At 39.8% G+C, this 115,343-nt stretch carries 112 protein-coding genes, 1 other RNA gene, 4 riboswitches and 1 other annotated feature (2 of these 118 only partly in view); of the genes, 93 read left to right on the forward strand and 20 right to left on the reverse strand.

Annotated features, from left to right (window positions below):
• From R6U77_RS13305 to R6U77_RS13365, 13 genes are all read left to right on the forward strand, one after another.
• On the forward strand, nucleotides 1-82 hold the end of the coding sequence (locus tag R6U77_RS13305) for an ABC transporter ATP-binding protein (RefSeq protein ID WP_319835995.1). 908 nt of this gene lie to the left of the window's left edge; the window shows 82 of its 990 coding nt (coding positions 909-990); its start codon lies off the left edge, out of view; its stop codon occupies nucleotides 80-82.
• Nucleotides 79-1,257 (forward strand): M24 family metallopeptidase, encoded by a 1,179-nt coding sequence (locus R6U77_RS13310; RefSeq protein ID WP_293920686.1) that lies wholly within the window; start codon nucleotides 79-81, stop codon nucleotides 1,255-1,257. Before R6U77_RS13305 ends, R6U77_RS13310 begins: the two co-directional genes overlap by 4 nt.
• 40 nt (nucleotides 1,258-1,297) lie before the next feature.
• Nucleotides 1,298-2,473 carry an amidohydrolase gene (locus R6U77_RS13315; RefSeq protein ID WP_319835996.1) on the forward strand — a complete coding sequence of 392 codons (1,176 nt, stop codon included), beginning with the start codon at nucleotides 1,298-1,300 and terminating at the stop codon, nucleotides 2,471-2,473.
• Nucleotides 2,474-2,670: 197 nt separating this feature from the next.
• Entirely contained in the window at nucleotides 2,671-3,078 is a 408-nt protein-coding gene (locus R6U77_RS13320; RefSeq protein WP_319835997.1) for an aminopeptidase, read from the forward strand.
• Nucleotides 3,075-3,617, forward strand: coding sequence for a GNAT family N-acetyltransferase (locus tag R6U77_RS13325; RefSeq protein WP_319835998.1), 543 nt, complete (start codon nucleotides 3,075-3,077; stop codon nucleotides 3,615-3,617). Before R6U77_RS13320 ends, R6U77_RS13325 begins: the two co-directional genes overlap by 4 nt.
• Before the next feature lie 429 nt (nucleotides 3,618-4,046).
• Nucleotides 4,047-6,830 carry an ATP-dependent DNA helicase DinG gene (gene dinG, locus R6U77_RS13330; RefSeq protein WP_319835999.1) on the forward strand — a complete coding sequence of 928 codons (2,784 nt, stop codon included), beginning with the start codon at nucleotides 4,047-4,049 and terminating at the stop codon, nucleotides 6,828-6,830.
• Nucleotides 6,831-6,849: 19 nt separating this feature from the next.
• Nucleotides 6,850-7,020, forward strand: coding sequence for a YpmA family protein (locus R6U77_RS13335; RefSeq protein ID WP_074432957.1), 171 nt, complete (start codon nucleotides 6,850-6,852; stop codon nucleotides 7,018-7,020).
• An 8-nt stretch (nucleotides 7,021-7,028) separates the two neighbouring features.
• The gene (locus tag R6U77_RS13340; RefSeq protein WP_293920640.1) at nucleotides 7,029-7,511 is read left to right on the forward strand and encodes a cell wall elongation regulator TseB-like domain-containing protein; all 483 of its coding nucleotides are present in this window, start codon (nucleotides 7,029-7,031) and stop codon (nucleotides 7,509-7,511) included.
• A 15-nt stretch (nucleotides 7,512-7,526) separates the two neighbouring features.
• A complete protein-coding gene (locus tag R6U77_RS13345) occupies nucleotides 7,527-8,717 on the forward strand; it encodes a pyridoxal phosphate-dependent aminotransferase (protein WP_319836000.1) in 1,191 nt (396 codons plus the stop codon).
• Between the two features lie 27 nt (nucleotides 8,718-8,744).
• On the forward strand, nucleotides 8,745-10,040 hold the full coding sequence (gene asnS, locus R6U77_RS13350; protein WP_319836001.1) for an asparagine--tRNA ligase: 1,296 nt from the start codon (nucleotides 8,745-8,747) through the stop codon (nucleotides 10,038-10,040).
• Between the two features lie 111 nt (nucleotides 10,041-10,151).
• Nucleotides 10,152-10,853: a DnaD domain-containing protein gene (locus tag R6U77_RS13355; protein ID WP_319836002.1), complete on the forward strand. Its 702-nt coding sequence runs from the start codon at nucleotides 10,152-10,154 to the stop codon at nucleotides 10,851-10,853.
• Between the two features lie 12 nt (nucleotides 10,854-10,865).
• Nucleotides 10,866-11,525, forward strand: coding sequence for an endonuclease III (gene nth, locus R6U77_RS13360; RefSeq protein ID WP_319836003.1), 660 nt, complete (start codon nucleotides 10,866-10,868; stop codon nucleotides 11,523-11,525).
• The gene (locus R6U77_RS13365) at nucleotides 11,522-11,860 is read left to right on the forward strand and encodes a YpoC family protein (RefSeq protein WP_319836004.1); all 339 of its coding nucleotides are present in this window, start codon (nucleotides 11,522-11,524) and stop codon (nucleotides 11,858-11,860) included. Before nth ends, R6U77_RS13365 begins: the two co-directional genes overlap by 4 nt.
• A gap of 29 nt (nucleotides 11,861-11,889) precedes the next feature.
• Here the strand turns inward: R6U77_RS13365 and R6U77_RS13370 are convergent, their stop codons facing one another.
• Complete coding sequence (locus tag R6U77_RS13370) at nucleotides 11,890-12,714, reverse strand: hypothetical protein (protein WP_319836005.1); 825 nt, start codon at nucleotides 12,712-12,714, stop codon at nucleotides 11,890-11,892.
• A 168-nt stretch (nucleotides 12,715-12,882) separates the two neighbouring features.
• On the opposite strand from R6U77_RS13370, the gene R6U77_RS13375 reads away from it, so the two are divergent.
• The 7 genes from R6U77_RS13375 to R6U77_RS13405 all read left to right on the forward strand — a co-directional run bounded on the left by R6U77_RS13375 (nucleotide 12,883) and on the right by R6U77_RS13405 (nucleotide 19,411).
• Nucleotides 12,883-13,605 (forward strand): GntR family transcriptional regulator, encoded by a 723-nt coding sequence (locus tag R6U77_RS13375; protein WP_319836006.1) that lies wholly within the window; start codon nucleotides 12,883-12,885, stop codon nucleotides 13,603-13,605.
• 18 nt (nucleotides 13,606-13,623) lie between these two features.
• Nucleotides 13,624-14,802, forward strand: coding sequence for a GNAT family N-acetyltransferase (locus tag R6U77_RS13380; protein WP_319836007.1), 1,179 nt, complete (start codon nucleotides 13,624-13,626; stop codon nucleotides 14,800-14,802).
• Nucleotides 14,803-15,079: 277 nt separating this feature from the next.
• Nucleotides 15,080-15,391, forward strand: coding sequence for a PTS sugar transporter subunit IIB (locus R6U77_RS13385; protein ID WP_293920623.1), 312 nt, complete (start codon nucleotides 15,080-15,082; stop codon nucleotides 15,389-15,391).
• 12 nt (nucleotides 15,392-15,403) lie between these two features.
• Nucleotides 15,404-15,724, forward strand: a complete 321-nt coding sequence (locus tag R6U77_RS13390) for a PTS lactose/cellobiose transporter subunit IIA (RefSeq protein WP_319836008.1) — start codon at nucleotides 15,404-15,406, stop codon at nucleotides 15,722-15,724.
• Nucleotides 15,725-15,829: 105 nt separating this feature from the next.
• Complete coding sequence (locus R6U77_RS13395; RefSeq protein ID WP_319836009.1) at nucleotides 15,830-17,089, forward strand: PTS sugar transporter subunit IIC; 1,260 nt, start codon at nucleotides 15,830-15,832, stop codon at nucleotides 17,087-17,089.
• Nucleotides 17,090-17,154: 65 nt separating this feature from the next.
• Nucleotides 17,155-18,237: a DUF871 domain-containing protein gene (locus tag R6U77_RS13400; protein ID WP_319836010.1), complete on the forward strand. Its 1,083-nt coding sequence runs from the start codon at nucleotides 17,155-17,157 to the stop codon at nucleotides 18,235-18,237.
• Between the two features lie 199 nt (nucleotides 18,238-18,436).
• Nucleotides 18,437-19,411 carry an N-acetylglucosamine kinase gene (locus tag R6U77_RS13405; protein WP_293920613.1) on the forward strand — a complete coding sequence of 325 codons (975 nt, stop codon included), beginning with the start codon at nucleotides 18,437-18,439 and terminating at the stop codon, nucleotides 19,409-19,411.
• Nucleotides 19,412-19,607: 196 nt separating this feature from the next.
• Here R6U77_RS13405 and R6U77_RS13410 read toward each other — a convergent pair whose 3' ends face one another.
• Both R6U77_RS13410 and recU read right to left on the reverse strand, forming a co-directional pair.
• Nucleotides 19,608-22,211, reverse strand: coding sequence for a transglycosylase domain-containing protein (locus R6U77_RS13410; protein ID WP_319836011.1), 2,604 nt, complete (start codon nucleotides 22,209-22,211; stop codon nucleotides 19,608-19,610).
• Nucleotides 22,204-22,869: a Holliday junction resolvase RecU gene (gene recU, locus R6U77_RS13415; protein WP_319836012.1), complete on the reverse strand. Its 666-nt coding sequence runs from the start codon at nucleotides 22,867-22,869 to the stop codon at nucleotides 22,204-22,206. The genes R6U77_RS13410 and recU overlap by 8 nt, the downstream gene beginning before the upstream one ends.
• A gap of 112 nt (nucleotides 22,870-22,981) precedes the next feature.
• Between recU and R6U77_RS13420 the strand changes: the two genes are divergently transcribed.
• From R6U77_RS13420 to R6U77_RS13455, 8 genes are all read left to right on the forward strand, one after another.
• Nucleotides 22,982-23,167: a hypothetical protein gene (locus R6U77_RS13420; RefSeq protein ID WP_319836013.1), complete on the forward strand. Its 186-nt coding sequence runs from the start codon at nucleotides 22,982-22,984 to the stop codon at nucleotides 23,165-23,167.
• Between the two features lie 262 nt (nucleotides 23,168-23,429).
• Complete coding sequence (locus R6U77_RS13425) at nucleotides 23,430-23,816, forward strand: YppE family protein (protein WP_319836014.1); 387 nt, start codon at nucleotides 23,430-23,432, stop codon at nucleotides 23,814-23,816.
• Nucleotides 23,788-26,064 (forward strand): DEAD/DEAH box helicase, encoded by a 2,277-nt coding sequence (locus R6U77_RS13430; protein WP_319836015.1) that lies wholly within the window; start codon nucleotides 23,788-23,790, stop codon nucleotides 26,062-26,064. The genes R6U77_RS13425 and R6U77_RS13430 overlap by 29 nt, the downstream gene beginning before the upstream one ends.
• A 726-nt stretch (nucleotides 26,065-26,790) precedes the next feature.
• Nucleotides 26,791-27,273: a GNAT family N-acetyltransferase gene (locus R6U77_RS13435; protein ID WP_406601046.1), complete on the forward strand. Its 483-nt coding sequence runs from the start codon at nucleotides 26,791-26,793 to the stop codon at nucleotides 27,271-27,273.
• A 6-nt stretch (nucleotides 27,274-27,279) separates the two neighbouring features.
• Nucleotides 27,280-27,804, forward strand: a complete 525-nt coding sequence (locus tag R6U77_RS13440) for a phage tail protein (protein WP_319836017.1) — start codon at nucleotides 27,280-27,282, stop codon at nucleotides 27,802-27,804.
• A 28-nt stretch (nucleotides 27,805-27,832) separates the two neighbouring features.
• Nucleotides 27,833-28,327 carry a phage tail protein gene (locus R6U77_RS13445; RefSeq protein ID WP_319836018.1) on the forward strand — a complete coding sequence of 165 codons (495 nt, stop codon included), beginning with the start codon at nucleotides 27,833-27,835 and terminating at the stop codon, nucleotides 28,325-28,327.
• Nucleotides 28,328-28,346: 19 nt separating this feature from the next.
• Nucleotides 28,347-28,880 (forward strand): phage tail protein, encoded by a 534-nt coding sequence (locus tag R6U77_RS13450; protein ID WP_319836019.1) that lies wholly within the window; start codon nucleotides 28,347-28,349, stop codon nucleotides 28,878-28,880.
• A gap of 123 nt (nucleotides 28,881-29,003) precedes the next feature.
• Nucleotides 29,004-34,211 carry an S-layer homology domain-containing protein gene (locus R6U77_RS13455; RefSeq protein WP_319838378.1) on the forward strand — a complete coding sequence of 1,736 codons (5,208 nt, stop codon included), beginning with the start codon at nucleotides 29,004-29,006 and terminating at the stop codon, nucleotides 34,209-34,211.
• Nucleotides 34,212-34,373: 162 nt separating this feature from the next.
• Here R6U77_RS13455 and R6U77_RS13460 read toward each other — a convergent pair whose 3' ends face one another.
• A complete protein-coding gene (locus tag R6U77_RS13460; RefSeq protein WP_319836020.1) occupies nucleotides 34,374-35,126 on the reverse strand; it encodes a glucose 1-dehydrogenase in 753 nt (250 codons plus the stop codon).
• A gap of 199 nt (nucleotides 35,127-35,325) precedes the next feature.
• On the opposite strand from R6U77_RS13460, the gene R6U77_RS13465 reads away from it, so the two are divergent.
• The 20 genes from R6U77_RS13465 (at nucleotide 35,326) to R6U77_RS13560 (ending at nucleotide 54,793) form a co-directional block, all read left to right on the forward strand.
• A complete protein-coding gene (locus tag R6U77_RS13465) occupies nucleotides 35,326-35,934 on the forward strand; it encodes a TetR/AcrR family transcriptional regulator (protein WP_319836021.1) in 609 nt (202 codons plus the stop codon).
• Between the two features lie 132 nt (nucleotides 35,935-36,066).
• Nucleotides 36,067-37,308, forward strand: coding sequence for a ribonuclease H-like domain-containing protein (locus tag R6U77_RS13470; RefSeq protein ID WP_319836022.1), 1,242 nt, complete (start codon nucleotides 36,067-36,069; stop codon nucleotides 37,306-37,308).
• Nucleotides 37,309-37,482: 174 nt separating this feature from the next.
• On the forward strand, nucleotides 37,483-37,785 hold the full coding sequence (gene gpsB, locus R6U77_RS13475; protein WP_293920593.1) for a cell division regulator GpsB: 303 nt from the start codon (nucleotides 37,483-37,485) through the stop codon (nucleotides 37,783-37,785).
• A gap of 54 nt (nucleotides 37,786-37,839) precedes the next feature.
• Nucleotides 37,840-38,218, forward strand: an RNA gene (rnpB, locus tag R6U77_RS13480) — RNase P RNA component class B.
• Nucleotides 38,219-38,385: 167 nt separating this feature from the next.
• On the forward strand, nucleotides 38,386-40,119 hold the full coding sequence (locus R6U77_RS13485) for a putative bifunctional diguanylate cyclase/phosphodiesterase (protein WP_319836023.1): 1,734 nt from the start codon (nucleotides 38,386-38,388) through the stop codon (nucleotides 40,117-40,119).
• A gap of 13 nt (nucleotides 40,120-40,132) precedes the next feature.
• Nucleotides 40,133-41,269, forward strand: a complete 1,137-nt coding sequence (locus tag R6U77_RS13490; RefSeq protein ID WP_293920589.1) for a THUMP domain-containing class I SAM-dependent RNA methyltransferase — start codon at nucleotides 40,133-40,135, stop codon at nucleotides 41,267-41,269.
• A gap of 73 nt (nucleotides 41,270-41,342) precedes the next feature.
• Nucleotides 41,343-43,250, forward strand: coding sequence for an ATP-dependent DNA helicase (locus R6U77_RS13495; protein WP_319836024.1), 1,908 nt, complete (start codon nucleotides 41,343-41,345; stop codon nucleotides 43,248-43,250).
• A gap of 168 nt (nucleotides 43,251-43,418) precedes the next feature.
• On the forward strand, nucleotides 43,419-44,141 hold the full coding sequence (locus R6U77_RS13500; protein WP_293920585.1) for an AAA family ATPase: 723 nt from the start codon (nucleotides 43,419-43,421) through the stop codon (nucleotides 44,139-44,141).
• Nucleotides 44,142-44,154: 13 nt separating this feature from the next.
• Nucleotides 44,155-44,541, forward strand: coding sequence for a hypothetical protein (locus tag R6U77_RS13505; RefSeq protein WP_319836025.1), 387 nt, complete (start codon nucleotides 44,155-44,157; stop codon nucleotides 44,539-44,541).
• Between the two features lie 9 nt (nucleotides 44,542-44,550).
• Nucleotides 44,551-45,153, forward strand: coding sequence for a LysE/ArgO family amino acid transporter (locus tag R6U77_RS13510; protein WP_293920582.1), 603 nt, complete (start codon nucleotides 44,551-44,553; stop codon nucleotides 45,151-45,153).
• Between the two features lie 33 nt (nucleotides 45,154-45,186).
• Nucleotides 45,187-46,206, forward strand: coding sequence for an ArsR/SmtB family transcription factor (locus tag R6U77_RS13515; protein WP_319836026.1), 1,020 nt, complete (start codon nucleotides 45,187-45,189; stop codon nucleotides 46,204-46,206).
• A 97-nt stretch (nucleotides 46,207-46,303) separates the two neighbouring features.
• Nucleotides 46,304-47,275, forward strand: a complete 972-nt coding sequence (locus tag R6U77_RS13520) for an ABC transporter ATP-binding protein (protein ID WP_319836027.1) — start codon at nucleotides 46,304-46,306, stop codon at nucleotides 47,273-47,275.
• A 1-nt stretch (nucleotide 47,276) separates the two neighbouring features.
• On the forward strand, nucleotides 47,277-48,050 hold the full coding sequence (locus R6U77_RS13525) for an ABC transporter permease (protein ID WP_319836028.1): 774 nt from the start codon (nucleotides 47,277-47,279) through the stop codon (nucleotides 48,048-48,050).
• Complete coding sequence (locus R6U77_RS13530; RefSeq protein WP_319836029.1) at nucleotides 48,051-48,839, forward strand: ABC transporter permease; 789 nt, start codon at nucleotides 48,051-48,053, stop codon at nucleotides 48,837-48,839.
• A 22-nt stretch (nucleotides 48,840-48,861) separates the two neighbouring features.
• Nucleotides 48,862-49,308, forward strand: a complete 447-nt coding sequence (locus tag R6U77_RS13535) for an HIT family protein (protein WP_319836030.1) — start codon at nucleotides 48,862-48,864, stop codon at nucleotides 49,306-49,308.
• Nucleotide 49,309: 1 nt separating this feature from the next.
• Entirely contained in the window at nucleotides 49,310-50,116 is an 807-nt protein-coding gene (locus R6U77_RS13540) for a PP2C family serine/threonine-protein phosphatase (protein ID WP_319836031.1), read from the forward strand.
• Nucleotides 50,117-50,452: 336 nt separating this feature from the next.
• Nucleotides 50,453-52,141, forward strand: a complete 1,689-nt coding sequence (locus R6U77_RS13545; RefSeq protein ID WP_293920572.1) for a methyl-accepting chemotaxis protein — start codon at nucleotides 50,453-50,455, stop codon at nucleotides 52,139-52,141.
• A gap of 310 nt (nucleotides 52,142-52,451) precedes the next feature.
• The gene (locus R6U77_RS13550) at nucleotides 52,452-52,826 is read left to right on the forward strand and encodes a hypothetical protein (RefSeq protein ID WP_293920571.1); all 375 of its coding nucleotides are present in this window, start codon (nucleotides 52,452-52,454) and stop codon (nucleotides 52,824-52,826) included.
• Between the two features lie 102 nt (nucleotides 52,827-52,928).
• Nucleotides 52,929-53,639, forward strand: a complete 711-nt coding sequence (locus R6U77_RS13555) for a hypothetical protein (RefSeq protein ID WP_319836032.1) — start codon at nucleotides 52,929-52,931, stop codon at nucleotides 53,637-53,639.
• Nucleotides 53,640-53,665: 26 nt separating this feature from the next.
• Nucleotides 53,666-54,793, forward strand: a complete 1,128-nt coding sequence (locus R6U77_RS13560) for a methyl-accepting chemotaxis protein (protein WP_319836033.1) — start codon at nucleotides 53,666-53,668, stop codon at nucleotides 54,791-54,793.
• Nucleotides 54,794-54,980: 187 nt separating this feature from the next.
• Here the strand turns inward: R6U77_RS13560 and R6U77_RS13565 are convergent, their stop codons facing one another.
• The 5 genes from R6U77_RS13565 to R6U77_RS13585 form a co-directional block, all read right to left on the reverse strand.
• Nucleotides 54,981-55,745 (reverse strand): ABC transporter ATP-binding protein, encoded by a 765-nt coding sequence (locus R6U77_RS13565; protein ID WP_319836034.1) that lies wholly within the window; start codon nucleotides 55,743-55,745, stop codon nucleotides 54,981-54,983.
• The gene (locus R6U77_RS13570; RefSeq protein WP_319836035.1) at nucleotides 55,742-58,081 is read right to left on the reverse strand and encodes an ABC transporter permease; all 2,340 of its coding nucleotides are present in this window, start codon (nucleotides 58,079-58,081) and stop codon (nucleotides 55,742-55,744) included. The genes R6U77_RS13565 and R6U77_RS13570 overlap by 4 nt, the downstream gene beginning before the upstream one ends.
• The gene (locus R6U77_RS13575; protein WP_319836036.1) at nucleotides 58,078-59,325 is read right to left on the reverse strand and encodes an MFS transporter; all 1,248 of its coding nucleotides are present in this window, start codon (nucleotides 59,323-59,325) and stop codon (nucleotides 58,078-58,080) included. The genes R6U77_RS13570 and R6U77_RS13575 overlap by 4 nt, the downstream gene beginning before the upstream one ends.
• A gap of 76 nt (nucleotides 59,326-59,401) precedes the next feature.
• Nucleotides 59,402-60,031 carry a TetR/AcrR family transcriptional regulator gene (locus R6U77_RS13580; protein ID WP_319836037.1) on the reverse strand — a complete coding sequence of 210 codons (630 nt, stop codon included), beginning with the start codon at nucleotides 60,029-60,031 and terminating at the stop codon, nucleotides 59,402-59,404.
• 146 nt (nucleotides 60,032-60,177) lie between these two features.
• Nucleotides 60,178-60,897, reverse strand: coding sequence for a LysR family transcriptional regulator substrate-binding protein (locus tag R6U77_RS13585; protein ID WP_319836038.1), 720 nt, complete (start codon nucleotides 60,895-60,897; stop codon nucleotides 60,178-60,180).
• Between R6U77_RS13585 and R6U77_RS13590 the strand changes: the two genes are divergently transcribed.
• Nucleotides 60,876-61,028, forward strand: coding sequence for an EamA family transporter (locus tag R6U77_RS13590; RefSeq protein ID WP_293920781.1), 153 nt, complete (start codon nucleotides 60,876-60,878; stop codon nucleotides 61,026-61,028). The two genes, R6U77_RS13585 and R6U77_RS13590, sit on opposite strands and share 22 nt — an antisense overlap.
• Here R6U77_RS13590 and R6U77_RS13595 read toward each other — a convergent pair.
• Nucleotides 61,025-62,056 (reverse strand): AbrB family transcriptional regulator, encoded by a 1,032-nt coding sequence (locus R6U77_RS13595; RefSeq protein WP_319836039.1) that lies wholly within the window; start codon nucleotides 62,054-62,056, stop codon nucleotides 61,025-61,027. The genes R6U77_RS13590 and R6U77_RS13595 overlap by 4 nt on opposite strands.
• Nucleotides 62,057-62,191: 135 nt before the next feature.
• On the opposite strand from R6U77_RS13595, the gene R6U77_RS13600 reads away from it, so the two are divergent.
• Nucleotides 62,192-62,764 carry a GNAT family N-acetyltransferase gene (locus tag R6U77_RS13600; protein ID WP_319836040.1) on the forward strand — a complete coding sequence of 191 codons (573 nt, stop codon included), beginning with the start codon at nucleotides 62,192-62,194 and terminating at the stop codon, nucleotides 62,762-62,764.
• Between the two features lie 21 nt (nucleotides 62,765-62,785).
• Nucleotides 62,786-63,250 carry an 8-oxo-dGTP diphosphatase gene (locus tag R6U77_RS13605; protein ID WP_319836041.1) on the forward strand — a complete coding sequence of 155 codons (465 nt, stop codon included), beginning with the start codon at nucleotides 62,786-62,788 and terminating at the stop codon, nucleotides 63,248-63,250.
• Nucleotides 63,251-63,353: 103 nt separating this feature from the next.
• Here the strand turns inward: R6U77_RS13605 and R6U77_RS13610 are convergent, their stop codons facing one another.
• A complete protein-coding gene (locus R6U77_RS13610) occupies nucleotides 63,354-64,988 on the reverse strand; it encodes a hypothetical protein (RefSeq protein ID WP_319836042.1) in 1,635 nt (544 codons plus the stop codon).
• Entirely contained in the window at nucleotides 64,985-65,773 is a 789-nt protein-coding gene (locus R6U77_RS13615) for an ABC transporter ATP-binding protein (RefSeq protein WP_293920556.1), read from the reverse strand. Before R6U77_RS13615 ends, R6U77_RS13610 begins: the two co-directional genes overlap by 4 nt.
• Before the next feature lie 206 nt (nucleotides 65,774-65,979).
• On the opposite strand from R6U77_RS13615, the gene R6U77_RS13620 reads away from it, so the two are divergent.
• Both R6U77_RS13620 and R6U77_RS13625 read left to right on the forward strand, forming a co-directional pair.
• On the forward strand, nucleotides 65,980-67,332 hold the full coding sequence (locus R6U77_RS13620; RefSeq protein WP_319836043.1) for a PepSY-associated TM helix domain-containing protein: 1,353 nt from the start codon (nucleotides 65,980-65,982) through the stop codon (nucleotides 67,330-67,332).
• Between the two features lie 18 nt (nucleotides 67,333-67,350).
• On the forward strand, nucleotides 67,351-67,821 hold the full coding sequence (locus R6U77_RS13625; RefSeq protein ID WP_319836044.1) for a FixH family protein: 471 nt from the start codon (nucleotides 67,351-67,353) through the stop codon (nucleotides 67,819-67,821).
• An 83-nt stretch (nucleotides 67,822-67,904) separates the two neighbouring features.
• Here R6U77_RS13625 and yhfH read toward each other — a convergent pair whose 3' ends face one another.
• Complete coding sequence (yhfH, locus tag R6U77_RS13630; RefSeq protein ID WP_319836045.1) at nucleotides 67,905-68,030, reverse strand: protein YhfH; 126 nt, start codon at nucleotides 68,028-68,030, stop codon at nucleotides 67,905-67,907.
• A gap of 553 nt (nucleotides 68,031-68,583) precedes the next feature.
• Nucleotides 68,584-68,702, forward strand: a riboswitch (FMN riboswitch).
• A gap of 82 nt (nucleotides 68,703-68,784) precedes the next feature.
• Nucleotides 68,785-68,903, forward strand: a riboswitch (FMN riboswitch).
• Between the two features lie 83 nt (nucleotides 68,904-68,986).
• Nucleotides 68,987-69,103, forward strand: a riboswitch (FMN riboswitch).
• An 83-nt stretch (nucleotides 69,104-69,186) separates the two neighbouring features.
• Nucleotides 69,187-69,303: riboswitch (FMN riboswitch) on the forward strand.
• A gap of 97 nt (nucleotides 69,304-69,400) precedes the next feature.
• Between yhfH and ribD the strand changes: the two genes are divergently transcribed.
• From ribD to ribH, 4 genes are read left to right on the forward strand one after another with little or no spacing between them, the layout of a single operon-like run.
• Nucleotides 69,401-70,426, forward strand: coding sequence for a bifunctional diaminohydroxyphosphoribosylaminopyrimidine deaminase/5-amino-6-(5-phosphoribosylamino)uracil reductase RibD (ribD, locus tag R6U77_RS13635; RefSeq protein ID WP_319836046.1), 1,026 nt, complete (start codon nucleotides 69,401-69,403; stop codon nucleotides 70,424-70,426).
• 9 nt (nucleotides 70,427-70,435) lie between these two features.
• Nucleotides 70,436-71,068: a riboflavin synthase gene (gene ribE, locus R6U77_RS13640; protein WP_319836047.1), complete on the forward strand. Its 633-nt coding sequence runs from the start codon at nucleotides 70,436-70,438 to the stop codon at nucleotides 71,066-71,068.
• Between the two features lie 12 nt (nucleotides 71,069-71,080).
• The gene (locus tag R6U77_RS13645; protein WP_319836048.1) at nucleotides 71,081-72,268 is read left to right on the forward strand and encodes a bifunctional 3,4-dihydroxy-2-butanone-4-phosphate synthase/GTP cyclohydrolase II; all 1,188 of its coding nucleotides are present in this window, start codon (nucleotides 71,081-71,083) and stop codon (nucleotides 72,266-72,268) included.
• A 14-nt stretch (nucleotides 72,269-72,282) separates the two neighbouring features.
• Nucleotides 72,283-72,747: a 6,7-dimethyl-8-ribityllumazine synthase gene (ribH, locus tag R6U77_RS13650; RefSeq protein ID WP_319836049.1), complete on the forward strand. Its 465-nt coding sequence runs from the start codon at nucleotides 72,283-72,285 to the stop codon at nucleotides 72,745-72,747.
• A gap of 172 nt (nucleotides 72,748-72,919) precedes the next feature.
• Here ribH and R6U77_RS13655 read toward each other — a convergent pair whose 3' ends face one another.
• Together R6U77_RS13655 and R6U77_RS13660 are read right to left on the reverse strand one after the other, a co-directional pair.
• Nucleotides 72,920-73,204, reverse strand: a complete 285-nt coding sequence (locus R6U77_RS13655) for a hypothetical protein (protein ID WP_319836050.1) — start codon at nucleotides 73,202-73,204, stop codon at nucleotides 72,920-72,922.
• Nucleotides 73,205-73,450: 246 nt separating this feature from the next.
• Nucleotides 73,451-74,059, reverse strand: a complete 609-nt coding sequence (locus R6U77_RS13660) for an EMC6 family protein (RefSeq protein ID WP_319836051.1) — start codon at nucleotides 74,057-74,059, stop codon at nucleotides 73,451-73,453.
• 209 nt (nucleotides 74,060-74,268) lie between these two features.
• On the opposite strand from R6U77_RS13660, the gene nusB reads away from it, so the two are divergent.
• From nusB to R6U77_RS13725, 13 genes are all read left to right on the forward strand, one after another.
• Nucleotides 74,269-74,652, forward strand: a complete 384-nt coding sequence (gene nusB, locus R6U77_RS13665) for a transcription antitermination factor NusB (RefSeq protein ID WP_293920545.1) — start codon at nucleotides 74,269-74,271, stop codon at nucleotides 74,650-74,652.
• Between the two features lie 59 nt (nucleotides 74,653-74,711).
• The gene (folD, locus tag R6U77_RS13670) at nucleotides 74,712-75,566 is read left to right on the forward strand and encodes a bifunctional methylenetetrahydrofolate dehydrogenase/methenyltetrahydrofolate cyclohydrolase FolD (RefSeq protein ID WP_293920543.1); all 855 of its coding nucleotides are present in this window, start codon (nucleotides 74,712-74,714) and stop codon (nucleotides 75,564-75,566) included.
• A 97-nt stretch (nucleotides 75,567-75,663) separates the two neighbouring features.
• Nucleotides 75,664-77,013, forward strand: coding sequence for an exodeoxyribonuclease VII large subunit (xseA, locus tag R6U77_RS13675; protein WP_319836052.1), 1,350 nt, complete (start codon nucleotides 75,664-75,666; stop codon nucleotides 77,011-77,013).
• A 3-nt stretch (nucleotides 77,014-77,016) separates the two neighbouring features.
• Nucleotides 77,017-77,244, forward strand: a complete 228-nt coding sequence (gene xseB / locus R6U77_RS13680) for an exodeoxyribonuclease VII small subunit (protein ID WP_293920541.1) — start codon at nucleotides 77,017-77,019, stop codon at nucleotides 77,242-77,244.
• Nucleotides 77,245-77,247: 3 nt separating this feature from the next.
• A complete protein-coding gene (locus R6U77_RS13685) occupies nucleotides 77,248-78,123 on the forward strand; it encodes a polyprenyl synthetase family protein (RefSeq protein ID WP_319836053.1) in 876 nt (291 codons plus the stop codon).
• A gap of 147 nt (nucleotides 78,124-78,270) precedes the next feature.
• Nucleotides 78,271-80,172 carry a 1-deoxy-D-xylulose-5-phosphate synthase gene (dxs, locus tag R6U77_RS13690; protein WP_319836054.1) on the forward strand — a complete coding sequence of 634 codons (1,902 nt, stop codon included), beginning with the start codon at nucleotides 78,271-78,273 and terminating at the stop codon, nucleotides 80,170-80,172.
• Nucleotides 80,169-80,993 carry a TlyA family RNA methyltransferase gene (locus tag R6U77_RS13695; RefSeq protein ID WP_319836055.1) on the forward strand — a complete coding sequence of 275 codons (825 nt, stop codon included), beginning with the start codon at nucleotides 80,169-80,171 and terminating at the stop codon, nucleotides 80,991-80,993. The genes dxs and R6U77_RS13695 overlap by 4 nt, the downstream gene beginning before the upstream one ends.
• Before the next feature lie 133 nt (nucleotides 80,994-81,126).
• A complete protein-coding gene (gene ahrC / locus R6U77_RS13700; protein WP_293920537.1) occupies nucleotides 81,127-81,576 on the forward strand; it encodes a transcriptional regulator AhrC/ArgR in 450 nt (149 codons plus the stop codon).
• Nucleotides 81,577-81,588: 12 nt separating this feature from the next.
• Nucleotides 81,589-83,280, forward strand: a complete 1,692-nt coding sequence (gene recN, locus R6U77_RS13705) for a DNA repair protein RecN (RefSeq protein ID WP_319836056.1) — start codon at nucleotides 81,589-81,591, stop codon at nucleotides 83,278-83,280.
• Between the two features lie 241 nt (nucleotides 83,281-83,521).
• Complete coding sequence (locus tag R6U77_RS13710; protein WP_319836057.1) at nucleotides 83,522-84,448, forward strand: SpoIVB peptidase S55 domain-containing protein; 927 nt, start codon at nucleotides 83,522-83,524, stop codon at nucleotides 84,446-84,448.
• 397 nt (nucleotides 84,449-84,845) lie between these two features.
• Complete coding sequence (gene spo0A, locus R6U77_RS13715) at nucleotides 84,846-85,643, forward strand: sporulation transcription factor Spo0A (RefSeq protein WP_319836058.1); 798 nt, start codon at nucleotides 84,846-84,848, stop codon at nucleotides 85,641-85,643.
• 362 nt (nucleotides 85,644-86,005) lie between these two features.
• Nucleotides 86,006-87,577, forward strand: coding sequence for a flagellar assembly protein A (locus R6U77_RS13720; RefSeq protein WP_319836059.1), 1,572 nt, complete (start codon nucleotides 86,006-86,008; stop codon nucleotides 87,575-87,577).
• Nucleotides 87,578-88,288: a glycerophosphodiester phosphodiesterase gene (locus tag R6U77_RS13725; protein WP_293920532.1), complete on the forward strand. Its 711-nt coding sequence runs from the start codon at nucleotides 87,578-87,580 to the stop codon at nucleotides 88,286-88,288.
• A 45-nt stretch (nucleotides 88,289-88,333) separates the two neighbouring features.
• Here R6U77_RS13725 and R6U77_RS13730 read toward each other — a convergent pair whose 3' ends face one another.
• Nucleotides 88,334-88,567 carry a DUF2627 domain-containing protein gene (locus R6U77_RS13730; RefSeq protein WP_293920531.1) on the reverse strand — a complete coding sequence of 78 codons (234 nt, stop codon included), beginning with the start codon at nucleotides 88,565-88,567 and terminating at the stop codon, nucleotides 88,334-88,336.
• Between the two features lie 291 nt (nucleotides 88,568-88,858).
• Here R6U77_RS13730 and R6U77_RS13735 point away from each other — a divergent pair, with 291 nt between their 5' ends.
• The 10 genes from R6U77_RS13735 to R6U77_RS13780 all read left to right on the forward strand — a co-directional run bounded on the left by R6U77_RS13735 (nucleotide 88,859) and on the right by R6U77_RS13780 (nucleotide 101,420).
• Nucleotides 88,859-89,953: a Glu/Leu/Phe/Val family dehydrogenase gene (locus R6U77_RS13735; protein ID WP_293920530.1), complete on the forward strand. Its 1,095-nt coding sequence runs from the start codon at nucleotides 88,859-88,861 to the stop codon at nucleotides 89,951-89,953.
• A gap of 69 nt (nucleotides 89,954-90,022) precedes the next feature.
• Nucleotides 90,023-91,444 (forward strand): dihydrolipoyl dehydrogenase, encoded by a 1,422-nt coding sequence (gene lpdA / locus R6U77_RS13740; protein ID WP_293920529.1) that lies wholly within the window; start codon nucleotides 90,023-90,025, stop codon nucleotides 91,442-91,444.
• A gap of 99 nt (nucleotides 91,445-91,543) precedes the next feature.
• On the forward strand, nucleotides 91,544-92,542 hold the full coding sequence (locus R6U77_RS13745; protein WP_319836060.1) for a thiamine pyrophosphate-dependent dehydrogenase E1 component subunit alpha: 999 nt from the start codon (nucleotides 91,544-91,546) through the stop codon (nucleotides 92,540-92,542).
• Nucleotides 92,542-93,525, forward strand: a complete 984-nt coding sequence (locus R6U77_RS13750; RefSeq protein WP_319836061.1) for an alpha-ketoacid dehydrogenase subunit beta — start codon at nucleotides 92,542-92,544, stop codon at nucleotides 93,523-93,525. Before R6U77_RS13745 ends, R6U77_RS13750 begins: the two co-directional genes overlap by 1 nt.
• A 12-nt stretch (nucleotides 93,526-93,537) precedes the next feature.
• A complete protein-coding gene (locus R6U77_RS13755) occupies nucleotides 93,538-94,860 on the forward strand; it encodes a dihydrolipoamide acetyltransferase family protein (RefSeq protein WP_319836062.1) in 1,323 nt (440 codons plus the stop codon).
• A 113-nt stretch (nucleotides 94,861-94,973) separates the two neighbouring features.
• Nucleotides 94,974-96,662: a methylmalonyl-CoA mutase family protein gene (locus R6U77_RS13760; protein ID WP_319836063.1), complete on the forward strand. Its 1,689-nt coding sequence runs from the start codon at nucleotides 94,974-94,976 to the stop codon at nucleotides 96,660-96,662.
• Nucleotides 96,659-98,806 (forward strand): methylmalonyl-CoA mutase, encoded by a 2,148-nt coding sequence (gene scpA, locus R6U77_RS13765; RefSeq protein ID WP_293920524.1) that lies wholly within the window; start codon nucleotides 96,659-96,661, stop codon nucleotides 98,804-98,806. The genes R6U77_RS13760 and scpA overlap by 4 nt, the downstream gene beginning before the upstream one ends.
• Nucleotides 98,806-99,888: a methylmalonyl Co-A mutase-associated GTPase MeaB gene (meaB, locus tag R6U77_RS13770; protein ID WP_319836064.1), complete on the forward strand. Its 1,083-nt coding sequence runs from the start codon at nucleotides 98,806-98,808 to the stop codon at nucleotides 99,886-99,888. The genes scpA and meaB overlap by 1 nt, the downstream gene beginning before the upstream one ends.
• Nucleotides 99,889-99,956: 68 nt before the next feature.
• Complete coding sequence (locus tag R6U77_RS13775; protein ID WP_066164369.1) at nucleotides 99,957-100,397, forward strand: BrxA/BrxB family bacilliredoxin; 441 nt, start codon at nucleotides 99,957-99,959, stop codon at nucleotides 100,395-100,397.
• A gap of 63 nt (nucleotides 100,398-100,460) precedes the next feature.
• Complete coding sequence (locus tag R6U77_RS13780; protein ID WP_319836065.1) at nucleotides 100,461-101,420, forward strand: aromatic acid exporter family protein; 960 nt, start codon at nucleotides 100,461-100,463, stop codon at nucleotides 101,418-101,420.
• A gap of 27 nt (nucleotides 101,421-101,447) precedes the next feature.
• On the opposite strand, the gene prli42 is transcribed toward R6U77_RS13780, so the two are convergent.
• Nucleotides 101,448-101,543: a stressosome-associated protein Prli42 gene (gene prli42, locus R6U77_RS13785; protein WP_293920518.1), complete on the reverse strand. Its 96-nt coding sequence runs from the start codon at nucleotides 101,541-101,543 to the stop codon at nucleotides 101,448-101,450.
• 89 nt (nucleotides 101,544-101,632) lie between these two features.
• Here prli42 and mce point away from each other — a divergent pair, with 89 nt between their 5' ends.
• From mce to R6U77_RS13845, 12 genes are all read left to right on the forward strand, one after another.
• Nucleotides 101,633-102,043: a methylmalonyl-CoA epimerase gene (gene mce, locus R6U77_RS13790; RefSeq protein WP_319836066.1), complete on the forward strand. Its 411-nt coding sequence runs from the start codon at nucleotides 101,633-101,635 to the stop codon at nucleotides 102,041-102,043.
• Between the two features lie 5 nt (nucleotides 102,044-102,048).
• A complete protein-coding gene (locus R6U77_RS13795; protein WP_319836067.1) occupies nucleotides 102,049-103,596 on the forward strand; it encodes an acyl-CoA carboxylase subunit beta in 1,548 nt (515 codons plus the stop codon).
• A gap of 196 nt (nucleotides 103,597-103,792) precedes the next feature.
• Nucleotides 103,793-104,767 (forward strand): hypothetical protein, encoded by a 975-nt coding sequence (locus R6U77_RS13800; protein ID WP_319836068.1) that lies wholly within the window; start codon nucleotides 103,793-103,795, stop codon nucleotides 104,765-104,767.
• Nucleotides 104,768-104,836: 69 nt separating this feature from the next.
• Nucleotides 104,837-105,949 (forward strand): M20/M25/M40 family metallo-hydrolase, encoded by a 1,113-nt coding sequence (locus R6U77_RS13805; protein ID WP_319836069.1) that lies wholly within the window; start codon nucleotides 104,837-104,839, stop codon nucleotides 105,947-105,949.
• Nucleotides 105,950-105,963: 14 nt separating this feature from the next.
• On the forward strand, nucleotides 105,964-106,449 hold the full coding sequence (locus R6U77_RS13810; RefSeq protein WP_293920510.1) for a chemotaxis protein CheW: 486 nt from the start codon (nucleotides 105,964-105,966) through the stop codon (nucleotides 106,447-106,449).
• A gap of 87 nt (nucleotides 106,450-106,536) precedes the next feature.
• Nucleotides 106,537-107,043 carry a DUF1648 domain-containing protein gene (locus R6U77_RS13815; RefSeq protein WP_319836070.1) on the forward strand — a complete coding sequence of 169 codons (507 nt, stop codon included), beginning with the start codon at nucleotides 106,537-106,539 and terminating at the stop codon, nucleotides 107,041-107,043.
• 69 nt (nucleotides 107,044-107,112) lie between these two features.
• On the forward strand, nucleotides 107,113-107,625 hold the full coding sequence (locus R6U77_RS13820; protein WP_293920507.1) for a cupin domain-containing protein: 513 nt from the start codon (nucleotides 107,113-107,115) through the stop codon (nucleotides 107,623-107,625).
• A gap of 50 nt (nucleotides 107,626-107,675) precedes the next feature.
• On the forward strand, nucleotides 107,676-108,620 hold the full coding sequence (locus tag R6U77_RS13825; protein ID WP_319836071.1) for a DUF4003 family protein: 945 nt from the start codon (nucleotides 107,676-107,678) through the stop codon (nucleotides 108,618-108,620).
• Nucleotides 108,621-108,725: 105 nt separating this feature from the next.
• Nucleotides 108,726-109,961, forward strand: coding sequence for a DNA polymerase IV (locus R6U77_RS13830; RefSeq protein ID WP_293920503.1), 1,236 nt, complete (start codon nucleotides 108,726-108,728; stop codon nucleotides 109,959-109,961).
• Nucleotides 109,962-109,973: 12 nt separating this feature from the next.
• Nucleotides 109,974-110,906: a ribonuclease Z gene (gene rnz, locus R6U77_RS13835; RefSeq protein WP_319836072.1), complete on the forward strand. Its 933-nt coding sequence runs from the start codon at nucleotides 109,974-109,976 to the stop codon at nucleotides 110,904-110,906.
• Between the two features lie 86 nt (nucleotides 110,907-110,992).
• Nucleotides 110,993-111,223: an acyl-phosphate glycerol 3-phosphate acyltransferase gene (locus R6U77_RS13840; protein ID WP_293920499.1), complete on the forward strand. Its 231-nt coding sequence runs from the start codon at nucleotides 110,993-110,995 to the stop codon at nucleotides 111,221-111,223.
• 2 nt (nucleotides 111,224-111,225) lie between these two features.
• Nucleotides 111,226-111,711: a GNAT family N-acetyltransferase gene (locus R6U77_RS13845; RefSeq protein ID WP_319836073.1), complete on the forward strand. Its 486-nt coding sequence runs from the start codon at nucleotides 111,226-111,228 to the stop codon at nucleotides 111,709-111,711.
• A 29-nt stretch (nucleotides 111,712-111,740) separates the two neighbouring features.
• On the opposite strand, the gene R6U77_RS13850 is transcribed toward R6U77_RS13845, so the two are convergent.
• The 3 genes from R6U77_RS13850 to proC are packed head-to-tail and all read right to left on the reverse strand — an operon-like array spanning nucleotide 111,741 to nucleotide 114,441.
• Entirely contained in the window at nucleotides 111,741-112,616 is an 876-nt protein-coding gene (locus R6U77_RS13850; protein WP_319836074.1) for a transglutaminase domain-containing protein, read from the reverse strand.
• A complete protein-coding gene (gene namA / locus R6U77_RS13855; RefSeq protein ID WP_406601047.1) occupies nucleotides 112,610-113,623 on the reverse strand; it encodes an NADPH dehydrogenase NamA in 1,014 nt (337 codons plus the stop codon). Before namA ends, R6U77_RS13850 begins: the two co-directional genes overlap by 7 nt.
• Nucleotides 113,624-113,634: 11 nt before the next feature.
• The gene (gene proC / locus R6U77_RS13860; protein WP_319836075.1) at nucleotides 113,635-114,441 is read right to left on the reverse strand and encodes a pyrroline-5-carboxylate reductase; all 807 of its coding nucleotides are present in this window, start codon (nucleotides 114,439-114,441) and stop codon (nucleotides 113,635-113,637) included.
• A gap of 48 nt (nucleotides 114,442-114,489) precedes the next feature.
• Nucleotides 114,490-114,702 (reverse strand) — a binding site (T-box leader).
• A gap of 118 nt (nucleotides 114,703-114,820) precedes the next feature.
• On the opposite strand from proC, the gene R6U77_RS13865 reads away from it, so the two are divergent.
• Nucleotides 114,821-115,343: the 5' portion of an MBL fold metallo-hydrolase gene (locus R6U77_RS13865; RefSeq protein WP_319836076.1), read on the forward strand. Its footprint extends 419 nt past the window's final position; 523 of the gene's 942 nt are visible here — the first part of the coding sequence; it begins with the start codon at nucleotides 114,821-114,823; the stop codon falls past the right edge of the window.

The raw sequence follows: 115,343 nt of genomic DNA on the forward strand, positions 1-115,343 counted from the left end.
TGCGCCAAGCGCTGTAGCATTTTCCGATACGCATAAGGCTACTTGTCATTTATATAATACTGAGGAGGAACAACAGCAATGATTTTATCTATTCCCAATTATGAATTTAAAGAGCGTCAACAGAAATTTGTAAAAAAAATGCAGGAGAAGGGCTGTGAAGCTGCCGTTATTTATGCAGTAGCAGATATTTTCTATTTAACGGGCTTTCATTTTCATCCAACAGAAAGACCGATTGCGTTATTTGTAGATAGCCAAGCGGAGTTTCATTTATTTGTACCTGCCTTAGAGGTGGAGCATGCAGAGGAATATGCGGTGATTAGCAAAGTGTATTCATACCCAGAATATCCGGGCATCAAGCATCCAATGGAATATTTTAAAGAGGTGTTGATTGCACATGGCTTTGAAAATAAAGCGATTGGCTTTGATGCAATGGGCTATGGCTCTTCCATGGGCTATCGTGGGCCAACGATGGATACATTTTTACAAGTAAAGGAATTTGTCTCATTGAAATGGTTAATTGAAGAAATGCGCTATGTGAAATCTGCCAATGAAATCGAATTAATTAAAGAATCATGCCGTTGGGGGAATTTAGCACATCGCCTTCTACAAAAATATTCAAAAGCAGGCGCAAGCGAAATTGAAATTACAACACGGGCATCTTCCGAGGCAACTGCTGCAATGGTTGAGACTTTAGGCGGAGGCTATAAGCCACATGGTTCACCTGCACATGCCATTTTCAGGGGGCAAATTGGGCCGGAATCTGCCTTCCCACATGCGGTAACACAAAATATTATCCTGAAAAAAGGGGATACGCTTGTAACAGGCGCAGGCGCTGATATTTTTGGCTATAAGAGCGAGCTAGAGCGCACGATGTTTGTAGAAGAAGCATCGGCAGACCAAGAAAAATATTTCAACTATATGTATGAGGCACAGGACGTTGCTTTCAACCATATTAAACCAGGTGTAGAATGTCGTGAAGTGGAAGAGGCTGTTCAGCAATACTTTATCGAGCAAGGTATTACACAGTTAACGCGTCACCATACAGGGCATAATATTGGTATTTTAGGGCATGAAGGACCATTTTTAGACTTGGGTGATACAACGGTTATTGAGGAGGGCATGGTATTTACAGTGGAGCCAGGTATTTACGTGCCAGGGTTAGGCGGCTTTAGACACTCTGATACAGTTGTAGTAACGAAGGATGGTATTGAAATGTTAACTTATTATCCTCGTGACTTAGCTTCATTAATTTGCTAATATTTAAAATAGTTAGACAATAGTTTTGGGAGGCAATAAAATGAACAATCTGTATGAACTATTAGAGCAGCATTATGATGAGATGGTTGAAATTCGTAGACATTTACACGAAAATCCAGAATTATCTCATGAGGAAGTAGAGACACCGAAATATATTGCGGAGTACCACCGCGCTTTAGGGCATGAGGTACGGGAATTTGTTGGTGGAAGAGGCGTTGTAGCGAAATTACATGGTGCAAAGCCGGGCCAAACGGTTGCGCTACGTGCCGATTTTGATGCGTTAGCGATTCAGGAGCAAAATACATTTTCCTATAAATCAAAAATTGATGGCAAAATGCATGCATGTGGTCATGATGGCCATACAGCAACATTGATGGTGTTAGCGAAAGTATTAAATAAACTGCAAGAGGAAATTGCAGGCACGGTAGTCTTTATTCATCAATTTGGTGAGGAAGTAACACCGGGTGGCGCGTTGCCTATGATTGAGGACGGCTGCTTAGATGGTGTTGATGTTATTTATGGCACGCATTTATCGGCAGGTGTGCCGCTAGGAACAATTTCAGTAAAAGAAGGTCATTTAATGGCAGCAGCAGATGGCTTTGAAATTACGATTCACGGCAAAGGTGGTCATGGGGCGTCTCCACATGATACAAAGGATGCCGTAATGATTGGCTCACAATTTGTTGTGTCAGCACAGCAAGTAGTAGGTCGACGCGTCAATCCTGTGCGACCAGCAGTTGTCTCTGTCTGTCACTTTGAAGCGGTCAATCCATTTAACGTAATTGCTGATTCAGCTGTACTAAGAGGAACAGTTCGTACGTTTGATGCAGACGTGCGCGACCAGATCGAAAAAGAGCTGGAGGAAGTCGTAAAATCAGCCTGCTTATTATATGGTGCTGACTATACGTACACATATAATCGTGGCTACTCGCCTGTTATCAACGATGCGGAAACAACGCGCCGCTTTATGGAAGAAGTAACGGCTGTACCGAAAGTAGAAAAATTAGTAGTAGCAGACTTAGCAATGGGTGGCGAAGATTTTGCCTACTATTTAGAAAAGGTGCCAGGCACGTTTTATTTCACAGGGGCAAAAAATCCTGAGTGGGAAATTGCCTATCCACATCATCATCCGAGATTCGATATCGATGAGAGAGCGCTATTAATTGCAGCAAATACCCTTGGACATGCAACATTATCTTACTTACAGCAGTCTTAATGAGAGAAAGTGAAACCGCTTTGTTGGTTTCACTTTTTTTTAGTATAAAAGTCTTGATTCGCCCGCAAGGCAGCTAAATTCGCCCGTTAAAGAGGGGAATTCGCCCGCAAGATGCCAAAATTCGCCCATTAAGCCATAGAAATCGCCCGCAAGATGAGCTGCTGTGGTACGATTTTACGTGGAAGGGGTTGAGCTCAATGCGTTTAATTAAAATGGAGTATCGTGGATTGAATATATTTGATGAAATTAGCTCGGTGGAAGTCGCATTCGATGTGGAGGCAGTCACGATTCATATTGTAGATGACAATATGGCTGTTGCGCCCACCTATCATTTTACCAAAAAGCAGGACGAGCTATCGGAAGGCTTTTTGAAAATGGCACAAGTGCTTTATCAAAAGCGTTATATGAAAGCAGAGGTCGAATCACTTCAGCAATGGATTGATAGCATTACATGGCATTTTTATGGGCTTGCCGATGTGGTAAAAACATATGAAAATGGGTCTTTCACTAAAAATAAAGTTGCCAACTTAATCACATGGAATGACGAAGCCTTACAACAAGCTAATTTTTATCCACCATATATTAGAAAGGGAAAATCAACATGAATATACTAACAGAGCGTTTATGCATTAGAAATTTTAAGGAAAGCGATTGGCAGGCGCTTTATGAATATACTGCTGATCCGATGGTGATGCACTATTTGCCAGAGGATGCATTTACAGAAAAGGAGGCACAGCAATTTGTACAGGAGAATCAAGGCGAGAATGCGGAAAAATTTGCGGTAGTGTTAAAGGCAACAGACGAGCTAATTGGGCATACTGCCTTCTTCCGCTATTTTGGTGAGCATACATATGAGATTGGCTGGGTATTTAATCCGAAACACTATCAAAAGGGCTATGCAACAGAAGCTGCACAGGCAGTCATACATTATGGCTTTACTGAATGTAAGCTGCATCGTATTATTGCCACATGTCAGCCTGAAAATACAGCTTCTTGGCGCATTATGGAGAAAATAGGTATGCGTAAAGAAGGCTATTTTAAAAAATGTATTCCAACAAAGGATGGTTGGTGGGATGAGTACTATTATGCCATTTTAGCAGAGGAATATTTATCTTGGTTCAGTGGATGTTTGGACATCCACTGAACCAAGATAAAGCCTCCGGCGGATGTCACAGATTTTGAAAAGGAGGCCTGCACGATGCAGGTCAGTTCACCGTTGTCACAGGAAGTGACGGCTTTAGGTGAACTTCTACTGCAAGCAAGCTTGAAAAAATCTGGACGCAATTAAGCCGAGGCGTAATTGATAGTAGAGTAGCCACATGACCAAACAAGTCTTTCTATGATAAAATTTATCATGATTCAGTAGAAAACGCTCCCTCTATAGGCGGTGCGATGAATACTTAGATTCCCTTTCATTCAGTGAGTGTCAAAACACCCACTGAATCCTAATAAAGCCTCCGGTGGATGTCAGGAATTTTGAAAGGAGTCCATTGAGCAAGCATAATGCAAAATCCCGACGCAATTACGCCAAGGCGTAATTGATCTATTCGAATTGATGAACAGTGAGTTGATAATGATGGAAAGTCAAAAATATGCAATTGTCGATTTGGAAACGACAGGTCATTCGTTTGCAGGCGGTGATCGCATCATTCAAATCGCGATTGTGATTATGAAGGATTGGTATATTGAAAGAACATTTACAACTTTTATCCATCCAGAAAAATCAATTCCGTTATTTATTCAAGGTTTAACGAATATAACGGATGAGGATGTAGCAAGTGCAAAGCCTTTTGCGGCGTATGGGCAAACAATTTACGATTTATTGCAGGATGCCGTTTTTGTTGCCCATAATGCAGACTTCGATTTAGCTTTTTTACAAGCAGAATTACGCAAAGCAGGCTTACCAGCATGGCAAGGGAAAAAGCTTGATACAGTAGAACTGGCGAAAATTGTTTTTCCAATGGCATTAAGCTATAAATTAGGTGACTTAGCACAGGAATTGCATATTCCACTTGAGCAGGCACATCGAGCGGATGATGATGCGAAAGCGACAGCGCAATTGTTAAAGGCTTGTTGGGAGGAGTTGAAGGCGCTGCCACAAGCGACAATCGAGCAATTACATAAGCGCTCGTTCCAATTAAAATCAGATATTTCACACCTGCTATTTGCCGCACTGCATCTAAAAAGAAGCACAGTAAAAGAACAGCAAGGGTTTATTTATGCCTATCAACTGGCGATTAAGCAGCCGCCTGCTATTCAGTCAAAAACGGTGACGGACAGTATCTACCCAAAAACACGTAAAGAAAAGCTGGCACTTTTGCAAAAGGAAATCCCAACCTTTGAAGAGCGGCCACAGCAATTTCAAATGATGGACATTATTTGGCATAGCTTTCATGACAAGCAAGAAGCAATGATTGAGGCTTCTACAGGTATTGGTAAAACGTTAGCGTATTTATTGCCAGCCTTTTACTACGCTAAGCACAGTGGGAAAAAAATTGGCATTAGCACATACACATCAAATTTACTTGACCAGCTATTGTACGAGGAGCTTGTAAAGCTGGAACAAATTACAGGTGAACGTGTGCGGGTTGCTGTATTAAAAGGTATGCAAAATTATATTGATATTGGACGTTTCGCTAAAATTTTGAAGGTTGATGATGAATCTTATGATGAAACACTAGCCATTGCACAAGTCATTACATGGCTCGCAAAAACCGAAACGGGTGATTTAAACGAGCTCAATATGTCGGGCGGTGGTCAGCTATTTTTAGAAAAAATTCGTAAGCTGAAATGGCAAAAAGTCCAGCAATTCGATTTTTATAGTTATGCTATCGAACAAAGTCAACATGCGGATATATTGATGACCAACCATGCGATGCTACTTGCAGACCTAGTGCGACAAGAGCAATTATTTGATAATGTTGGTGGCTGGATTATTGATGAAGCCCACCAGTTTATTCAAGCTGCTGTTCAACAGGATGAAAAGGTTTTTTCTTATACAGCTTGGAAATATTTATTTGGGCGAATTGGCACACCTGGAGAAGACCAGCTTTTTGATAAATTGCAGCATATAGCTATGGAGACAGGACGTGTACCAAGACAGCTGTTGAAAAAGACAGCGCAAAATTTTCAACGATTAGTGACAGCATTTGATTATGTGATGCACACGCTTATTGAGCAGCTTCAGCATATACTGCGACAATCACACCGACATGAAGCGAAGCAAGCAGTTATGTTAACAGAGCTAACAATTGATGTACAACGTTGCACACAGCTATCTACGTTTATGCAAAATTGGATAGATAGTGCAGAGCAAGTGTTGTATATGTTTTATGAGCATCAGGAGGAAATTTCTATTGCACAGCAATATATTTTAGATGAATGGCAGTACTGGATTCATGAATTTAAAATAAAAGTGGCAGAATGGGATGAATTATTTGTCCTAAGGCAGGCAGATTATTTTGCATGGTTTGAGCTTGATAAACGCAGTATACCAGGCAGCTTGCAATTAATGAAAAAGCCGCTCCAAGTGACTGCGAGCATTGAGCGATTATTTGTGCCGATGCGACAACAGGCAGCGATTGTTTGGACCTCTGGCACGTTAACAGTGCCAAATAATGAGCGTTTCATCGCAGATCAGATCGGTATTGCAGCGGATGTTCCGATTCATCGTTTACAGGCATCGTCCAGCTATTATCAAGGGGCACGCTGCTTTATCGTGACAGATATGCCCGATATTCAAGCGGTTTCGCAGCATGACTATATCGAGGAAATGGCTTATGCGATTACGAGAATTGTGCGCACAACAGAGGGGCGCTGCTTTGTGCTGTTTACGTCCCAAGATATGCTGCGTAAAACGGTCCTGTTAATTCAAGAAACGAAATTGCTAGATGATTATATGCTGTTTGCACAAGGTGTAACGGCTGGCAGTCGCATGCGTCTATTAAAATCATTTCAGAAATTTAGTCATTCGGTGTTATTTGGCACAAATAGCTTTTGGGAAGGTGTCGATGTGCCAGGAGATGGGCTTGCGGCTGTTATCGTTGTGCGCCTACCATTTTCTGCACCGAACGAGCCAACCTTCAAAGCAAAATCGCAAATGCTACAGGCACAGGGATATAATGCCTTTACGGAGCTTGCTTTACCAGAGGCAACTTTACGTTTTAAACAAGGCTTTGGACGTTTAATTCGCTCATCAACGGACAGCGGTGCATTTATTATTTTAGATCGTCGCATTGATACGAAATCCTATGGGAAAGAATTCCTTTCTGCATTGCCACCGATTTCTATTCAAAAACTATCGCTAGAACATATGGTACAAGCGCTCGGAAATTGGTATAATAACAGACATGAGTAAAGAAAGCAGGTTGACAATCATGGAAAGTAAAGTCGAAGTATTATCGGTTGTGAAAATAAACTATCAATCTGATCTGTATAAGGTCGTTGATACATTAAATCGAACATTGAAAGAGCAAAATTTAATGTTTGGCTTAGCGCTAGATCGAGAAGATCAAGAAAAAGCGATTTTCACAATTTATCGCACTTAGGTGATTGAATGAAAAAGTGGATAATTTTTAGTACAGTCTTTCTCGTCTCTTTGTCACTTGTCATCTCCATCTTAGTACTCTGGAAAGCCGATGCTCCATTTAATGAAATGGAGGAAAAGGCTGAGCAATTAGCGCTCGTCACAAAATCGCTCGCAATTGTTTCGGACTCTTATACCTATAATGGCAATAAGCCGTATGTTACCGTATTCGGGGTAGACGAATATGGTAAGGAAAAAGCAATTTTTGTTCCAATCACTTTAGAAGAAAATGCGATTCAGGAAGTATTTTTGCAGGACGGAATAACGGAAGAACAAGCGCTAGCAGTGTTGCATGATGAAGCGACAGTAAAAAAAATACTTCATACAAAATTAGGCTATGAGGAGCAAGGTGCGGTGTGGGAAATTACTTATTTGAATAACACAGACCAGCTAAATTATGTTTATATTTTGTTTGAAGATGGGCAATGGTGGAAACGTATTTTGAATTTGTAGAGGAGTAGATCTCATTTGAAACAGCTGTTAGCAAACCGTGTAAAAACTTTAACGCCTTCTTCGACTCTGGCAATTACAGCAAAGGCGAAGGAATTGAAAGAGCAAGGTATTGATGTTATCGGATTAGGCGCAGGTGAGCCTGATTTTAATACGCCTAAAAATATTTTAGATGCAGCGACAAAGTCAATGGAACAAGGCTTCACAAAATATACGCCAGCAGGTGGCTTGCCAGCATTAAAGCAAGCGATTATTGCAAAATTACAGCGCGATAATGAGCTGACGTATAAGGCAAATGAGGTTATCGTAGGCGTTGGAGCAAAGCATGTGCTTTACACATTGTTCCAAGTTATTTTAAATGAGGGTGATGAGGTTATCATCCCAATTCCATACTGGGTATCGTATCCTGAGCAAGTGAAGCTAGCAGGTGGTGTACCAGTGTATGTCGAGGGAACGAGTGAGCAGCAATATAAAATTACAGCACAGCAATTAGCTGCTGCTATTACAGAAAAAACAAAAGCTGTTATTATTAACTCGCCGTCAAATCCTTCTGGCATGGTTTATAGCCCAGAGGAGTTAAAAGCATTAGCTGAAGTTGCTGAAAAACATGATATTTTAATCGTATCAGATGAAATTTATGAAAAGCTTTTATACAATGGCAATAAGCATTTTTCAATTGCGCAAATTTCACCAGCGATTAAAGCGCGCACAATCGTTATTAACGGCTTAGCAAAATCGCATTCGATGACGGGCTGGCGCATCGGTTATGCAGCAGGTGATGCAGACATTATTAATGCGATGACGGATTTAGCATCTCATTCTACGTCAAATGCAACAACAACAGCGCAATATGCAGCGATTGAAGCATACAACGGTCCACAGGATGCAGTAGAAGAAATGCGTCAAGCATTTGAGGAGCGCTTAGAAAAAATTTATCCGCAAATTGCGGCGATTCCAGGCTTTAAGCTATTAAAGCCAGAGGGTGCTTTTTACTTGCTACCAGATGTAGCTGAAGCAATGGAGAAAACAGGTTATGATAATGTCGACGCCTTTGCAGAAGCGTTATTAACGGAGGCAAATGTAGCTGTAATACCAGGCTCAGGCTTCGGTACAAATACGACAATTCGCTTGTCATATGCCATTGCATATGATTTATTAGAGGAAGCAGTACGTCGCATGGACAAATTTGTAAAATCAAAATGGCAATAACGATTGCTTTTGTAGTTGGAGGATATTATGAAGAAAATTATGATTAAAGATATGCCACAGCATATCGGCGAAACAGTAAAATTAGGCGCATGGCTTGCCAATAAGCGTTCAAGCGGTAAAATCGCCTTTTTACAATTACGTGATGGCACAGGCTTCGTGCAAGGCGTTGTTGTAAAAGAAGAGGTTGGCGAAGAAATTTTTGCTACAGCAAAAGGCTTAACGCAAGAAACATCGATGTATATTGTCGGTGAAGTGAAGGCTGATGAGCGCTCGACATTTGGCTGTGAGCTAAATGTAACGGGTATTGAAGTATTGCATGAAGCAGTAGACTTCCCAATTACACCGAAAGAGCATGGCACAGAATTTTTAATGGATAACCGCCATTTATGGCTACGTTCACGCAGACAGCATGCGATTATGAATATTCGTAATGAAATTATTCGTTCAACTTACGAGTTTTTCAATAACAATGGCTTCACAAAAATGGACCCACCAATTTTAACTGGCTCTGCACCTGAAGGAACATCTGAGCTTTTCGCAACGAAATATTTTGATGAAGATGCATACCTTTCACAATCAGGTCAGCTATACATGGAAGCGGCAGCAATGGCATTAGGACGCGTATTCTCATTCGGCCCAACATTCCGTGCTGAAAAATCAAAAACACGCCGCCACTTAATTGAGTTTTGGATGATTGAGCCAGAGATGGCATTTGTAGAGTTTGATGAAAATCTAGAAATTCAAGAGCAATATGTAGCGCATATCGTGCAGTCGGTATTAGCGAACTGCAAGCTTGACTTAGAGCGTCTTGGCCGCGATACATCGAAGCTTGAAAATATTACAGCACCATTCCCACGCATTTCATATGATGATGCGATTAAGTTTTTACATGAGCAAGGCTTTGATGATATTGAATGGGGCGATGATTTCGGTGCACCGCATGAAACAGCAATTGCCAACCATTATGATAAGCCTGTATTTATCACATGCTACCCTGTTGGCATTAAGCCATTCTACATGCAGCCGCACCCAGAGCGCGACGATGTAGTGCTTTGCGCAGATTTAATTGCACCAGAGGGCTATGGTGAAATTATTGGTGGCTCTGAGCGTATCCATGACTATGATTTATTAAAAACTCGCCTAGAAGAGCATAATTTAGATATGGGTGCATACGCTTGGTATTTGGAATTACGTAAATATGGTTCTGTACCACACTCAGGCTTCGGCTTAGGTTTAGAGCGTACAGTTGCTTGGATTTCAGGCACGGAGCATATTCGTGAAACAATTCCATTCCCACGTTTATTAAACCGTCTATACCCATAAGTTGGAAAGAAAGCTACATTTAAATAAATTCAGGGGGCTGCTTGGAAGTGCTGTTGACTTTCTTGACAGCCCTCTGTTATGACTAAAGCTAGGAAAGGATTCGTGCCAATCATGACAAGCAATGAGCAACTTCGCATATGGTTAGAGCAAAAGCATATGACGATTCCACAGCTATTTTTTCAGCATTATAAAGCACTACAAATTAACGATGACGATGCTATGTTGCTGCTCCATTTATTAGCGTTTCATGAAGAGGGAAATGACTTTCCAACACCAGATGATTTGATGGCAAGAACCTCTTTTGTACAAAATGAAATTTCAGCAAAAATACAACGTTTTTTACAAAAAGGCTTTATTGAAATAACGCATGATGTCAATAGTGATGGGAAAATTTATGAAAAATATTCGCTTTATCCATTGTGGAATCGCATTATTACACTATTAGAGGCGAATACAATTGCCATAAATGATGAGCAGCAAAAAAGAGAAGAGGGCGCGATTTTTTCCATATTTGAGCAGGAATTTGGTCGCCTTTTATCGCCGATGGAGCTTGAAAATATTAACGCATGGCTCGATATGGATAAGCATTCCCCTGAGCTAATAAAGGCAGCTTTAAAGGAAGCCGTATTAGCAGGAAAGCTGTCACTTCGCTATATTGATCGCATCTTATTTGAATGGAAAAAGAAAAATTTCACAACGGTCAAGCAGGTGGAGCAGCATGCAGAGCAATTCCGCAAACGCACCATTACACAGCCGCAAACGGAAAAAAAACCGAAGCGCGTGATGTACAATTGGTTGGAAGAAAAAGAATAGTGAGGTGGTCAGATGTTAACGAAAAAGCAGTGGCTGCATTTTTTAGATGAAATGGACAAAATGTTTCCAGAGGCGCATTGTGAGCTTGTACACGATAATCCGTTTGAGCTGACAATTGCCACATTATTATCTGCGCAATGTACAGACGTACTTGTCAATAAAGTAACGAAAAGCTTATTCCAAAAATATAAAACACCAGAAGATTATTTAGCCGTTTCATTGGAAGAATTACAGGACGATATTCGCTCCATTGGACTATATCGCAATAAAGCAAAAAATATTCAATTATTATGTCAACGCTTAATAACGGAATACAATGGTGAAATACCAGCAAACCGTGAGGAGCTTGTCACATTGCCAGGCGTCGGACGCAAAACGGCTAATGTTGTGCTATCAGTCGCTTTCGATGTACCTGCGATGGCAGTTGATACACATGTCGAGCGCATTGCGAAGCGCTTAGGGCTTTGTCGCTGGAAAGATAGCGTCTTAGAAGTAGAAGAAACAATTATGAAAAAAACGCCAATTGAAAAATGGTCAAAAGCCCATCATCAAATGATTTTCTTTGGACGTTACCATTGCAAAGCGCAAAATCCAGGCTGTCATATATGCCCCTTGTTAGATGATTGCCGAGAAGGGCAAAAGCGTTTGAAAAAAGGACTTGTCAAAAAATGATAACGGTGAAGAAACAATTGATTTCGCAGATAGCTGTCGATGACTGGTATGCGAAATGGGACAAGCTATCCTCGCAAATCTATGAGGCACATGCTACAAGAAATGGGCAGGCAGGGCAATTCATGCTAGAAGGCATAGCTCATTTTATTGACTTTTTATGCAAGGCATCGGAGGTAGAACGCTACGATGCACAGCAAAGCTATGAGCTACTACCATTAAACGGCGGTGAGCGGTTAGCCTTTGTGCAAGGGAATCCAGCACAATATGTGAGCTATCGACAGTTAGATGAGCTATATAAAGAAACAAAAAAGCGCTGTGCAAGATTGCGTATATAAAGAGCGGTAGAGAAAGTTTTTGGCTTTCACTACCGCTTGTTTTCTATTGGAAAGCGTTTAGTTGTTTTAACTACGCGCAATGCGTAAGAAATAGCTAATTTTTCTGAAGGAGCAGCAACCATAATGATTCTGGCGCTTTTATCTATCTGAAAAGCTTGGAAATTAGTAGGTACAATTACTTTGGCATTAGCTGGTATAAGTATTTGCTGTAGCTCCAAAGTTTCATAGTCAGAAATTAGCTTTAAATGAGCCTTCATTTCAAAATCGTATTGATTTTCTATTGTTAAGAAATAATCGTCCATACTATTGATCGTATCTACTTCTTTTGTTAAATCGGCATCTTCATACATTTGCATAATAACAGAAGTTTCATTTTTTAAGTCTTGTATTTTCTCTACGGCTGCATAATTATTTGGAATTGTAGATGTTTCTGTTTGCTCATTGTGAACTTTGATTGAAAGGAAGTTTCGAGCAACAGTTCTCTGTGTATCATATATTTCTAAAGGATCACTGATTGTGTTGTGAAGCACTTTTTCACTTATGATATAGAGAATATGATTACCATGTGGCAAATTTGTGATAGTGAACGGTACTTTTTTACCTCCTTCATTTGGTATATCAATCATATGATATGGGGCAACTGTTCCATCCATCTCTATTTTTACTGGTGTAGCATCATTTTCTAGAAAGGCAAAAACAGCGAGTTGATTTTCATCTGTTGTTGAATATTTATACCAAATAAATCCTTTTATCGTTCCTTTTTCATCTGTTTGGAAGGAATTTTTATCTCTATCTATAATATATTCAGAGTTTAGATGAATTTCAGTTGTTCGGCTTTCTCCCCTAACGCTCATTGTAAACATCCCCTTTTTATTTATCGTACACGACTATTTTTGGTAAATAAAGAAAACGGCACTTACTTCAAAAATAATCCTTTGTATTTTCAAAATATTCATCTATAATTAGTATAGACAACTATACCTCGAAATAGGAGTTGTACAGAATGATAAGGGGGGATCAGATTGTTAGATAAAAATTCGTATATACCAATCTATATACAAATTGAAGAAATAATTAAACAGAGAATACTTTCAAATGAATATAAAATTGGTGAGGCGATACCATCAGAGCGAGAGCTTTCAGTTCAATTTGATGTAAGTCGTATGACTGTGAGGCAATCGATTACGAATTTAGTGAATGATGGCATGCTTTATCGAGAAAAAGGGCGGGGAACATTTGTAGCAAATCCAAAATTGGAACAGCCGTTACAAGGCTTAACGAGCTTTACCGAAGATATGCGTGCAAGAAATATGGTGCCAAGCAGTAAAGTTGTGCGTTTCGAAAAGATTATTCCGTCTGTTGATGTAGCAAGAGATTTGCAATTAGAGCTGGGCGAGGAAGTATTTTTTGTGATCCGAATTCGTAATGCAGATGGAATTCCGATGGCAGTGGAGCGAACATATATCCCAGTGAAAATTTATCCTGAATTAGATGCAAGTAAGCTAACAGGTTCTTTGTACTCATTAATTGAAACCGCTTTCCATCAAAAAATTGGCAATGCCATTCAGCAAATGGAGGCAGCGATTGTTTCCAAGGAAGACAGCAAGCTTTTACAAATTAATCAAGTAGCGCCAGTTCTGATCATTAAACGAATTAGCTACTTATCAAATGGTGTACCTTTTGAGCTTGTACGCAGCGTTTACAGAGCGGATCGTTATAAATTTATTAGCCAAATTTCAAGGTAATGGATAGGGGTTGACAGCATGATACAAATTCACAATGTGGAAGAAAAAGATTATTGGCAAATCCATCGTTTACGAGACTATTGCTTTCCTAACAAATATAGCGAGGCACGTAGAAAAGATTTTCATCACTGGGTTCAGCATAGTACGACTTTAGGGGCATATGATGGTAGTAAAGTCGTTGGGCAAATGCTTGTTTTGCCATTAAATATGACGATTCATCGTAAAAACTATAAAATGGGTGGCATCGCGTTTGTTGCTTCTTATCCTGAGTATCGTCAGCAAGGTATTGTTAAAAAGCTAATGATTGAATCGCTCAATCAAATGCGAGCAAATGGGCAAACGATTTCTGTATTGGCGCCTTTTTCCGTGTCATTTTATCGCTATTTTGGCTGGGAGCTATTTTTTGAGAAATTAAATTATACGATTTTACCAGAAAAATTTCCTGCATTAGGCAAGAAGATGGATACGATTAAGCGCACAAGCTTTGAATGGCTTGATGAAGAGCTATTTGAGCAGGTGAAAGCGTTTCATAATGAGCAAGCAGCCGTAACGAGCGGCAGTATGCAAAGGGACGAAGCATGGTGGAATCGCTTAGCGAGCAGGCATCCTGATAGTCATTTTGCTTTATATTATGAAGACAATCAAGTAGCTGCCTATCTTCGTTATGAAGTAGCAGGTACATCATTTATGATTCACGATTTTGTAGCGCAAGATATGGCGGCAGAGCAGGCGATTTGGCGCTTTGTGACAGCGCATGCAGCAAGCATTACTGAAATTAAAGGAGTTACAGCAAATCATAGTCGCTTTGGCTATTATTTTGCAGAGCCGCAATTTAAGCGTGAGGTTGTGCAAGATATTATGGTGCGAATTGTAGATGCGCAAGCCTTCCTACAGCAATATGAATGGAATCACATTGAGGCGCCTTTATATGTGCGTTTAGAAGATCAATTTTGCGCATGGAATGAGCAAATATTTGAGGTTCGTCATAACGGGGAAGTAGCCGTTATAGAGGTGGAGGCTGTGGATGCACAGCAAGTACTAGCATTGCCAATCAATTTATTTTCAGCAATGATGGTCGGCTATTTATCTGTTCAAGAGGCAGTTACGTATGCAGGGCAGCCTGTAGCACAAGCAATCATTGAACGCTGGCAGCAGGCACTACAAGTTGGTAAACCTGCATTTTATGAATATTTTTAAATGATAGGTATTTAGTTTAGTTGTTGTGAATATTGAAAAAATCCTATGTAATTTATCATATTTAAAAAATTTTTTTAAATTTTTTTCTGGACTATACCAGTCCTTTAGATGCTATATTAATAGTGAGAATATCATATAGTCCAGTATATTTTATCCATTTAAAAAAAGTGAAAAATGAAAAAAAGGGTATTGTGGTATATACCAACCAATGATATTCTCTTTTTAAGAAAACGATTTCAAAAATAAAATGATAAAGAAAAGTAAAGGGAGTGCACTTATGAAAAACATCATGTTAGTTTGTGTAGCAGGAATGAGCACAAGCTTGCTTGTATCGAAAATGAAACAGGCGGCAGAGGAACAAAATTTGGAAGCGGATATTTTTGCCATTCCTGAAGGGGAAGTTGATAAAGTATTGGCAGAAAAATCGGTAGATGTTTTGCTGCTAGGACCGCAAGTTCGTTACTTAAAAGGTTCATTTGAAGCGAAGTACAAAGAGAAAAACCTTCCAATCGATGTGATCAATATGACAGATTACGGCATGATGAATGGCGCAAATGTATTAAAACATGCGTATAGCTTAATGAAATAAGAGGTGTCAACTATGGAACAAGAAGCTTTATTACAATCCATTATGGGATTAATTATGCATAGTGGAAATGCAAAAAGTGAATGCATGGAGGCTATCCAATTTGCGAAAGCAGGGGACTCCCAAGCAGCACAAGATAAAATGAAGCTTGCACATGAGGCGATTATCGAAGCACATCATGCACAAACAGCTTTATTGCAACAAGAAGCACAAGGTCAAAAAGTAGAAGTTTCTTTATTGTTAATTCACGCACAAGACCATTTAATGAATGCGATTACATTCCGTGATTTAGCACAAGAGCTAGTAGAAGTTCATGAACAAATAAAGGGGAAGTAAGACATTGGTTTTTATTCAAGTGGGTGCAAGAAGCACTCACTTGAATTAAGATAAAGCCTTTCGGGGCATCATTCACTAAAAACATAAAAAGGGGAGTGTATTAAAATGTTCAAATTTTTAGAGGAGAAGTTTGTTCCTGTCGCATCAAGAATCGGGAATCAACGCCATTTAGTTGCAATTCGTGACGGCTTTATCGCCATTATGCCATTGATGATTGCTGGGTCATTAGCTGTTTTAGTTAACAACTTGCCAATCGATTTTTATCAAAATGCAATGAATGCTATATTTAGCGATGGTACTTGGAAGCAATGGGGCGGTAACGTATGGGGTGCTACATTTGCCATTGTATCACTATTAATCTCATTTACAATCGCGTATAACTTAACAAAAAGCTATGGGAAAGATGCATTAGCAGGTGGGGCAATTGGTCTTGCGAGTTATATGACATTTGCAACGTATGGCGAAGGTGGTTTAACAGGTTTAACGACAGGAACTGGCGGTATCTTTTTAGCTATCATTTTAAGTCTTGTATCCGCAGAAATGTTTTCACGTTTATCTGGTAACCCGCGATTATTAATTAAAATGCCAGCAGGTGTACCAGATGCAGTAGCAAAATCATTTGCTACATTATTCCCAGCTATTATTACAGTAGGTGTTTTAGCATTAGTTCGTACATTGATTTCTGTATTATTTGATGCACCAGATATTATTGGTCAATTCTACACATTAGTACAAGAACCATTTATGGGCTTAACAAATTCTTGGGTAGCAGCACTGATTTTAGCATTCGTGCCAGCGTTTGTTTGGACATTCGGTATTCATGGAGCAAATATCATTGACCCATTCATGCAAACAATTAACTTAGACGCAATTGCGAAAAACGTCGAAGCACTTGAAGCAGGTCAAGTAGCACCATATATCATTAACAAACCATTCTTCGATGCATTCGTTAATATGGGTGGTTCAGGTACAACAATCGCTCTAATTATCGCAATTTTCATTGTTTCACGTAAAAACAAACAATACAGCACCGTTGGTAAATTATCAGCCGCGCCAGGGATTTTCAATATTAATGAACCGTTACTATTCGGTTTACCAATCGTCTTAAACCCAATTTTATTCGTACCGTTTATTTTAACACCAATGGTTAACGTATCGATCGCTTACTTTGCAACAAAATGGGGTCTAGTGCCAGCAGCAACAGTAGCAGCGCCATGGACAACACCGCCAATTATCAATGGTTGGTTAGTAACACAATCCATTTCAGGTGCAATCCTAAGTATCGTTTTAATTGCGGTAGCTGTTCTGATTTACACACCATTCTTACTTGCAGCAAACCGTGCAGCAGCGAAGCAAGGTCAATAATAAAAAGCGTCTAGCGGGTATTTTACATACCCGCTAAGAGCGCATCAATTTTGGAGGTATGAAATTTGAGAAGACTAGGTATTTCATTATATCCCGGACATAGCACATTAGAGGAAATGCAGCAATATGTACAGCTTGCACATGACAATGGCTTTGACCGCATATTCACTTGTTTAATGTCATTAAATAATGAACAGGAACGTGAAAAGCTAAAGCAAATTAACGCTTTTGCGAAAGGCCTAGGCTTCGATATTTCAGCCGATATTGCGCCAAACGTTTTTGAAGAATTAGGCTTAACGTACCGCGATATCGGGTATTTGAAGGAGCAATATCATTTAGCAGCGCTTCGCTTAGATATGGGCTTTTCAGGTCAAGAAGAAGCATTTATGTCGCTAGATGCTAGCAATTTAAAAGTAGAGTTAAATATAAGCAATGGTACAAAATATGTGGATAATATTTTATCCTATCAGCCAAATCAATCCAATATTATTGGCTGCCATAACTTTTACCCAAGACGCTACACAGGCTTATCGCGTGCGCATTTTTTAAAGACATCTCAGCAATTTAAAGACAACCATATTCGCACAGCTGCGATGATTTCATCACAGCATGGTAAATTTGGTCCGTGGGAGCAAACGGAATACGGGCTACCAACCCTTGAAGAGCATAGATTTTTACCTATTACGGTGCAAGCAAAAGACATGTGGAGTACAGGTTTAATTGATGATTGTATCATTGGCAATATGTATGCATCAGAAGAAGAGCTGCGTGCTTTAGGGCAATTAAATCGCTATAAGCTTGAGTTGCAAGTAGAGTTCTCAGCTGAAACGACAGCTTTAGAGGAAAAGATTGTTTTAGAGGAACCACACTTTAATCGTGGAGATGTCTCCGATTATGTAATTCGCAGCACGCAATCCCGTGTCAAATACAAGGCGGACGATTTCCCAGCACATGACATCGTACCTCTAACAGTAGGCGATATTACAATTGATAACAATTTGGATGTGCGCTATAAAGGGGAGCTACAAGTTGTATTGCAGGATATGCCGAATGCAGGCTCTAGCAATGTTGTAGCACGTGTCAAGGAAGAGGAGCGCTTCTTATTGAAGCATATCCAGCCTTGGGCATCATTTGGCTTTACAAAATAGCTATTTCAATAGGGGCTGTCTCAAAGGTAGGCGAATGCGCCACTTTTGAGACAGCCATTTGCTGTTTTTCGGTGCAAACAAGGATTTGCAAGCTTATTTGTCGAACTATTATAAAGAATGAAATTTGATTTTGGCTGTTTAGGGTGAGAAGGTGGGCTTTCTGGACAGCCTCTTTTCTTATGAAGGGAGAAGTACATAGATGTATGTTTTAGCAATCGATGGTGGAGGCACAAAAACTTCAGCTGTAATATGTGATAACGCAGGGCGAATTTATGCAAAAGTAATCACAACACGCAGCAATCCAACCGCAATGAACACGCAGTTTTTTGAGATGACATTGCATGAATTAATGCAGCAATTGCGTCAACAAAATGAACAAATATTTCAAGAAGTGAGCAGCTGCTTTGTTGCGATGGCTGGTGTCAAAGAGCTATATGCGGAGCCAATCGTAGAAAAAATTCTTCGTCAATATGTGCACAATACAGCACTGATTACAATTGAAAACGATGCATTAGGTGCTTTATATGCAGGTACACTAGGACAGCCTGGCATTGTGCAAATTGCAGGCACAGGGGCAATTACATTAGGCTATGATGAAAATATGGAAATGCATAGAATTGGTGGCTGGGGCTATTTATTTGATGATAAAGGAAGCGGCTATTACATAGGGATGAAGGCATTAGAAGCGGTATTCCAAAGCTATGATGGGAGAATGCCAAGCACCTCATTAACAGCACCAATTTTACAGCATTTTGACGTAGATAATGTAGAAAAATTAATTGCCTGTATATACAATGACGAGCATCCACGCACGAACATTGCACCGTTGAGTAAATATGTGATGGAGGCTGCTGACAATAGTGACGCAGTAGCAGCTAGTATTATGGAGGAAGCGTGTGTCGATTTTTATAAAGCAATTAAAGTATGCTTTGACAAAATGGTTTGGCACAAATCGAGCATAGAAATTGTACTAGCTGGAGGTGTTTTTACAAACATCGACTTCTTCATCACTAAATTAACGCAGCTTGTAGAAAATACATCGGTCACTTTTGAATTTAAAAAGGCGGTATTAGAGCCAATTGGCGGAGCTGCAGTTGGAGCTTTGAAGCAAAAGGGAATAGAGCTTGATCAAGAATTTGTACAGATATTTAATAGCTATTGGAAGGTGTTATAGCGCAAAAAAGGGGCGTCCGAAAAGTCATTTTGGGACGTCCCTTTTGCGACGAGGATGATGACAATTTGCTCCTGCGGTTACTCGTCGCAGAAAAGCTCTATTGTGACCACCGCAGGAGCACAATTTTAATCAAAAATTGACTATGTAAAAAAGCGGAGCCGTCCAGAAAGTTCACTTTCTGGATGGCTCCTTTCTTCTATTCTCCACCAGTACCGCCTTCGTTATCTGGTTCACTAGGCGTTGTTGGAGGTGTCACTTGTCCGTTGTTACTACCATCCTCTGTGTCTGTTCCTGGGTCAACAGGTTCTGTTGGTTCCTCAGGATTGCTCGGTTCAATTGGTTCAACCGGCTCCTCGGTACTAGGCTCCTCCCAATTATCTTCCTCCTCAGGCTCATCTGGTAAGCCTTCGATATAAAGGGATACAGAAGCTGGTTCACTGCGTACATCATCTGAAATAGCTGTTACTGTAAATACATAATCATGTCCGATTTCAATAGCTGGAATCGTGAAATAATTCGCACTTGATGTCGAAATAATTGCAGGCTCCCCACCATCAATTGCCATCGTTACTTCAAAGGTAATTGGTACAGGCGATTCTTCCTCAGTTGTTTCAGGTGCTTGATGCTCCCAAGTTAAATCGATTGCTTGAGCAAGGTCATTATAATTTGCCTTCAAATTAAATGGTGCGCTTAATTCGAGCTGCTCAAATGTATCTGATACTTCCTTCGGCTCTGTGCCTTTCACAAATAGCTCCGTCATACGCAAGTTTTCAGGTGTGAATTCACTTGCTAATTTTAACGGTGATGTACCAACTTCAACCGTTGCAGAAACAACAGAGCTTGGTTGGGTAAAGCGAGCTGTTTCAACAGACGATGATATCTCTGACATAATTGATTTAAATAAAGTTTGCGGTAAGCGGCGCTCTTCCCATGTTGTAATGGCATCAGAACGCTGCTCATAGCCACTCCAAATAGCAATAGAATAATTTGTTGTATAGCCAGCAAACCAAGAATCAGGAACGGCTGAGCTTGGTAAGTTATATTTCGAAAACTCATCAGCTGAATAGTTTGTTGTTCCTGTTTTACCTGCAATATCAAGTCCAGGGACATTAGCAGCAGTACCGGATGCGTTTGGCTTATTGCCTACAACATCGCGTAGCATATCTGTCACCATATAAGCGGTGTAATCGCTCATGGCAATGGTTTCTTTTGGTTTATATTCATCGGATGTTGAGCCATCTCGATAAACGATTTTTGTAATGGCATGTGGTGCAGTGTAAATACCATTATTGCCCAATGCAGCATAGGCAGCTGCCATTTGAATAGGTGAAATATTGATGCGACCACCACCGATGGCGTCAGATTCCACAACATAATCCACATCGATACCTAAACGTGAAACAAAGTTTTTCGCTTTGTCTGTACCGACTGCCTGCAATGTTTTAACAGCAGGAACATTACGTGATGTGTACAGCGCTTGGCGTGCTGTCATCGTGCCTCCATATTTATTATCCCAGTTTGTAATCGTTTGGTTTGTACCTGTATATTTCATTGGCTCATCGACCAATGTTTGGCCTGTTGACCATTTTAAATATTCAATTGCTGGTGCATAGTCGATTAAAGGTTTCATCGTTGAGCCAGGTGCACGCGTCACTAAATCATAAGCATAGTTATAGCCAAAGCTAACCTCAATACCGTAATTGCGACCGCCACCAATTGCGCGGATTTCACCTGTTTTCGTATCAATAACAGCAACTCCTGACTGAATTTTTTCCGTCATAAAGTTTGCATCGTTATTCATAATAGATTCCACTGTTTTTTGAGCATTCGGGTCAAGCGTTGTATAGACCTTTATTCCTTCTGCCAGTGCATCCTTATCTCCATTGCTCTCCAACTCTGATAGCACAACATCAAGGAAGGCAGGGTAGTTTGTGACAGTTGCTGGTTTGCGTTCATCTTCTGGCAAAACGCGCTCTGCCACTGTTAATTTTTTCGCTTCGTCTGCCTGTGCCTGTGTAATTTTTTTATGCTGTACCATTAAGCTAAGTACAATATCACGTCTTTTTTCAGCACGCTCTGGGTATTTAAATGGATTGTAAGCATTTGGACTTTGTGGCATACCCGCCAGCGTAGCCATTTGGTCTAATGATAGTTCGTTTAATGGCTTGCCATAAAAAAATTCAGATGCTTGCCCGAAGCCATATACACGACCGGACATTAAAATTTTATTAAAGTACATTTCAAAAATTTCTTCTTTAGAATATTGGCGCTCTAATTGAATGGCAAGCCAAGCTTCCTGCGCTTTACGCTTTAATTTTTTATCTTTAGATAAAAATGAATTTTTAACAACTTGCTGGGTAATTGTACTACCACCCTGTGAGCCGAAGCCATGTCTAAAATTGGCAACTACTGCGCCACCAAGACGCCATAAATCGATACCGAAATGATCAAAGAAGCGAACATCCTCTGTCGCTAAAATGGCAGAAACCATTTCATCTGGAATATCCTCGAATTTTACGTACTTCCGGCTTTCTTGCCCAATTGTGGCGAACAATTCTCCATTAATATCATAAAACTCAGATGATACAGGGTATTTTAATAGCTCTTCATTGAGTTCAGGTGCGCTGCTTGCATAATAAGCAAATAGCCCAGCGCCACCTAAAAAGCCTAGCACACCGATCAAAACAATCGTTAAAACGATGCGCTTTAACCAAATTTTAAAGCCTGGCTGCTTTTTTTTATTTTTTTGCTGTTGACGCTGTTTTTTTATATCTTCGCGTGTAAGTTTACGTTCAGTCACGTTTAATCTCCTCACTTTGAGTGTTTTCCATAATTGTGAAGCTTTCGCACACAAATTGTTGTACCGCCTGCAAATAGTCAATGCGTGGCTGGTAGCTTGGTTTGATTTCAATTGCTTGTGCTTCAAATTGTTGCAATGGTATCGATTTGCGCCCACCTTGCTCCATTTGCTGCCATGCGTTTTCCACGATAGGAAATGGTGTAATAAAATAGCGATCTAATCTTGAAAAACGAATAATAAAAAAAGCAATCCCTTTTTGTAGTATAACATTTTTCATATGTTCTAATTGGTGTGCATGTATATTTTTTAAAGGAAAGGATGTTTTATTTTCAGTTTCCTTTGCTTCAAAATCTAAATAATAGCCATTCCATACACCATTATAGTCCGTTGTTGAAGGTGTGCGGAAGTAGGCTTCACGAATGACAGCAGCACTTCTCGATGGGTACTCTACTTTGACGATTTGGATTGGAACAGGTTTCTTGTGAATATTAGCAATTTGTCGCTGCAAATAATAGCTATTCGTTTCGTTTAGGTCATCTTCTAATGTTTTACCACGATTACCGAAATTAATATCTTTTAAGGCCTGCTTCTTTTTCGGCTTCTGCACTTCCTCTGTACCCGCTTTATAAGGCTTTCCATTTGGATAGCGAATCATCATTTTCACCCTTTCGAAATGCATATTTTTAGCTTTTATTGTCTAGTTTTGCGATGGACAAGGATTTTTTAAACCTCTCTTGAAACAATAAAGTACCGATGAGAGGAGGCATACCATGACAAGGCTTCAAGCGCTTATTGCCAGTATTGAACAGGCAACACAATTGTTAGACACCGCAGTAGAACAACAACGTGCAATGCTCACCCTTCAATTTTCACAAAAAATCACAACAGCCTATCAAAAAGTAAGCTTAGCAGAAAAACAAATACAAGTAAAGAATACACGTTCCCCTAATTGCTAGTGATTCCCGAGAAGATTTGGTACACTAAATATAATCAATAATATGTTGATGTAGTTTTGTCATATTCATTGGCGTTTTCATTCAGCACCCGCTGAATGGATAGCTATCATTATAATCAATTACGCCTTGGTGTAATTGCGTCAGAAGCTTTATTAGGATTCAGTGGGTGTTTGGACACCCACTGAATGAAAGGAGCATCTTAGTATTTATCGCACCACCGCGTTTTCTACTGAATCATAATAAATATAACTTGAGGTGTACAATGCAGTTAATCGAACTAACATCCTATTTAATAACGCAATGTGAGGAAGCGAAAAACCGTTTCTTTCACATGCGCGAATTTAATTTACAGCCTGATTTTTTTTCAGAAGTAAAGCCATATGCAGATCATATTCATGAACAATTACAACTGTGGCAGCAGCTTGCAACGGAATGGCGCGTAAAACATCAGCCAAAATATATGCATACACAGCAAATTAACCAAGTTGTAGATGCGATGGAGCAATTTATTGTGCAGTCTTTTTATAAGGAAACGAGCAAAAAAAGATTTTTGCAATCGATACATTCTGTGCACTACACGCTCTCTACAATGCTACGCTATTTAAAGGAGGGGGAAATGAATGTACAACAAGAAGAAGACGATTTCTGAGCTATTGCAGGCATGGCGATATGATGAGGAGCTAAAGCAAAATATTCAGCATTGGCATACGTTAGAGGCACAGCCCGCTCGCTATGCAGATTTTCCTGAGAAGCTTCATCCCTCCATTCAAAAGGCATTGCATGCAAGAGGGATTGAACGGCTTTATACACATCAGCGTGAAGCGTTTGATTACGCAATGCAGCAGCAATCCTTTACTGCTATTACACCGACTGCTTCAGGTAAATCATATTGCTATCATTTGCCTGTTTTACAGACCATTTTACAAAATAAATCGGCACGTGCCATTTATTTATTTCCAACAAAGGCCTTGGCGCAAGATCAAAAATCCGATTTGAATGAGTTAATTGGGCTAATGGATGAGGATATTTTAAGCTATACATACGATGGAGACACAGCACCAGGCATCCGTCAAAAGATTCGCAAAGCAGGGCATATTGTCATGACGAACCCTGATATGCTGCATTCGGGTATTTTGCCACATCATACGAAATGGGTAGCCCTTTTTGAAAACTTAAAATATATCGTGATTGATGAGCTACATACATATAAAGGGGTGTTTGGTAGTCATGTGGCACATGTGATTCGCCGTTTACAGCGTATTTGTGCTTTTTATGGAAGTAGTCCAACGATTATTTGCACATCTGCAACGATTCGCAATCCACGTGAACTAGCAGAAAGCTTAACAAATACAAAGCACGCATTAATTGAAAAATCAGGCGCACCTGTGGGCAAAAAAACGTTTATTTTTTATAATCCACCGATTATCCACCCAACATTTGGTGTGCGTAGAAGCTCAGTATTAGAAGTGCGCGATTTATCCGCTCGTTTATTTGAAGCAGGCATTCAAACAATTATTTTTGCGAAATCAAGAGTACGTGTTGAAATGCTCGTTACTTATTTAAAGTCATTGACAGCGAAAAAAATTGCAGACCATTCGATTCAAGGCTATCGTGGTGGTTATTTGCCAAGCGAGCGTCGTCAAATTGAAAAAGGCTTGCGCGATGGAACGATTCAAATGGTTGTCAGTACAAATGCATTAGAGCTTGGCGTCGATATTGGGCAGCTACAAGCATGTATTATGACAGGCTATCCAGGCAATATTGCCAGCGCATGGCAGCAGGCGGGGCGTGCAGGAAGACGGCAGGATGAGGCACTAATTATTTATGTCGCACAATCGACAGCGCTTGATCAATATGTTGTCAATCATCCTACTTATTTATTAGGAAGCGAGCCAGAGCAAGCGAATATTAATCCTGAAAATATATTGATTTTAATGGCACACTTAAAATGTGCCGCCTTTGAGCTACCATTTTCAATAGATGATACATATGGTGAGTTTATGGTACAGGAGCTGTTAGCTTATTTAGCAGAGGAAGGTGTCCTCGTTAAAACCTCGACGCAATGGCATTGGATGAGCGACCGCTTCCCAGCACATGATATTAGCTTACGTTCAGCTGCTCAAGAAAATGTCGTTATTATTGATAAAACAACACCGACAAAGACGCGTGTCATTGGTGAAATGGACACGTATAGCGCCATGACACTACTGCATGAGGAAGCCATTTATATCCACCAAGGCACACAATTCCAAGTAGAGGAGCTCGATTGGGAGGAGAAAAAAGCATATGTCACAGAGGTGGATGTCGATTATTTTACAGATGCTAATTTAGCGGTGGAGCTGAAAGTGCTGGAAGAGGATAAAGTGGCACAGCTGAAAACGACAACAGTAAGCTACGGCGATGTGGGGATTTTGGCGATTCCGACTATTTTCAAAAAGATTCGCTTCGGCACACACGATAATATCGGCTCTGGTCCTATTACAATCCCGCCAATGGAAATGCATACAAATGCAACATGGCTTTCCTTCGACTTGCCTGAAAACTGGTCAGAGGAAATGATGACAGACGCATTAAATGGGGTTGCGTACGCGATGCATTCCTTTATCCCGCTCTTTATTCACTGTGATCGTAGCGATGTATCTGTTGTGCCACAGGTGAAGGCGGTGCACAATGAGCGCCCAACCTTGTTTATTTATGATAGCTATCCAGGTGGCATTGGGTTAAGTGAAAAGGTGTATGATTTAATTTTACCACTTCTGGAGCGAACAATTCAGCATGTTACAAGCTGTCCATGTCAAAGCGGCTGTCCATCTTGTATTGGAGCACAGGACAATTTGAATGATGGGAAAAAGCGAGTTGTGCAGGTGATGGGAGATCTATTAGCAGAGATGATGTAAGGGAAAAGAGATTAATTACGGATAGTCGATTTACACGAAATAATTCGGTGTAAATCGGCTTTTTTAGTTTAACTTGAATTAGCAAGAGTCTTCTATTTCTCTAGAGTAAGATAAGCATTTTTAAGAAAAAGAGGGCTGCTCTCCTTCTTAATCTTCAACTGTGATTTTGTAAAATGTTAAAAAAATCAAATTTTTTTCAAAAATCTTTTATTTTTTAACCTAATTTTAACCTTTGCTTTATACAATGACTCTAGATAACAGCCAAACAAGAGAAAGAAACAACTCAATGTACAATTTAAATGATTTATTTTAACAATATAAACAATTATTTGATTGATATTAACATTAAATACCATTATACTGAGGGCATAGGCTGTTGTAACTAAAGAAGTATTATATAATTGGAAATCAATAGGAGTTTGTTATTAATAATAAAAATTTTATTTTATGCAGTGTATTATTACATATTTGAGAAAACAAATTGATTTACTTTAAATATTCTTAACATTTATATAGCTAAGAATTTAATATAATAATAGAGAGTTGGATAACAAAGCTAGAGTACGATTGTACAATTTTTATCTATTAAACAAGCAGAAAAACCAAAATTATAATTATAGTAATGTGGTTTGATTTTGAATGAACAGGCTGTGCTTGTGTAATAAATCATCTGTAAAAGCCTTGATAGGTAGCTTCACTTTATAAATGAAATGGGGGTGTATGATATTGCAGACTAGAAATGTTGTAACCGAAGATGATGCATTTCTTTTTGAGCTATATGCTACTACGCGAAAGCATGAATTTTCAATGCTAGCACTAGATGAGCAGCAATTACAAGCTTTGTTATATATGCAATTCGAAGCACAAAAGAGATCGTATCAAAATAAATTTCCACAAGCCAAGCATGAAATTATTTATCATGAGGGATTGCCAATTGGCAGAGTGATGACTGAAATTAAAGGTCGGAATATTCATTTAATAGATATTTCCTTATTACCTAATCATAGAGGGAAAGGCTATGGAACTAAGATATTAAAGCAATTACAAAGCAATGCAGCTACTCAGAGAGGGTCTGTTACATTGCATGTACTACAGGAAAATCCTGCTAGGCATCTATATGAGCGATGTGGATTTTACGTTACAGAAGAAATTGCTCCTTATATTGCCATGCGATTTGAATCATTTAATGAAGAAGTTGAAAGGAGGTGAAAATAAATGAGTGAATCATATGTAGGAGAAATTCGTATGTTTGCGGGGAATTATGCTCCCCAAGGTTGGGCTTTATGTAATGGTCAATTACTTAGTATTGCAGAAAATGAAGCACTGTTTGTTTTAATAGGAACAACATATGGAGGGGACGGTCAAACTACTTTCGGGTTACCAGATTTAAGGGGACGTGTACCAATTCACATTAATCCACAGTACTCTTTAGGTGCCGTAGGTGGTACAGAAACAGTTACCTTAACTACGAGCCAAATGCCAAATCATACACATATTGCCCAAGCTACAACCGCTGTTGGAAATACAGCATCGCCAGACAATATGCTGTGGGCAACGACGAGCGGATATTCAAACTATTCAAATGATAAAGATGGAGCTGGACATCCACTAACACCAGTTGCAATGAATGCACATGCTAGCTCAAGTGTGGGTGGCAATCAGCCACATAATAACATGATGCCAACAGTAGCTATTTCTTTCATTATTTCGTTATATGGGGTATTTCCTTCCCAATCATAAAAAAGTTGAAGAAGAAAGGAGGATTTAAATGGCAGAACCATATTTAGGTGAAGTTCGGATATTTCCGCTTAACTATGCACCAAGAGGCTGGTTATCTTGCGAAGGGCAAGTGCTTCAGATTCAGCAATATCAAGCATTATACTCACTGTTAGGTACAGTTTATGGAGGGGATGGTAGAACGACATTTGCTTTACCGGATTTGCGAGGGCGTGTACCAATTCATGTTAGTTCTTCATTATCATTAGGAACAAAGGCGGGTGAAGCGGCACATACTTTAACGGTGAATGAAATGCCGCAACATACGCATCAGGCTTACGGTTCATCTATTCCTGCAAGTGCTACTTCTCCTCAAGGGAATGTATGGGCTCAAAAGGATAATTTATACGCAACTGGCCCAACTGTAGCAATGAACCAGGCAGCAATATCTGCTACGGGAGGCGGGCAAGCACATGATAATATGCAGCCTTATTTAGCTGTCCGTTTTTGTATTGCTGTACAAGGAATTTATCCATCAAGAAGTTAAAGGAAGGGAGTGAGTACAAATGGCAGATGCATATATTGGTGAAATAAGAGTTTTTGCAGGAAATTTTGCACCAAAAGGCTGGGCATTATGTAATGGTCAATTGATGAGTATTCAGCAAAATACAGCGCTCTTTTCGATATTAGGTGTGCAATATGGAGGAGATGGCAAGACAACCTTTGCGCTACCGAATTTGATGGGGGCTGCTCCAATGAATCAAGGGCAAGGAGCGGGATTAACAGAACGACAGGTTGGTCAAATCGTTGGTGCACCAACTGTGACGCTTTTATCAACACAAATACCTGCACATACACATGCGCCAGCAGCTTTAGAGGGCGCTGGAACATCGGGAAATCCAGAGAATCAATTGTGGTCAGTGGCGGTAACTGGGAGAAGTAAAGTACCAGAACCAATATACGATGCGACAGTAAATGTTGCAATGAACCCACAAGCTTTAGGTTTAACAGGTGGAAATCAGCCGCATAATAATATGCAGCCCTTCTTGGTGATGAATTATATTATTTGTTTATATGGTGAGTTTCCATCTAGAGGGTAAAAAGAATTTTGAGAGGGTGGAACTATGAATCTATCCAAGAATTTAAAAACAAGTAAGAGAAAGAGTAAGATTTTACATGAAAAAATAAGATTTTATTTTCGTATTTTGGTTGTATTGATCTTGATGATTTCTTCAGTGAACTATATGCCTATTAAAGAAGTGCAGGCTGCTGCGAATGGAACTGCCGATGGTACGTATGATTTTGGTGGAGTTGTTGGAATACCTAACAGTGCGGAGATAGGCTTTACAACTTTTTCGGATAAGTTTGCTATTAGTAATGGTTTTGCAGTGGATGGAACACAACTGTATAAAGAAAATGGTGTGCAAGGAGAAGAGGCTCTTCTCATCATTAAATCAAGGTGGGCCAGCACGTGCAAAACATTCACGTTTAAAGATTTAGGAGTAAGTCTTTATTTTCAGACACCTAAAACGAAATTAACTAAATTTTCTTTGGTCATAAAAGACATAAATGGAGATGTACTTGGAACACATGAAATTTCGAATCACGACGGAATAGAAGGATATGGAGTTATCACTCAATTAAGTACGCTTTTGAATAATGGGACACAATTTAATTACACAGGAGTTGCAAACCTAGAAATTAAATATCAATTAGGAACAGACAGTAATAGTAATCTTATAGATTCAAGTAGTTTAAACTTCGAAAACATCACAATTGCCAATGTAAGTACTTGTGATACGCAACCTCCTATAGTATCAAATGGAGTGATTAGTTCTTCAAATATCAGCACAACAGGTGTCACACTAGGATGGACAAAGGCAACAGACAATGTGACAGCACAAGGCGATTTAGAGTATCTTGTCTATCAATCTAGCAGCAATAATATTAATACGGTTAGCAATATCGAAGCAAATGGAACACCATTAGGAAGCGGGTTTACCAAAGATATCGCTACGTTTAATGTAACGGGCTTATCACCTAGTACGACTTATTATTTTAATGTCATTGTTAAAGATGCAATGGGAAACAAAACTGCCTATACAATGCAGTCAGTGACAACAGCTATTCCTGCTAGTGCGCCAACTGTTACGACAAGCACACCAGCATCGAATATAACAACAACAGAGGCAATGGTTGGTGGAAATGTGATAGCGGATGGAGGGGCAGCGATTACAGAGCGTGGAATCGTCTATGCAACGACTACAAATCCGACGACAAGTAATGATAAAAGAACGACAACAGGATCAACAGGTGCCTTTACTGCTAATCTAAGTGGGTTAAGCCCAAATACAACATACCATTACCGAGCTTATGCAACAAACTCTGTAGGTACGAGCTATGGAGATAATCAATCTTTTACGACAGTAGCGCTAAGTAATAATTCTAATTTAAGCAATTTAACTCTTTCGACAGGAGTGCTGACCCCAAGTTTTGCATCAGCGACAGTAGGTTATACAGTAAATGTTGCTACAAATGTAGAAAGTATTCAGGTTACACCAACAGTAGCTGATAGTACTGCAACAGTAACAGTGGATGGTGTAACTGTAACAAGTGGTCAAGCGAGTGGGAGCATTCCTTTAAATGTTGGATCCAATCCCATCACAATACTTGTAACAGCACAAAATAACACAACAAAAACGTATACGATTACAGTGAATAGAGCAGCACCAACGTACACGATTGAAGCCATAGGAAATCAAACCTTTACGGCACTGACAGCAGGTTATCCAAACAACACACAGGAAACAAAGACATTAACAATTACGAATACAGGAACAGGCAGCTTGACGGATGTAGCAGTAGCATTAAGTGGTGCCAATGCGAATGCGTTTGAAATAACACAACCATCATTGGCAAGTTTACCAAGTACAGGTAGCACCACATTTGAAGTGAAGGCAAAGGACGGCTTAGCGACAGGTACCTATACAGCAACAGTGACGGTCAATGCAGCAAGCCTAACATCGGTAACATTTACTGTGACACAGGTTGTCAACCCAGCCCCAACGTATACAATTGATGAGATTAGCAATCAAACGTTCACGGCACTGACAGCGGGTTATACAAGTGGTTCACAAGAAACAAAAACAGTGCCAATTACGAATACAGGAACAGGCAGCTTGTCGGGTATAACAGTAGGGTTAAGTGGCACCAATGCGAGTGATTTTGAAATTACACAGCCAACGTTGACAAGCTTACCAAGTACAGATAGTACCGCCTTTACAGTGAAGGCAAAGGATGGATTAGCGGAAGGTACGTATACGGCAACAGTAACAGTTAATGCGACAAACCTGACAACACCAGTGACGTTTACTGTGACGCAGGTTGTCAATCCAGTGCCAACGTATACAATTGATGCCATTAGTAATCAAACATTCACTGGCTTAACAGAAGGTTATCCAAATGATACACAAGAAATCAAGTCAATGACGATTACCAATACAGGAACAGGCAATTTGGCGAATCTAGGTGTAACATTAAGCGGTCCTAATGCAAGTGATTTTGAGATTACGCAACCACTAGTGACAAACTTAGCAAGTGCGAGCAATACAGCATTTACAGTGAAAGCAAAGAATGGATTAGCGGAAGGCACCTATACAGCAACGGTAACAGTCAATGCGACAAACCTAACGACGCCAGTGACATTTACCGTGACGCAGATAGTCGATCCAGCTCCAACGCATACAATTGATACGATTAATGACCAAACGTTCCCTGTCTTAACAGAAGGTTATACAAGTGGCACACAAGAAACAAAAGCAGTGCCAATTACAAATACAGGAACAGGCAGTTTGTTGAATCTAGATGTAGCATTAAGCGGTCCTAATGCAAGTGATTTTGAAATTACACAGCCATTAGTGACAAACTTAGCTAGTGCAGGCAACACAACGTTTACCGTGAAAGCGAAGGATGACTTAACAGCAGGAACCTATACAGCAACGGTAACAGTCAATGCAACAAATTTAACACCTGTCACATTTACTGTGACACAGGTGGTCAACCCAGCCTCAACATATACAATCGATACGATTAGTGACCAAACGTTTTCCGTATTGACAGAAGGTTATGCAAGTAACACACAAGAAATGAAGTCAATATCAATCACGAATACGGGAACAGGTATCTTGTCGAATGTAGATGTAGCGTTAAGTGGTAGTAATGCAAGTGATTTTGAAATAACACAACCGTTAATAACAAACTTACTAAGTGCAGACAGTACAACATTTACGGTGAAAGCGAAGGATGATTTAGCGGCAGGCACCTATACAGCTACAGTAACCGTAACAGCAACAAATCTAGCACCAGTGACATTTACAGTAACACAGGTGGTCAGCCCAGCGTCAATGTACACGATTGATCCAATTGGCAATCAAAGCTTCACCGCATTGATAGCAGGTTACCCAAGCAACACACAGGAAACAAAGCTATTAACAATTACCAACACAGCAACAGGTGATTTAGCCAATATAGAGGTAGCATTAAGTGGCAGTAACGCGAATGATTTTACAATTACCCAACCGTTAGTGACAAACTTAACAAGTGCAGATAGTACGACATTTACGGTGAAAGCGAAGGATGGATTAGCAGCAGGCACCTATACAGCCACAGTAACAGTAAGTGCGACGAACCTAACACCCATGACATTTACAGTAACGCAGGTGATTAACCCCATTTCTGTAACTACTCCTGGCGTGCCAACGAATGTGCGAGCAACAGCAGGGAATGGTTTCGTAACTGTAAGCTTTGATGCTCCAACAAGTAATGGGGGCGATCCGATTACTGGATATACAGTTAAAGTGTATATAAATGGAGTAGAGCAGCCGATGTTAGCAAAAACAGGAACATCAAGTCCTATCGTAGTAAATGGTTTAGCGAACGGAACGGCATATACATTTAAAGTAGTCGCAACGAATGGGGTAGGAAGTAGCGGGGAATCCTTGGTATCAAATATAGTGACGCCAGTAGCTGCTATAGCTCCATATCCGCTACCAGGTCCAATCCAAACGCCATCAATAGTTAACCCAAGCACGACAATAACGAAAATCAAAGTGGCATTAGAAGTTGATGGTGTTAACCCACTGGAAACAGTAATGGTAGAAATTGAACGCACAAAACATGCCAACGGTGAAATCACCGACTATGTAGCACTATCAGAAGCTGATACGAAGCAAGCGATAGAAAAAGCGAAACAAAGTGGTAATAACATTGTTCGTATTATTATTCCAGATGTCCATGATGAAGTAACTAAAGTAACGGTAGAAATTCCAAAGCAATCTCTACAATTATTACGTGAAAATAGATTATCATTGGAAATTACTACAGAGAACGGGCGTATCATGACACCTTATAGCTCAATGGATGGTATTAATGATAATTTCTATTTCAATTTAGTACCAGTGAAAAAAGAAAGTGAACGCCAAATTATTGAGGAGCGTGCACGTACAGAGCGTGTAGTACGTGATGCACTTCAAAGTAATGATGTACATGTAATAGGACGTCCGATGGTAATTGAGACGAATATGCCAAGTCGACCTGTACAGCTAACATTGCCATTAAAAGGCGTGGAAATCCCAACAGATACAATTACGCGTGAGGCATTTCTGAAACAACTAGCTATCTTTATTGAACATTCCGATGGGGAGAAAAAAGTGGTCATCCCTGAGGTCGTAACAGTGGCAAAGGGTACGCTAGGGTTACGCTTTACAGTGGAGAAATTCAGTACATTTACAATTATTCAAGTAGAAACTAAAGAAGAGCAGAATATGTATCATCATGAAGCCTACATTAAAGGTTTCCCAGATGGCACATTTGGGCCAGATAAAAATGTGACACGTGTTCAAGTAGCAACAATGATTGCGCGTATTTTAGGCTATACAGGTGAGACGGTAGACACAGCACCATTCAAGGATATTCCAAGCGATCATTATGCAGCAGGCGCTATTGCCTTTGTGAAAGAGCGTGGCATAATGAATGGAGATAATGGGTACTTCCGTGTAGGTGAAAATATGACACGTGCTCAAATGGCAGCTGTCGTTGCGAAGTTTAAGCAACTGCCTATCGCAGAAAATGTTGCACTTACATTTAATGATACGAAAGGTCATTGGGCACAATGGATTATCGAAGCGAATCGCACGGCGGGCATTATCAATGGACGAGAGGATGGTAGTTTCGCACCCAATGAGCCTTTAACACGTGCGCAAGCTGTAGCAATGTTAAACCGTATGTTTGAGCGCGGACCATTACAAGGTATTACAATGCCAAGCTTCCCAGATGTAAAAGCAACACACTGGGCATTTGGTGAAATTGAAGAGGCAGCGAGATCTCACACATATTTTATTGATGAAAATCGTCAGGAGATTTTTACAAAATAATCAATAAGTAAAGCAGGCTAGAGATTCAGCGCTTAGCCTGTTTTTACTATGTAATAAAACATATCGTTTCATCTAATCATTTATTAATTCCCCTGACTTGATAAAAGGTTGTTTGGAAACCTACCTTTCCAAACAACCCTTGTCTCTCTATGTTAGTTACAATTAAATAGCTGTCCAGCCACCATCAATGACTAGCTCTGAGCCTGTCATAAAGCGAGATTCATCAGATGCTAGGAAAACAACACCATAGGCAACATCCTCAGGCTCACCGAAGTATGGCAATTGCGTATATGCTTGATAATAAGGCAATGCGCCACCTTCCTCCATCGTCGGTGCAGTCATTGGTGTGACAATAATGCCTGGATGAACCGAATTCACACGAATTTTATCTTTACCGTACTCAATAGCAGCCGATTTAGATAGTACACGAAGTGCTCCTTTTGCCGCTGTATATGGACTGGTACCAGCCATGCCGACAATCCCACCGATAGAAGAAATATTGATGATAGAGCCACCACCAGCTTTTTGCATTTCAGGAATGACATATTTCATCCCAATAACACAGCCATTGAGGTTAATATCCATCACTTTATTCCATTCATCCATTTCCATATTGGCAATCGTTTTTGGTGAGGAAACCCCAGCATTGTTCACAAGGATATCTACTTTGCCATACGCTTTCACAGCTTCCGCAATGACTGCTTTCCACTCGTCTTCAGAGGTTACATTATGTTGCAGCCCGATAATATCTCCGCCATTGTCTTTAATTTCTTGCACTAAGTTTGTTAATGGCTCAATTTGTACATCTGTGGCGATAACCTTTGCACCTTCTTGAGCAAATAATTTTGCCTCAGATGCGCCCATCCCCATTGCTGCCCCAGTAATAATTGCTACTTTTCCATTTAAACGACCCATGCTAAAACTCCCTTTCATTATCAATGAATAAATTACGAACATATTAACAACTAGTTGTATTATCGACACCATGTCGTTAATATAATTATAACCGTCTCTTTAAAAAGAGCAAACGACAGTACGATTGATTACGCTGTATTAGCAACATCTTTTGTTATTATGTTGTTAAAGTGAGAAATTTAATACAAGGAGCTTAGAAATGTCGAAAAAATTGGACCCTCGCGTCATCAGAACGCGCCAACTATTGAGAGATGCACTGGTGGAATTAATTGATGAACAAGGCTATGAGAAGATTACTGTACAGGATATTACACGACGAGCAACCTTGAACCGTGCGACTTTTTATTTACATTATCGCGATAAGCTAGATTTACTTTATCAAAGCTCAGAGGAGATTTTACAGGAGCTAGTAGGCAGTATTCGGCCACCATTTGAAGATAGGGCGAGTTTTGATTTATTGCGAAATTATAATCAGCCACATGAGACATTTATGCATTTGTTTGAGCAGATTGCTATCAATAGTAAGCTCTATAAGGTCTATCTTACAGAAAAGAATATTCCTTATTTTGCAGCAGGCTTAAAAGAAATTATTATAGATTTTGTTTCAAGTGGGATTCATTTTATGGAGCCGGATGATCAAAAGCTAACAGTGCCACGTGATATGGCTATACGCTTTTATGCAGCAGCCTTTCTAGAAGTAGTTATCTGGTGGTTGGAAAATGATATGCCTTATACCCCTAAATTTATGGCAACCCAATTAATGCGTATTACAATCAAAGGACCTTATATCGAGAACCCATTTCTCTAATAAGGTACAAGCATGATGTTAAAGAATGCTTTCTTTATTGGGTAAATGCAGTTATAGGGTTTGTTGACCAGCTTCTTTTTCATTTGTTATCATCAATCTATAAATAAGAGAAGAGAAATGATGTGATAAAACATGTCTTATGAAAATAAAATACTACAAATGAAAAAAATGCTAGGGAAAAAGACAACAGCTGAAACGGAGGAGAAGCCTAAATTTATCAAACCTGCACCACCGATTTACAAAGCAGCATGGCAGCAGGCTGGCTTAACAGTTATCGACAATGATTTTGGTGTTTTGTTTAAGCGTGAAGTGCGCTATCCATTTGATTATAAGCATGGGCATTATACGCTTGGGGAATTAACGATGGCACTTGAAGCATGGGAAAATGCCAATGTAGAGCACCCATATGCGTTACATACAGACGAACAAATCATTTTTTGGGACACGGAAACAACAGGCTTGAAAGGCACTGGCACACATATTTTTTTGCTAGGCTTTTTAGAGCAGGATGAGGATGAATTTGTGCTGACTCAATATGTGCTAGCCGATCCAGCGAACGAGGTAGCGATGCTGTTTGAATCAAAGCTTTGGCAGCGAAGTGTAACGCTCGTTTCTTATAATGGTAAAAGCTTTGATTGGCCGCAGCTTGAAACGCGCTGGACATTGAATCGTCAAACCTTACCGTCATTGAAAGAGCAAAAACATATCGATTTATTGCATAGCTCTAAGCGTTTGTGGAAAAATGATTTAGAAAAGATGAAGCTTGTACAGGTTGAGGAGGATAAGCTTGGCTTTAAAAGACAAGGAGATATTCCAGGGCATTTAGCGCCAATTATTTATTTCGATGCAGTGAAGAGCGGGCAAGCTGACACGTTAATGAAAGTGCTCCAGCATAATGAATGGGATTTGTTATCGCTCATCACTCTGTATATTCATCAAACGAAGCTGCTATTTACAAGTGAGCAAGAATCAGCTGTTACCTATACAAATATCGGGAAATGGTATGGCGATTTAAAGCAGCAAGTTGCAAGCGAATATGTATTAACGAATGTAACGGAAAACTACCAACAGAGTGAGACGGCATTAGCTCACTTTTATTTAGCCTTCCAGCATAAGCGTCTCGGTCGCTATACCGATGCTGTTAAAAGCTTTGAGGCGTCAGTAGTAGGCATCTCGCAGCGCCAAAAAATACAAGCCTATGAGCAGCTATCCATGCTACATGAGCATCAAATAAAAAAATATGAAGCGGCACTTTTTTATGTGGAAAAGGGGCTTCAGCTTATTGAACAAAGCGACTTTTCGACAGAGCAAAAAGAAAAGCACTTAATAAAATGGCAGAAACGTTATGAACGTATTCAAAATAAAAAACAATAGCCGATGATATTCGTATACAACACACTTCATATGCTATAATATAGCTCTAAGGATTGTATAGAAGGGGCGTCCATCAATTGTACGCATGACTTCGCAATAAAAATAGATAATAGAAGCAATATAGTAGGAAGGAGAACGCTATATAGATGAGATGAAGAAGCTTATCTATAGCGAATGATACGAATGATAAAATTAAACTCAAAAATTATTTTAGAAAAAGAATTTAAAAAGAGCATGAAAGGCTACAGCATCGAGCAAGTTGATCAATTTTTAGACCAAATTATGGAGGACTACGATGCGTTTGAAAAGCAGCTAAATGAGCTACGTGCTGAAAATGAGCGCTTAAAGGCAGACTTAGAAAATAGTACACGCAGACAAGCGACTGTCCAAACACCAACGCCAAATACAAATTTCGATATTTTAAAGCGCTTATCCAATTTAGAAAAGCATGTTTTTGGTAGCAAGCTTTCTGAATAAACGATACAGTTGCTTTTCTGACATGTGTCAAGTATAATATAGTTCGACATCAAGAAATTCGAGTAATCGCTGCATCTTATAAGATGTAGAGGAAAGTCCATGCTCACACGGCTCTGAGATGACCGTAGTGTTCGTGCTTACCGAAAAAATAAGGTAAGGCAAGCAGATGCTTGACGGCGAAAGGAATACCTAAGTCTTATGATATGGTAGAAACTTTCTGAAGGTGCCACAGTGACGGAGCTTGCTTGGAAACAAGCAAGGTGGAACGAGGTAAACCCCGCGAGTGAGAAACCCAAATTATGGTAGGGGCACTCTCCAAAAGGAATTGAACGGCTGGAGGGACAGGCAAACGCCTGTAGATAGATGATTACTACCTGAGCGTACGAGGCGATTCGCTGTTTGAGTACACAGGAACAAAACATGGCTTACTGAAGACTATTGATGCATTTTTTTAGTTTTAGCAATAACAGATTGCTATAGCACAACATTTCAAATATTCTACATCATAAGGCATGTACCTTGCGATGCAGATGGAGCTGTCACAATTTTCTTTTGGACGGCTCCTTTTCTTTGACATTAACAATTAAGGGTGAAATAAAAATGGGTAGTGAAAATTTTACTCAAAACATTATTAATATAGAACCCTCTGCCTACGATACGAGCATAGTAAAAGTCATTTTTGAAAATGTAGAGGAAGGGATTATGATTACAAACGACAAAAGGCGAATTGTTGTTGTAAATCCTGCTTTTGAGTTTGTAACAGGTTATTCAAGTAAAGAAGTCATAGGGCATACACCAGGTATTTTACAATCGGGTATGCACGATAGCTTGTTTTATGAAAAAATGTGGGCAAAAATTGAGAAAGATGGCATGTGGCAAGGTGAAATTTGGAATCGCCGAAAAACTGGCGATATTTACCCAGAATGGTTAACGATTATAGCCGTTCAAGGTGCCAATCAGCATATTACGCATTACTGTGGTATATTTACAGATTTATCTGAGCGCAGAAGTGTTGAAAGTGAGCTGAAAAAGCGGACGCTGACGGATTTATTAACAAAAATAAATAATCGCTTTGCTTATTTAGAGCGAATGAAAGCATTGCTTTTTACAAGCTCTACAACAACTACAAAGATGCGACATGCAGTCTATTTTTTAGATATCGACCGATTCAAGCAAGTGAATGATGTATTTGGACAGGCGATTGGTGATAAACTACTGATTGCGGTAGCAAGACGTATCCAAAAGCTATTAAAAAATAAAGATATTTTAGCGCGCTATGGCGATGATGAGTTTGCCATTACATTAACAAACATTGTACATCCACGTGAAGCTGCAAAATTTGCGCAGCAAGTGCTGCATGAGCTGGAGCGTCCTTTTTTAATTGATGGACAGGAAATTTTCATTTCAGCGAGCATAGGCATTAGCTTATATCCATTAGATGGTGTGTCGACGGAAGAATTAATACAGCGTGCAGACAAGGCAATGTATTTTTCAAGGCAAACAGGTCCAGGCCATTTCGCCTTTTTTATAGAGGATTTAGAAATTGATGCAAAGCGTGTGCTCCTGTTAGATACAGAGCTCCGCAAAGCGATTGACAATCAGGATTTCCAACTATATTTCCAACCGAAAATTTCTTTGAATACGAAGCAAGTAATCGGTGTAGAAGCATTAGTACGCTGGACAAATGATAAACTAGGTTTTATCTCACCAGCGGAGTTTATTCCTTATGCTGAAGAAACAGGTTTAATTATTCCTCTGAGTGAAATGATTATAGAGATGGCATGTAATGCGTTTCATGTATTACGCGCAAATGGTCATGCCAGTGTGCCAATTGCAATCAATATATCAAGCATCCATTTTCAACAGCACAATTTCCTAGAAGCTGTTCAAAAAATATTAGAAAAAAATAACGCTTCAGCACATAATTTTGAAATTGAAGTGACAGAACGAACGGTTTTGGAAAACTCTTCAGAGGCTGTAAGCAAGTTTGATCGCTTGAAGCAATTAGGCTTTACGCTGTCAATTGATGATTTTGGCACAGGCTATTCGTCATTAAGCTATTTAATACGTTTTCCATTCGATGTGCTGAAAATCGATCGCAGCTTTGTGCAGCATATATGCTCATCAGAGGAGAAGCAAGGAATAGTAGATGCTATTATTCAAATGGCACATCGCCTTAACATGAAAGTAGTGGCAGAGGGCGTTGAAAGTGCACAACAAGCACAATTATTACAAGAAATCGACTGTGATTTCGCACAAGGCTTCCATTATGGCAAGCCGATGCCATTAGGCGAATTGCTACAATTTTTAGCCTATTGGGAGCATATACAGTGAGGAAGGGTAACATATGACAAAATTTCAATTAGTCGCAACAGCAGCTATGGGCTTAGAGGCAATCGTTGCACAGGAAGTACAAGATTTAGGCTACGAAACGCGCGTTGATAACGGCAAAGTGTATTTTGAAGGGGACGAAACGGCCATTGCACGCTGTAATTTATGGCTGCGTGTAGCAGACCGTGTCAAAATCGTCGTAGGACAATTTCCAGCACATACATTTGACCAATTGTTTGAATCGACAAAGGCATTAGATTGGGGCCGCTATTTATCTGTCGACGCGGCATTCCCTGTATCAGGGAAATCGGTAAAATCAAAGTTATTTAGCGTACCAGATTGCCAAGCAATTGTGAAAAAGGCCATTGTGGAGAAAATGAAATCACATTATAAGCGTTTAGGCTTTTTAGATGAATCGGGTGCAACCTTTAAAATTGAAGTATCGATTTTAAAGGATGTTGCAACATTGACGATTGACACATCAGGTGCAGGCTTGCACAAGCGTGGCTATCGTCAAGTGCAAGGGGAAGCGCCTTTAAAGGAAACGCTCGCTGCAGCATTAGTGAAAATTTCAAAATGGAATCCGAATCGTCCGTTCGTTGATTTATTTTGCGGCTCAGGTACGATTCCATTAGAAGCGGCAATGATTGGACAAAATATTGCACCAGGCTATAATCGTGAGTTTATTTCAGAGGAATGGGCTTGGATGAAAGCGAAAATTTGGGATGAAGTGCGCGATGAAGCAGATTCTCTTGCAAATTACGACCAACCATTACAAATTATCGGCTCAGACATCGACCATCGCATGATTAGCATCGCCCAAGAAAATGCGTTAGAGGCAGGCTTTGGTGAGCTATTAACATTTAAACAGATGCAGGCAACGGATTTTACAACACGCCTAACAGATGGTGTTATTATTTCCAACCCGCCATATGGTGAGCGTATCGGTGATATCGAAGCGATTGAAGGTGTCATTAAAACAATTGGGCAAGTGATGAAAAATTATCCAACTTGGTCTGTTTATATGCTTTCTTCAATGGAGAACTTTGAACAATGCTACGGTCGTCAAGCAACGAAAAAGCGTAAGCTATTTAACGGCTTTATTCGCACAGACCTTTATCAATACTGGGGTCAAAAATCAAAGCGTGATTAACATGCAGGGCTGCCAAATGTTTTGGACAGCCCGTTCGTTGTCTACATACTGATATATAGAGGAGAAAATAAAGATGAGACAATCATTACCGTTTGAATTATCAAAAGAGAAATCCTTCTTTGATTCACTTGGCGATTGGATGGGGGACGTTCTCTACGACGAGCTACCTGAAAAGGGCTTTGAATGTCGAGATGAACAAATTTTTATGGCATATCAAATTGAACAGGCATTAAAGGAGAAAAATGTGCTGTTTGCGGAAGCTGGCGTTGGTACAGGAAAAACGATTGCCTACCTGCTACCTGCTGTTTCCTATGCGCGCTATACAGGAAAGCCTGCCTTAATTGCATGTGCTGATGAGACATTAATTGATCAGCTTGTTAAAGAGGGCGGCGATGTGCATAAGCTGCGTGATCATTTAGGCTTAAACATTGATGTGCGCCTTGCAAAATCGCGTGACCAATATTTATGTATTAAACGCTTTGAGGAGGCAGACCGTCAGCTAGAGGCAGATTGGATTGAGGATATTGCCGATTCGATGCCGGATGGCGTTTATGCACATGGCTCGATGATTGCGCTACAGCCATATGGTGAGCGCAGCGATTATCCAATGATTAGCGACGATGAGTGGCAAATGGTCAACTATAATGCATTAATGCAGTGTGCGGTATGTGATGTGCGCAACCGCTGTGGTCAAACATTGCATCGTGCCTATTACCGTAAGTCAACCGATTTAATTATTTGCTCGCAGGATTTTTTAATGGAGCATTTAGCAACAAAGGAATCGCGTGAGCGCGAAGGGCAGCTACCACTTTTACCAGAAGTATCGATGATTGTACTAGATGAAGGGCATTTATTAGAATATGCGGCACAAAAGGCGATGACCTATAAAGTACAGGCACATACAATTGTCAATTTATTAGAACGTTTAATGGTCGATGGTGTGCGTGAGCGTACATTATATGCGATGGAGCGCTTACAGGATGACCATGAGCTCTTTTTTGACCAGCTGCGTGAAGATTTAGTAGCTTCAGAGGCAGACCGTAAACGTATTGAAAAATCAGCGCGCTTATTAGCACTTGGCAAGCGCTTAATTGCTGATGTAGAGCAGTTATTAGAGGAGTTTGTTTTTGAATCGGAGCTTTATATGATTCCAGAATACGAGCTCAATATGGCAGAGGAATTTTTAGAGCATTATGTAGCGTCTTTGCGTATTTTTGTTGCACAAGGTGATGCGGTTGATTGGCTGGAGGAGGCAGATGGTGAGGAAACACTTGTGATTATGCCTCGCTTAATTACAGAAGTATTAGAGGAAACACTGTTTGCTAAAAAAACACCTATCGTCTTTTCATCTGCTACACTATCAGTGAAAAAGGACTTTTCTTATATTGCTTCAAGCCTAGGTATTGATCAATATCAATCCTTCAGTGTGCCATCACCATTCGATTATGAGGATGTCATGAAAATTTATGTGCATGAGCTCACGCAGCAAAATAAGGCTGCAAAAGTAGAGGAATTGCTACGCGATGGTGAAAAAACGTTAATTTTATTTAAATCGAAACAGGCAATGAATGCATTTAAATCACAGCTGAGCATGATGGCACGTTTAACAGTAGCATTTGAAGGGGACCGTGAGCTATCAGCAATCGTCCGAGATTTCCAAGATGGCACAGTACAAACATTTTGCTCCTATCATTTATGGGAAGGGCTTGATTTACCAGAGGAAGCATTGACACGCGTCATTATTTTTGATTTACCATTCCCACCGCATGATCCTTTATTTGATGCGAAACGCTCATTTGCACAAGATGCCTTTAAGGAGGTAGAGCTACCATTTATGCTACTGCGCTTACAGCAGGGCATGGGGCGCTTAATTCGTACATCAAATGACTATGGCGATATTCATATCCTTGTTAACGAAGAAGAAAGACCAATGCGCCAATATTTTGAGGATATTTTAGCGGTTGAGCCGATTATTAAGTAATTCGCAGATAACTTCGCAAAAATCGCAGATATATAAGTGGAATTCGCAGATATATCTCGTAAAAACGCAGATAAATTAGTAGTTTTTTAGAAAATGGCTGTCATATTGTTCTGACAGTCATTTTGCTATTTTTTTGGTCATTCGTTACAATAAAATAGAGGTGAAGTCATGTATTTACAGACGGTACGTTATTTGCAGGAGCAAGTGTCCGCTAAGGAACAATATCCATTTAATATTTCAGCATTCGAGCATTTTGAGGAGCTACATTTGCCAACGAATGTGACATTTTTTGTCGGGGAAAATGGCTCAGGTAAATCGACATTGCTTGAGGCAATCGCTTATGAATGTGGATTTCATACAGCAGGTGGCAGTCGCAATCATTTATATGATGTACATGAGTCACATTCTGCTCTCGGGGAATATATACGCTTAATTTGGTCGCGTAAAGTGACACGCGGCTTTTTCTTGCGTGCTGAAACATTTTATCAATTTGCGAGCCATCTTGATTTAATGTTTGACCCATCTGGCAAGAAATATGATGCCTATGGCGGAAAATCATTGCATGAGCAATCGCACGGTGAATCCTTTTTATCCTTGTTTCAAAATGCCTTTGGCCACAGAGCAATCTACTTATTAGATGAGCCAGAAGCAGCACTTTCTCCGACGCGGCAGCTGAGCTTAATGCGTATTATTAAGGAGCTAGAGCATGACGCCCAATTTATTATTGCGACACATTCACCGATTTTGCTCGGCTACCCAAATGCAACGATTTATGATTTTGACGAGCAAATAAGTAAAGTTCGTTATGAGGATACATTGCATTATATTTTAACGAAGCGCTTTTTAGATGCAAAAGATAAAGTGTTAAATGAACTATTTTTAGATTTGTAAAAGAGGTGACAAAATGACAGGATATTTATATGAAATTCGAATTCATGAGCAACAAAAAGGAGCTAACATGAGTTATAGTATAACCTTCCATGGTGAAAAAAGATTGCTGCAAAAAATGATTGAGCTGGCGGAAAAGGATCTTGCTTTTTTAGTTTATAAAGAGGCAACCAAATGGGCGCAGCTCCTCTTCCGTCGAGAGTATGTATTTTCAATACAGGATGTGCCAGCAGCAAATAGCTCAATGCCACATTGGAGTCTAGCAAATATATTAAAAGGGCAGGAAGTTGTCGAATTGCCTGATTGCTTACATACAGAGCATACAGCAAAGGCTTTACAGGAGGAGCTAATGGGCTTTGCTGCCAAAACAGCCTCAAGGCAGGGCAATTTATTTAGAGAATAGGGGAATAGGATGCAAGCGATTATTCATGGAATCATTTTAGCTTTTGGACTGATTTTACCATTAGGCGTGCAAAATGTTTTTGTTTTTTCCCAAGGAGCGATGCAGCCATCAAGATTGCGCGCTTTGCCAGCAGTGTTGACAGCAGCATTATGTGATACGCTACTCATTTTACTGGCTGTGCTTGGTTTGTCAGTGATTGTTACTCAATTTGAATGGCTACGACTGGCTTTAATTATTGGCGGCATTTTATTTTTAATTTATATGGGTAAGGTGTTGTGGACAGCGAAGGTAGAAAGAGCACAGCAAGGGGAAGCACTGCCCGCAAAAAAACAAATACTATTCGCTTTATCTGTGTCGCTCTTAAATCCACATGCAATTTTAGATACAGTTGGTGTCATTGGCACGAGCGCATTAAATTATATTGGCACAGATAAAACGCTATTTACGATTACATGTATAATCGTGTCATGGCTATGGTTTGTTAGCTTAATGTTTGCTGGCTCAATGCTGAAAAAAATAGATAGCTCAGGCAAGGTGATGTACATATTTAATAAATGCTCGGCTGTTTTTATTTGGGGAACAGCGTTATACTTATTAATAGGTTTATTTTGATGTTAGATATTTATCTTATAAGGAGAGGGATATATGGGACGCGAATTAGAGCTATATGAACAGCCATTAGAGCAAGTGATTTATACATCTTCGCCAGTTGTAGAAGGATTAGCTATTGTGTGTGCTATGACAACAGGAAAAGAAAACTATTTGACAGCAGAGCTCCCTTATTTTCAACAGCTCTTTCCCAATCACTATGTCATCAAGCAGTTTCAGCAATTTCAAAATGAGATGGTCTACGATCTATTTAATCTGTTAATTCCGATACCACATTTAGCCTCAGTAGAGCAATTTGTTGAAAAGCTTCTACATATGAAGAACGATTCTTTTCTATATTATTTGTGGGGTGAAGAAGTAGAAATTGAGACCATTCAGCAATTACTACAAGAGCCTGCTAGCATTTTTAATGTAGAGGATATTTATTATTGGCAAACAGCAGAAGAGCGACAATTATATGTTGAATGGTTGTCACAGCTATCCACTTTTAAAGAAGCATTTGCAGAGCTTTTACTGGATATTGCACAAGCTCCTGAATTTCAAACGTTGTTGACAAACAAGGCACCACTTGTGCAAGCGTCGATTAAATCGCTACAGCAGCTATCTTTAGAGCCACTTGCGCTAGCACAGTATGTTATGGGGAAAACATTTCGACGTGTAAGCTTATATAAAATCTATTATTTTATTCCAAGCTATAGCCTATCACCTGTGAGAATGCGCATTTTTAATGATTCAGTATGCTATATACTTTATGGCTGTGCCAATCCACTATCAGATGAGCGTGAAAAAAGTGAACAATTAGCCCAACAGCTTAAGGCAATTGCAGACCCAAACCGTCTTTTAATACTGCGCATGCTGACAACGAAAAAGGAATATGGAGCTAAGCTAGCAGAGTATTTAGGTATAACAACAGCGACAGTATCGCACCATTTAGATATTTTGAAAAAAGCAAAGCTTGTCACAGAAGAAAAGATTGGTACAAGTAAATATTTCGCAGTTAACACAACTGAGGTAACGAATATGTTGATGTCCTTACAGCGCTTTGCAAAAGCTTAATCCATTGTGATTAAGCTTTTTTTAGTTGCTTATTTTGTATTTTGTAATATAATCATATTATTAGATATATATCTAATGATAAAAAGGCGGTGTAATGATGACGAATTATTTAATTGATGTCCAACATGTAAAACGTACATATGAGGTGCAGAGTAGGCGATGGAAAAGGCAGCGACAGAAAGTGGATGCTGTAAAGGATGTATCCTTTTGCGTAAAAGAAGGGGAAATATTTGGCTTGCTTGGACCAAACGGCGCGGGCAAAACAACAATGATTAAAATGCTTACGACGATGCTAATTCCAACAAGTGGAACCATTTCTATTCTTGGGCTTGATCCAGTAAAACAGTATAGGGAGCTGCGTCCGCAAATTAACTTTATTCTAGGAGGTGAACGCAATTTATATTGGCGCTTATCCGCCTATGATAATTTAGCGTATTTTGCAGATTTATATAAAATTCCTCGTGCTGTTCAACAAAAGCGAATTCCTCAATTACTACAGCTTGTTGGTTTAGAGGATGCAGCACAGCGTCGGGTTGAAACCTTTTCAAAGGGGATGAAGCAGCGTTTACAAATTGCCAGAGGGTTAATTAATCAACCGAAAATTTTATTTTTAGATGAGCCTTCCATTGGTCTTGATCCTGTAAGTGCAAGAAAGTTACGTGACATTTTACGTGAGCTAAATAAACAGGGCACGACAATTATTTTAACGACACACTATATGTATGAGGCGGATGAGCTATGTGACCGAATTGCCTTCATTAATAAAGGGCAACTAGTAACGATTGACACACCGCAGCAGCTAAAGCAAAAAATGAGTGATATCACAGTTATTACTTGTACGGTGAAAAATTGTACAGAGCAACAGCTAAATGATTACTTACCATGTGAGTATTTGCAGCATATAGCTATTGATGTAAAAGATCAGGGGCTAGTTGTTCATATGCATACTAATAAGCCACAGCAGCTTGTACCAAATCTTTATCGAATACCACAAATTCATATACAGGATATGACAATGGCACAGCCATCACTAGAGGATGTTTATGTAGCAATGATTGGGGGGCTATAAAATGACAAGTAATTGGCACGCATTTTGGTCAAGTGTGATACTGCAAATGAAGCTATCGATGGCACGACCAATGTTTCAATTTGTCATTTGGATTTCACCATTGTTTTATGCAACAATTACATACTTTATTTACGGTGGGCAATCACCAGAGCAAATTCGCCAATATGTGGTGCTTGGCTCGGGCTTTATGGCATTGTGGACGTCCATTGTTTATTCATCAGCTAGCGATATTCATCGTGAACGAATGTATGGTACGCTGGAAAATATTTTTGTTGCACCAGCAGCCTTTTCTTTAATTTTAGCTGGAAAGATAGCTGGTAATACGTTATGGGGCTTTTTTTCAATGGTTCTATCCTTTAGCTACTTCACCTTGCTATTTCAAATAAGCATTCCGATAGATCAGCCCTTGCTCTTCATATTGGCACTATTTACAGTAGCTGTAGCTATTTTCGTCTTTGCCTTTGTCATGGCATTGCTGTTTACATTATCCCGTCAAGCAGAGGCATTAATGAATTTTATTGAATATCCAATCTTTTTGCTATGTGGATTTTTGTTTCCTATTGCGATTTTACCGATATGGCTACAGCCGTTTTCGATGCTCCTGCCCCCCACGTGGGCGATTGAATTATTGCGGGCAGTGCTGGTTGGTCAAGGAATGGGGAACACCTTTTTAGCGCTAGGTGTGATAACAGCCATATATAGCATAATCGCTTATATATGCTATCAAGCAGTACAGCAAAAAGCGCGTAAAGATGGAAAATTGGGGGTGTATTAATTGGCAGCACTTATAAGATTTATGCGACATGCTAGGCTTTCCTATAAAGCGATGTTTAGTATGCTACAGCTGAAAGTATATGTTTTAGTAATGGTATTAAGCCCATTAAGTCAGCTATTATTTTTTAGTATGCTTGTTCGTTATATTTATCAGGGGGAGGGTTTGAGTGGCTATATTGCAGCAAATGCTTTATTGCTTTGTGTGATGAATTCGGTATTTGGTATGATGACAGTCATTATGTCTGACCGAGGAATGGGCACATTGCCGCTTGTTATCGTAACACCTGCTAATAAAGGGCTGTTATTTTTAGCACGTTCTGTTCCGCATATTATGAATGGCATTGTGACAGCGTGCTTAGGTCTATTATTTGGAGTGCTCGTGTTTCAAATTACACTATCCTTCAGCACTTTTTTATTGTTAGTTTGCATATGGCTTGTTTCTATCTTTGCTGCCTGTGGCCTCGGCTTAATTTTAGCCTCTTGTAGTCTTTGGACACCCTCTATGCATCTGTTAGCAAATTTATTAGCAAGTACCTTACTGCTATTAAGCGGAGCCAATTATTCATTGCAAGTCATGCCTGACTGGCTACGTTTTATAGCACAAGCCTTGCCACTGACAAGAGGTGTGGAATTGACAAAAGCAATTGTCGGTGGTAGGGATGTATCACAATTTGCGATATTACTAACAGAGGAATTTCTGTTAGGGTGTGTATTTTTTTTAATTGGCATTGTCGCAATGCGCTATGCTGAAATGATTGCACGTCGAAAAGGAACGATGGAGCTAAGTTAAAAGTAGAAAGGGGAGGTTATAAATGGATGAAAAATGCTTTATTTGTGCTAAGCATCAAGGGGAAATTAAAACATCTGGAATCACGATTTATGAGGATGATTATGTATATGTAGGACATATTGATAGCAATGACCCATTAAAATATATTGGTCATTTAATGATTGATTTAAAGCGACATGTCCCAACACTTGGAGATATGACAATGGAGGAGGCAAGCACGTTTGGCATGGTGATGGCAAAGGTGAGTACGGCTTTAATGGCATCAGAGAGGATTGAGCATGTTTATGCACTGGTTTCAGGCAATTCAGTGCCGCATTTACATATGCATTTAGTGGCACGCTACATTCATACGCCGAAAAAGCATTGGGGACCAATGGCAGTGTATGATTGGGCAGAAGCTCCTAGAGGGGATGAAAATGAAGTGATGGAGTTTTGCCATCGTATCAAAAAATATTTGGAGGCTCACTAGGATGAGAGATGGCGTAAATGAATTTAGTTGGTGTGGCGACCAGGAGAATTTTGTAGATATAATAAATATCTATCATATTGATTCTATTCGTATTGGGCGATTTGGTGGAAATGCTTATGCAGGACAATATAAAAATGAAGATGGCTGTTTAGTATGGGTAGATGAAGAAAATAAGTGGGAGTTTGCAGTGATTTTAGATGCACACAATTCAACTGAGAGTATTCATGTCATTTTACAGCACTTTGCAATGAAAAAGGCTGAATGGCAAGCACTATTTTATTTGAGTGTTGAGCAAGTTTTCGGAAGAATAGAAAAAGCCATGCTCAAGATGTTTCAAGATGAAGCATTCCTCACTGATTGTCAAAGCATCCAAGGGGAAACAGCTTGTTTAATTATTTTCAGAAAGGATAAATATATTTGGTGGTTTTCGGTAGGGGATTGCCTTGCATTTTTATTTCATCCAGAGCTAGCGCAACTTGCACAATATCAAATCAATCAAAGACAATTTTATGAATGGATTGGTCAGGTAAATACATTTGAGCAAAGCGTGCCGTGCTATAGCAGTGGAATAAGAGAACTAAGGTCAGGTATGAATCGCATATTTTTGACAACAGATGGACTGCTTGAATGTCCAAATGAACCGTTTGCTGCGAAGGGAATTTATCGCCTCATAATGGATGATACAATAGAGCAAGGAATTGAGATATTATTGCGAACGATTCAAGAAAATGGGGTAAGGGATAGCACAACTATTATTGCTTGGGATGTCCATGTCACAAAAACGGTGACAAAACCAAGCAATGGCTAGAGCTCTAAAACAAAAAAATCGTAATTTTCTGTTTATACAATAAAGATCGATTTGTACCAAATGCTATGGTATGAATCGTTTTTTTATGCTGAAAGAGAAGCGAAATAACACTTTCATATCAAAGAAGCAAGATGATTCTAGTCATATAGAACTGATTTGTTCGTTTGGAATCATTATTAATTAATTTATATTCCATTCTTTCGTTTTTTATGGGAAAATTATGAGTAGAATTGCAAGAAATTTATACTACGTAATACCTTTGATATAGAGTAAAGACTAGTAATAAATAACGAAGAGGGATTTGCAATTTAACAGAGATTATGAGGAGGAATGAAAATGAGTATAGGAAAAAAGATGAATATGTTTTTTCTTTTATTTATTATTTTACTAACCGTTTCCATTGTCAGTACTTTTACTAACTTATACACGATTGAAAAACGAACGGATGAAGCAATGGATTCACGTTTAGAGCAACTGCTATTAATAAAGGAAATTCGCTTAGGGGTGTCTGCACAGGAAAGATATATTAATTCGCTAATTTTAAGCCCAACATTATCAAAAAACAAACAGGAGCTATTGGCGACTTCTACAAAGTTAAATGAAGATATCACGACATTACAAGGCTATTTAAACTCTAAACAAATGAAAGATTTATGGGAGCAATTAAGCGTATCAAACCAACATTTCAATGAAGAGCTACCTAGCATTATTGAAGCTGCTGAAAGTAAGGATATGGCAAGAGCAACAATGCTATTTAATACAGCTATATCAAAAATCAATGAAGAAACATTCCGCGTTACAACGGATATGCAAACATATCAAATGCAGCAAATGGATGAAATTCAAGACTCTACATATAGCGCTATTAACGTAGCGAGAATCGTTTCTATTCTTGTATTAGTCATTAGTATTGTTATTACAATAGGGTTAGTGATTTATGTGCGTCGTACAATTACAAGCCCATTACGCTCAATTATGAGCAGTGCCACAGTAATTGGTGATGGGGATTTATCAGGTGCAGATATTGCCATTAACACAAAGGATGAGCTAGGGCAATTAGGTGGGATTTTCAATACAATGAAAAGCAATATTCGCAATTTGATTACGCAAATTCAATCAAATGCGGAGCAGCTTGGTGCATCAGCTCAGCAACTCTCTGCTAGCGCAGAGGAAATGACAGCAACGACAGAGGATGTAACAAGACAGGCAGCGGATACAGCAGAGACTTCACAAATTGCAACAGGCGCGGCAAATGAAAGCGCTATTGCAATGGAAGAAACAGCACAAGGTATTCAGCGTATTGCAGAAGCTTCCCAAACATTGCATACGTCATCATTAAATGCAAGCGAAGTGGCAACAAATGGTACGCAAATTATTACGAATGCAAGACAGCAAATGAACGAGATTAATGGAGCAGCCTTAACAGTTAATGAGCTTGTCCAAAAATTAGCGCTACAAACAGAAGAAATCGGTAATATGACACAAGTGATTACAGCGATAACAGAGCAAACGAACTTGTTAGCGTTGAATGCAGCAATTGAAGCAGCACGTGCAGGTGAGCATGGGAAAGGCTTTGCGGTCGTGGCTGATGAAGTACGAACATTAGCGGAGGAGTCGAAGGCGTCTGCCAATAGCATTGCTACATTAACAACGGAAATTAGACAGGATACAAAAAATGTGGAGCAAGCAATGGAAAGCGCACTTGGCTCGGTGCAAGAAGGGGTAGTCGTGATTTCACAAGCAGGAGAATCATTCGATACAATCGTTGAGGCAGTGAATGAGATGACTTACCAAATCCAAGATGTTTCAGCAACAGCGGAGCAACTGTCAGCAAGCGCTGAACAAGTATCTGCCTCTGTTAATGAAATCGCCTCAGGTACAAGAAATATTTCAGAAAATATTGATACAGTAGCTGCTGCGATGGAGGAACAATCTGCTACAATGAACGAGGTCACAAATGTTGCGACAACATTAAGTGAAAATGCTCAAGAGCTACAAATAGAAATACAGAAATTTAAAGTTTAATCATTTAAATGAAGGTGGAACATAGAAAATAATTTTTCTATGTTCCACCTTATTTTGTTGCTAGATAAGTAATTGTCTGGGAATTGCCCAATAGACCTATAGAAGAATAAAATAGAATGACAAAGCAACTAGTTCGACAAATGATTAAATGTGATTTATACTATGTTAGGTTAAAATACGATAGCGACATATGTTCTAAAAAGGTGAATTTACTAGATGAAATCATATAAGTAAAATATTTCAATATAATAATAATAGATTCACAGCATTTTTAGTAGAAACAATATGATGAGCAAAAAGGAGAGCAAGTATGATAGTCGTAGATAAAAAGAAATACAAAATGGCCATTGAGCAAAATATGAAAGAAGTGCATGTAAGGGTAAATGGGCTAATTCGTGAAGAAGATGCGGAGGCGTATATGGTCGACTTACAAGAAACAATCAGTACAATACCAAAACAGCAATATACATTTGTCATTGATGCTATTTATCAAACACCTACCCCTTCCAAAGTTGTACCACAAATGGAGGGCGCCATGCTATTCTATGCCTCATTAGGCTTTAAAGACATAATTGTTGTAAAGCCCGCATCGAAAATTGCACAAGTCCAAATAAGAAACGTACTTGAGAGAATTGAATTTCCAGGAACGTTTGTCGATAGTTTAAAACGTACAAGCGTATTTTAACCTGATTCAGTAACTCAGCAGTAAGGATAAATAAAGCGTCAAATATAGAAGTTCTAACTTCTATAATCGGCGTAATTGATTAATTTGAAGGGATGTCAACAAGTGAGTACAGCATTGAATTTTTACACATATGAAATTATTACAAAAGAGAAGCCAGATTTAATCCAACAAGCGGCTGAATGTTTAGCACGTACATTTATTGGAATAGATGTTGCAGGCAAATGGATCCAGGAGCCAATTGTAGGGCAATTAAGTCTGGAGTATGAAGATTTTTGTACATTTACAAGTGAGTATTTACATTCTACAGTAGAGCAAGGCTATTGTGCGGTTGCTTTAAATGAGGACGGGCGTGTGGTAGGTGTACTTGCTGGCGATGTGAATGCACCAGAGGTGGCAGAGGAAGATTTATTTGAAGGACCTCTAGCTGATATGAACGTTGTTATGCATGTTCTAAATGATGTAACAGGGCGTTTTATTGCTGACTATGAAAAGCGTAAAGGAAAAGAAATTCAAGATGGGCAAATATTACATTTGTTTATGTTAGGCGTAATGGCGGAGCATAACCGACAAGAGATTGTGCAGCAATTAGCTGAACAGCTCTTTACAAAGGCTGCACTGCAAGGAGTAGAGCTGGTGATTGGTGAAGCTACAAACCCTAAATCGATGCGTCTTTTGGAAAAGTTTTTCAATATGACTAAATATGTGGACAAAGAAGGCAATACCATTTGCCATCCATATCAGCAAAACGAGAGATTGCAAGGAATTCCTTCAGAAATCGCTGATGGTACATATATTATTGCAAGAGAACTTTAATCATTTCAATTAGGGAGATAATTATCATGGTAGTTATATTAATAGGTATTATTGTTATTTTAGCTGGGATAACTGCATATTTAGCTTATCGCTATGCAGCAATTAGAAGTGTGAATAAAGAACTAGTAAATGGCATGAAGGAATTAGCTACAGGTCATATGCCTAATAAAGTAGAAGAAAAAAGTGCGGAGCATGCTGTATTCAATCAGTTAATCGACCATTTTAGTCGCGTAAGAGAAAACTTTCTGTCCTTTTCTACTAACGTACATCAAATAGGTGGTAGCCTTTCTGAAAATGGTGAAAACGCAGCTGAAAAAGCGGATATCGTGCGAGCGGCTATTGATGAGGTAGGCAGAGGTTTGGAAAAACAATTGGTTGCAATTGAAGAAAGCACGGTATCGATGGAAGATATGGCACATGCAATTGATGATTTATCACAAAGATCAAATCAAATTTCAGAGCAATCCACAAGCACGCTCGATTTAACAAAGGAAGGCAATGAAAAGCTACAAAATTCCTTAGCAAAAATGGAGCAATTTGGTCAAACGATTGAAGTAACATTAGAGGCAATGAATAAACTTGGTGAAAAGTCAAATGAAATTGGCTCAATTGTTAAGGTGATTACAGGTATTACAGAGCAAATCAATTTATTAGCATTAAACGCAGCAATTGAAGCAGCACGTGCAGGTGAGCACGGTAAAGGCTTTGCGGTTGTGGCAGATGAAGTCCGCAATTTGGCAGAGCAATCTCGTCTGTCTTCAGCCGAGGTAGCAGATATCGTGAAAAACATACAAGAAGAAACAGAAGTTTTGGTAAAATCGATGCGCCAAGGAACGGAAGAGTTCGGCGAAGCGAATGAGACAATTATTGGCGCTAGCAGCATGTTTGGACAAATTTTGTCAACGACAGAAGTCATTGCTGAAAATAATTTGAACTCTTCAGCAAGCACAGAGGAGCTATCTTCTAGCTCACAGCAAATTATGTCAACACTCAACCAGATTGCTTTTATTTCCCGTGAATCTGTCGAAATGTTTGAGGAATTAGTGGAAATAAGTGATGATGAATTAATGACGATGCAAAAATTAGTGGACGAAGCACAAAGTCTTGTTACTATTAAAGAAGATGTAGAAAGAATGCTATCGAAATACGCATAATCAAAAAGAGCCATTTTCGTCAACTAGACGAGAATGGCTTTTTGTCATGATTCAGTAGAAAATGCCCACCTCTATAGGTGCTGCGATGAATAGTGAGTGTTTAACATCCTGTTGCCCTAAGGATGTTAGGGATTTTGCATTCATTAAAATAGTGTTATATCTGAACTTTTTCGTATATCTTAGCCTATTAAAACCCAAGCTGTACAAGCCAACGATTTAACTGCTGCTCTCGTTTAAATAAATCGCTATTTATAGGATCGTATTTTCCTAGAGTTGTCTCAGCAATGATTTCACCATCAAGCATAAATAACACACGCTCGGTTTTGGCAGCCACTTTCGCATCATGAGTTGCGAGTAAAATCGTTGTTCCTTCTTGATTAATTGTTGTTAATACGTCCATTACCTCAGAGGTAGCAGCTGTATTTAAAGCTCCTGTTGGTTCATCTCCAAATAAAATTGCTGGATTGTTGATTAATGCGCGACAAATGGCAACTCTTTGTAATTGACCACCAGATGCTTGAGTAATATCATTTTTAGCTAATTGTGCGATACCTAGCTTAGCCATTAGCTGTGTAGCCTGTGTATTAATTTTTTGACGGCTATGTTTTTTAGCTAAATAAGCAGATAGAACGATATTGTCAAATAAATTTAAATTTTTCAGTAGATGATGCTGCTGAAAAATAAAGCCCATTGCTTCAAGTCGCAATTTAGCTAATTGTGGCTCAGCCATCGTGCTAATATTGTGCTGTAGAAAGGTAATCTGACCTGATGTTGCTTGATCCATGCCGCTGACTGTGTAAAGTAAAGTAGATTTACCACAGCCTGAAGGTCCCATAATAGAAACGAATTCTCCTTTTTGAATGGTCAGCTGAATATTTTTCAACACTTGATGTTCCGTGTTACCGACAACGTATGTTTTTTGTAACTGCTGTACTTTTAAAATTGTCATCATTCATTCCCTCCTAAAATTGTTATCGCAGAATGTCGCTGAAGCTTTGTGGTTGCTAATAAAACAGTCCATGTAACGGCGCAAATAAATAGTAATGGATAGAAGAAATAAGCCTGCAATGGATAGGTAATCAACGTAATATGTGATGCGCCAATAAGCGTCGCAAGCTTGTTAATTAAATATTGTCCAACAGTGTTAGATAAAATTGTTCCTATTATAATTGAAATAATTAAAAGCGTTATTGCACGTGTCATATATTGTGCACGAATCGCTTGCTTTGAAAAGCCTAAGCTTTGTAAAATGGCGATTTGTCTCGCATCCTTCGCAAGCAGCAGATTGATAAACATCGCTGTAATACATATGGCAATAGATAATGATACGATGATAGCAAGCACTGTGATTTGCTTGAGCTGTGCAATGTTTGCACCAAGTGTTTGGCTAATATAATGTGTCATATCAGTCACTTTTGCTGTTTTAAATAGAGCACGATATGCCTCTATTTTTTCCTCAGTCGCAACGCCATCTGTAACATTGATGTTAATGACATACCAAAGAATAGGTGTAGCTGCGTTGAGCGGTAGCTGTGCCTTAGCTGTTTTTCCACCATTGGTAATATCCTGATAAATACCTGAAACCGTTACTTGCTTTGGCACTCTATCAACGATAATTGTGAATGAATCGCCTACATCCACAGCAAGTTCACGTGCCTGTAAAACTGAAAGGGCAATTGAACCCTTTTGCGTTGGTGCAGCCCCTTCCACATAACGTAAAGGAAATGCTGTAAAATCACCAATCTCCACTTGTATACTGTCATATTGTTTATCCGCTGTTTCCACCATAAACTTTGCCGTTGTAAAGGTCGCGTGTTTTTCCACCTCTACATCCTGTGCAAGGGTAGCTTGAATAGATTCAAATTGTCTGCGAGTAGCGTCATTGTAGGGCAGGTCGATGCGTATATCGCTTTTACTCGCACCCATATACGTAATAAAGTCTGGTGACTTCACTGTTTGCAATAAATTTAGTGGCACGAGCATCATAAAGCAAGCAATCATAAAAACTGCAGCAATTAAGCGATACATTGGAAAGCGTACAACAATATCTTTTATACCAAGCAATAGATTAATAGACGGAAGCTTGCTGTTAGCAAGGGCAATTGTTTTCTCTGTTGCAGCTCCTTGGCGAAAAGCTTCCACAACAGAAATACGTTCACATTTTTTTAAAACGAAATAGCAATATAGTATGGCGATTAAACAAATGAATGCAACACTGCTAAATGACAAGAAATAGTGGGGTATAGTCATATGGAATTGTCCTAAATAGCGTGCCATATTCGCCGTGAAGTGCTGTATGATAAACAATGACAGCAGGTAACCACTAATGCCAGCCAGCACAGTAATCGCAATATACTTTCCTAAATAAAGCAGGCGAATTTGCTTATTCGCAATGCCGATACCCTTCATAACAGCAATTTCACGTATATCCTCCTCCAATGTTGTCATAACGGTTAAACGAATGCAGAGCATAGCGACAATCATTAACAGGATGCTTAGAAAGAGCACAATTACCACATTCAAACCATCCGTTAGCATATTTAGCATTTTAAAAAGCGGGTACGTAACGGTTGGTCCTTGCTTTGGTAAATTAGATGCTTGATATAGTTGCTCTAGCTGCTGTATTTGTGCCTGCTCCGTCACTAAAAATTCAATTAAATACTCATGCTGTGTGATGGATTGGGCTAAAGTATGCCAATCCTCCTGATGAATAACAAAGCGCTTGGAGCTAACGATGGATGGGTTCATTTGTACATCACGCGTAAAGCTCGAAATAGTAAATTCCTTTTCAACTTGCTCATTGGCAAACCATATTTTATCGCCAAGCTGTAAATGATACTTTTCCATGTAATAAATCGGTACAGCAATCTCTCCTTGTGCAACTTGCAGTGGTTGGTTTGCTTCATCCAATAGAAAATCAAATAACTGGTTTTGAGTAACGAAGCTACTATCCATTACACTGCTATTCATTGCCTCACTTTGTGTGCGATTTTCAATAAAAAGCTGTGTTTGTTCAATTGTCAGCATATCAACGGTTTGCTGTGCTTCAACAAAGGGGTGCTCCATAACAAATGCCTCAATTTGCTGCTGATTGATGGGACCTGCATGCATTTGTACAAAGTGTGGTGCCTTTGCCTGCTGAAAAAATTGCTCTATAGATGTAAATAAATGAACTACCATCGTTGTGGCACTTGCCATTAAAAAAGAAGAGAGCGATATAAAGGCGATTAAAGTTAATGTTAATATGCGATTTCGTACAATATCTCGTTGTGCCATGCGAAAAATCATAGCGTTTCCTCACTTTCTGTATGCGACCACATTTTTTTAGCTAGAAGGGCTAATAGTAATACAGCACAGCTCATTAGTAATATGGACCAATACATAGTCTGCTGTGTCACCTCAAAGATAATGCCATATAAAATTTGACCGAGGGGAGCAGTGCATTGGGCACTCGCTGTAATAATAGCCATCACTTTACCGAGATGCGCATTAGGTGTTTGTTTTTGCACAGCCGTTATTACGAAAATAGAAAGTATTGTAATTAGCATTGCAATCGCGATGCTACAGCCTATAAAAATTAAAATGGATAAAATAAAGCTGTGCTGTAAGACGGAAGGTGTTACGGTCAAAGCAATCGGCATTGTCAATAATGCAATAACAAAAAGCCATCGATAAAGGCGATTCATACGTAAATGCTTGGCAAATAAACCGATAGACAATGCGCCGATAATTGTAGCAAAATCAATAACTCCCATTGCTATACCATAGAGCATATCGCTTGCCTGCATGGCTATTCGTAAAATAATCGGAACAGCAACGATAAAGAAGGGCGTTAATAACAAATTTAAGCTTGCTGCAAGTACAATGCACTTTACAATAAAGGTATGCTGCCCAACATAGAGAAAGCCTAGCTGCAAGTCTTTTAAAATGGAGGGTGGCTGAGCCTGCTTGACAAAAGGAATGCTAATAAACATTTCCAATAGGGCAGAGCAAAAAAACAAAATAGCACTAACGATAACAAGCGTTTTGAATGGGAGCATTGCGTAAAGCACGCCACCTAAAACAGGCGCGGCTACTTGTGACAAGGCTTGTATAGCTTGAACGATGCCGTTTGCCTGCTCTAGCTTATTGTCCGCTACAAGAAGTGGAATACTAGCAATCACAGCAGGCGAATACATAGCACTAATCAATGCCAATAAAGTCATAACAATGCCAATCGCAACAATAGATGGCTGCTGCATCAATAAGGATAAAAATAAGCAACAAATAATAATGCCACTGATTAAATCAAATACAACCATTAAATTACGGCGATTAAAGCGGTCGGCTAGTGCTCCACCGATGGGTGACAAAAGAAGTGGAACGCTAGATAATGCAAGCAGTCCTGCAAATATATCGGCTCGACCTGTTATATCTAATACATAAAGCGATAAAGCAAAGCGCAATAAAGCAGCTCCTAAAATGGAAATAATCTGCCCCAAAACAACAAGTGCAAAATCCTTTGAAAAAGCAGGTTCACGAATAGATAGCATAAAATCCTCCTTATTTTTAGACCGACTGTCGGTCTGTTTTGTTGGAAATAGAAAGCGAATCTTTATTCGACTCGCTTTACTTTAATAAGATATCTAGCATCTTTTGGAAGCTACCTTCTTTAGCCCCTAAAGCACGCTCGATTAGCTGCACAAAGGCTGTTGCTCTTTGTAGCATTTCCTCTGGCTGCCATTGAAAGAAGCCATCATCAAAAATAACTTGTGCAGAAACAAGCAAAAACTCAACGGTTTCCTGCGGATAGTTTGTATGAAAAATGTTCTCTTCGATACCTTGCTCAATCACCTCTGTTAAAATGGGTGACAAATGAACAATAGCCTGCACTAAGCTTTTTTGATGCATCTCTGCATTATCTGGCTGGTGAAAATGCTCAATCAATTGCTCCTTATAAGGATCTTGTTGAGGTGCTTGTGCCAGTAAAATCGCAAATATTTTCTCCATTGCTGATAGGGTAGAGTCTGAGGCAATATGCTGCGCCTTTGCTACATCTGCTTGAATGATGCGTTCAATAATCGCATCAAGCACCTCCTCTTTCGATTTGAAATAATGATAGAAAGTGCCTTTCGCAATGCCGATTGCCTGTAAAATGTCATTGATCGTTGTTTTTGTATAGCCTTTTGTAGCAAAAAGCGTTTGTGCAGTATTTAATATTTCAGTGCGTCGTTCTTCATGCTCTTTCACGATTCTCATAACAGATGCCTCCTGATATGACCGACTGTCGGTCTATTTTTATTATATGCATAGCTTATTGAAAAATGCAAATAAAATTTTTTGTTGAGAAGCAAGCAGATCATACATTGCTACTTTGTCATAGAAGGTTGTTTGGAAATAACTTTTTATTTTTTTCGATATGCTAAGTAGTGCAAAAAGCTTTTTGCTGCAATGGATAAGGATTGTTGATTTCTCATGGCAAGACCGATATTGCGAAAGGCAGGGACTTCTAGCTCCTTCGCAATAAGGTTATATGGAATGCGCTGCAAAATAAGCTCAGGCAGTATACTAATTCCTAAACCGTTTTCAATCATCGACATAATGGCATAGTCATCCCATGTCGTAAAATGAATAATAGGTGAGGTTTGGTGCTGCCCAAAAATTTCGGAGATTTCTGCCTTTGCGCCTTTTTCTAATAGCATAAATGGATTTTTGCATAGTTCACTAATAGGGAACCGCTCACAATGAGCAAAGGCATGGTCTTCTGGTAGGACTACTAATAAGCGATCTTGCACTAAAAAAATCGTTTCTAGCTCTGTAGCAGTTGATAGTCGTAAAAAGCCAAAATCTACTCGCCCTTCAGTAATCCAGCCTTCAATTTCTGTATAATCGCCTAACAGCAATTCAAAATCAATATGTGGATAATCTTTTTTAAATATTTTGATGATATTTGGTAGCCAATGTGTTGCGACACTTGAAAAGGTGCCAATGCGAATAGTGCCAGACTGCATCCCCTGTAATTCTTTAATTTGTGTGAGTAAAATTTCATGCTCATTACAAATATTTTTCTTCCATCGGTCATTTACCTGTTCAATCGGTCTCCATCCTCGGTTATTTAGAGCCACTCTCCGCATTAATTTTTTCAGTGATGATTTTAGCAGAACGATTAAGCCCTCTACAAATCATCGGGGCTGTGCTAATTTTAGGTGGGGCGGCATATGGAGAGCTATTTCGACCAAGGCGACTAGAGCATTAACGCTCCAGTCGAGTGCTGTACTTTTTCAATAACGGGATGATAATAAATGACAAAAATAGCATGCGTGCTAGCTGGAAAACGGTGACAATGTCAGCATCTGCATGAATCGCTGTTGCAATCAAGGCCATTTGATCCATGCCACCAGGCGCAGTGCTTAAAAAGCTAGACGCAAAGGTATAATCTAGCATTGCCATGACGAGTCTGGCACATAAAAAGCTCACCAACATCAGCAACACGACATTCATTAAGCCGAATAGTAGTATGCGTTTAGGTAAGCGTAAGGCGCCCGGTGTTAATAGTAAGCCGATATGAGCACCAACAGCAATTTGTGCGAGGTGTAATACATCTAAAGAAATAACAGGAATGTCGAACTGCATCACATTTAGTACTATACCTAAAAGGACTGGACCTAAAAAGAAAGGTGTCGGTATATGCAGCTTGCCAACAACGATAGCGAAAAGAAAGCTCACGCCAATTAAAATGGCAATAGCCCATAGTGGAGAGGCGGTCATATCAATATTTTGTTGTACAACATGCCCTGAAACTAAAAAGGGAACTACACTCACGACAGCTAACACACGGATTAAATGAAAATAAGTGACAGCGGCAAGATCAACCCCTTTTTCCTCTGAGGCGAAGACGATAATTTGTCCAAGTGCACCAGGAACGCTTGCTAATACAGCTGTATGTAGCGACATTGATGTATATTTAGCTGTAATAAATGCGAGCAACAAACAAAGCAGCACGAAAACAATATTAATTGCTAGCATATACCAAAACATCGTGCCCATCGTTTGTAAAATGCTTAAAGAAAAGTTTTCACCGATTGTAATACCGATAATGACGAGCCCAATATTGCGCAACTGTGCTGGCCATTTCAACGGTGTACGAATAAAAAATTGAGCAAGCAATACAGAAAAAAGTGGACCAATCATCCATGGGATTGGTAATGATAGCAGTGAAAAAAGCCAGCCACCTAAAAAGGCAATAATCGCTACATAGATGATTGGCAGTGCATGGTTCCTCATAAAAAAACCTTCTTTCTATCTTTCCAATATATCTATCGTAACAAAAAAATGTTGTTTTGTTGATATTTCTGTCTTAATATTCAGATTGCGTTTCTGTATAATAAAATGAAACTTTAATCTAATGGGGGAATTCCAATGGTGATATTACATAATGAGGTTGTGCGTTTAGAGCCGATTGAGCGAGCGCATATAAAGGGTATTTATGAGGCGGCGCATGATGAGCGAATTTGGGCACATACAACAATGAATTTGATGACGAAGGAGGCGGTGGAAAATTATGTGGATGCTACAATCGAAAAACGTCTAGCAGGTACGGCATTTACTTTTACTATCATAGATGAAGCAACAAAAAAAGTAATTGGTACAACGACTCTTTTTGATATTGACAATACACATAAGCGATTAGAAATCGGCTTTACATGGCTAACACTGGCATACTGGGGTACGGCGATTAACACCAATTGCAAATATCTGCTGTTAGCCTATTGCTTTGAACAGCTTGCGATGAATCGCGTACAGCTCAAAACAGATAATGAAAATATACGCTCCCAGCAAGCAATCGAACGCATCGGTGCCAAAAAAGAGGGCATTTTGCGCAATCATATGGTGCGTAAAAACGGCACGCTACGCCACTCGCATTTATACAGCATTACGATAGAGGAATGGTCACAAGTGAAGGACAACTTCCAACAAAAATTATTAAAATGAGCGAATAGAGGGATTGAAAAAATGGTTCGTTATAAAATGTGGACATTATGTATGATACAGCGCGGGGACGAGGTGCTATTGCTAGATCGGCAGCACGATCATTTTAAAGGCTTTATTCCACCAGGTGGCAAGGTGGAATTTCCTGAAAGCATCGCTGCTAGTGCCATTCGAGAAGTGAGGGAAGAAACTGGCTTGCTAATACATAGACTCATTTATAAAGGCTTGTATGAGTATGTGAATCCCACAAAAAATGATAGATATATGATTTTCAATTATTTAGCAACAGATTTTAGCGGTACATTAATTGAAGATTCGCCAGAAGGAAAGGCAATGTGGGTGAAAATCGCCGATGTAGATAAGCTGCCAATGCAAGCCTCTATTCGCAGGAGATTTCCACTGTTTTTCGAGGAAGGGACATTTGAAATTCAAGTGGAATGGAACGAGCAAGAAAATTGCGAAGGCGCTGTTCATATTCGACATACATAATAATGAAAAAACACGAGTGTAATTGAATTTCACTCGTGTCTTTGGATGGATAAGATAGATTTATAATAGAAGACTTTTGAAAAATATCCTACTTGCATCAAAATTAGATATTCGCTTTTTTCTCTCTAAATAATACTTTCCAAAGTGCAGCATTACTTACAATTAACATGATTAAATAAACGTACATCCATAAGTCATCTACTTTCAGGAGAATAGAATGAACAAAGACAAATGGGATGAGCGGTAGCAATAGCGCAAGGGCTTTCCAACCTTGTGCTTCGTTCGTTTGTGCAGCTGGCTCCGAAAACGGAAGTGCTAGCCTTGAGGCAATATAGCAAATAGCACTATATAGACAGCTTACGGCAAATACGATAAGTAAATCAGGCAAGACGCGCACGCCGTAAATCAAGCAAAAAATGATGCTAATCATTAAATAAAGTGGCGTATATAATTGCACAAGAAAGGCTTTCAATGCAGCTTTCTTATATATTGTAAAGTTTGTAATAGGTACAGCTTTGAACAGCCAAGCACCTTTATAGTTTGTTGAATATTGTAGCATCAACAAAGCGGTTGGAATAATGAGCATTGAAAAATAAATCGTTAAATAGCTACTGCTTGTCGCAAAATTTGCTGTTTCGTCACGCATTGTATTAAAAATAAAAATAAATGGAATCACAATTGAAAAGCCGAGAGAAGGGTAAACCTTCAGTTTAAAATCGCGCTCCTTTTTCATCATTAAAGTAGCGAAGCGGTAAAAGGCTCGTTCCTCATGTGTTCGGCAAAGCAGGCTGAGCAGGAAAGCTTTGAAACGATTTGTTGTCGTTTTTTTCGACTTACTTGTTGCTAACAGCTTTTGCAAATTGCGTTCAAATGTCGGAATGAGCTGAATATATAACCATAAGGCGGCAAAAGGTATGATAATTGCCAGTAGGCTCATCGTCACAGTGAAAAAGTTCACTGTCCCATTGAGCAGCAATTCATATGGTGCTGCAAACCACATTGGGACAAGGAAAAAATGCCACCAAGCGGGCTCTATTGTCATGCTTAAATCGACAAACTCAAAGGAGCGTATGACAACTTGATAGCCAATCATCATCGCAAGCGTTAAGCCAATTTGTACATAATTAATCATATCCTTTAATTTCTCGCCATCAAAAAAACGTAAAACGGCTATATATAACATCGCTGTGAATACGACAATTAAAATATTGCTCAGTACAAGCTCTGCCAATGTGATAAGGAAAAACAGCACACCTTGTTTAAATAGGGCAACGATGAGTGGAATCGTCATAAGAGCAATCGTTAAATAACTTAAATAGATAGTAATATGAATGATTTTCGCTGCATTGATTGTGCGTGAGGAAATTGGCTTTGTACCAAGAATATGACGGTCACGCAAATCAAGCAAAACAGAAGAAAAATCCGAAATCATCGATGTCATAATAACGAAAAGAATGATGGCATAGCTAATACTCATTTGAAATAAAAATTGCGTTCCAAAAGCAAGAAATGGAATAAGCATTAGTCCGATCAATGTGTAAATCCACAATGATTTAATATAGCCATATTTAGCATCTGGCTTTTTCTTGGAGGATTGATTAAACAAAGTTGGTACTTTGCGCTCATCCATTGTCAGTTTAATCTGCAAAATTTGACGCATGACCGCATAATCAATACCGATTTTATGAAATAGAAAGCGCATTTTATCGAGCAATCTTAAAATTTTAAAGTCTGTCATTGTGTACCTCCGCCAACAACGGCTACGAATTGCTCACCGATTTCTTGATGGCGGTCAAAGCCTGTTAATTGGTTGAAAATGCGCTCCAATGTACCTTCTGTATTTGTCGCCTGCAGTTCTTCAAATGTCCCATCTGCTGCTACTTTGCCATCATGCAATAAAATGATGCGGCTACTAATTTTTTCGACAACGTCCATAATGTGTGACGAGTAGAAAATCGTTTTCCCTTGCGCAGCTAACTGCGTTAAAATTTCCTTGAAAATCATCACACTATTAGCGTCTAGGCCATTAATCGGCTCATCTAAAAATAAAATATCTGGATTATGTAAAACGCTTGAAATAATTAACAGCTTTTGGCGCATCCCCTTTGAGTAGGAGGAAATACGTGAATGATAAGCTTCACCAACACCGAACAATTGCATTAAAGCTTCCGATTTATGTGCAGCGTCCTCTAAAGACAAGCCATAAAGCTGCCCAACAAATGTTAAATACTCATAGCCTGTTAAGTTGTCATAAACATCAGCGATTTCAGGCACATAGCCAATTTTCCGCTTGTAGTCAATCGGGTTATTTTTAATATTTTCCCCAAATAAGTGAATGTCACCATCATAATTTTCCTCAATGCCTAAAATCAGCTTGACTGTTGTACTTTTACCAGCTCCATTCGGTCCGATATAGCCAATAATTTCTCCTTGATATACACGTAAGTCAACACCTTTTAGCACTTCTTTATTGCCATAGCTTTTCGTTAAATTGTTCATTGTTAACACTTCTTGTCGTTCCATTTTTGTCACTCCTTTCCTATTTGTATACGAAAGAAGATAGGAAAAGTTTCATACTGCTTCACAACTAATTTACTTTTCCATGTCCATAGCTATGATTGTGGCATTTATAGAGTAAAAAATTTATATATAATCAGTTATTTCATTCTTCGTTCATATTTTTCTTTTATACTAGTCTAATATCACCGTTTTAAAAGGAGTGTCAGTGAATGCGTAATAAAAATAGTAAACAATCAAGAGGTGTGTTTTATAAAACAATATGGAGATGGCATTTTTATGCGGGCTTAATCATTGCCCCATTTTTAGTGATATTAGCAATTACAGGTGGCATCTATCTATTTCAACCACAGATAGATCAATATTTGTATCAAGAATACTATGAAGTAAAACCAATTGGTGAAAGAATTTCTGCTGATCAGCAAATTGCCACAGTGAAAGAGCTTTATCCAGAAGCAAGAGTGATGAGCTATCGACCAGGGGAGGACGAGTCACGTTCCAGCGAAATAGGAATTAATTTAGATGGTAAGTCATTTACAATTTTTATCGATCCGTATACAGGAAATGAGCTTGGTCAATTAGATAATAATACCCGAATAATGGATAAGATTGAGAAAATACATGGCGAATTAATGATGGGGACAATCGGTGATCGTATTGTAGAATTAGTGACTTGTTGGGCGATTGTATTAATTATGACGGGTTTATATTTGTGGCTGCCTCGAAAAAGTCAAGGTATGGCAGGCGTTTTATATCCCCGTCTTAAAATGGGGCAGAAAATTTTCCGAAGAGATTTGCATGCGGTACCTGCATTTTGGCTGACTGCTGGGATACTATTTTTAATTATGACAGGTTTGCCGTGGTCAGGATTTTGGGGTACTAATTTCCAAAATATCGTGACGAATACAGGTATAGGCTACCCACCATCTATTTGGACAGGGAGTGCTCCAGCATCTATTACCAAAACAAAGGAAATCGCAGAGGTTCCGTGGGCTGCTGAAAATTTAGATGTACCCACATCGACCATACTAGACTATAAAGTAGTGTCAATTGATCATTTGATAGAAATTGCAGAGAGTAAAAGCATTGATCCTAGTTATACAATTTATATTCCTCAAACAAAAGAAGGTGTGTATACATTTTCTGCTTTTCCAGCCAAGGTGCAAAATGAAGTAACCATGCATATTGACCAATATTCTGGTGCAGTATTAGCGGATTATCGCTATGATCATTACCGATTTATGGGGAAAATCATTGCATGGGGAATTACATTGCATAAAGGAACTCAATTTGGAATTGTGAATCAAATAATAGGGTTATTGGTGTGTATAGGAATTGTACTAACTGCAATAAGCGGGTTTTATTTATGGTTAAAACGAAAGCCTAGTAAAAAATTAGGTGCACCAATCGCTCCAAGTGCTAGTAAGATGAAGGGCTTTTTATGGATGCTAATTTTTATTGGAGTTGTTTTCCCTCTTGTGGGCATATCTCTAATCATTGTATGGGTAGTAGATTGGCTCATTATTCAACGTATCCCTGCTATGAAGCAATTTTTTAACGCCTAAATAAAAGGAGATTATTCAATGAATAAAATACAATTTTTGCTTATCATTTTATTAACGTGCTATATGATAAGTGCATGCTCAGCCAATCCTAATGCAAGTCAATTGTATAAGCAAGAAACCCCACTTGAAGCTGAAATCATCTTACCAGACCTCCTTGAACCAACAAAAGCTGTCACAATTAAGGTTAACCTTACACAAAATGGAGATGCGGTAGAGAATCCACAATATGTTCATTTAAAAATGTGGAAACAGGATGGAACCGTTACATATGGAATGACTGAAGCTTCAAATGATGGGAATGGTCAATTTAGTTTAAATATGGATTTTGAAAGTGAGGGGCTTTACTATATTCAAGTACATGCAAGTAATAACGATTCAATCATCACACCAACAAAGTTATTAATTGTAGGTGAGCTATCAGAAAGTGATAAACAAGCGTTAAAATCTAATGCTCCAATCATTGGAGGGGAATCAGGAGCACATCATTAATCCTCAAGCTTGACTACAGAAGAAAGCGATTTTGATATTTAAGAGAAAAAGCTGTCGGACATTGAACCGACAGCTTTTATGTATTAATGATTATTGCAATGCTCGCAGCTATGACTGTAGCACTCGCTTTGCTCTTCCATCTTTTTGCCACACTGTACACAAGTTTTCTCAGGTAAGTTTTTGAAAAATTCGACTACGTTTTCTAACATTTTCATTTCCTCCTCAACAGTAACTGTTATATATTTTTTATTTTATATTCGTATTGTATTATAACAGAGTATACGAGTCAACAGAATAATTAGAAAATTCGGTTATTTTATGTGTCAATTTTGTGACAAAGGAAAAGCCTGTCATTTGATGAGCTTTTGTGCACATATTATATTTTGGGAATTTTAATCTCCTTTATTTGTTATATGGTTCAACTTATTAGTTGATTCCATCTGATTAAGGGGATGTTTCATCTAGCAGCATGTGCCGCTATTACCAATTTCCTTCGATTGTTTAATGAGAACTACTACGAAGAAAATACGGTTGTTTTGTTGTCCGTATAAATGCTCCTTTTTATTAATGGTCATACTTCTTAGTCAATTTATTGTGACTGTGCAATATACAACTTAACTAGAATAATTTCTTTGAAGTAATATGGTTAGTGATGTTCATAATATGAAAATAGATTCTATTGAGAAAAGTGCAAGAGTTTTTTTGTTTGTCAAATGGCTAGATTTTTATTATTATTGCTGTATAATTAGATGCAATTATAAATATTACCTTCGGGGTCGGGTGTAAGTCCCAATCGGCGGTAAAGCCCGCGAGCTTTTTTAAAGCAGGATTCGGTGAAATTCCGAAGCCGACAGTAATAGTCTGGATGAGAGAAGGTAGGCAAAAAACTAGCCAAAACGCTAGTTTATTTGATGACGCCTTTTTTCAGACCTCACAAAAAATGTGGGGTTTTTTAATTGAATAACATGCCTTCGGGGTCGGGTGCAAGTCCCAATCGGCGGTAAAGCCCGCGAGCTTTTTTAAAGCAGGATTCGGTGAAATTCCGAAGCCGACAGTAATAGTCTGGATGAGAGAAGGTAGGCAAAAAACTAGCCCAAACGCTAGTTTATTTGATGATGCCTTTTTTCAGACCCCACAAAAAAATGTGGGGTTTTTTAATTGAATAACATGCCTTCGGGGTCGGGTGCAAGTCCCAATCGGCGGTAAAGCCCGCGAGCTTTTTAAGCAGGATTCGGTGAAATTCCGAAGCCGACAGTAATAGTCTGGATGAGAGAAGGTAGGCAAAAAACTAGCCCAAACGCTAGTTTATTTGATGATGCCTTTTTTCAGACCCCACAAAAAAATGTGGGGTTTTTTAATTGAATAGCATTCCTTCGGGGTCGGGTGTAAGTCCCAATCGGCGGTAAAGCCCGCGAGCTTTTTAAGCAGGATTCGGTGAAATTCCGAAGCCGACAGTAATAGTCTGGATGAGAGAAGGATTAGGCAAAAAACTAGCAAAAGTGCTGGTTTATTTAGCGATGCCTTCTCCGTAAAAGCCCCTTTTTTAGGAGGCTTTTTTAATTTAAAAGGAGGTGGCTGTATGAATGACGAGCAAGCAATGCAATTCGCTTTGAATTTAGCGAAATCAGGAAGTAATCAAACTTCTCCCAATCCGCTAGTTGGGTGTGTCATTACAAATAATCAGGAGGTTGTAGGCTTTGGCGCTCACCTTAAATCAGGTGAGGCACATGCGGAGATTAATGCATTAAAAATCGCGGGTGAGAAAGCTAAAGGGGCGAATGTTTATGTGACGCTGGAGCCCTGTAGCCATGTTGGACGAACTGGTCCCTGTGTTGAGGCGCTTATAAAAGCACAGGTAGCCCATGTATTTATTGCAACGCTTGACCCAAATCCACTTATAGCTGGAAGTGGTGCTCGAAGGCTAGAGGAGGCAGGCATTACAGTAAGTATTGGATTATGTGAAGATGGGGCAAAAGCGATTAATGAAGCATTTTTCTACTACATTGTACATCGTTTACCTTATGTTACGTTGAAGCAAGCCATTTCGATAGACGGTAAAATTAACGCCGAGAAAGGGCAGCGAACGGCAATTACAGGTAAGGAGGTTCAGAAGGATGTTCATTATGCTCGCTCCATACATGATGCTATTTTGGTTGGTTCAAACACTGTTTGTATTGACAACCCAAGCTTAACAAATCGGCTTAGCTCTTCAAATAAACAACCAATTCGAGTTGTTATGGACCGAGATGGAAAGGTTCCGAGTGCAGCAAAAGTCTTTAACGATAAAATGGCTCAAACTTGGCTTTTTACATCAAAGGCTCGGAACTTGTCAGGCGTTCGTACCTTTGTAATAGAGGATTGTTCCTTGCGAAATATTTTAAGGACGCTAGCGGATGAAGGCATTATGACATTATACGTTGAGGCAGGCAGCCAAATGGCGGATGTCTTTTTACAACAACGATTTGTACAAAAAATGATTATATATATTGCGCCGAAGCTATTAGGTTCTGGGGCACTTTCGATGGCAACATTGCAGGAGGAATTTATTTTTACTGACGTTGAAAAAATAGGTGAGGCCATTAAATTAACAATGACAATGAAATGAGGTGAGCATTTGTTTACAGGGATTATTGAGGAGCTAGGCACGATTAAGCAAATGACAAAAGGGCAAGAATCAATTGTTTTTACGATTGGTGCTCGAAAAATAATGCAAGATTTGAAGGTCGGCGATAGCATCGCAGTGAATGGTGTATGTTTAACTGTCACAAGCTTCACTAGCACGAACTTCACAGCTGATGTTATGCCTGAGACGATACGTGCAACATCACTTGCACAATTACAAGTAGGAGCCTCTGTAAATTTAGAGCGTGCTATGATTGCCAATGGTCGATTTGGAGGTCATTTTGTATCAGGGCATATTGATGAAGTAGGGGTTATTTTACGTAAACGTTCATTTGCAAATGCGGTTTATTTTGATATAAAAGTTTCTCATGAAGCAAGTGCTTTATGTATACCGCGTGGGTCAATCGCTATTGATGGAATTAGCTTAACAATTTTTGATTTACAAAAAGAGATTGTTACGGTTTCAATTATTCCGCATACATTTGGGGAGACAACGCTTGGCTTTAAACGTGAAGGTGATACTGTCAATATCGAAACAGATTTGCTAGGCAAGTATATTGCTAAACAATTAAAAGTAAGATCAAATACATTAACAGAAGACTTTTTACGACAACATGGATTTTAAAGGTGGGCTAAAATGTTTAACACAATAGAAGAAGCGATTGCTGACTTAAAACAAGGGAAAATAGTTATCGTTGTTGATGATGAAAATCGTGAAAATGAAGGTGATTTTGTTGTATTAGCTGAATATGTAACGCCTGAAGTCATTAATTTTATGGCGACATATGGGAAAGGGCTGATTTGTACTCCAATTAGCTCACAAATTGCACATTCACTTAGCTTAGAGCCAATGGTTCAATTTAATACAGACAATCATCAAACAGCATTTACAGTAAGTATTGATTATATGGATACTACTACGGGAATTAGTGCATTTCAAAGAGCATTGACGATTGAAAAAATGCTAGATGATAATGTGCAGCCACAGCATTTTCGCCGACCAGGTCATGTTTTTCCGTTAATTGCAAAGGAAAATGGCGTTCTTGTAAGACCTGGGCATACAGAGGCTACAGTTGATTTAGCGATGCTTTGTGGAAGCAAGCAAGCAGGGGTTATTTGTGAAATTATGAATGAGGATGGTACGATGGCTCGATTACCTCAATTGAAAGAAATAGCTGAAAAATTTAATATGAAGCTCATTACAATCGAAAGCTTAATCCGATACCGTCTTGAAAAAGAGAAGGTCGTCTCTCGTGAAGCGAAAATTCAGCTACCAACACATTATGGTGAATTTATAATGATTGGTTATACGAATTTCATCGACTCTAAAGAGCATGTTGCAATTGTTAAAGGAAATCTACAACAAGCAGAAGCACCACTAATTCGCATTCACTCTGAGTGTTTAACAGGTGATATTTTTAGCTCGAAACGCTGTGATTGTGGAGCACAGTTACAAGCGGCACTTGCTAAAATTGAGCAGGAAGGAGAAGGGGCAATTCTTTATATGCGGCAGGAAGGACGAGGAATTGGCTTATTAAATAAGTTAAAAGCATATGAATTGCAGGAGCAAGGCTACGATACAGTAGAGGCGAATGAAATGCTTGGCTTTCCTAGCGAGCTACGCGACTACAGTTTATGCGCACAGATGCTGCGAGATTTAGGAGTTACACATATCCGTTTAATGACGAATAACCCAGATAAGGTAGCCCAGCTTGAACGGTACGATATAACTGTTGTGGAACGTGTACCTCTTGTTGCTGGTTTAGTAGAAGAAAATACTCATTATATGAATACAAAAAAAGAAAAAATGGCTCATTTATTATAGAGGAGGAATTAATGATGGTAAAAACATTTGAAGCGCAGCTAGTAGGTACAGGATTAAAAATAGGTATTGTTGTTGGACGTTTTAACGAGTTTATTAATGATAAATTATTAGCAGGTGCGATTGACGGTTTAAAGCGTCATGGCGTAGAGGAAAATGCCATTGACATTGCTTGGGTGCCAGGAGCTTTTGAAGTACCTTTTATAGCAAAAAAGATGGCAGAATCACAAAAATATGATGCTGTTATTGGACTTGGTACAGTTATTCGTGGCGCAACAACGCACTATGATTACGTATGTAACGAATCAGCAAAAGGAATTGCCAATGTAGGCTTACAAACAGGAGTGCCAACCATTTTTGGAATCGTTACAACTGAAACAATTGAACAAGCAATTGAACGAGCAGGAACGAAAGCAGGGAATAAAGGTTACGATGCTGCTGTAGCTGCAATAGAAATGGCAAATTTAACAAAAATGTTTTAAGATATTTTAATTTTCTATTGGAATTTAACTGTTAGAGGTAAATGTGTGAAGAGGAGTGATAACAAATCAATATTATCACTCCCTACTCTATTAAAAAATAAAAGTGTCAAATGAAAACGAACTGTTTTCCCTCGATTGCTTTCAAAATTATCCTATCAGATTTGGTAGAAAGCTATGGAGAAGTTTCTAAACGCTCTCCTATTTGCTGTAAATACAATGTATATTTAACGAGCACAATTGGAATTGCCGTGAAAATGCATGTGATGAGAAGGATAGGTATTGTGAAGTAGGCTGCGTCATAAAGTCGTGTGTAGCCAAAGCTAATTGCTACGAAGAATAGTAGAAAAATAATCGTTGGAACACGTGGCAGTAGGAAGCTTAATAATCCTCCAGTTATCATTAAAACCATCACTAAAATAAAAAATGCCCAGTGGTTAATTAAAAAAAGCAATAACATAAATGACAATCCTCCTTTACCTATTAATTAGTATATTCACAGTAAGGACAGGCCATACGTAGAAAAAAACCACTTGTTTTGTCATTTCATTGTCTTATTTAGTAGAAAGATGATGGGTGTGGGTCACGATGAGCGAAAACTTCAATTTGATGAGCGAATTTGGGCGGTGGTTGAGCGAAAATGTAACTCCGTTGAGCGAATCGGGATTTTAGAATTATAAAAAAAGATTTGAAAAAGTGGATCATATCACTTTTCCAAATCTTTAAAGAAATGCACATTCACATAACGTTGAACACCACGTGCTAAATCAATGGCTTGCTGCTTTTTCTCCTCATAATGTGGTGATTGTTCATTGAACGCAATGATTGCTTCTACAACAGCCTGTTGCCATGCTGGTTTGAGAGGGATTTGTCTTGCTTGCTGGTGGTCGCCTTGCAATGCGTAAAGTGTTGCAATACAGTATTGCCCTAAAGGCTTGTTGGCAATTGTCTGAATTTCCTGCATTGCTAGTATGTAATTCTTTGACAAAAGTGCGCGATGCATTTTATATGTCGCTTGCATGACAGGTGATTTGTACTTTTTTAAAATAGCGTCGATTGCTTCAAGCTGTGATTCAGCGGAACCGTTACCAACTTCAAATGCATAGCGATAAACAGGCTGCTTTTGATTTTTTTCTAAAAATTTGTGGATTCTATCCATGTTTTTAGAGAATTGTATTGTATACAAAATATAGCCGAGGCTCATAAATGCTAGTATGAAAAGCACTATAATCATGAGGTGAGTGGATAAACCGAATATACCACTAACGATGCCTATTATAATAGCAGCTGTGAACATAAAAATCATATAAGACATAAGATGGCTCCTTTCAGTCATCCTATTTTAGCAAAGAAATCCAAACTTTAGCAACAAGAAAAATAAAAGCGTTTTCAAATTTTAAAATTTGCAACAAGCTGTGCTACGACAGGGAAATTATGCTATGATAAGACGTGATATTATCTTGAATAAATGTATTCAACTAAGATAAAGCCGCTATATATTGAATAATGAAGGAGTTTTTTATCATGAAGCGACATGATGCACGTCAAAAAGCTGTGCAAGTGCTATTTCAACTAGATAGTACCGACTTACCACTTGAAGAGGCGATGGAGCACGTTTTAGAGGATCAGTCATCAGATGCTTTCTTTGAGCAATTAGTGCGAGGAACAATTGAGCAAAAAGAGCAAATTGATGCGACGCTGAGCGACAAACTAGAAAATTGGACATTAAGCCGTCTACCAAAAATTGAACGAACTGTATTACGTCTAGCTGTTTATGAATTGTTATTTACACCAGATACGCCGAATCGTGTTGTATTAAACGAAGCGATCGAGCTTTGTAAAGTATTTGGTGATGAAAAATCAAGCAAATTTGTCAATGGTGTGCTTTCGAAATTTACAGAACAATAATTGAGGCGTCATGAGCGTCAATCAGACAATTAATAGAGTGAATTGGGAGGAATTGTAGTATGTCAAGTGCAATTATTAATGGAAAAGAAATCGGTCAAGAAATTCGAGGCTCTGTAGCGAAACAAGTGGAGGAGCTAAAGGCTAAGGGCGTTACACCTGGTTTAGCCGTTGTATTAGTAGGAAATAATCCTGCCTCGAAAACATATGTGACGAATAAGCAAAAATCGTGTGAAGCAATCGGCATGTATTCAGAGTTAATCACTTTGCCAGAAACGATTTCAGAACAACAGCTACTTGAGCATATTCGTGAGTTAAACGAGCGTAACGATATTCATGGTATCCTTGTGCAGCTACCATTGCCAAAGCATATTAATGAAGATTCAGTTATCGCGACAATTTCTCCAGACAAAGATGTGGATGGTTTTGCGCCAATTAGCGTAGGAAAAATGATGCTTGGGCAAGAAACTTATTTACCATGCACACCTTATGGAGTTATGAAATTATTGGAGCATAGCGGTATTGAAGTCGCTGGGAAGCATGCGGTGATCGTTGGACGTAGTCATATTGTTGGCAAGCCAATGGGACAGCTATTGTTACAAAAAGATGCGACGGTTACATATACGCACTCTAAAACACCTGACTTACCGTCATTTACAAAGCAAGCAGATATTTTAATTGCAGCTGTTGGTCGTGCAAATTTCATTACAGCTGAACATGTAAAAGAAGGTGCTGTTGTCATTGATGTTGGCATTAATCGTGATGAGGACAATCATTTATGTGGAGATGTTGATTTTGCAGCAGTAGATGGTATTGCCTCACATATTACACCAGTGCCAGGGGGCGTTGGTCCAATGACGATTACGATGCTACTAGCAAATACGGTACAAGCAGCAGCGAAAACAGTTCAGCCGTAAAAGCGCAAGGAGCCGTCTCAAAATGACTTTTCAGATGGCTCCTTTTTAGTATGTTTCAAGTTAAACTGAACAAGGTAAAGAAAGGGGAGATGGCGCTTTGAGCAACTCTTCTTATTTAACTGTCAAAGCATTGACAAAATATATTAAAAGAAAATTTGATGCTGATCCTCATTTACGTGAAGTGTATGTAAAAGGAGAGCTCTCTAACGTAAAAATGCATAGCTCTGGCCACATTTATTTTACATTAAAAGATGATGCTGCCCGCATTCAAGCAACGATGTTTCGCACGGCAGCAGCAAAGCTCGCATTTAAGCCAGAGGAAGGCATGATGGTTTATATTCGTGGGGATGTCAACGTTTACGAAACGGCAGGTATTTATCAGTTGTATGTACAAACAATGGAGCCAGACGGTATTGGGGGCTTATTTATCGCCTTTCAACAGCTGAAGGAAACTTTACAAAGGGAAGGCTTATTCAATCCGAATTTTAAGCAAGCAATCCCGCCCTTTCCGAAAGCAATTGGCGTGTTGACAGCGACGACAGGTGCAGCAATTCGGGATATTTGCACAACGATTCAACGTCGCTATCCACAGGCGGAAATATGCATCTATCCAACGCTTGTGCAAGGAGCAGGTGCAGCCGCAAATATTGCCAAAAACATTCAATTAGCCAATCGACATGCACAATGTGATGTGTTAATCGTAGGACGTGGCGGTGGCTCAATTGAGGATTTATGGGCTTTTAATGAAGAAATTGTAGCACGTGCAATTTTCGAAAGTCGCATTCCAATTATTAGTGCAGTTGGGCATGAGACCGATACGACAATTGCCGATTTTGTTGCTGATTTGCGCGCACCGACACCAACAGCAGCAGCGGAGCTTGCTGTGCCAAACCAGCATGAGCTAAAGGAGCGCATTACGACGAATGTGGCAAGGTTACAGCAAATTGTAACAGCGCAACTTCGCTTTGAAAGGAATCGTCTACAAAAGTATCAACAATCTTATCCGTTAGCAACGCCCGAAAAATTGTATCGTCCTTTTATTGAGCGCTTGGCACACACTGATATGAAATTGCAGCAAGCAATGCAAGTATATATGCTGAAAAAACGCAATGAGGCTGAAAAAACATTTGCTAAAATGCAGTTTTTCTCTCCTCAAAAATCAATCCAAATGGAGCAGCAAAAATTAGCACAATTGCATAATGAGCTAAATCGTGCTGTACAGCATCGTTTAAACGAGGGAAAATCACAGTTGCATTCAACAATACGCACACTTGCTGCTTTAAATCCGTTGGCGATGATGGAAAAAGGCTTTAATTTAACATATCGAGAAAACCAAGTTATCAAAGAGGCTGCACAGTTAGCGCTCGACGATGCAATTGAAATTCATTACCAAGATGGGATTGTTCGTGCGAAGGTGATGGACATTGAGCTACAGAAGGGGGAATGATGGATGGAAAATTTAACATTTGCACAGGCGATGACCGAATTAGAAGACATTGTCCGCAAGCTAGAGCAAGGCGAAGTGCCTTTAGAGGAAGCGATTGATTTATATAAAAAAGGAATGGAATATTCCAAGTTTTGCAATGATAAATTGCAGCATGCGGAGCAGCAATTAATTTCAATCGTTGATGAAAATGGGAATAAGCAGCCGTTTCAAGCGGGGAATGGAGAGAAGTAAAGCATGCAATTAACAACATTTATCGAAGCGCATACACCAGCTATTGAAAAGGAAATGGTGCATTTAGTTGAAAACATCGTAGCACCTACTATATTAAAGGATTCGATGCTATATTCATTAAATGCTGGCGGCAAAAGAATTCGTCCATTATTTGTTGCGGCTGTTTGTGATTATTTTCAAGTCGACATGGCACCGGCATATACAGTTGGGGCTTGCGTTGAAATGATTCACACGTATTCATTAATCCATGACGATTTACCATGTATGGATGATGATGCTTTGCGTCGAGGAAAGCCAACGAATCATGTCGTTTATGGCGAAGCGTTAGCAACGCTAGCAGGAGATGCGCTGAACACGTTGAGCTTCGGCATTTTAGCACGCATGCCGATTGCAGCTGATACAAAAATTGAATTAATTAATTTATTAAGCATTGCAGCAGGAGCAGAAGGCATGGTTGGTGGTCAGGTCTTGGATATGGACGGCGAAAAGCGCCAATTAAATTTACAGGAGCTTGAGCAGGTGCATGTCAATAAAACGGGTGCATTGCTGCGTTATAGCATTGAGTCAGGTGCCATTTTAGCGCGTGCGACAGCTGAAGAAAGAGTGGCACTAGTGGACTATGCACATCATATTGGCTTAGCATTCCAAATTCAAGATGATATTTTAGATATTGAAGGAACGTCTGAGCAGCTAGGGAAAACGGCGGGAAAAGATATTGCAAGCGAGAAAAGCACGTATCCTGCATTGTTAACATTAGATGGGGCAAAGGAAAAATTAAATGAGCATTTCGAATTAGCAATTGCTGCATTACAGCGCTTATCGAAAGATACGACACTACTCCACGAATTTGCAAACTATATTGTCAAACGCAATAAATAAATGGTACGATGTTTTGCGGGCTTTGAAGAAAGCAAATTGTCTGTCATTGTAGAAAAACAGCGTTTTTTATGACATGGGCAAAGGACACTGTTATAATAGAGAAATCACAATACGGTGAATATTTAAATGTAAAGGTGTGTGGATGAGGTGGATTTAACTAAAATAACTAATCCATCCTTTTTGAAAAATTTGAATCAGCAGCAGCTGGAAGCATTAGCTTCTGACATTCGCTCATTTCTAATAGAAAAGTGCTCTGTCACAGGAGGACATATTGGGCCGAATTTAGGTGTTGTAGAGCTAACAATTGCGTTGCATAAAACGTTTAATAGCCCAAAGGATAAATTTTTATGGGATGTAGGACATCAAGCATACGTTCATAAAATTTTAACAGGACGTGCTGGAGAGTTTGATACATTACGTCAATTTAAAGGTTTATGCGGTTTCCCAAAGCGTGTTGAAAGTGAGCATGATGAATGGGAAACAGGGCACAGCTCAACATCTTTATCAGCCGCGATGGGAATGGCTGCTGCTCGAGATATTAAAAAGGATAAAAATTATGTCATTCCAATTATCGGTGATGGTGCATTAACAGGTGGTATGGCATTAGAGGCATTAAATCATATCGGTCATGAAAAAACGAATATGATTGTCATTTTAAATGATAATGAAATGTCCATTGCACCAAATGTTGGTGCATTGCACAATGTGTTAGGTCGCCTGCGTACAGCAAAGGAATATTCAAAAGCGAAGGAAGAGCTTGAATCGTTAATGAATAAAATTCCTGTTGTCGGTGGGAAACTTGCACAAACGGCGGAAAAAGTGAAAGATAGCTTAAAATATTTAGTCGTATCTGGTGTCTTTTTCGAGGAGCTAGGCTTTAAATATTTAGGACCAATTGACGGTCATGATTTTGAAGCGCTTGAAAAAACATTAGACTATGCGAAAAAAGTAAAAGGTCCTGTGCTTGTACATGTCATTACAAAAAAGGGCAAGGGCTATAAGCCTGCCGAAGATGATACAGTTGGTACTTGGCATGGAACGGGCCCATATAAAATGGAGACAGGTGCTTTTGTGAAATCTGCTACAGCAGGTCCAGCATGGAGTAGCTTAATTGCTCAATCTGTTCATAAATGTATGGAAACAGATGAGCGCATTGTGGCGATTACGCCTGCTATGCCTGTCGGTTCGAAGCTAGAAAGCATTCAACGTGATTTCCCTGAACGCTTCTTTGATGTCGGCATTGCAGAGCAACATGCAGCGACGATGGCAGCAGGGTTAGCGACACAGGAAATGAAGCCATTTTTAGCGATTTACTCAACATTTTTACAGCGTGCATATGACCAAGTGTTACATGATATTGCAAGGCCAAACTTAAATGTCTTTATCGGTATTGACCGTGCAGGCTTAGTTGGTGCAGATGGTGAAACACACCAAGGCGTATTTGATATTGCCTTTTTACGTCATATCCCGAACATGGTGTTAATGATGCCAAAGGATGAGAATGAAGGGCAACATATGGTGAAAACAGCGCTTGAATATAATGATGGACCAATCGCGCTACGTTATCCACGTGGCAACGGTATTGGCGTGCCGCTTGATGAAGAAATGGTAGCGATTCCAATCGGTACGTGGGAAGTGTTACGTGAAGGAACAGATGCAGCCATTTTAACATTTGGTACAACGATTCCAATGGCGTTTGAAGCGGCAGAGGCATTAGCGCAGCAAGGTATAAGCGTGAAAATTGTTAACGCACGCTTTATTAAACCGTTAGATACAGCGATGCTACATGAGTTCATGCAAGAAAATATGCCAATTTTAACGATTGAAGAGGCTGTATTACAAGGTGGCTTCGGCAGTGCTGTGTTAGAGTTTGCTGCGAATCATCGTTATAGTACACTAATTGATCGTATCGGAATTCCAGATGAATTTATTGAGCATGGCAATGTAGACGAATTATTAGCGGAAATCGGTGTAACAGCTGAAGAGGCAGTACAGCGTATCGAAAAGCTTATCCAATTAAAGCAGCAGGAAAGTTTGAAAACTGTATGACAAAACAACCGAAAGAACGTGTAGATATTTTATTAGTGGAGCGTGGGCTTTGTGAAACGCGTGAAAAGGCGAAGCGCTCCATTATGGCTGGACTCGTTTATACAAACGAGGAGCGCATCGATAAGGCAGGCGAAAAAATTGCCGTTGATGCACCGCTGCAAGTGAAGGGGTCACAATTAAAATATGTCAGTCGTGGCGGGTTAAAGCTTGAAAAAGCACTTGAAGTATTTGAGCTATCGGTCGAAGGCAAATTAATGCTAGATATTGGTTCCTCAACGGGTGGTTTTACAGACTGTGCATTACAGAATGGAGCGCGTCATTGCTATGCATTAGACGTAGGCTCCAATCAGTTGGCTTGGAAAATCCGTTCAGATGAGCGTGTAACGGTCATGGAAAAAACAAATTTCCGTTATACAAAGCCTGAAGATTTAGTAGAAGGCTTGCCTGATTTTGCAACAATTGATGTATCCTTTATTTCCTTATCTTTAATATTACCTGTATTAAAAACGATTTTGCTACCTGGTGGCGATGTGATGGCTTTAGTAAAGCCGCAGTTTGAGGCTGGTAAAGAAAATGTTGGTAAAAAGGGTATTGTGCGTGATGCGAAAATTCATTTAGAGGTGTTGCAACAAACGGCACAAATGGCGACAAATGTTGGCTTTGTAGTAAAGGATGCCTCCTATTCACCAATTACCGGAGGAGAAGGGAATATTGAATTTTTATTCCATCTTGTTAATCCGCAAGATGGGCAAACAATTGAACCTTTCACTGATTTTGAGCAAATTGTCGCACAAGCTCACCATGAATTAAAGGGCACATAATGATGGGAATAGGTAGAGGCATCAATATGCGGTAGCATTTTGAGTTGTCTATGCCTATTTTTCTTGTACTTTTTTGGATGAAGTGGTAGTGTTATTAATACAAATACATAATTATTCATAAGAGGTGAGGAAATTGAATAAAGGTCAACGCCATATTCGAATTCGTGATATTATTACAAATAATGAAATTGAGACACAGGATGATTTAGTTATGCATTTAAAAAATGCGGGCTATAATGTAACGCAGGCAACCGTGTCACGCGATATTAAAGAGCTGCATCTTGTAAAAGTGCCAATGCAGGATGGTCGCTACAAATATAGCTTGCCCGCAGATCAGCGTTTTAATCCAATTCAAAAGCTGCGTCGTGCATTAGCGGATGCCTTTGTTAGTATTGATGGTGCGTCACATTTTTTAGTGGTCAAAGCGTTACCAGGGAATGCCAATGCTATCGCTTCCTTGCTTGATCATTTAGATTGGGACGAGCTATTAGGTACAATTTCTGGGGATGATACGATTTTACTTATTTGTCGAACAGAGGCAGATCGAGAAATGATTAAAGAGCGTTTATTAGATATGCTATAAGAGGTGGGTTTTTTGCTAAGAGAGATAAGTATTCGCAATTTTGCGATTATTGATGATTTAACAGTAAGCTTTGCGGATGGTTTAACTGTTTTAACAGGTGAAACGGGTGCTGGTAAGTCCATTATTATTGATGCCGTGCATTTACTTGCAGGTGGTCGTGCCTCACAGGAATTTATCCGTCATGGCGCAAGAAAAGCAGAACTTGGTGGTCTCTTTCATATTATGGATGATCACCATCCGGTTTTTGCAAAGCTTGATGAAGCTGGGATTGAATTTGAGGATGGCACCATTATTTTACGTCGTGATATTAATGATAACGGCAAAAGCGTTTGTCGCATTAATGGCAAGCTTGTTCCGACAAATGTTTTGCGTGAAATTGGTGGCAGCTTAATTGATATACATGGTCAGCATGAAAATCAAGAGCTGATGGATGAAAAGCAGCATATTCATTTATTAGACCATTTTGCGCAGGATGAGCTTGCGCCCGTTTTAACAATCTATAGTGAAAAATATGAAGCTTATCGCAATTTGAAGCGTGAAGTTGCTGCACTTAGCTTAGATGAGCAACGAATGGCACAGCGCATTGATTTATACCAATTTCAAATGAATGAGCTTGAAGACGCAGGGCTAAAACTTGGCGAGGAAGAGACACTCACTGAAGAGCGCTTGCGCTTAATGAATTTCCATAAAATTTTTGAGCGTGCAAGCATCGCCTATGAGGCGATTTCAGCTGAGCAGCATGGCTTAGATTATATTGGCAATGCGATGTCAGCACTTGATGATATCGCTTCATTAGATGAGCAATTTAAAGAAGCTACAGAGGCAGTGACAACAAGCTTTTATGCATTGCAGGATGCTAGTTATCAAATAAAAAATGTATTGGATGAATTGGAATTTGATGCAGGTCGCTTAAACGAGGTTGAGCAACGTTTGGCACAGTATCAAACGATGAAGCGTAAATATGGCACGACTGTTGAAGAAATTTTAGCCTATTATGATAAAATTTCGGAGGAGTTAATGCAGCTAATGAATCATGACGAAACCATCCAAAAAAATGAGCAACGTTTGCGTCAAATGGAAGTAGAGCTACAGCAGCTAGCAGAGCAATTAACTGCGATTCGTAAAAAGCATGCGGTGCTTTTAAGTGAAGCGATTATGGAGCAATTGCGTGTGTTACATATGGAAAAGGCAAAATTTATCGTTAAATTTGAATCCTTGGATACATTTGATGCATATGGGAAAGATTATGTCGCATTCTACATTTCAACAAATGTAGGCGAGCCACCGAAATCGTTGCCAAAAATTGCTTCAGGCGGTGAGTTGTCGCGTATGATGCTTGCATTAAAAACAATCTTTTCTTCAACAAACGGCATTACATCGATTATTTTCGATGAGGTCGATACAGGTGTAAGTGGGCGTGTAGCACAGGCGATTGCTGAAAAAATTGCGGCAATCTCTATTCATTCACAAGTGCTTTGCATTTCACATTTACCACAGGTGGCTGCGATGGCCGATCAGCATTATTTAATTAAAAAGCAAGTTGAGCATGACCGTACATTTACAACAGTGACGGAAATTAAAGAACGTGCCCGTATTGAGGAAGTAAGCCGCATGATGAGTGGTGCGGAAATTACCGATTTAACATTGCAGCATGCACAGGAACTTGTAGAAATTGCAGATACAAGAAAAAGAGCAATGCTATAAAATTTTTAAGGAGCTGTCTGATTTTCAGGCAGCTCCTAATCGTAGTGAGTAAATGCCACTGAATCCAGTATATTCATTTTTCCAATTGGCTTATATTTCAATAAAACCGTTAAGAGCTGTCAGAGACGCCAAGCGTTAGCTTGCTTTTCAGACAGCTTTTGTTTCGACAAATATTTACCGTTCATAACTCATGAAAAGTCCGCACATAGTATCGGTAAGATGAAAAGGAGGTGACAACGAAATGTGCCATTTGCGTAATCTTTTACTCGTTATTTTCTTTATTTTGATTCCTGTGCAAGTATCTGCAAAGGAACTCATACCAATGGGGCAATCAATTGGTATTCAGTTAAAACTACCCTTTATTTACGTATCACATGACATACTTTTACCAAATGGCGAATGGTTAAAGCAAGGTGATAAAGTGCTCGCAGTTGATGAGCAAGAGATTAATCAAATACAGCAATTTGCTGAAATTAAAGAGCCATCAGCATTGCGCATTGAACGTGCGAACAAAGAGAAAGTTTTAAACTTAACAAGCGAAGAAATACAAAATGTGTTGCCCTTTTTAAAAGATGAAACAGATGGCATTGGAACTTTGACATTTCTTGACCCTACAACGAACGAATATGGAGCGCTTGGCCATCAAATTGTCGACAGTGCATTGACAACGCCACCTCCATTTATTGACGGCGCCATTTTTTTAGCCTCCATTTCACAGGTGAAAAAAAGTGAACCTGGTCAGCCTGGTTATAAAATTTCGATTGTAAATAAGGATCGGCAGCGACTAGGTAACGTTTTGTTTAACAATGTTTATGGCGTATTTGGAGAATGGGAACAAGGTTTATCACAAAGTTTGCGACAGCCAATGGAAATTATGCATGATTCAGAAATAAAGCGCGGAGAAGCGCAAATGCTGACAGCGATTGAAGGCGAAAAAGTTGAAAAATTTGCAATTACCATTGATAAAGTTGATGGAGCCAATATTGTATTTCGCGTAACTGACCCTAAATTATTAAGTAAAACAGGCGGCATTTTACAAGGAATGAGCGGTAGCCCAATCATTCAAAATGACCGTTTTGTCGGTGCGGTAACGCATATGTTTGTCGAACATCCTGCAAAAGGTGCTGCTTTGTCGATAGGAGAAATGCTAAAAAAATCACCAAAATAAGGACTAAAAGACTATACCAATTCTTTCGGGTATAGTCTTTTACAAATTTTTCTGATAAAATAACAAGGAATGGTTTCGTAATTTGTGGAAAAAAGTAGCTTTTTGTCACTATATAAGGAATTTATATAACTTCATGTTTATTTTTCATACATAATAAAGGGTTTTTATTAAATATGTCGAAAACTCAAAAGCGGTACTCCATAATCAAATTGGGATTATTTATCATGATTCAGCAATTTTTTCTGCGACAAGTGTCTAAACGTCCGCTGAGTCATGATAAAACTTCTGGCGGATGGCATAGATTTTTTCGAGCTCGAAAAAAATCTAGTCGCAATTACGCCTCGGTGTAACTGATAGGGGAAACTGTAGAAATTAATTATTTAAGGGGGCTTTATAAATGTCAAAAGTAAAAATTGCAGTTGCGGATGATAATCGAGATTTGTTGAAAGCGATGGAAGCATATTTCACAGATCATACGCATATCGAATTAATTGCGACTGCACAAAACGGTAAAATATGCATTAAAATGTTAGAAGAGGTCCAACCTGATGTTTTGTTGCTTGATATCATTATGCCACATCTCGACGGCTTAGCGGTATTAGAGACTTTATATAACGATAATCGTTTAGAAAATATGCAAGTTATTATGCTAACAGCCTTTGGACAAGAGGATGTTATGAAGCAAGCAGTAAACTATGGTGCTTCCTACTTTATGCTGAAGCCTTTTGAATTCGAGCAGCTAGAGCAAAAAATTCTACAATGTGCGAAGCATGCACCTGAGCCAACAAAGCAACAGCGTACGAGCGTGCTACAGCCGAAAGGTGCACAAAAGGTTGACCAGCGTCAGCTTGATACGACAATTACAGCAATCATTAAAGAAATTGGCGTGCCAGCACACATTAAAGGCTATGTTTATTTACGTGAAGCGATTCAAATGGTTTATTACGATATCGAGCTACTTAGCTCTGTAACGAAAATTTTATATCCAGATATCGCAGAAAAATTCAATACAACACCATCACGTGTAGAGCGTGCGATTCGTCATGCTATCGAAGTTGCATGGAATAGAGGGAACTATGAATCGATTTCCGAAATGTTTGGTTATACGGTGCACCACCTAAAATCGAAGCCAACAAATTCAGAATTCATCGCCATGATTGCGGATAAAATTCGCATTGAGTTAGTGGCGAGCTGAGTGTGAAGATGGCTGTTTGAGAGCTATAAATAATTAAATGTATATATTAAGCACACGCTCGTTTCTCGCTACGGATAATGAGCGTGTGTTTTGTATGTCAAAACCAAATTATTTCATGGTGTATGTATGAACAAGTGCATATAGGCTCTATTCACAAATAATGAAATCTTTGATATTTGTAGGCTAAAAGACCTATATCTATTTTCCAATCTATTTAACTTATTTTAAGTAGGATAGATGGCTTATTCCATCTAAATGCAATAAAATTAACAATTTTCTAGTTTTTTTGAGAATTTTATAAAACGACTAAACAAATGCTTGTTTATTGTATATACTAAATAAGAAGGGGAAGGAGGAATTATGTGTCTATTTTTACGAATGATTATTTTGAAATGACAGAGCAAAATGGAAAAGTGTTTATTCGCACAATCAAATCGGGTTTTCCTTTAAAGGACTTTGATACTATTTTGAGATCACATCCACGTGTCAAGTTGACTAATTTTGCTGTATTAAAAAATGTATTAGCAACAGAAAGTGAGACGACAACTGAAATTGGTATATGGCTGCCCAATATCGAAATTGAAGTAGCGCGTGATAATATGTCAGCTTCACTTTTTATTTATGAAACTGTAGAGGAATTACAGCAAAATAGTGAGCGCTTCATCGCTGAAATTGAAAGCCTTTTACAGCAAAAAAAGATTGTTCATGGTATTCAACCAATTCAAATAGAAAAAATTGTTCCAACAAAAGCATATTTAATTGCACAAGGCACACCACCGATTAAAGGTGAGGATGCAAAAATTACATATTTGGAAATACCTGAACGTAAACCGGTTATTCAAGAGGATGGGAAAGCCGATTACTATGAAATGAATTTTATTTTTGAAATACATGAGGATAGCTGGCTCGGTGAAAAAATATTGGCACAGCCAGGAGTTGATGGCCAAACCATTTTTGGAGAAACTATTGTGGCTGCTCACGGCAAGGATATCCCTTTAAAATATGATCGCAAAGCAGCTTATGAAGTAGAAGAGGATGGCAAAATTGTTTTACGTTCTAAATATGCTGGTGCATTAGGTCAAGTGCAAGGGCAGTTAACAATTAGCCATCATTTATCCATTAATAATGATATCGGTATTGAAACAGGCAACATCGATTTTCAAGGCTCTTTAACCGTTCGAGGAACTGTACAAAGCGGTTTTTCCATTATCGCAAAAGGGGATATTTCCATTGAGTCAAATGAAGGAATAACAGGGGCTAAGCTTATTCGTTCATTAGAGGGCGATATTTACATTCGTGGCGGCGTTTTCGGTTTAGGGGAAACCGAAATCGAGGCTGGAGGAAATATATATATAAAGCACGTAAATGAAGCAAATTTAAAAGCCAATGGAGAAATTCATATTGGATCTTATTCGTTAGGCTCGCACTTATCAGCAAATTCTATTTTTTTAGATGAGCGCAAGGGGAAAATTATAGGTGGAACGGCAACAGCGAAGGATATGATTGTATCGGCTATTGCAGGTAATCACTTAGAACGCAGAACAGAGCTTATTATTAATACATTCAATAAAAAAGAGCTGCAAGCAATCATTCAAGAAAAAGCGAAGCTATTGAAAAATGAGCAGGATGAAATTGTGAAATATGAGGCGCAATTGGAAAAAATTTTGTCATCACAGGGCACATTAAATAGTCAGCAAGCAGCTGTTGTCGAGCAAGTGAAGCAAAAAATCAACGCATTAAAAAAATATGTCGCAAGCTTAGATAACGAAATTAAAGTGAGCATTAATGATTTACACAACGCTGGAAAAGAGGAAATTAAAATTACGAAGGAAGCGTACCCTGGTACGTATATTCAAATTGGTAAGAAATCATCTCTTTTAACAAAAATGACAAATGGTACATTTTTATTGGATTCAGGGGAGTTGAATGTATAAATGAGCCTTCCGATATATGCACATCGAGGTGCTTCTGCCTACGCTCTTGAAAACACAATGGAGGCATTTCAAAAAGCGCTAAAGCTCGGTGCAAATGGTATCGAATTGGATGTGCAATGCTCAAAAGATGGACAATTGATAGTTTTTCACGATAATAATATAAAGCGTTTAACAGGTGTGAATCGGCTTGTACAGGACTGTTCGTTAGAAGAGCTGCAAAGCTACCGTTTAGGAAAGCGCTTTTCGCGTATTTTCTCAACGAAGCATATGCCCAAACTGCATGATATCATTGAATGGGCGAATAAGGAAAACGTGGCCTTGAACATTGAGCTAAAGGAATCACTAATGACAAATCAAGATGCATTAATTCAGCTATTAAAAACGATTCGCCTGCCAGCTCACAGCCATTTTTCATCATTTTATGAGCAGTTACTTATTATTGTGAAAAAACATTGTCCACATATAGAAACGGCATTTTTAGTGACGAAAAAATTTGATTGGACAAAATTGGGGAAATTATCACATATCGATACAATCCATGCGCATAAAAAATATTATAAGCGCAACTATTTAAAAGCGTGCGAGTATGCGGGAAAAAACATTCGCTTTTATAGCATCACGGGCAAGGAGTCTTTTATTGCTCAGCCACATCCAAGTGTTGTAGGGTGGATTACGGATTATCCAGATATTGTAGCGAAAAATAGCATATAGGAAAGGTGTAGGAAGAGAGGTTGTAAACCATTTTCCTACACCTTTTTATTTTTGCCAACGCTCTGCTACTTTTCCTTTTTTACGATCTCTGTGTAGTAAGAAGCCTGCAAAAAAGCCGAAGCCGATTAAAAATAAAATAATCCCAATGACAAATTGTAACCAAATCCAAGGGATGGGAGAAATCAACACACCGAACAGTGTATCTCGCATCAATTTAATTCCAGCAGCTGCCATAAGTCCAGGAATTAGTAGTACAATAAATGCAGCCATTCGAGCCATTTTCCTACCTCCTAACTCTATCTTATTTATTGTACAACCCCTTATAATATTGTCAAGAAAACAGGCGTCATTGTGCTGTTTTTGCCATGTTTCAGTAACCTCTGAATAGTTAGAAAATTCTTAATTATTATGGATTGCATAATAATTGTTGATTAAAAACGAATTTAAACGTATTGTAAAAATAAGCAGTGAAAATAAATGGTTTTTTCATGGCGAAATTGTGAACTTTTGAAAAACACAACAGTAAACAAGAAAGTAAACGCTTTCTTTTAGTTGAAAGGGGTATATGCAATGGAAATCTTTAAGTACATGGAAAAGTATGATTATGAACAACTCGTTTTTTGTCAGGACAAAGAATCGGGCTTAAAGGCAATTATTGCAATCCATGATACGACGTTAGGACCAGCACTCGGTGGTTCACGTATGTGGACATATGCATCAGAGGAAGATGCAATCGAGGATGCATTGCGATTAGCGCGTGGTATGACTTACAAAAATGCGGCAGCAGGCTTAAATTTAGGCGGAGGCAAAACGGTTATTATCGGCGATCCATTTAAAGATAAAAACGAAGAAATGTTCCGTGCATTAGGTCGCTTTATTCAAGGCTTAAATGGTCGTTATATTACAGCAGAGGATGTTGGGACAACAGTAACTGATATGGATTTAATCCATGAGGAAACAAACTATGTGACAGGTATTTCACCAGCGTTTGGTTCATCGGGTAACCCATCTCCTGTAACGGCATATGGCGTTTATTTAGGTATTAAAGCAGCTGCGAAAGAAGCATTTGGTACAGATATACTTGAAGGACGTACAGTTGCTGTACAAGGGCTAGGAAACGTTGCATATACACTATGTGAGTATTTACATAAAGACGGTGTAAAATTAGTTGTAACAGATATTAACAAAGCAGCCGTTGATCGTGTTGTTAGCGCATTTGGCGCGACAGCCGTTGACCCAGCTGACATTTATAAGCAAGATGTAGACATTTTTGCACCATGTGCACTTGGTGCGATTATTAATGATGAGACGATTCCACAATTAAAAGCGAAGGTCATTGCTGGCTCAGCGAACAACCAGCTACAGGAATCACGTCATGGTCAAATTTTACATGAAAAAGGCATTATTTATGCCCCTGACTATGTGATTAATGCAGGCGGGGTAATCAATGTAGCAGATGAGCTATATGGCTATAATCGCGACCGTGCGATGAAGCGAGTAGAAACAATTTACGATAGCATCGCAAAAATCTTAACAATTTCAAAAGAGCAAGATGTACCGACATACTTAGCTGCAAACAAGCTTGCAGAGGATCGTATTGCGCGTGTTGCGAAATCTCGTAGCCAATTTTTACGCAATGAAAAAAATATTTTAAACGGTCGTTAAGCATGACAGGCGAAAAGGAGGTAAAGATAATCTTTGCTTCCTTTTTTCTAAAGAAGGGAGATGTTTTTCATGGCACATGAATATGATGTGGTCATTTTAGGTGGCGGAACAGGCGGTTATGTTGCAGCCATTCGAGCAGCACAGCTCGGTTTAAAAACAGCGGTTGTTGAAAAGGCGAAGCTAGGAGGCACATGCTTGCATAAAGGCTGTATCCCAAGCAAGGCGCTGTTAAGAAGCGCTGAAGTATATCGCACAGCAAAAGAAAGTGAAACATTTGGAGTAGAAGTAGCAGGCGTCAAATTGCAATTTGAACAAGTGCAAAATCGTAAAAACTCCATTATTAAAACATTACATGCAGGTATCGAAGGTTTAATGAAAAAAGGTAAAATTGATGTTTATTATGGTACAGGTCGTATATTAGGTCCTTCTATATTTTCTCCGATGCCTGGAACAATTTCAGTGGAGCTAGCGGACGGTGGCGAAAATGAAATGCTCGTACCAACAAATGTCATTATCGCAACTGGTTCAAAGCCAGCAACGCTGGAAGGGATTCCTGTTGACGGAGAACGTATATTAAATTCTGACCATGCACTAGAGCTGGAATCACTACCTGCTTCTATATTAATTGTAGGTGGTGGCGTAATTGGAATTGAATGGGCATCAATGCTTTGTGACTTTGGTGTGGATGTAACGGTTTTGGAGTATGGGGATCGCATTTTACCAACGGAGGATGCAGATATTTCCAAGGAAATGACGAAGGCGTTAACGAAGCGCGGTGTACGCATTGTGACAAATGCTCGCATGCAGACGGAAACGTTAAAAGCAGATGAGGAAGTATCCATTACAGTTACTGCTGGTGATACAACAGAGACATATAGCGCTGAAAAAATGCTCGTGAGCGTAGGACGTACAGCAAACACTGAAGGTATTGGTCTCGAAAATACCGAAATCGTAACAGAGCGCTCTTACATTCAAGTAAATGCTAACTATCAAACGAAGGAAAGCCATATTTATGCAATCGGCGATGCGATTGGTGGTATGCAGTTAGCGCATGTCGCTTCACATGAAGGCATTGTTGCGGTAGAGCATATTGCAGGACATAAAACAGAGGCGATTCATTATCCAAATGTGGCACGCTGTATTTATTCGTATCCAGAGGCATCAAGCGTTGGCTTGACAGAGGCGCAGGCGAAAGAGCAAGGCTTCGATGTCAAGGTGGCGAAGTTTCCATTTAAAGCAATCGGTAAAGCATTAGTGCATGGGGATGCGGAAGGCTTTGTCAAAATGATTGCAGATAGTAAAACAAACGACTTGTTAGGCGTTCATATGATTGGTCCACATGTAACAGATATGATTTCAGAATCAGCGCTTGCGCTATTGCTTGATGCAAGTCCATGGGAGATTGCTCAAACAATTCACCCACACCCATCACTAAGTGAAATTATTGGGGAAGCTGCACTGGCAATAGAAGGTCGAGCAATTCACTTCTAACTTGAAAAAATTGATTCATATAATAAATGAGCACATAGCTGTTAGGAAGCTTGTTTTCCTAGCAGTCTTAAATAGAAAGCTGTGAAAGGGGATGTTCGTATGTTAAAACACGAAGACCTTGGATTAACAAATGAAGATGTATTAAAAATGTATGAAACGATGCTGATGGCAAGACGTATTGATGAGCGTATGTGGCTATTAAATCGCGCGGGGAAAATACCTTTTGTTATTTCTTGTCAAGGACAGGAGGCTGCACAGGTTGGCGCAGCATTTGCTTTAGATAATAACAAAGACTATATCGCACCATATTATCGTGATATGGGCGTTGTTCTACATTTTGGTATGACAGCAAAGGATTTAATGCTATCAGCTTTTGCAAAGGCCGAGGACCCGAACTCTGGTGGTCGTCAAATGCCAGGGCACTTTGGGCAAAAGAAGAATCGTATTTTAACAGGTTCTTCACCAGTAACGACACAAGTACCACATGCAGTTGGTGTTGCGCTTGCAGGGAAAATTCAGCAAGAGGATTTTATTACCTTCGTAACATTGGGGGAGGGCTCGTCTAACCAAGGTGACTTCCATGAAGGAGCAAACTTCGCAGGCGTGCATAAGCTACCTGTTATTATTATGGTAGAAAACAATCAATATGCAATTTCTGTGCCTGTTGAGCGCCAATTAGGCTGTGCGAAAGTATCCGACCGCGGTATTGGCTATGGTATGCCAGGTGTTACAGTGGATGGCAAAAATCCACTTGAAGTATATAAAGTAGTAAAAGAAGCAGCAGATCGTGCTAGACGTGGAGAAGGGCCAAGCTTAATTGAAACGGTCACATATCGTTTAACAGCGCACTCATCAGACGATGACGATCGCCAATATCGAACAGCGGAAGATATAGCAGAAGGTAAGGCAAATGACCCGTTGCTATTATTTGAAAACTACTTGCTTGAAGCGGGCGTAGCGACAGCTGAGACGTTTGAGGAGCTAAATGCTAAAATTGCTGCAATTGTTAATGAAGCAACAGATTATGCAGAGGCAGCACCATACGCGAAGCCAGAGCACGCATTGAAATACGTTTATGCTGAGGAGGGTGACGAATAATGGCTGTGATGTCTTATATTGATGCAATTAATTTAGCAATGAAAGAAGAGATGGAACGCGATGAGCGCGTCTTTATTTTAGGGGAGGACGTTGGACGCAAAGGTGGCGTATTTAAAGCAACATCAGGGCTTTACAACCAATTTGGCGAATATCGCGTCCTTGATACACCTTTAGCAGAAAGCGCGATTGCAGGTGTTGCGATTGGGGCCGCGATGTATGGCATGCGTCCAATTGCCGAAATGCAATTTGCTGATTTCATTATGCCAGCAGTGAACCAAATTGTGTCGGAGGCAGCGAAAATTCGCTACCGCTCGAACAATGATTGGACATGTCCTTTAGTTGTGCGTGCACCATTTGGTGGAGGAATCCACGGAGCGCTTTACCATTCACAATCAGTAGAGGCGCTATTTGCAGGAACACCAGGCTTAAAAATCGTTATCCCTTCTACACCATATGATGCGAAAGGCTTGTTAAAAGCGGCAATTCGTGATGAAGACCCAGTGCTATTTTTCGAGCATAAGCGTGCGTATCGTCTAATTAAAGGGGAAGTGCCAGCAGATGATTATACATTACCGATTGGTAAGGCAGACGTGAAACGTGAAGGTGACGATATTACCGTAATCACTTACGGCTTAGCAGTACATTTTGCATTGCAAGCAGCAGAGCGCTTAGCGGCAGACGGTATTCAAGCACATATTTTAGATTTACGTACAGTTTACCCATTAGATAAAGAAGCGATTATTGAAGCGGCAAGCAAAACAGGCAAAGTGTTGCTTGTAACAGAAGATAATAAAGAAGGTAGCATTATGAGTGAAGTGTCAGCAATTATTGCGGAGCATTGCTTATTTGATTTAGATGCGCCAATTAAGCGTTTAGCTGGTCCAGATGTACCTGCAATGCCTTACGCACCAACAATGGAAAAATTCTTCATGATTAATCCTGATAAAGTTGAGCAAGCAATGCGTGAGCTTGCTGCATTTTAAGGAGGAATAACAATGGCAATTCAAAATATTGTAATGCCCCAGTTAGGCGAGAGTGTAACAGAGGGAACAATTGAGCGTTGGCTTGTCAAGCCGGGCGATAAAGTAAATAAATATGATCCGTTAGCGGAAGTCAATACAGATAAAGTAAATGCAGAAATCCCTTCTTCCTTTGAAGGAATTGTCAGTGAGCTTATCGCAAATGAAGGGGAAACGTTACCTGTTGGTGCTATCGTCTGTACGATTGATGTACAAGGAGATGTTAGTGAGCCATCAGCAGAGAAAACATCGAATGTCAGCTCAGCCATTTTAAATGCAGGTGTTCAACATAAAGAGGAAACACCAGCTCAGCCTGCTGCACAGCAAGCAATGGTCAAGGTACCACGCGACAAAGCACGCTATTCACCAGCTGTTTTAACATTGGCGGCAGAGCATAACATTGATTTAACATTGGTACAGGGTAGCGGTGTAGGAGGACGTATTACACGTAAAGACATTCAAGCGATTATTGCGTCTGGACAAATTCCGACAGCACCTGCACAGCCAGTAGAAGCGCCTGCAATAGCACCGTCTGCTCCACAAGCAGCGCAAGAGCCTGTACAAGCGCCATCTGCGCCAGTTATTCCAACAGCAGCAGGTGATGTAGAAATTCCTGTGACAGCTGTGCGTCGTGCGATTGCGAACAATATGTTGCGTAGCAAGCATGAAGTGCCACACGCATGGATGATGATGGAAGTGGACGTAACGAATTTAGTAGCGTACCGCGACTCTCTTAAAAATGAATTTAAGCGCAATGAAGGCTTTAATTTAACGTATTTCGCCTTCTTTATGAAAGCGATTAGCCAAGCGTTAAAGGAATTCCCAATGATGAATTCAATGTGGGCTGGCGATAAAATTATTCAGAAAAAAGATATTAATTTATCGATTGCAGTAGCGACAGAAGACGCATTATTCGTGCCTGTTATTAAAAATGTCGATGAGAAATCAGTTAAAGGCATTGCACATGAAATTCATGAATTGTCACAGCTAGTGCGCACAGGGAAATTACGCTCTGAGCATATGCAAGGTGGTACATTTACTGTGAATAATACAGGCTCATTTGGCTCTGTTCAGTCGATGGGTATTATCAATTATCCGCAAGCTGCTATTTTGCAGGTGGAAGCAATTGTAAAACGACCTGTTATTATGGAAGGAAATATGTTCGCAGCACGTGATATGGTGAATTTATGTTTATCATTAGATCATCGAGTTTTAGATGGATTAGTTTGCGGGAAATTTCTAAATAGAGTAAAAGAAATACTCGAAAACGTCAATAAAGAGACGATGTCAGTCTACTGACAACCTCTAGAAAGCCCGTCATGACGGGCTTTCTTTAATTTTTTCTCTTTATTGTTAGCGCTTTCTCATGTAATATATGAAATAGGAAATGATAAAGGGGGAAGCTCAACTGCATGACAACAAATATGAAAGAGATTCAATTTGCATCAGCCAGCTATGAGGAATGGCAGGAGCAGGCAACGAAAGCCTTAAAAGGGAAGCCATTTGAATCCTTATTAACTAAAACAATTGAAGGCATTACATTAGAGCCACTTTACACAGAAGCGACGTTAATTGACAAATTAGGTGAGCAGCTAGAAAAGCAAGTTGCGACAATTCGCACAATGAAAGCAACAGATTCCTTTGAAATTGCCCAACAAATTTACGGTGATACAGCTGAACAATTTTTAACAAATTTACAGGACAGCTTATCACGTGGTAATGAGGTGCTAACGATTGATAGCCGTGTGGCGTTTGAATGGGATACAGCTATTTTAACAAGCCTAGCTGACTTTATGACAGAGTACACGTTTAAGCTAATTGTTGAAAATAGTAACGACCCATTAATGCAAGTATTTACAAAAATTGCAGCAGATAAAAAACATGCTGTCACAGGCTATATTGTTTCAAGAGAGTCGCTGGAATTAGCTGATTTCCCAAATGTCCGTACAGCACATAGCAATACTGTGAAATACCATAACAATGGAGCAAATGCTGTGCAGGAGCTAGCAATTGCGTTAGCACAAGCGAGCGATTTAGCGAAGAAAGCAACAAGCTATGAGGACGTTGCACAAAAATTTTTCGTCAGCTTTGCCATTGATACACAATTCTTTATGGAAATCGCGAAAATCCGCGCATTTAAAGTGCTGTGGAAAGCCTTTTCAAAGGGGCTTGGAGCAGAGGCAATTGCTGTACCGATCGTAGCGGAAACATCTGTACGCAGCTTCTCAAAGCTTGATGTTTATGTGAATTTATTACGTGCAGGAAATGAAGCCTTTGCAGGGATTATTGGTGGTGTTGATGTCTTCACAGTCCATCCACATGATGTGTTAACAAAGCCGACAGAGCAATCGATACGTATTGCACGCAATGTATTATTAGTTGCAAATGAAGAATCGCATGTATTAAATGTCACAGACCCTTCAGGTGGCTCATACTTTATCGAATCATTAACAGCCGATTTAGTAAAGGAGGCATGGCAGCTGTTTATACAAATTGAAGCTGCGGGTGGACTAGAAGCATACCGAATTGATACGAAAATCGAGGATGTTTATCAAACGCGTATTAAGCAAATTGAAACACGTAAAGCCTCTTTAATTGGCACAAATATTTATGCAAACCCAGCGGATAGCATGGCTCCAGAAAGCAATGTGCAATTTGTCGATGTCAAGCGTTTAGCGATTCCATTTGAAAAATTGCGTGAAAGCTATGCACAGCAAAACGCCAAAATGGCGATTTTAACATTTGGCGAATTGAAAAACTTCAAAGCGCGTGCCGATTTTGTTGCAGGCTTTTTCGCAACAGCTGGTATTACGATAGAACAGTCTGGTGCGCTTTCAACGATTGAGGAAGCTGAGCGCTGGCTCAAGACAACGGATTATGATTATATCGTCGTCGCGGCAACGGATGACGATGCGAAAACGGTAGTACCTGCGCTGTTAAAAGTGAAGCAAGAAAAGCAGTTGCTCGATGTGGCAGGGAAATTTAAAGAAGAGGAGCAGGCATGGCAAGCTGATGGACTAAATGGCTTCATCTTTGCTGGTCAAAATATGATCCAAAAGCTCAATGCAGTGATGGCAAGCTTAAAGGAGGTACAAGGATGAACGCGAACTTTCAAGGGATTGTTATCGAGGATATACTAGCAACAGAAGGCCTTCAAGCGACAACTACCTTTATGACAAATGAAGGTATTGAAGTGAAAAATGTCTACACAAAGGATGACATGAAGGACATCAAGCATTTACAGGATGTAGCAGGTATCGCACCAAATACAAGAGGACCATATCCAACGATGTATGTTGCACGTCCTTGGACGGTGCGCCAATATGCAGGCTTCTCAACAGCGGAAGAATCAAATGCCTTTTATCGACGCAATTTAGCAATGGGGCAAAAAGGCTTATCTGTTGCATTTGATTTAGCGACACATCGCGGCTATGATTCTGACCACCCGCGTGTAACTGGGGATGTTGGGAAAGCAGGAGTAGCGATTGACTCTGTTGAGGATGCTAAAATTTTATTCGACGGCATTCCGTTAGATCAAATGTCGGTATCGATGACGATGAACGGCGCAGTACTACCTGTATTAGCTTTTTATATTGTGGCGGCAGAGGAGCAAGGTGTAAAGCCAGAGCAGCTTGCTGGTACGATTCAAAACGATATTTTAAAGGAATACATGGTGCGTAATACGTATATTTATCCACCAGCGATGTCCATGAAAATTATTGCAGATATTTTTGAGTTTACAGCGAAATTTATGCCGAAATTCAATTCGATTTCAATTTCAGGCTATCATATTCAAGAAGCAGGTGCGACAAACGATATTGAGCTTGCCTACACATTAGCAGATGGCTTGGAATATGTACGCACAGGCTTAAAGGCAGGTATTGATATCGATGCCTTTGCACCACGTTTGTCGTTCTTCTGGGCAATCGGGATGAATTACTATATGGAAATCGCTAAAATGCGTGCAGCACGTCGCATTTGGGCACAAATGATGTCGACATTTAACCCGAAAAACCCGAAATCATTAGCTTTGCGTACACATTCACAAACGTCTGGCTGGTCCTTAACAGAGCAGGATCCATTCAATAATGTGACGCGTACACTTATCGAAGCGAATGCGGCTGCAATGGGACATACGCAATCATTGCATACAAATGCGCTCGATGAGGCGATTGCTTTACCGACTGATTTCTCGGCACGTATTGCGCGTAATACACAGCTCTTTTTACAAGAGGAAACAGGTATGACGAAGGTCATTGACCCGTGGGGTGGCTCGTATTATGTAGAGAAGCTAACAGAGGAGCTAACGGAAAAAGCGTGGGCGTTAATCGAGGAAATTGAAGAGCTTGGTGGCATGGCGAAGGCGATTGACACAGGCTTACCAAAAATGAAGGTGGAGGAAGCTGCGGCGAAGCGTCAAGCGAAAATCGATTCCAAAACAGAAACGATTGTCGGTGTTAATAAATATCGTTTAGCAGAAGAAGAGCCAATCGACATTTTAGATATTGATAATGCAGTTGTACGCCAGCAGCAAATTGAGCGCTTGGAAAAAATGAAGGCAAACCGTAACGAAGAGGAAGTACAAAAGCATTTAGCACGTCTAACAAAGGCAGCTCAAACAGGCGAGGAGAACTTGCTTGCTGTTGCGGTTGATGCAGCGCGTGCACGTGCATCATTAGGCGAAATTTCGGATGCTATTGAAAAGGTATCAGGCCGTCATAAAGCGATTATCCGCTCGATTTCAGGTGTGTATTCATCAAACTTCTCAGATGAGGAGCAAATCAATGAAGTGAAGCAAATGACGGAGGAATTCCTTGAAAATGAAGGACGCCGCCCGCGTATTTTAGTGGCAAAAATGGGGCAGGACGGACATGACCGTGGTGCGAAGGTCATCGCAACAGGCTATGCAGACCTAGGCTTTGATGTTGATATTTCACCATTATTTATGACGCCAGAGGAAACGGCACAGATGGCAGTGGAAAATGATGTGCATTGCGTCGGTGTATCCTCATTAGCAGCAGGGCATAAAACGCTAGTACCCGCACTTGTTGGCGAGCTGAAAAAGCTAGGGCGCGAGGACATTATCGTTATTTGCGGTGGTGTAATCCCAGCGCAGGATTATGAATTCCTTTATGAAGCAGGGGCAGTCGCTATTTTCGGACCAGGAACAGTGATTCCTGTTTCCGCCCAAAAAATCATCGAGGAAATTTATAAACAGCTAGGCTACGAGGAAGTGGCAAAGTAATGGATAAACGCTTGGAGCAACAAAGTGCACTATTTGTCATGGACGGTGTGAAAGGTGGTCATGACGGCATGAATTATGGCAAACCGAAGAAATTCCGTAAAAAACAGCAAACGACACTTGATGTTGTGACATTGGCTGAGGAAGTAAAAGCAGGCAACCGCATTTCCTTATCCAAGGCGATTACCTTAATTGAAAGCTCAAATGCGATGCATAAAGAGCAAGCACAAAGCTTATTACAGGAGTTGCTGCCTTATACAGGGAACAGCATTCGCATTGGCATTACAGGCGTACCAGGTGCGGGAAAGAGCTCCTTTATTGAAGCGTTTGGCTCGATGCTTTGCGATATGGGCAAAAAGGTTGCCGTCTTAGCGATTGATCCAAGCTCATCCATTTCTGGAGGCAGCATTTTAGGTGATAAAACGCGAATGGAGGAGCTTGTGCGCAAGTCGAACTCCTTCGTGCGTCCATCACCGAGCGCGGGTACATTGGGTGGTGTGCATAAAAAAACACGTGAAACGATGCTTGTTTGCGAGGCAGCAGGCTATGATGTCATTTTGATTGAAACAGTTGGTGTTGGACAAAGTGAAACGTATGTGCGGGGCATGGTGGACTTCTTCTTACTCTTGGTGTTGACTGGTGCGGGTGATGAGCTGCAAGGCATGAAAAAGGGCATTATGGAGCTAGCAGATGGCATTATCGTCCATAAAAGCGATGGTGATAATGTGCGCCCTGCACGCAAAACGGTGCAGGAATACAAGCAAATTTTGCATTTTTTACAGCCTGCTACACCGGGCTGGATGAGCACAGCACTTGCGGTATCTTCACATGCAAAAACAGGCTTGCAGGAAACATGGCAAATGATTCAGCAGTTTGAAGAACAGGTACAAGCCTCAAACTATTGGTTAATACGACGTAATGCGCAAACCCGGGATTGGTTCCATGCAATGATTATGGACCATTTACTCGATTCCTTTTATCAAAATGCCGACAATAAAATGCAGGTTAGCCAGCTAGAAAATGCTATTTTACAAGGCAAATTAACAGTGACACAAGGCGTCGAACAGCTATTTAAAAATAATTAAAATCAGTTCTTTGCATATCGCGAAATGTCTTGCTATGATGAAATAGTATGAAAGGAGCGAATACAATTATGAACATGGATTATGATTTATTTATGCAGCAAATTACGACAACAGCTCGCGCGGAAATGGAGGCAGCAGGCTACGAGCAATTGCGCACACCTGAAGAGGTAGAAGCAGCCTTTGCTCGTCCAGGCACAACGCTTGTTATGGTGAACTCTGTATGTGGCTGTGCAGGTGGTATTGCTCGCCCAGCAGCAACACAGGCGGTTCATTACGATAAACGTCCTGACCATTTAGTAACAGTTTTTGCAGGGCAAGACAAAGAAGCGACAGCAGCAGCACGCTATCATTTTGGTGAAGACCATTTACCATCATCACCATCTTTTGTTTTATTAAAGGATGGGCAAGTTGTAGCGGAAGTTGGACGCTATGAAATTGAAGGACATGACCCAATGTCTGTTGTGTTAAACCTGCAAGGTAACTTCGAAGAATATTGTGAGGAAGTATAGCATCAAAATAGGCTGTTCTTTATGGACAGCCTCTATTTTCACCTAAAAGAGAGGCTTCCGACGATGAAGAAATTTTCGATTGGCTACCGTACGCTGAAAACGGCGGTTGGTGCAGCACTTGCGATTGCCATCGCCCATTTTTTCGATTTGCAATTTTATACGTCTGCTGCGATTTTAACCATTTTATGCATCCAGCCGACGAAGCGAAAATCGGTGCATGCTGTTTATACAAGATTTGTTGCTAGCTTATTAGGGATGTTGCTCGCATGGCTTGCATTTGAGCTAATTAGCTATCATCCAATTATGCTAGGTATCATGTTCATTATTTTTCTTCCTTTACTCGTATCATTTCACGTGACAGCAGGCTTCGTATCAAGTGCTGTTATCGTTTTGCATATTTATTCAGCAGGGCATTTTTCATGGACCTTGCTACAAAATGAAATTTATTTAATGCTGATTGGCTATGGAGTAGGGCTAGCAGTCAATATGTACATGCCGGATATTCAGCCGAAGCTAGATGCCTACCGTCTACAAATTGAGGCATATTACCAAAAGATATTTTCTGAAATTGCGCAATATTTAAGGAATGGGGAATCATTGTGGGACGGTCATGAGCTGATTGCAGCAGCCGAAGTCATCAATAAGGCCAAGGCGATTGCTTTCCAAGATGTTGAAAACCACTTAACGCGCAAAAGTAATTCATATTATGTATATTTTGATATGCGAGAGCAGCAGCTTGAAATTATCGAGCGAATTTTACCGAAAATTACGGCCTTGCCTGTTATAGTACAACAAGCAGAAGTAGTAGCTGTTTTCATGGAGGATTTGAGTGAGCATGTTCACTCTGGCAATACAGCCAGCCATTTCATTGAAAAGCTTGATAGAGTCAAAGTGAAGTTTGCAGAGATGCCTTTACCAACAGACCATCAAACCTTTTTGGCAATGGCTGCATTGTATCAATGTATTGAGGAGATGGAACAGTATTTAGCGATTAAACAGTCGTTTGCAGGCTTACATAAATAAAAAAAGGATGCTATATAAGCATCCTAATTACATAATAGCCGCTACACCCATGGCAATTGTTGAGATTAACATAATGATAACCATTGAGTAAACAACGACTTTTTGAAACTTTTTATTGCTCATTTCAAATCGCTCCTTCGATATATCTGTATTTAGTTTATCAAATCTTTCAAAATTCTCAAGTATAATCGATATAGAAGGTGGATAATTCGATGAAAAAAGTAGATCATATTGGGATTGCTGTGAAAAATATAGAGGAGCGTCTAGCTTATTATACAGAAACGCTCGGTTTAACTTTATTAAAAATAGAGGAGGTTACCTCTCAAAAAGTGAAGGTTGCTTTTATTGACGCGGGCAATGTCAAGCTAGAGCTTTTAGCACCGATGAGTGAAGAAAGCACGATTCATAGCTTTATAGAAAAGCGTGGCGAAGGCATTCACCATATCGCATTTGGGGTAACTGATATTCGTGAGCGTATGGTAGAATTGCGTGAAAAAGGGGTACGCCTGCTATCAGAGGAGCCAGGGCCTGGTGCAGGTGGTGCAGAGGTTGCCTTTTTACACCCAAAGGACTCCTTCGGTGTGCTATATGAATTATGTGATAAAAGTGGAAAAGGGGAATAAAGAGAATGGATATGTTTGATAAAATTCACGAGCTATATGACCGTAAAAGCGTTATCGAATTAGGTGGGGGAGATGCGCGTATTGACAAGCAGCACGAAAAGGGCAAGCTAACAGCACGTGAGCGCATTGATTTACTACTTGATGAAGGTACATTTGTTGAAATCAACCCATTTATTACGCATCGTACAATTGACTTTGGTATGGCGAGCTTAGAGGGACCAGGCGATGGGGTTGTGACAGGCTTCGGAAAAATTAATGGGCGTAACATTTACTTATTCGCACAAGATTTTACAGTGTTCGGGGGAGCACTCGGTGAAATGCATGCGAAAAAGATTGCTGCTGTGATGGATTTAGCAGCGAAAAATGGCACGCCTTTTATCGGCATTAATGATTCAGGTGGCGCACGTATTCAAGAGGGCGTTTTATCATTGGATGGCTACGGGCATATTTTTTATCGCAACTCGATTTATTCAGGTGTGATTCCACAAATTTCTGTTATTATGGGACCTTGTGCGGGTGGTGCCGTTTATTCACCAGCGATTACTGACTTCATTTTAATGGTTGATAAAACATCACAAATGTTTATTACAGGACCGAAAGTAATTGAAACGGTAACAGGTGAAAAAATTTCCTCTGAAGGCTTAGGTGGCTCAAAGGTGCATAATACGATTAGCGGCAATGCACATTTCCGTGCACCAAATGAGGAAGAGGCAATCAAACAAATTCAACAGCTGTTAAGCTATTTGCCACAAAACAATAAGGAAAAAGCGCCGAAAGCTCCGTATATAGCGGGTGATGAATACCGTTCAGAGCTAGTGGACGTTGTGCCAATCGACCAAACGAAATCTTACGATGTGCGCAAAGTAGTGGAGCAAGTTGTCGATGAAGGCTCCTTTATGGAAGTGCAAAAGGAGTTCGCTAAAAACGTTGTTGTCGGCTTTGCTCGTATTGCGGGTGAATCGGTTGGCTTAGTATGTAACCAGCCGAAGTTTTTAGCAGGCGGCTTAGATATCGATTCATCAGATAAATTAGCACGCTTCGTTCGTACTTGCGATGCCTACAATGTACCTGTTATTACATTCGAGGATGTGTCAGGCTTCTTCCCAGGCGTTAAGCAGGAGCATGGTGGTATCATTCGTCACGGTGCGAAAATTTTATATGCTTATTCAGAAGCAACAGTACCAAAAATCACGGTTATTTTACGTAAAGCATATGGAGGTGCATATGTAGCCTTAAACTCTAAGGCAATTGGCGCTGACCTAGTATTCGCTTGGCCAAACGCAGAAATTGCCGTAATGGGCGCAGCAGGTGCAGCCAACATTATCCACGCAGGTGAAATCGCAAAATCAAGCGACCCAGAAGCAACACGTGCAGCGAAAATCGAAGAGTATAAAGAAAAGTTTGCCAACCCATATGTTGCGGCATCCCGCGGCATGGTAGACGATGTCATTGACCCACGTGAAACACGTATTAAGCTAATGCAGGCACTTGACATGCTATCAACAAAGCATGAGGATCGCCCATATAAAAAGCATGGCAATATTCCGCTATAAGAAAAACGAGCTATCTCAATTTGGGGTAGCTTTTTTATGTTGATTAGCAATGTTGAATTATATCAGCGGGTTTCAAGGATATATCGGTGACTTTTGAGCAGATATCAGCGGTTTTTCAAATATATCGGCGAGTTTCACACATATATCAGCGACTTCCCAACAACTGCATGGTAAAATTAAGCAAGGGGGCGATAGCATGGAATGGCAACAGCTACAGCAGCAATATAGCGACTACCAATTGCGTTTGCGAGCGATTGAAAAATTAACAAAGCAAAAGCAGGCAATTGAAAAGCAAATGCGCCGTGCACAGCGTGAAATCGAAGGCTATGAGGCACAATTAATTGAGGCAAAGAAGCGATTAAATAAGTTGGAGCAGTTTTCCTTTCTTCAGCTTTTTCAAAAATGGACAGGGAAATATGATGAAAAAATGGAAGCGCAATTTGGCGTTGTCGCAACACAGGAATTAAAATTAATTGAAAGTCAGTTGATGCATGAAGATTTACAGCAGGATTTGGCTACTTTAACTAGCAAAATTCAAGCAGAAGATTTAGCAACAATTGCTGAGCAATTTAAAAAAATAACGAGACAAAAGGAACTATGGTTAATGCAGCATGCACCAAAGCAGGCGGAGAAATTGAATGATTTGCTAGAGCAGGAGCTACATGTAAAGCAGCTGAAAAAGGAAATTGTGGAGGCACAGGAAGCTGGTGCAACGGCAATGCGCACTTTAATGGATGCACTTGAAAATTTAGTCAAGGCGAAAGATTATTCCACATGGGATACTTTTTTAGGTGGTGGCTTGATTGCCACGGCGATGAAGCATGAAAAATTAAATCACTCAGAGGCGTATATTCATAAGGCGCAGATGGCCTTACAACGCTACCACAACGAGCTTCTTGATGTACAAAATATGCAGCATAAAGCTTTTGCAGTAGAGGTCGATGGCTTTGTTAAATTTGCAGATTACTTCTTCGATGATATTTTTTCAGCTTGGTCAATTCATTCGAAAATTGCGACGGCAATTGAGCAATTGAAACGGGTACAAGATGACGTAGCCAACACGCAGCTAATGCTTGAAAATAAGCTAGACTATTTACTAGAAAAAGAAAAAGATATCGCTAAGCAGCGCGAAATTATTTTTGCGACAGAAGATGAGTCATTGTTTTTCTGAACAAGGAGACGTACAATAAGATTAGTGTGAATTTTCAATAATAACTTACATAACAAGGAGTTTTCAACTATGAATAATCGTTTAGTTAATGAATTTTTAGAGCTTGTACAAATCGATTCTGAAACAAAGCATGAGGAAAAAATTGCACCTGTTTTAGTTGCAAAGCTACAGGAGCTTGGCTTTGATGTTGTACAGGACGATGCACATACACGTAACGGACATGGCGCAGGCAATATTATTGCCACATTACCTGGAACATTAGATGTAGAGCCAATCTATTTCACATGCCATATGGATACGGTTGTGCCGGGTGTTGGTATTAAGCCTGAGGTGCGTGAGGATGGCTATATTTATTCAGATGGCACGACGATTTTAGGAGCGGATGATAAAGCAGGAATTTCCGCTCTATTTGAAATGGTACGCCGTTTAAAAGAAGAAAATATTGCACATGGCACAATTCAATTTGTCATTACAGCTGGTGAAGAAAGCGGTCTAGTTGGTGCTAAAGAGCTAAATCCTGAGCACATTATTGCGAAATATGGCTTTGCGGTTGATAGTAGTGGGAAAGTAGGACATATCGTGACAGCTGCACCATTCCAAGCAAAGGTGCATGCGAAAATTTTCGGAAAATCTGCACATGCTGGTGTCGCACCAGAAAAAGGGATTTCAGCGATTACTATTGCTTCGAAGGCAGTTGCCGAAATGAAGCTAGGTCGTTTAGATTTTGAAACAACAGCAAACATCGGTCGCTTTGAAGGCGGTAAAGCAACAAATATCGTTTGTGATGAAGTATATATTTTAGCGGAGGCACGTTCAATTGTTGAAGAAAAATTAAATGCTCAAACAGCACATATGCAGGAAACTTTTGAGCGTGTAGCGAGTGAATTAGGTGGACGTGCAGAGGTCGAAGTATTATTAATGTACCCAGGCTTCCGTGTAACAGAGGCTGATAAAGTGGTACAAGTAGCAACGGCAGCAGTGCGTGTAATCGGTGATGAGCCAACATTATTTGCATCAGGCGGCGGTAGCGATGCCAACGTCATTTCAGGCTTCGGCATTCCAACGGTGAATTTTGCAGTCGGCTATGAGGAAATTCATACGACAAACGAGCGTATGCCAATTGCTGAATTAGAGAAGCTTGCAAACTTATTAGTCGAAGTTGTTAAGCAAACAACGAAATAAGGGAGGGCAAATTAATGGATTTTCGTAAATCAGTCGTGTTTGGCTGTGGCAATGAAGAATATGCAGCACCAGTTGGGCAAGTTGTCTCAATTGAAAAGCTTGAGCATATTACACCAATTCCGCATTTGCCAAACTATTTACTAGGCTTCACGCGCATTCGAGGCGAATTAATACCTGTGATTGATTTTCAGCGAATTTTATACGATAAACCAAGCACAGGGGATTTAGTGCGTATTATTGTATTAAATACAGATGTGGTGAATTATGGACTTGTCGTAACAGATGCCAAGGAAATTTTAGACTTTGGCGAAAATGAATTACAGCAAATTGGCTTGGTGAATTACGCAAAAACAAAATATTTCACAGCCGTTGCCAATTTAGAAAATCGCATGATTACGTGTGTTGATCCAAAAATTTTAGTGGATTCCTTAGAGGGGATTCGCGAAATTATTGCCTATATGCATAAAATGCTTGAAGATGAAAAGGGAGCCGATGCGTGATGCATCGGCTTTTTGCTAATAGCTGAAACTTTTTTATGCTTTAAATAGTATAGAAGGTAGGAAGTAATAGGGAGAGGGGGGGAAAACATGCTGACAAAACCGTACCGACCGAAAATAAATTTTCCAAGCTCAACAACAGGGAAAATAGCCAATATAATCGGGTGCATGGCAATATTATTTTCCCTGATATTTATCGCATGGAATTGGTCAAGCTTACCTGCACAAGTGCCAATGCATTTCAATGGCATTGGTGAAATTGACCGCTGGGGCTCTAAGTACGAAATGTTGCTATTACCAGTAATTAATATTGCCTTATTTATCGGCTTGCAAATTGTAGAAAATAAGCCACATTTGCATAATTATCCTGACCGCATCAATGAAGCAAATGTTGAGCAATTTTATAAAGTAAGCAAAAGAATAATCAATTACACAAAAAATGTATGCGCGATTCTTTTTGCCTATATTACTTATGAAATTGTGATAATGGCACAACAAGAAAGGCTATTGCTCAACTCAACTGCTTTTATTGTGCTTATTGCGTCACTTTTTATTATCATATTTGCTGGAATAATTAAAATGGCGAGAGTTCAATAAAGAATTGGGACATTTGTACAGCTTTCCGCATAGCATAGGGCAAGTTGACAATTTAGAGGAGGCTAAAAAGTGTATTATAACGGCTATTATTATGCACAAAATCCGATGCAGCAATATCCGTATCATCCAATGCTCCCACAACCCCCAATGCAGCCAAGCTATCCATGGCATGGACAGCATCACCATGATAGCACATCAATAAGAGATTATGGGAAATCTCCCTATGTAGTGAATTTGCACAATGCGACATTACGCAATCAAGCATTTCGTCGGACAATTTGGACAGGAAAGCATTTACAAACAACTTTAATGAATATTCGTGTAGGAGAAGATATTGGTGCAGAGCGACACCCAGCGACAGATCAATTTTTCTATATTGAGGAAGGGCAAGGCTATGTGCGCATTGGTGACCGCAGAGATCATCCAGAAGTAGAACGCATGGTTAATCCGGGAGATGGCATTTTTATACCTGCTGGAAAATGGCATAATATCATTAATATTGGTCAACGTCCATTAAAGTTATTTTCGGTTTATGCCCCGCCAGAGCATCGTTTTGGCACGGTGGATGAACAGAAAAAATGAATCCTTTTCGCACCTTTCTACGTATAAAATAACAAAGGAAGGTGCTAAAGATGGAACAAACACTTCAACAATTCGAGCAGAACTATCGGAAAATTGAAAAATTTGTAGGCTGGACGGTCGGCAAGCCAATTGTTTTACTAATGGCATCGCACTATACAGCGAGACAGCAAGAGGTTAACATTGATGAATTACAACAAGCAATTGCAGTAATCAAAAAGGAAACAGGCTTCTTTTCAACATTGCGGACAAATGTTTTAGTGCAGTATGTTTATGCAATGCAATTGGCAGGTGAGCCGAATAAAGAAGACGCACTTCGTACATTGTTAAGCAATGTGGATATTTTGCATAAAGTAAAATTTCCAAACACATCGTACACAACGATTGCCGCATTATTTTTAACAAGTGAAAATAAAGAGGCACAAGCTGAGCGTGCACAGCTACTATATCGTGAAATGCGTAAAAAACATAAATTTTTAACATCCTATGATGATGTGCCGATTGCCGTTTTATTTGGCTTAGACGATAGTAATATGGAAATACGTGCTAACACGATGCGACGCTACTATGATGCGCTTCGTACGGAAAAATTTTCGCAAGGCAATGAGCTACAAGCTTTGTCACAAATTTTAACAACTGTAGGTATTGACTACAATGAACAACTCGTGCCATACATCTTAGCAATTAAACAGCAAATCGAGCAGGCAAAAATTAAAGTACGACCGTCACATTATATTCAACTTGGTTTTTTAGCATTGGCAAAAATCAATGATGAGCAATTACAGCAAATTATTGCATTTTATGAGTTATTGAGTAGCCAAAAATATGCAAAATGGCATACAGAGCAGGCATTAAGCATCGCAGTACAGCAATATTTACCGAATGTGGCAAATGAATTATTGTCAGTTGTGTCGTTGGAATTGCTGCTTCAAATGCAATATGCGCTTATGGCAACAAGCGCAGCTGTGGCCGTGAATGCTTCTTCGGGCAGTGAGTAATCAAGAGGTTATTGAGGAACATTACTTTCTCAATAACCTCTTTTTTAGAATAACTGTTCGTATTTCGTTTTTTTGCGTATAATAGAGAAAAGGGAGGTGTGGCAAATGGCGAGCCGTGTCATTATACATATTGATATGAATTGTTTTTATGCATCTGTGGAGCAGGTGTTTGATGAAAGCTTGAAGGGCAAGCCACTTGCGATTGCAGGGAACCCGAAGGAGCGGCGCGGCATTATTATTACATGCTCCTATGAAGCACGTGCCTATGGGGTCAAAACAACAATGACTGTGTATGAGGCAAAAAAGCTGTGTCCAAAGCTCATCCTGTTGCCGCCAAACTTTGAGCGCTATCGCCACGCCTCTAAGCAATTTTTCAAGCTATTACGCGAATATACGGAGCTTGTCGAGCCTGTGTCTATTGATGAAAGCTATATAGATATTAGCGATTTATGTACAAAGCGACATGCGATGGAAATTGCTGAGGAAATTCAACAACGCATTTATACAGAATTGAAGCTACCATGCTCGCTCGGTGTGGCACCAAATAAATTTTTAGCGAAAACGGCTTCAGATATGAAAAAACCGATGGGTATTACGATTTTGCGCAAACGTGATGTGCCTGAAAAGCTTTGGCCATTACCTGTCATTACTATGCATGGCGTCGGAAAGAAAACGGCGAATAAACTTGCAACAATTGGTGTTACAACGATTGAACAGCTCGCCAAAATCGAGGTGCATAAAATTCGACAGCTGCTCGGTATTAATGGAGAGCGTTTAAAGGCGAAGGCAAATGGAGAGGATCGTCGTGAAGTCAATCCAGATGTGATTTATGATACAAAAAGCGTCGGTAATTCAACAACATTGCCGCGTGATGAAACAGATTATGAAGCATTGCAGCACATTATAAAAAAACTAAGTGTAAAAGTAGCAGAACGCTTAAAAGCGAAGCGACTTGCTGGAACAACCGTGACAATTTATATTCGCGATGCGGACTGGCACAATCAAACGCGTAGTAAATCTGTTAAAAATGCGCTGACAAATGAAGCAGATATATTTGAAATTGCATGGGCATTATTTACGAGGCATTGGGATGAATCACCTGTTCGCTTGCTCGGTGTTACTGTATCGAATGTGACGGATCAGCAGCATATGACACAGCAGCTCGGTTTATTTGATTATGAGGAGCAAATTAAGGATGAACCAATTGTAGAATTGATGCAGCAGCTTGAACGCAAATTTGGCAAAGATGTCATTAAGCGTGGTATGATAGCGCCAGCACAAGGGAAATATCAAGCAAATACAAGCTTCAGTAAAGATTTTTTAGATGATTTCAAAGAATAGGAGGCACAGTATATGGAGTTGCATTTTTTAGGAACAGGCGCAGGTATGCCTTCAAAGGAGCGCAATACGAGTGCAATTGCCATGAAGCTATTGGAGGAGCGCGGCACAATTTGGTTATTCGATTGTGGTGAAGCGACACAGCATCAAATTTTGCATACGACGATTAAGCCACGCAAAATCGAAAAAATATTTATTACCCATTTGCATGGCGATCATGTTTTTGGCCTGCCAGGACTGCTTAGCTCACGTTCATTTCTAGGTGGGGAGGATACGTTAACAGTTTACGGACCAAAAGGCTTGCAAAGCTGGGTGGAGGCAACACTTGCTTTGACAGGAACGCATTTGACCTATCCAATTGCCTATGTAGAAGTAACAGAAGGTATCGTCTTTGAGGACGAGCAATTTATCGTCCATGCAAAGCTGTTAGCACACGTTATTCCATGCTTTGGCTATCGCATTGAGCAAAAGCCATTGTTAGGTGAACTATTAATGGAAAAGGCGCTTGCCCTTGGTGTCCCAAAAGGTCCATTGCTTGGGAAATTAAAGCAAGGACAAGATATCGTGCTTGAGACAGGGGAAATCATTTATAGCACGGATGTGACAGCACCTGCAAAGGACGGTTTTGTTGTGACTATTTTAGGCGATACAAAGTATTGTGACAATGCAATTCGCCTAGCAGAAAGGGCAGATATTGTGGTGCATGAAGCAACATTTGATGCGGAAACGACCCATTTAGCCGCAAGCTATGGACACGCAACAAATATAGAGGCGGCCACAGTTGCGCAAAAAGCGAATGCTAAAAATCTCATATTAAACCATATTAGCGCACGCTTTTTAGCACATGATATCACAAAATTATTACAGCAAGCACGCGTTGTATTTCCAGCTACCTATATCGCGAGTGACGGTGCCCAATTTGAATTAAAGGGGAAGGAGCTGCTTTAAAGCATGCAGCCACTAACAGAGAAGCTTCCAACGACTAGCAAATATTGTTATAATAAGCTTGCGCAGAAGAGACAGGAGTGAAACAAATGAATCCACCAAAAATAAATCCAGCGGTACTTCGTTTACTTGTTATTTTTCCGAATGTTTTAAGCTACATATTATTATTTGGTATCATCGTGTTTATTGCGACAAACTATGCTGCTTTACGTGAGGCAGAGGCGCTGCTAACATGGGGCATTATCGCCTGTGTACTTGCACCAATGGCTATCTATACAACATATTCAATTGTCAAACGTATTCGTGCGGGGGTTTTATAAAAATGCAGCTATTTATTGAAAGCATGGACAAGGAAAAAGCCAGCGCTATTTTAAATTGGCGCTATGAAGCACCCTATGATTTTTATAACAATGAGCTAACAGATGAAGCATTACAAGAATTACTGGATGGCTCCTATAACGCAATTGTAGATGACAAGCAGCAATTAATCGGCTTTTTTTGTGTAGGGAAAGGCGCACAGGTGCCTGCGGGCAATCGTTTCGATGCCTATACAGCAAGCTGTGTAGATATGGGGTTTGGCATGAACCCGCATCTTACAGGGCAAGGCAACGGCTTTGACTTTTGCTCGCTAATCATGCAATTTATCGAGCAAAATTATGCAGGGACACCGATTCGATTAACTGTAGCGAAATTCAATCAAAGGGCGATTCATTTATATGAAAAGCTTGGCTTTGTTGCACAGGCTGAATTTAGTAGTGAATTAGCAGAATTTATCGTGATGACAAGAAAAAGCTTGCATACAGCATAAAACCAGAGCAATCATGCTCTGGTTTTTTATTAATTAGCTCTTGGATAATCCGCTTCTTGCCAAATATGCGTAGCACTAAGCTGCTCATCTGTTAACATAAAATAAACTTTGCTAACTTGATTAGCAAAACCTGCCCCACGGTCATTGGAGGTTGCATCGACATGACGCCATTTGCCATCCACTTTGACTAAATTCCACATATGCTTTTCATCATTAGCAATCGCGGATTTTAGCTCACCATAGACAAGCTTTGCCTCGAATCCTGCTTCCACTAATAACATATGCATGGCAGATGCGTAGGCTTGGCAAACACCTGTGCCATAGAGAAAAAAGCCTGCTGGCGAGTGATCTCTTACAAGATCATCATACTCGAAATTATAATCCATGCCTTCAATGACCGCACGGTGAATAGCCTCAAGCTGTTCACGCTCCGACTTACCTTCAAGTTGTAGAGAGGAGAGAAGGGTATCGCGCTTTGGTAAAATGCTGGCCATTTCAATTTTGTTTGTCGTGAAGCGTGAAAAAAGGTCTAAAAAGAAGCCTTGCTCAATCGGAACAACTGCAAATTCATAGTAAAATAGCGTACCACCAATCATATCGTGCTCAATTTTCAGTTTTGTTAGAAGCTGTTCTACATTTTCTGGCGAAAGATTTTGCCCTTTGTAGATTACTCCGATTTGCTGGTCAAACTGGACAAGCTGTGTAGCTAAAATAGATTCTAGCTCCGCTAAGGAAGTAGCTGTAAATAGTTCACCATAGATCGTATGAACGTATTTTTCATCCTGCAGCAGTTCGTCCAATGATGGCTCCTCATTTGCAATGACTATATCCTCTTTGACATCTGTTTTGACAGTGCAGCCGGCAAGTAGAAGGAGCATGGTCAACAGCCAACCGATCCTTACCATCCGCGTTTATACACCGCCACAGTTGGTTCAAATGGCACACCGAGCTGTTTAGCTGCACGGTATGGGAAGTACGGGTCGCGCAGTAATTCGCGCCCGATAATGATTAAATCAGCACTACCGTCCTGTAATACTTGCTCTGCCTCTTGCCCTGTTGTAATTAAGCCAACAGCGCCGACCTCCACATTTGCTCCTTCTTTAATCGTTTTGGCAAAAGGTACTTGATACAGTGGATAGGCATTAATTGTTGCAGGAACAACTGCACCAGAGGATACATCGATTAAATCCACGCCTTGTGAAGTCATCCAGCGAGCAAATTGAATGAAATCTTCAGGCACTAAGCCACCCTCCGTATAATCATGTGCAGATATACGTACAAATAATGGGCCATCCCATTTGGCACGAATTGCATCGATAATATTGCGCAGTAAACGATAGCGATTTTCTGCGTTACCACCGTAGTCATCGGTTCTTTTATTTGTTAATGGTGATAAAAAGGTATTCACTAAATAACCATGTGCTGCATGAATTTCCAGCACATCAAAGCCCGCCTGCTGTGCGCGTCTAGCTGCATTAGCAAATCCTTGCACAACTATGTCAATATCTTCAAGAGTCATTTCTTCTGGTGTGCGATAATTTTCATTAAAGGCAAGTGCGGTAGGGGCTACGATGCGACCGTCCACTGTTGCTTTGCGTCCAGCATGTGCTAATTGAATCGCTATTTTTGCACCGTACGCATGTGCCTGTTCGACAATTTGACGTTGCCCCTCGATATGCTGATCATCCCAAATGCCAAGATCATTCACTGAAATGCGTCCCTCAGGTAAAATAGCTGTCGCTTCTGTAATCATTAAGCCAACACCCCCGACCGCGCGTGAGCCGTAATGCGTTAAATGAAATGGCTGTACCGTGCCATCGCTATTTGCTTCATATGTGCACATTGGTGCCATGACGATCCGATTTTTTAATGTAACATTTCTTACTTGATAGCTTGCAAAAAGTTTCACCACTAAAATACCTCCTAAACGCCCTTAGCTAGCTCTCGTGAGCGTGCTGCAGCACTTTTTACACAAGCAGCAATCGTTGCTGGTAGCTCGTGCTGTTGTAGTGCACGTAAGCCCGCCTCCGTTGTACCGCCAGGGCTTGTTACTTTACGACGAAGCTCTGCTGGCTCCTCATTACCAGTTTGCACCATTGCAGCAGCTCCTGCAAGTGTTTGCACCATTAACGAACGCACAACGTCTTGCGCTAAGCCAACTTCCTCTGCTACTTGCTCAAATGCTTCAAGTAAATAATAAATATAGGCAGGTCCGCTACCTGAAAAGGCTGTTACTGCATGCAGCTGTTCTTCCTCTACCTCAACGACGGTGCCAATTGCCTTTAGCATTGTTAAAAAATGCGCACGTAATGCTTCGTCGACTAAAGCATTAAAGGTAACACCACTTGCGGACATACCGATTGTCGCAGAGGTATTTGGCATCGTGCGCGCAATAGGGCGGTCGCCTAAAATGTCATTAATTGCTGCAATCGGAATGCCAGCTAATACAGAAAAGACCGCTGTTTGTGAGCTTAAAAATGGCGCAATAGCTAACATTGCTTCTTTTGCATCCTTTGGTTTTGTGGCAAGAACAATACAATCTACCTCACGTAGCATCTCTTTATTCGGTAAAATTTGCACACCATATTTTTCTTGCAGCTCCTCTAAACGCTCCTGCTCACATTTATTTGTAATATAAATTTGTTCCTTTGCTACGCAATCTTGATCAATCCAGCCTCGAATAATAGCTTCTGCCATAGCACCAGCGCCGATAAATGCGATTTTTTTCATCGAAATCTCCTCCTTTTCAAAATAAAAAAGCGCTCTCGTCCTTAAAAATATAAGGACGAAAACACTTTGTTTCCGCGGTACCACCTTAGTTCACATACAAAAATGTGCCACTTCGCCTTTTTAACGCAAAGGGGACGGTTATGTTTTGCATAACGAGCTCGAAAGTAGGTTCAATAAATAAAGCGGGTATGCTGCTTGCACCAAATGCAGCACTCTCTAAACACCATTTATTTATTTACTTGGCTTTGTCGATGCCCTAATATTTAGAATACTCAAATTATATGAAGCTCTACAAGGAATGTCAACCTTTTAGCGTGACGAATTGTGTGAAAAGTTGTAAAATAAAATGAATGATTGTTCATTTTAGGGAGGATTCTTTATGCATATACATAAAATTGTACTACCAACACCCTATGCAATTGGCGATGTCAACGCCTTTTTAGTGAAAGGTGACGCACTGACATTATTTGACGCTGGACCAAAAACAGCACAAGCGTATGAAGCGTTAAAGCAGGGTATTCAAGAAGCAGGCTATGAGCTGCAGGATATTGAGCAAGTCGTTCTGACACATCATCATCCAGACCATGCTGGCTGGGTTGATGCATTTCCGAAGGCAGAAATACTAGGGCATCGCTATGTAGATTATTGGATGCGCCAAACGACGGAGTTTTTACAATATCGTGAGTGTTTTTACCGCCAACAGCTAGAGCAAGAAAATGTCCCCCAAGAGGATATTGCGCGCATTTTAGACGCACGTGAGGAGCTTGAACTATTCGGTACGCGTCCTTTGACGCAATTTATCCAAGATGGCGATGAAGTGCCAGGGCATCCAGGCTTAATTGCACATGAAACATTAGGGCATGCACAAAGCCATTTAATGTTTGTGGAACAACATACAGGGC

The organism is Lysinibacillus louembei (assembly GCF_033880585.1).
In the GTDB taxonomy this organism is placed as follows: Bacteria; Bacillota; Bacilli; order Bacillales_A; family Planococcaceae; genus Metasolibacillus; species Metasolibacillus louembei.

Excerpts from the sequence above, each read along its gene's own strand:
- R6U77_RS13310 (WP_293920686.1), top strand. The coding sequence starts at position 79 with ATGATTTTATCTATTCCCAATTATGAATTTAAAGAGCGTCAACAGAAA.
- R6U77_RS13315 (WP_319835996.1), top strand. The coding sequence starts at position 1,298 with ATGAACAATCTGTATGAACTATTAGAGCAGCATTATGATGAGATGGTT.
- R6U77_RS13320 (WP_319835997.1), top strand. The coding sequence starts at position 2,671 with ATGCGTTTAATTAAAATGGAGTATCGTGGATTGAATATATTTGATGAA.
- R6U77_RS13325 (WP_319835998.1), top strand. The coding sequence starts at position 3,075 with ATGAATATACTAACAGAGCGTTTATGCATTAGAAATTTTAAGGAAAGC.
- dinG (WP_319835999.1), top strand. The coding sequence starts at position 4,047 with ATGATGGAAAGTCAAAAATATGCAATTGTCGATTTGGAAACGACAGGT.
- R6U77_RS13335 (WP_074432957.1), top strand. The coding sequence starts at position 6,850 with ATGGAAAGTAAAGTCGAAGTATTATCGGTTGTGAAAATAAACTATCAA.
- R6U77_RS13340 (WP_293920640.1), top strand. The coding sequence starts at position 7,029 with ATGAAAAAGTGGATAATTTTTAGTACAGTCTTTCTCGTCTCTTTGTCA.
- asnS (WP_319836001.1), top strand. The coding sequence starts at position 8,745 with ATGAAGAAAATTATGATTAAAGATATGCCACAGCATATCGGCGAAACA.
- R6U77_RS13355 (WP_319836002.1), top strand. The coding sequence starts at position 10,152 with ATGACAAGCAATGAGCAACTTCGCATATGGTTAGAGCAAAAGCATATG.
- nth (WP_319836003.1), top strand. The coding sequence starts at position 10,866 with ATGTTAACGAAAAAGCAGTGGCTGCATTTTTTAGATGAAATGGACAAA.
- R6U77_RS13365 (WP_319836004.1), top strand. The coding sequence starts at position 11,522 with ATGATAACGGTGAAGAAACAATTGATTTCGCAGATAGCTGTCGATGAC.
- R6U77_RS13370 (WP_319836005.1), bottom strand. The coding sequence starts at position 12,714 with ATGAGCGTTAGGGGAGAAAGCCGAACAACTGAAATTCATCTAAACTCT.
- R6U77_RS13380 (WP_319836007.1), top strand. The coding sequence starts at position 13,624 with ATGATACAAATTCACAATGTGGAAGAAAAAGATTATTGGCAAATCCAT.
- R6U77_RS13385 (WP_293920623.1), top strand. The coding sequence starts at position 15,080 with ATGAAAAACATCATGTTAGTTTGTGTAGCAGGAATGAGCACAAGCTTG.
- R6U77_RS13390 (WP_319836008.1), top strand. The coding sequence starts at position 15,404 with ATGGAACAAGAAGCTTTATTACAATCCATTATGGGATTAATTATGCAT.
- R6U77_RS13395 (WP_319836009.1), top strand. The coding sequence starts at position 15,830 with ATGTTCAAATTTTTAGAGGAGAAGTTTGTTCCTGTCGCATCAAGAATC.
- R6U77_RS13405 (WP_293920613.1), top strand. The coding sequence starts at position 18,437 with ATGTATGTTTTAGCAATCGATGGTGGAGGCACAAAAACTTCAGCTGTA.
- recU (WP_319836012.1), bottom strand. The coding sequence starts at position 22,869 with ATGATGATTCGCTATCCAAATGGAAAGCCTTATAAAGCGGGTACAGAG.
- R6U77_RS13420 (WP_319836013.1), top strand. The coding sequence starts at position 22,982 with ATGACAAGGCTTCAAGCGCTTATTGCCAGTATTGAACAGGCAACACAA.
- R6U77_RS13425 (WP_319836014.1), top strand. The coding sequence starts at position 23,430 with ATGCAGTTAATCGAACTAACATCCTATTTAATAACGCAATGTGAGGAA.
- R6U77_RS13430 (WP_319836015.1), top strand. The coding sequence starts at position 23,788 with ATGTACAACAAGAAGAAGACGATTTCTGAGCTATTGCAGGCATGGCGA.
- R6U77_RS13440 (WP_319836017.1), top strand. The coding sequence starts at position 27,280 with ATGAGTGAATCATATGTAGGAGAAATTCGTATGTTTGCGGGGAATTAT.
- R6U77_RS13445 (WP_319836018.1), top strand. The coding sequence starts at position 27,833 with ATGGCAGAACCATATTTAGGTGAAGTTCGGATATTTCCGCTTAACTAT.
- R6U77_RS13450 (WP_319836019.1), top strand. The coding sequence starts at position 28,347 with ATGGCAGATGCATATATTGGTGAAATAAGAGTTTTTGCAGGAAATTTT.
- R6U77_RS13455 (WP_319838378.1), top strand. The coding sequence starts at position 29,004 with ATGATTTCTTCAGTGAACTATATGCCTATTAAAGAAGTGCAGGCTGCT.
- R6U77_RS13460 (WP_319836020.1), bottom strand. The coding sequence starts at position 35,126 with ATGGGTCGTTTAAATGGAAAAGTAGCAATTATTACTGGGGCAGCAATG.
- R6U77_RS13465 (WP_319836021.1), top strand. The coding sequence starts at position 35,326 with ATGTCGAAAAAATTGGACCCTCGCGTCATCAGAACGCGCCAACTATTG.
- R6U77_RS13470 (WP_319836022.1), top strand. The coding sequence starts at position 36,067 with ATGTCTTATGAAAATAAAATACTACAAATGAAAAAAATGCTAGGGAAA.
- gpsB (WP_293920593.1), top strand. The coding sequence starts at position 37,483 with ATGATACGAATGATAAAATTAAACTCAAAAATTATTTTAGAAAAAGAA.
- R6U77_RS13485 (WP_319836023.1), top strand. The coding sequence starts at position 38,386 with ATGGGTAGTGAAAATTTTACTCAAAACATTATTAATATAGAACCCTCT.
- R6U77_RS13490 (WP_293920589.1), top strand. The coding sequence starts at position 40,133 with ATGACAAAATTTCAATTAGTCGCAACAGCAGCTATGGGCTTAGAGGCA.
- R6U77_RS13495 (WP_319836024.1), top strand. The coding sequence starts at position 41,343 with ATGAGACAATCATTACCGTTTGAATTATCAAAAGAGAAATCCTTCTTT.
- R6U77_RS13500 (WP_293920585.1), top strand. The coding sequence starts at position 43,419 with ATGTATTTACAGACGGTACGTTATTTGCAGGAGCAAGTGTCCGCTAAG.
- R6U77_RS13505 (WP_319836025.1), top strand. The coding sequence starts at position 44,155 with ATGACAGGATATTTATATGAAATTCGAATTCATGAGCAACAAAAAGGA.
- R6U77_RS13510 (WP_293920582.1), top strand. The coding sequence starts at position 44,551 with ATGCAAGCGATTATTCATGGAATCATTTTAGCTTTTGGACTGATTTTA.
- R6U77_RS13515 (WP_319836026.1), top strand. The coding sequence starts at position 45,187 with ATGGGACGCGAATTAGAGCTATATGAACAGCCATTAGAGCAAGTGATT.
- R6U77_RS13520 (WP_319836027.1), top strand. The coding sequence starts at position 46,304 with ATGACGAATTATTTAATTGATGTCCAACATGTAAAACGTACATATGAG.
- R6U77_RS13525 (WP_319836028.1), top strand. The coding sequence starts at position 47,277 with ATGACAAGTAATTGGCACGCATTTTGGTCAAGTGTGATACTGCAAATG.
- R6U77_RS13535 (WP_319836030.1), top strand. The coding sequence starts at position 48,862 with ATGGATGAAAAATGCTTTATTTGTGCTAAGCATCAAGGGGAAATTAAA.
- R6U77_RS13540 (WP_319836031.1), top strand. The coding sequence starts at position 49,310 with ATGAGAGATGGCGTAAATGAATTTAGTTGGTGTGGCGACCAGGAGAAT.
- R6U77_RS13545 (WP_293920572.1), top strand. The coding sequence starts at position 50,453 with ATGAGTATAGGAAAAAAGATGAATATGTTTTTTCTTTTATTTATTATT.
- R6U77_RS13550 (WP_293920571.1), top strand. The coding sequence starts at position 52,452 with ATGATAGTCGTAGATAAAAAGAAATACAAAATGGCCATTGAGCAAAAT.
- R6U77_RS13560 (WP_319836033.1), top strand. The coding sequence starts at position 53,666 with ATGGTAGTTATATTAATAGGTATTATTGTTATTTTAGCTGGGATAACT.
- R6U77_RS13565 (WP_319836034.1), bottom strand. The coding sequence starts at position 55,745 with ATGATGACAATTTTAAAAGTACAGCAGTTACAAAAAACATACGTTGTC.
- R6U77_RS13570 (WP_319836035.1), bottom strand. The coding sequence starts at position 58,081 with ATGATTTTTCGCATGGCACAACGAGATATTGTACGAAATCGCATATTA.
- R6U77_RS13575 (WP_319836036.1), bottom strand. The coding sequence starts at position 59,325 with ATGCTATCTATTCGTGAACCTGCTTTTTCAAAGGATTTTGCACTTGTT.
- R6U77_RS13580 (WP_319836037.1), bottom strand. The coding sequence starts at position 60,031 with ATGAGAATCGTGAAAGAGCATGAAGAACGACGCACTGAAATATTAAAT.
- R6U77_RS13595 (WP_319836039.1), bottom strand. The coding sequence starts at position 62,056 with ATGAGGAACCATGCACTGCCAATCATCTATGTAGCGATTATTGCCTTT.
- R6U77_RS13600 (WP_319836040.1), top strand. The coding sequence starts at position 62,192 with ATGGTGATATTACATAATGAGGTTGTGCGTTTAGAGCCGATTGAGCGA.
- R6U77_RS13605 (WP_319836041.1), top strand. The coding sequence starts at position 62,786 with ATGGTTCGTTATAAAATGTGGACATTATGTATGATACAGCGCGGGGAC.
- R6U77_RS13610 (WP_319836042.1), bottom strand. The coding sequence starts at position 64,988 with ATGACAGACTTTAAAATTTTAAGATTGCTCGATAAAATGCGCTTTCTA.
- R6U77_RS13615 (WP_293920556.1), bottom strand. The coding sequence starts at position 65,773 with ATGGAACGACAAGAAGTGTTAACAATGAACAATTTAACGAAAAGCTAT.
- R6U77_RS13620 (WP_319836043.1), top strand. The coding sequence starts at position 65,980 with ATGCGTAATAAAAATAGTAAACAATCAAGAGGTGTGTTTTATAAAACA.
- R6U77_RS13625 (WP_319836044.1), top strand. The coding sequence starts at position 67,351 with ATGAATAAAATACAATTTTTGCTTATCATTTTATTAACGTGCTATATG.
- yhfH (WP_319836045.1), bottom strand. The coding sequence starts at position 68,030 with ATGTTAGAAAACGTAGTCGAATTTTTCAAAAACTTACCTGAGAAAACT.
- ribD (WP_319836046.1), top strand. The coding sequence starts at position 69,401 with ATGAATGACGAGCAAGCAATGCAATTCGCTTTGAATTTAGCGAAATCA.
- R6U77_RS13645 (WP_319836048.1), top strand. The coding sequence starts at position 71,081 with ATGTTTAACACAATAGAAGAAGCGATTGCTGACTTAAAACAAGGGAAA.
- ribH (WP_319836049.1), top strand. The coding sequence starts at position 72,283 with ATGGTAAAAACATTTGAAGCGCAGCTAGTAGGTACAGGATTAAAAATA.
- R6U77_RS13655 (WP_319836050.1), bottom strand. The coding sequence starts at position 73,204 with ATGTTATTGCTTTTTTTAATTAACCACTGGGCATTTTTTATTTTAGTG.
- R6U77_RS13660 (WP_319836051.1), bottom strand. The coding sequence starts at position 74,059 with ATGTCTTATATGATTTTTATGTTCACAGCTGCTATTATAATAGGCATC.
- nusB (WP_293920545.1), top strand. The coding sequence starts at position 74,269 with ATGAAGCGACATGATGCACGTCAAAAAGCTGTGCAAGTGCTATTTCAA.
- folD (WP_293920543.1), top strand. The coding sequence starts at position 74,712 with ATGTCAAGTGCAATTATTAATGGAAAAGAAATCGGTCAAGAAATTCGA.
- xseB (WP_293920541.1), top strand. The coding sequence starts at position 77,017 with ATGGAAAATTTAACATTTGCACAGGCGATGACCGAATTAGAAGACATT.
- R6U77_RS13685 (WP_319836053.1), top strand. The coding sequence starts at position 77,248 with ATGCAATTAACAACATTTATCGAAGCGCATACACCAGCTATTGAAAAG.
- R6U77_RS13695 (WP_319836055.1), top strand. The coding sequence starts at position 80,169 with ATGACAAAACAACCGAAAGAACGTGTAGATATTTTATTAGTGGAGCGT.
- R6U77_RS13710 (WP_319836057.1), top strand. The coding sequence starts at position 83,522 with ATGTGCCATTTGCGTAATCTTTTACTCGTTATTTTCTTTATTTTGATT.
- spo0A (WP_319836058.1), top strand. The coding sequence starts at position 84,846 with ATGTCAAAAGTAAAAATTGCAGTTGCGGATGATAATCGAGATTTGTTG.
- R6U77_RS13725 (WP_293920532.1), top strand. The coding sequence starts at position 87,578 with ATGAGCCTTCCGATATATGCACATCGAGGTGCTTCTGCCTACGCTCTT.
- R6U77_RS13730 (WP_293920531.1), bottom strand. The coding sequence starts at position 88,567 with ATGGCTCGAATGGCTGCATTTATTGTACTACTAATTCCTGGACTTATG.
- R6U77_RS13735 (WP_293920530.1), top strand. The coding sequence starts at position 88,859 with ATGGAAATCTTTAAGTACATGGAAAAGTATGATTATGAACAACTCGTT.
- lpdA (WP_293920529.1), top strand. The coding sequence starts at position 90,023 with ATGGCACATGAATATGATGTGGTCATTTTAGGTGGCGGAACAGGCGGT.
- R6U77_RS13745 (WP_319836060.1), top strand. The coding sequence starts at position 91,544 with ATGTTAAAACACGAAGACCTTGGATTAACAAATGAAGATGTATTAAAA.
- R6U77_RS13750 (WP_319836061.1), top strand. The coding sequence starts at position 92,542 with ATGGCTGTGATGTCTTATATTGATGCAATTAATTTAGCAATGAAAGAA.
- R6U77_RS13755 (WP_319836062.1), top strand. The coding sequence starts at position 93,538 with ATGGCAATTCAAAATATTGTAATGCCCCAGTTAGGCGAGAGTGTAACA.
- R6U77_RS13760 (WP_319836063.1), top strand. The coding sequence starts at position 94,974 with ATGACAACAAATATGAAAGAGATTCAATTTGCATCAGCCAGCTATGAG.
- scpA (WP_293920524.1), top strand. The coding sequence starts at position 96,659 with ATGAACGCGAACTTTCAAGGGATTGTTATCGAGGATATACTAGCAACA.
- meaB (WP_319836064.1), top strand. The coding sequence starts at position 98,806 with ATGGATAAACGCTTGGAGCAACAAAGTGCACTATTTGTCATGGACGGT.
- R6U77_RS13775 (WP_066164369.1), top strand. The coding sequence starts at position 99,957 with ATGAACATGGATTATGATTTATTTATGCAGCAAATTACGACAACAGCT.
- R6U77_RS13780 (WP_319836065.1), top strand. The coding sequence starts at position 100,461 with ATGAAGAAATTTTCGATTGGCTACCGTACGCTGAAAACGGCGGTTGGT.
- prli42 (WP_293920518.1), bottom strand. The coding sequence starts at position 101,543 with ATGAGCAATAAAAAGTTTCAAAAAGTCGTTGTTTACTCAATGGTTATC.
- mce (WP_319836066.1), top strand. The coding sequence starts at position 101,633 with ATGAAAAAAGTAGATCATATTGGGATTGCTGTGAAAAATATAGAGGAG.
- R6U77_RS13795 (WP_319836067.1), top strand. The coding sequence starts at position 102,049 with ATGGATATGTTTGATAAAATTCACGAGCTATATGACCGTAAAAGCGTT.
- R6U77_RS13800 (WP_319836068.1), top strand. The coding sequence starts at position 103,793 with ATGGAATGGCAACAGCTACAGCAGCAATATAGCGACTACCAATTGCGT.
- R6U77_RS13805 (WP_319836069.1), top strand. The coding sequence starts at position 104,837 with ATGAATAATCGTTTAGTTAATGAATTTTTAGAGCTTGTACAAATCGAT.
- R6U77_RS13810 (WP_293920510.1), top strand. The coding sequence starts at position 105,964 with ATGGATTTTCGTAAATCAGTCGTGTTTGGCTGTGGCAATGAAGAATAT.
- R6U77_RS13815 (WP_319836070.1), top strand. The coding sequence starts at position 106,537 with ATGCTGACAAAACCGTACCGACCGAAAATAAATTTTCCAAGCTCAACA.
- R6U77_RS13825 (WP_319836071.1), top strand. The coding sequence starts at position 107,676 with ATGGAACAAACACTTCAACAATTCGAGCAGAACTATCGGAAAATTGAA.
- R6U77_RS13830 (WP_293920503.1), top strand. The coding sequence starts at position 108,726 with ATGGCGAGCCGTGTCATTATACATATTGATATGAATTGTTTTTATGCA.
- rnz (WP_319836072.1), top strand. The coding sequence starts at position 109,974 with ATGGAGTTGCATTTTTTAGGAACAGGCGCAGGTATGCCTTCAAAGGAG.
- R6U77_RS13840 (WP_293920499.1), top strand. The coding sequence starts at position 110,993 with ATGAATCCACCAAAAATAAATCCAGCGGTACTTCGTTTACTTGTTATT.
- R6U77_RS13845 (WP_319836073.1), top strand. The coding sequence starts at position 111,226 with ATGCAGCTATTTATTGAAAGCATGGACAAGGAAAAAGCCAGCGCTATT.
- R6U77_RS13850 (WP_319836074.1), bottom strand. The coding sequence starts at position 112,616 with ATGGTAAGGATCGGTTGGCTGTTGACCATGCTCCTTCTACTTGCCGGC.
- proC (WP_319836075.1), bottom strand. The coding sequence starts at position 114,441 with ATGAAAAAAATCGCATTTATCGGCGCTGGTGCTATGGCAGAAGCTATT.